We start from the raw sequence: 115343 nt of genomic DNA on the forward strand, positions 1-115343 counted from the left end.
GTGTTTGCTGGTATTAATGGATCTATTAGTAACTCAACTATTAATAAAGAAACCATGGGTATTGCTTATGAATCTTGTTGTTGGGCGGTACGTTTAGCGTACTTTAAAGAGTATCTAAATGAAAATAATTATGATTATGTGACTAAATTTGAGCTAGTACTAAAAGGATTAGCCACCACTTCCTCAAATTTATATAAACGTTTAGAGGAAGATATACCTAATTATTCAGTCAATCTTAATAATTTTTAAAATGAACAAAACTTTATTATTAGTTTGTTTATTTTCATTTAATATATTTGCTATACCTAATAGTATTATTGCTATTGTTAATGATGATTTGATCACTTTTAATCAAATTAGTATTGATATCAAACCAAACTATACTAAAGCGCAAAAGTTGGCTTTAGTTAATCAACAAATAGATTTAATCTTGCAATTACAAAAAATTAAACAACTAAGTATTGTCCCAAAAGAAAATGTGATTAATAGTATGTTAGATAATATTGCTTTAAATAACGATTTGAGCTTAATGCAATTGCAATCTTTGCCTCAATTTGATAAGGTTATTAACCATGTGAAACAGAACTTATCATTAGAAGGGCTTAAACATTTTATTATTAAAAATCTTAATATTGAACTTACTGATGTTGAAATAAGTAAGCAAATATCTAAAATCCCTAATCATTTAAATAAGCTAGAGAAACAAATAAGAATAGCGCAAATCACCATTAACTCTATTGACCAAGTAGATTCAGATCATTTGATTAAAGATCGTTTGATTGATTTAAGTGAGAGAATTAATAAAGGTGATTCATTTTCTATTTTAAAAAAAAATTATTCGCAAGATAATTTTTATAAGAATAACGGTGAATCTAATTGGCTTAATTTATCAAAATTACCAAAAGCTATTCAACAGAGTTTAAAAGGCCTTTTAATAGGTGAAATATCACAGCCATTTAGAATAGGACAAGTTTGGAGGATTATTAAAATTATTGATAAACGCAGTGTTAACAACTATCTAGTTGAGCTTAAAGATAAATTAATACGCCAAAAAGAAGATACTTACTTCTATAATTGGGTTAAAAAAATAAGGAAAGAAGCTTATATTAAGATCTTTTACAATAAGTTATAAATGTCAAAATCAATCATCATTGCTGGATTTCACGCTATTCAGGCTCAGTTAAAATTTAACCCTAAATATTTAATTAAGATTTTCATACTAAATTCACGATGTGATAAGCGTTTAAATGCTCTCATCTTTGAGATTAATAATTTTGGTATTAACATTCAACAGTGTACTAAAGTACAACTAGATAAATTAAGTAATCATCAAACTCATCAAGGTATTGCAGCTGAAATATTGTTACCTATCCTACCTAACCAAAATGAACTAATTACTTACGTGTCTAAATTAGATAATACTAGTTTAATATTAATACTAGACTCTATTCAAGACCCTAGGAATTTAGGCGCTTGTTTGCGTAGTGCTCATGCAGCTGGGGTTGATTGCGTAGTAATTAATAAAGATGGTTCAGCGTCCATCAGCGCATTAGTACACAAAACTTCTACAGGCGCGCTTAATCAGATCAAAATTTTTCAAGTAACCAATCTATCGCGTACTATTAAAGCATTACAACAACAAAATATTTGGGTAATTGGTTTAGACAGTTCTGCCAATACCCTAATTTATCAAATAGATTTAACTACACCAAATGCTATTATTATGGGATCTGAAGGTTTTGGCCTTAAAAAATTAACCAAACAATCTTGCGACCAACTGGCTAAAATTCCTATGCAAGGGAAAGTAGAAAGTTTAAACGTTTCTGTTGCTACAGGGATAACACTTTTTGAGATAAACAGACAACGTTTTCTATAGTTTTAGATATGCAAATATTGCACTTATATTTCATTAACAATGAAATTGTTAATTTTACCTTACTGTCGTTAAAATAGTTAATAGGATATAATGCAATTTCTACTAAATGACTATTATCAGAGTAATGACTGGGATAAATTAGCAAATTAAAACGAATTATGTATTTAATCTTAGAAGCTGTTAAATATAAATTTACAATGTAACTTTAATCGATAGTTAAATAAATTAATAATGTTATTTAACTTGTTCTAAATGACCACTTAGTAGTAGTATTTAAAGATAAATAGTAACTTGATAATTACACAGAAACAAATCTTGAATAATACTGACTAAATAATTTAGTCAGTATTATTCATCTAGTTTGATCATAATTTCTCACTATTATGCAGTAATTTTACCTTATCAAAATGATATTTATCCCCTTACCCCTTCATTTGTTATGTTTAATAATGTGCCTTCAAACCCAGATTGTGGAATATTTTTTATATTATTAATTTAATTGAATACGATGTCCCCATGGCACATTTTTATTTCCTTTAATAAGCCACATTACTGGATAATTTAGTTCATATTTTGGGAATTTTCCCTTTAGCATCAGTAAAGTAAATTAACACGCTAGAAGCGATTTCTTGCGTGTTAACATGATTAAATACAGGATTAAAATTAGTACCTTTACCGCCACCTAATGATACTGGAAATATTAACTCATCCCAAACTTCAAAACGCCATATCAGTTCTTTACTAACTTTTTCATCGCAAGCAATTAATGTAATTGTGGCGCGCATATTACTTTTAATGGCATTAATTTCTATTATAAACTCGTCAATCTCATTTTGAGAAATTGAACCAGAAGTATCAATAGCAACAGTAATATCAATTTGGCTAGATCTAAGTGACGGCAATATAGCGTTGCCATTACGACGTGATGGTCTAAGCATAGGAAAAATCATCACATACAAAACTAAACATATATTGTGATAGTAAAGATTGCCAAGAAAACTGAGGTTGCAGGAAAAAATTAAATAATTTAATAAATTCACTATTTAATTTTCCTGCTTGTTGTGTAAGTTGTGCGCTTGAAGCAAGATTTTTCTGCCACTTACCACTTAATTGTTGAATTTCAACAGATGTTAAAGGTCTAGGCTTATTTGCCAAGTAAAAAGAATTTGAATTATCGTTACTATTATCTTGTAGATTATCCTTACAGAATTCATCATTCTTTGAACTATCATCATATAAATGTTGATCCATAGGTTTAGTATCAGTACTATCATCAATCATTGGGTAAATTTCTTCTGCAATCATACCTTGATATTTATGGAAAATAGACAGTCCAGGTGGGGGATGAAACCCTTCTTTTACCAAAAGCGGGTTAATGGCAAAATCACAAGCTAAATCCCATTTATATTTAAGCCGATTACCACGACGAGAAAAATGCATTAGTGCACAATGTAGGACTTCATGAATAAGAACAAACTTGGTTTGATGATGATCAAGCTGGTTAATAAAATTTGGATTGTAGTAAAAACTTTTAGCATCGGTTGCACTAGTTTTACACCAAGATCCAGCAGCTTTAAGTGGCAATCTCAGCACTAAATTACCTAGAAAAGGTTGGTCAAGAATAAGTTGTGTTCGCGCTTTAGTTAATTTTGCTTTAACTACTTGTAAATCAAGCTTATTAATATTAATCATAATATCTTCATTAATAACTGATTCTTGTAATGCACACTAAATATCACTATCTTTACAAATTAAATTATCAAATATTAGTCAAACATAACATTAGAAATTTTATTTGCCCAATCAGTAAATTCAGGGATAGTAAAAATATCTTTACCAATGGCTCGTTGCATATCTAATACTAGCATAACACCTAACTCATTTTGAGGAAAATTTTTAGCAAAATTAAGAATATTACCCCATGCTTTTTTAGCATTATTACTACCTTTAAGACTAGTTGCTTTGGTTACTAGTGCTGTACAAATTACATATTGCAAATCAAGTTCTTTTGGAATTGTAACACTTTCGCCATTAATAATAGCATTAAGATTAGGAAAATCAGATATGTGTTTAATAAATGTGGTAATTTCAACTCCTGCAATTTTTCCAACGCAAGCGATAGCAGCTTGCTTAAATAAAGACAAATCAGTACCAAATTTTTTCAGGACTCTATGTACAAACTCCCAAGTCCTTGGCGAGGGAAAAGCAGTTGGATTGTATTTAGAATTGAACTCAAATAAATATTCAGGACGATAACGTAAAAAGCCAATAATACGTTCATCAATGTTATTCTTATATGCCCATGTCATCCAATCATCCAAATTAACATCCAATTCGAAATGCGAAAATCGATTTGCCAAAGGTGCAGGCATTGAATAAGTAATACCCCTATCCCCTTGACGATTACCCGCAGCAAATATTACCCAACCTTTAGGCACAATATAATCACCTAAACAACGATCAAGAATGAGTTGATAAGCCGCTGCTGATACGGTTGGTGGTGCTAAGGGGTAATTTCATCAAGAAATAAAATACCTTGCTCTCCATGACGCTTTGAATCGGGCAATAATGAAGGCACTGACCAGTCAACTAAATTGCCATTTTTAAACGGTATACCCCGAAGGTCGCTAGGTTCCATTTGTGATAAGCGAATATCAATGATATTAACTTTGTTATTACTTGCTATTTGAAAGATGATTTGAGATTTACCAAATCCTGGTGGCCCTCATAACATAACAGGTGTATGATAACCTTGTATTATCGATGTTAACTCTTTATTGAGAATTTTACTAACTTCTTCAGGACGCATGAATACTTTTAAATTATTTAAAATAATTTTTATTTTACAGTAATAAAAGATAAAATTATTTGATATGATTACTGTTAATTCTACTTCAGAAACTCCATTTAATTTTCCTTGCGACTATTCTATTAAAATATTTGGTAAAAATTGTGAAAAGTTTCAGAATACAATTTGCGCTATTGTTGAACATCACACTCACAAATTAAATCCTAATAAAATAACAAAAAAGTACAGTTCTAAAGGTAAATATGTATCTTTTAGCATCCGTATTATTGCTAACAGTAAAATTCAATTAGATTCCATTAATCAAGATTTAAAAGACTGCCATTTAGTGTCTTATGTTTTATAAATTATTATGCGTATTATCAATTTAGGGCGTCAAGACTATTTAAACATCTGGGATAAGATGAAAACATTTACCAATGCTCGTGATAAAAATACCAAAGACGAATTATGGATTGTAGAACACAATCCTGTATTTACACAAGGTGTTTCTAGTAAACCAGAACATATTTTATCAAATACTGATATTCCTATTATCCAAACTGATCGTGGAGGACAAGTTACATATCATGGCCCTGGTCAAGTAATTATTTATTGTCTATTTGATCTTAAACGTCTTGGTATAGGAGTTAAAATAATTATTAAAATTATTGAAAATTCAATAATTGACTTATTGAGAACTTACACCATTAAAGCACATCTAAAATCAGGAGCACCTGGAGTGTATATTGATAATGCTAAAATTGCAGCGCTAGGTTTAAGAATTAAACAATCAAGAATTTATCATGGTTTGAGTCTTAATATAGATATGGACTTGTCTCCATTTATTAAAATTAGTCCTTGTGGATATCAAAACCTGAAAGTAACACAACTTTATGATTTAACGGATAGTAGAGATACTTTAAATATTATTGCTAAAAAACTTAGCCAAATACTTATTGATTATGTTACAAGAAATAGACATTAAAAGTTTAAAAGGAAAGTCTAAAGTTGCACGCTTAAGAATTAAGCCTGATGTTAATAGAGCAGCTATTAGAAAACCAAAATGGATACGGACCAAGCATATTTTTGGTTCAAAAGTTGAACAACTGAAAAACACACTTCGAGCGCAGAAATTATTTACAGTCTGTGAGGAAGCCCAATGCCCAAATTTAGGCGAATGTTTTAATAATGGTACTGCTACTTTTATGATTATGGGACAAATCTGTACACGTCGTTGCCCATTTTGTGACGTCGCTCATGGTAAACCCAGAACACTTGATATAGATGAGCCTAAACATTTAGCTGATACCATCAAAAAAATGCAGCTTAAGTATGTAGTGATTACTTCAGTAGATAGGGATGATTTACATGATGGAGGTGTTCAACATTTCAAAATGTGCATTGATAATATCAGATTAAATACACCAAAAGTTAAGATTGAAATCTTAACTCCAGATTTCAAAGGTAGAATTGATAAAGCACTTAAGGTTTTTAAATCTTGTCCGCCTGATGTCTTTAATCATAATTTAGAGACAGTGCCAAGCTTATACCCAAAAGTTAGACCTGGTGCAAATTATGATCATTCATTAAAATTACTTCAAAAATTTAAACAACAACACCCTCTTGTTATTAGCAAATCAGGATTAATGCTAGGAGTTGGTGAAAGTGAAAAACAAGTTATCAATGTATTAAAAGATTTACGCAGAAACAATGTAGACATGCTTACTATAGGTCAATATTTACAGCCAAGTAAATATCATTTAGCTGTTGAGGCATATATTCATCCGAATCAATTTGATAAATATAAAAAAATTGCACTTAAATTAGGTTTTATTAGAGTCGCTAGTGGACCCATGATACGTTCTTCTTATCATGCTAATTTACAAATTAAGGGTAAATTAATAATTTAGTGATTATAAAAACAAAAACAGTTAATATTATATATTAAAGCTCTTATCTTTTTTCTTTATTAGCTTATTAATACCTAATTTTTCACTACTAAGTTTAACCTTATTTTTTTCTACCAAGAACTGTTTTTATCCATTCTTTAGGGTCTTTATTTTCCTTTTCAGGTTTTGGTTCTTCAACATTGTATTTTGCATCTGCATCTTTATCTTCAGGAAGAAGACCCATATTAATCGCAATATTTCTACAAGTAGCTTCACCAGCAGATAAAGTCCCCAATGGGATTACAACTAGCGTTAGTATAGTAGAAATTAGTACACCAAATAATAATGAAATTGCCATACCTTGGAATATAGGGTCTGATAAGATAACACTAGAACCACCAATCAATGCAAATGCAGTAATCATAATAGGTCGTGTTCTTGAAGAGCATGAATTAATTATTGCATCAAAAAACGGAATGCCTTTGGCATACTCTTGAACGGTAAAATCAACTAATAAAATTGAATTTCGTACAATAATTCCTGCTAATGCAATCCAACCAATCATTGAAGTGGCTGTAAATTCTGCATCTAATAACCAATGACCTGGGACAATACCCAATAATGTTAATGGAATTGGTGCCATAATAACAGCTGGAATAATAAAGTTACCAAACTGCCACACAACCAACATATAAATCACCACTAATGCTATAGCAAATGTACTCCCCATATCTCGAAAAGTTTCATAAGTAACTGTCCATTCACCTGTCCATTCAAAACTTGGAATAGTTTGATCTTTAGGTGGGCCTAGATATTCACCTTGTAATTGTTTACCATCAATCGTTTGATATTTAAGTAGTAAGTCATCTACACCTAGCATTGCATAAATTGGTGCACTTAGGCGACCTTTAGGTTCGCCTAATACATATTCAATATCTGCTAAATCTTTGTGAAAAATTAAATCATCTTGCTTTTTATAACTAAATGATCCCAATTCTGAAATTGGGATCAACCCACCATGCTGAGTAGGTACAGGCAATTGAGTTAAATAAGATAATTGAGAGCGTTTAGATAACGGTATTTGTAAACAAATACGTGAAGGTTCAAGTGCATTTTTTAATCGAATTGTACCTACGTTAAAACTACTCATAGCCATTGAAAGTGTTTCTTTAATAGTCATAACACTAACACCAAATCTAGAAGCTTTTGCTGTATCTACTTGAAAGTCAATAACAGGGTACTTATCACGTATAAGATTATCAACATCTGTCATTGTACCAGATTCTTTGAATAACTCTGTTAAGTCATTTGCTAATTTACGACGTGTATCCTTATCTGGCCCATACACTTCAGCAACAACAGGGCTTAATACTGGAGGCCCAGGTGGCATTTCAATAACAGCATAATTAGCACCTATATCTTCTACAATTTGTTTAATCAATGTTCTTGCTTCTAATGCAATTTCATGACTAGAACGAGATCTTTCTGATTTTTCAACCAACTGAATTTGCAATTCCCCCTCTGAAGGGGATTGTCTTAAATAATAATGTCTTACTAGACCGTTAAAATCAAAAGGCTTGGCAGTTCCTGAATAGGATTGAATAGCAACAACCTCTGGTACATTACGCAATACTTGCGCCATTTTATGTAAAGTTGAAGCTGTATTTGCTAGTGCTGTACCATCAGGCATATTTAAAATTACACCAAATTCGGACTTATTATCCAGAGGTAACATTTTTACAGGAACTAAAGTAGTATAAAACATTGATATTGACATAAAGAAAGCAACAATCAATCCAATTAAGAACCCCCAACCATATATTTTTATATTAAATAATTTAGAGATGGTTAAATGAAAAAATGCAAACATAACTTTTTTTTCTTTTTCTTCTTTCTTATGCATTTTGTGTAGCACCTTCAAAGGTGGTACAAATATCATTATAAAATAAGGTGTGAAAACAAAGGCTGCAAACAATGAAAACATCATTGCAACCGAGCCTAATATAGGAATTGGGGCCATATATGGCCCCATCATCCCACTAACTGATGCCATAGGTACTAAAGCCGCAACTACAGTAAAGGTTGCTAAAATTGTTGGGTTACCAACCTCGCGTACTGCGTCAATTGCGGTACCAATAGTAATTTTATTATCAATCAACCATCTCCTATAGATATTTTCAGTGACAACAATAGCATCATCCACTAGAATACCAATTGAGAAAATCAAAGCAAATAAACTAACTCTATCAATGGTCATGCCTAAAATCCACGCAGAAAAAATGGTCATCAATAATACAACTGGAATGACTAGCGTTACTACAATGGCTGGACGAATACCCAAGGCAACCCATACAAGTAAAGTCACTGCACCTGTAGCAATAAATAATTTCTTAATTAAAACATTTACCTTATCTTTTGCAGATTTTCCATAATCCCTTGTGACGCTAATTTCTACGTTATCAGGAATTAGTTTGCCTTTTAACTCTTCAACTTTAGCAAGAATATTTTCAGCTACTTCTACGCCATTAGTACCATATTTCTTTGCAATAGCAATTGTTATTGCCTGTTCAGCAGTAGCTTTTTTCTCTGTTTTATTTGCCTTTCCTGTATAATAATTAACCATATGTTCAGCGTTTTCTGGCGCATAATACACATCAGCTACATCACGTACATAAATTGGTTTACCATCTTTTACTGTAATTACCAAGTTTTCAATATCTTCCACCTTACTAAAGAAATCACCTGAATAGACCTCTATCTTTAGCCCATTTAGTTCAATATTTCCTGTGTGTCCTCGCACATTAGCATTACCAATAGTACTAGCAATTTGCTGAATAGAAATACCATGTCCGGCTAAACGTCCTGGATAAGCATCAATATGAAAAATTTCCTTACGTCCTCCAACAACAAAGCCATTATTAGTGTCTTTAACTTTTGCAAGCTGCTGTAGCAATTCTAGACCTAGAGAACGCAACTGTCCGTCATCAAGTGATTTTGACCAAAGTGTTAAATTTATGATTGGTACATCATCAATTTCTTTAGGCTTAATGAGTGGTTGCTTAGCACCTGGAGGCATAAATTCAAGATTTGACAACATTTTGTCACGTACTTTGATAATAGAGGTATTCATTTCTTGACCTACATCAAATTCTACAGTAATAACGCCTTTACTATTATCGCTAACAGAATAAACATGCTTAACACCTAAAATATTTGACATTAAACGTTCTAAAGGCTTAATAATAATATTTGACACTTCCTTAGAAGAGGCGCCTGGATATTCAACAAATAAGTCAATAAGTGGTACAGAAATTTGAGGATCCTCTTGCCTTGGGGTTGAAATTAAGCCAATAATACCTGCACCTAGCATAGCAAAAAATATAATAACAGATAGTGAAGAGGTAATAAAAGCTTTAGTAAGCTTACCAGCAATACCCATCTCAAACTTTCTGTTCACCTCATCTACTTTTACCTGATCAACATGACTTTTGTTTGTCATAATATGTTAAATACCCATACCTGAAACCATTAGGATGTTTGGATTAGAAACAATTCTTTCACCAATTTTTAAACCTGATAGAACGCTTTTCTTATTCTTACCAACTTGTTCTCCTAAACGTATAAATCTTAGCTCTGTTTTATTGGTTAATGAATTAACAACAAATACACTTGGTAGTGAAGAGCGCCACATAATAGCAATGTCAGGAATGACTGGTGTTAATACGCCAGAATCTGTTTCAAAAATTTCTACTTCTGCATATGCTCCTGATAATACTGGAACATTAGCCGGTAAATCAAATTTAACCTTAACACTATGTTTAACATTATCTGCAATAGGATAAATTTGTGAAAGTTTAGCATCAACTACAATATTAACAATATCTAATTTAATACGATATATTTTGTTAAGTTTAAGACTCCTAACTAACCTTGAAGGTACATTCACTTCTACTTGAAGATTTTTAATATTAGCAAATTTTATTAAAATTTGACCAGGTTGGACAACATCCCCCTTATTAATATTTTTAGCCACAATAACACCATCAAATGGCGCGCTCACATTAGCATCTTTTAAGCGTGATTCAGCTTGCTTTAAATGTAATTCAGCTTGCTTGAGTTTATTCTTAGCCTGTTGATAGTTTGTGTATCTAGAAGTTCTATTAGCAAACTTGTCAAAATCTGGATTACCTTGACCTGATATTTTTAACATAGGGTCAGTAAACATTGAAAACATACCTGGTACACTACCAAACATACCGCCTGAGTTTGGTGATACAATTGATTGTGAATATTGGACCCCTGCATTTCTAAGTGCCTCATTAGCTGAGGCAATTGCTGCATAGGCTGAATCTCTTTGTGCTTGAATAGACTCTTGTTCTAATATAACTAAAATTGCACCTTTTTTAAACATATCACCTTCTTGACCTTTAATATTTAATACATCGCCAGACACCTGAGCAACTAAATTAACACGCGAAGAAGAAATAACTGAACCACCTAAAAGCGCTCTCTTATCTAGTGATACACCCCTTACAGCTTGTATGTTATAAACAGATTTAAAATTATTAATATTTTGTTTTGTACTTCCTTTTAAAGGCATATTAAGGGAAGTAATTTGTGCTTTAGAAGGTAATGAAGAAATCAATAAAATCGATGTGAATAATAAGATTAATGCATGCATAGTTACCCTGTTTTTAAAAAGTAAAAAAATAAACTTTATCGAAGATTTTATCTGATTAAAATACATCATATCTATTATTTTCCATTAAAAATGGACAATATAATTATATCTTATTGATACAAGTATTTGTTTTTAAATAATTTTATTTACTTTCATGAATAAATTTTACTTACATAAAAACCTCACAATATTCATTTAATGACAACTATTGCTTTCACTGTTGGAGAACCTTCTGGTATTGGACCTGATTTAGCTGTTATTTACGCTCAAATAAAATCAAATAAAAATCTTTTGTTATTTGCAGATCCAGATGTTTTATTAAATCGTGCAAAACAACTTAACTTAAACATAAAAATTATTGAATCTGAACAAGCTGCTTCAATTTATGAACTGGCTGTCTATCCAATTAAAGTTAATACCCATGTAGAATGCGGTATTTTAAATAAAAATAATGCACAATATGTATTAAATACACTTGATTGTGCAACTAAGTATTGTCTTAATTCACGATGTGATGCCTTAGTTACTGGTCCCATACATAAAGGTATTATTAACGAAGCAGGGATCAGTTTTACAGGTCATACTGAATATTTAGCTAACTTATCTAATATTGATAAAACAGTAATGATGTTGGTAACAAATGGCTTAAGAGTTGCGCTAGCAACTACACATATGCCACTTTCAGATGTGCCTCAAAATATTACCACACAATCTTTAAAGACAACTATTAGCATTATTCACCAATTTTTGTTAAATAATGGTGTTAACGCACCTAAAATTGTTGTATGTGGTTTAAATCCACATGCGGGAGAAAATGGTTATTTAGGTATGGAGGAGATTGAAATTATCAATCCTTTAATTAAAAAACTAAATAATCAAGGATACAATCTTGTTGGTAGTATACCTGCTGATACAGCCTTTACACCTAACTCACTAACTGGTGTTGATTGTGTATTGAGCATGTATCACGATCAAGGTTTACCAGTTCTAAAAACATTAGGATTTAAAAAAGCAGTTAATATTACACTAGGATTACCATTTATACGAACTTCGGTAGATCATGGTAGCGCACTTAATCTTGCTGGTACTGGAAATATTAGCCTTGGTAGTTTGAATACTGCTATAAATTATGCACAAACGCTAGTTATCAATCATAAAAAATTTAAACCAATAAAAATTGTATCTCTTGATACATAAAGCTCGTAAGCGTTTTGGACAGAACTTTCTTGTTGATAACAGAATTATTGACCGTATTATCGCTACTATCGCCCCAAAGCGTAATGATAATTTATTAGAAATTGGTCCTGGACAAGGCGCCATAACACTACCTTTATTAAATTATGTTAACCAATTGAACGTTATTGAAATTGATCGAAATTTGATTTCAATTCTAAAATCACTTGAATACTCTCATTTAGTCATTCATCAAGGTGATGTTCTTAAATTTGATTTAAATATTTTGCCTATGCCAATTAGGATAATTGGAAACTTACCTTACAATATCTCTTCTTCTATCCTTTTTCATTTGATTGAAAATTTAGATAAAATACAAGATATAACTGTCATGTTACAAAAAGAAGTTGTAGAAAGAATGGTGGCAAACAGTGGCTCTAAAGTATATGGACGTTTAAGCATCATGATGCAAATATTTTTTAATGTTGAGATGATTTTTACCGTACCACCAGAATCATTCAATCCTGTACCAAGAGTAGATTCTGCTATTGTATATTTAAAACCTCTGGCACAACCAAAAACCAAAAATATCAAGGTATTTGAAAAAATTGTAAAATTAGCATTTTCACAACGAAGAAAAATGTTAAGAAATAGCTTAAAATATGTATTAACCCAAAAGCAAACTGATATTAACTTATCCCGACGTGCTGAAATGCTAACAATTGATGATTTTATCACCTTAACGCAAGACTATGAAAAACAACATTGAAATAAAGATTAAAGTAACTTATTTAGAGAACCAATCAGATATTTATGCAAATCAATATATCTATACTTACACTATTACAATCACTAATAATGGTAACGTTGGTGTGCAGCTTTTAACACGTCATTGGCGTATTCAAGATGAAACTGGGCATATTGAAGATGTGATTGGAAAAGGGGTAATTGGTCAACAACCTCACTTATCGCCAAAAGAATCTTTTCAATACTCATCAGGTTCTATCATTAAAACCCAAACTGGCTCTATGAAGGGTTCTTATGGTATGATTAATGATCGCGGAGAGCGTTTTAATGTGAAGATTCCTGAATTTATACTCAGTAAACCTTATACTTTACACTAATGTCAGACTATTTAGTAGGAGATGTTCAAGGTTGTTTTGACTCTTTGCAAACTCTGTTAAAAAAAATTAAATTCTCAAGCGATAAAGATCGATTGTTTTTTTTAGGAGATGTGGTTAATAGAGGTAAACAATCTTTAGCTACATTGCGGTTTATTAAAGACTTAAAAAGTAATGCTTTAATGGTTCTAGGTAATCATGATTTTCATTTATTAGCCTGCACATTAGGTCGTAAAAATCCTAATAAAAAAGACACATTTACTGACATTATTAATGCTAATGATGCAAGCTTGTTGCTTGATTTTTTGAAGAATCAACCCTTAGCAATTAAGCATAAAGGTGTTCTTATGATTCATGCTGGCGTGCCACCAAGTTGGGATATGGATAGGACTCTTCAACAATCTAGACAGGTTCAAAAGCATCTTAAAAGTGTCAACGTTTCACAGTTTTTAAACCATATGTATGGCAACAAACCTAATATCTGGTCAAAAAATTTAACTGAACTAGAACAATGTAAATACACTATTAATGCTTTAATGCGACTACGTTTTTGTAAAGCCAATGATGAACTAGAATTTAACCATAAAATGAATTATACACATCCGCCAAAAGGTTTTAAAGCCTGGTTTATGCATAAAAATAGATTATTAAAAAATACTGATATATTCTTTGGTCACTGGTCTAGTTTATCAGGTGTTAATCAAACACATATTTACTCGATGGATCATGGCTGTATCTGGCATGGACATTTGAGTGCTGTTAGGCTAAAGGATAGAAAAATCTTCTCTGTTAGCTGTTAAATCTCTACTTGACCTTCAAACACAAATTGTGCAGTACCTGATAAAAATATATGTCCACCTTGCATGTATTTAATTAAAGCATTACCGCCACTTAAGTGAACAACAACACTTTCTTTTAATAAACCTTGTTCAACACCATAAGCTACTGCTGCACAAGCTCCAGAACCACAAGCTAAAGTTTCTCCAGAGCCACGTTCATAAACACGCAGATTAATTTCATGAGTATTCAAAATTTGCATAAAACCAATATTAGCTTGGTTAGGCAATAATTCACTTTGTTGAATTTTAGGAGCAATAGTATTAATAGCAATAGTATTAACATCTTTAACTAACATCACACAATGAGGATTACCAATTGAGATAGCGCCTAAATCAAATCCTTCAATCTGATAATGTTCACTTTGTTGCGATACTAAAAGTGGAATATCAGCTGGATTAAAACTTGGTTTTCCCATATCAACACACACTGTGTTATCATCATTTATATGTAAACTAATTATATTAGAACGAGTTTTGACAATAATTGGATTACTATGAGTTAAATTTTTATCATTAACAAAACGAGCAAAACAACGTGCGCCATTACCACATTGTTCTACTTCTGAACCGTTAGAATTATAAATAATATAACGAAAATCAACACCTTTTATATTACTAGGTTCAACTACCAATAGTTGGTCAAAGCCAATTCCGAAATACCGATTAGCTAATTTTATTATTTTCTTAGCATTAAAGTTAATATCACCAGCAAGATTATTAACCACCATAAAGTCGTTTCCCAACCCATGCATTTTTGTAAAATTAATTAACATATCTCATACATTATCCACTTATAATTCTCAAGGTTAAAAAGAATTAAGTTCTGATAAAGTATTGTTTTATGTCCATTGTTAAGAGAACCAACACAAATATCAACCAATATTATCCTAAAGAAAGAAAAAACTTTATATAACTATTACCTTTAATGAAATTGACTATCTACTTAGTTTTAGATATTTAAGAATTTATTCGCCTTCAACTGAAATCTTGAGATATAGTCCAAGATAAGAATCATTAAAACTTAATAAAGAAAATATAACTATTTTATATATCAATCTAAAGGTAAATTATGTTGTAATTTTGTTTATTAGTAACAATAGCGATAACAGTATTTATTCTTTGGTTACATTTACATAAACTTGCTTAAAATTATTGTAGGATTTATCATGAATATTTACAAAAATAAAAAGACATTAGACATACTTATCTACAATTATAAATTCTAATGGTGTTTATTTATTCTCTGGGATTTTTCTTAATTACTATTAGTATTTTAACAATTGTTCATGAATTAGGTCATTTTTTAGTCGCTAAAAAGCTTAATGTCAAAGTATTACGTTTTTCTATTGGATTTGGTAAAGTTTTGACATCATTTAAGTACGGCGAAACACAATACACCTTATGTGCACTCCCTTTAGGTGGGTTTATTAAAATGCTTGATGAAAATGAAACTTCAGTCGAAACATCAGAAAAACATCGTGCATTTAATCAGCAAAACGTTTATACACGTATCATGATTATTGTGGCTGGACCAATTGCTAATTTTCTTTTAGCTGTTATTCTTTATACTGTCGTTTTTGCTATCGGTGTTATCGGTATTAAGCCTATTGTTGGCACACTTGAAACCCCTAGTATTGCTCAACAATCAGGAATTCAAAAAGGTGATCAACTATTGAGTATTAACGGTATTTTAACACCAACTATTAGTGAATTCTCAATGAATTTTATTCAATTACTAAATGAGACTCCCCTTTATATTAATATTATTTCTGATACTTCAAATCTTAAAAAATTAAAGCTTAATCTATCTGGTGATTTTTTATCTAATCCAGAACAAGGTATTGATCGTTACTTAGGATTTAAATTTGCCATGCCTAAACTTGAAGCAATTATTGACCAAGTTATGCCTAATTCAGCTGCCTCAATAGCAGGCCTACAAATAAACGATAAAATTATAAGTGAAAATCATACTCATATTGATTCATGGCGTGATTTTGTTAACACTGTTCAAAACAACCCTAATAAAAAGATTAATCTACAAGTTGAGCGTAATGGTAATATTGTACATATAGTATTAATACCAAGAATTGAGCATGGTTTAGTCAAAGCAGGTGTTAACGTTTTAGTGCCTAATAACTATTTAGATGAGTGGCTTATATTAGTTAAAAAAGATATATTTAATGCTTTTATAGAAGCTAATAATAAAGTTTATCAACTTACTTTATTAAACTTAAGAATGATTAAAAAAATGATTACTGGTAATGCATTACTTGATCAAATTAGCGGACCTATTAGTATTGCTAATTACGCTGGTAAAAGTGCTAAAGTTGGTTTTGTGACATTCTTATCCTTTTTAGCCATTATTAGCATCGGACTAGGTTTGTTTAATTTATTACCTATTCCATTATTAGATGGTGGGCACTTATTTTTCTATTTAATAGAACTTATTAAAGGCTCAGCTGTTAGTCGATTGTTTCAACAAGTTTTAACAGGATTTGGCTTGTTTGTTATTATATTAATAACAGTTGTTGCTCTGTATAATGATCTGTCACGTTTATTGTAATTTATCAAAAAAAGATATGAGAAAAATCATTACCAAGTTTATCATAGTAGCAAGCATCTTGGTCTGTTCGATTGCATCAGCAACATCTATCAAAAGTATTGAAATTTTAGGCCTTAATGTTATTTCTAGAGGTACTGTTTTAAGTTATCTTCCAGTTGAAACAGGTGATGATTATAATAGCCAAGTATCAAATCAAATTATTCGTTCCTTGTACAAAACTAATTTTTTTAAAGACATTGAGGTTTCTCAAGAAGCTGAAATTTTAAAAATTAAGCTAACAGAGAATCCACATATTAAATACATTAATATAACTAACTATTCAAACAAAGTAATTGAAGAAAAATCATTAAATAAAATTTTAAAAAAAATGGGATTTTCTCAAGGCAAGATTTTTAATAAAAGAAAACTTGATAAACTAATAACCCAGATAAAGAATACATACATATCAAAGGGATATTATGGTATTAATATTGACAAAAATATTGACATTGATACACAAAATAGAGTAAGTATTAAACTTAATATTAGTGAAGGTAAAGTAGCAAAAATTAGTTCCATGAAAATTATTGGTAATCATGTCTTTAACGAAAGCGATTTATTAAATTTATTTGAAATTGGTCAGTCTGATTTTTTTATTATCAATTTTTTTACTGAAAAAGATCATCATTCTAAAATAGCGTTAGATGCTGGTATTGAATCTATGAAGTTATTATATACTAATGCTGGATATTTTAATTTTAAAATTGATAGAGTCAAAACAAATTTATCAGAAAATAAACAAAATATTGACATTAGTATTCAAATTAGTGAAGGTGCTAAATATAAAATTGGAACCATACAATTTACAGGAAATTTGCTTAGTTTTTCAATAGAAAAACTAAGCAAATTATTAACTTTTAAAAAAAATGATACATTTAATTCCAAAAAAATGATACAGGGCTTACAAAATATCAATAATGTATTTACTAACCAAGGCTATGCTTTTTCTGATATCAAAGTTAAAATATCAGAAAACACAAGCACACATACCATTGATCTAAATATTGACATAACCCCAAACAACAAAGTTTATATTAACCGTATCACTATTATCGGTAACACTCGTACTAAAGATGAGGTTATTCGTCGTGAAATTGGCGTTTATGAGGGTAGCTTATACTCTAGTACAGAGCTTAATGAATCTATCAAAAAAATCAAACGTTTAGGCTTCTTCTCTGAAGTAAAAATTCAAGTTTCAAAAATTAAAGATGTTGAAGATAAAATTAATCTGTATTTTAGCGTTGTAGAAACTCAAACTGGTACTTTTTCAATTGGATTTTCACATTCCAATAGCACAGGTGCGTCGCTTAATTTAGGCATACAAGAAAGAAATTTTTTAGGTACAGGTAATACATTAAGTCTTTCCTTGTCTAATTCTAAGGCAACAAGAGATGTTAGTTTTTATTTTTCTAACCCATATTTCACTCAAGATAAACACAGTATCAGTTACGGCGTATTTTCTAAAAAATTAGACGCATCTGAGCTAGAATTAGATGAATACAAGATTGACGAAAATGGATTTAGTTTAGGCTATAGCGTACCAATAACAAAAGTAACAAGAATTGGTGCTAACTTAAGAGCTTCAAAGCGTGATATTACTTGTGGATTGACTTTTTCTGACAACGATCACGAGCCAACTCAATGTGCTATAAAAGACAAAACTGAACTAAAATTAAGCTTAAATTGGAGCAACAACACACTTAATGACTTTAACTTTCCAACTAAAGGTCAACAAAGTAATTTAAATTTTAGTTTGACTTTACCTATTGCAGATTTTCGTTATTATAAATTAGATGCTTCTCATAAAAGCTATTACCCACTAAAAGATGATTTAACTTTCTCTTTAAGGGGTAGTCTCGGTTTTGCTCAAGGTTATGACGGTAAAGAGTTTCCTTTTTTTAAACGCTACTATGGTGGTGGTTCTTCATCAGTACGCGGGTTTGACTTTAACTCTTTAGGTGTAAAATATTTAAATAGTGATAAAGCTAAAGGTGGTGAGCTTTCTTTCTTAACTAGCGTATCAATTATTTTACCAATAAAACTTATTGACAATAATAATAACATGCGTATCAGCGCCTTTGTTGATTTAGGCTCTGTTAGCGAAAAAGCTTCCAGTTTTGACTTGGAAGAATTACGCCTTTCGACAGGTATTGCATTCTCTTGGTTAACACCTATTGGTCCGTTAGGATTTTATGCTGCTAGACCTTTAATTAAAAAATTAGGTGATAAGACTAAAACATTTGATTTTACATTAGGTACTAGTTTCTAAAACTTAAATATAATTGTATTTTTATCTTAATTTTAATAATGCATACACTGGGTGATATTGCTAAAACCATCAACGCTAAGCTTGTGGGTGACTCTAATGTTGAAATTACAGGTGTTGCTTCAAGTTTATATGCTAATCAAACACAACTAACTTATATTGTAAATGGTAAATACAAACAAACATTAATTCATTCTAAAGCTGGTGTTGTTATTCTTAATAAAGATTTATTAATAAATTGTCCTACTAATGCTCTAGTAGTTGATAATGTTTATTTAGCATTTGCAAAAGCTACACATTTGTTTAAAAAACAGACTGTATGTTATCATGGTATACATCCAAGTGCCAAAATTAACAATGCAAAAATAGCTCCAAACTGTATTATTGGTAAAAATGTTACTATTGGTAATCACTGCATAATTTCTTCAAATGTTGTTATTGAAGATAACGTCACTATTGGTAATTATGCTTTAATTCAACCAAATGTGAGTATTTTAGAAGGATGTTCAATTGGTGATAATATTGTTATATCTCCCGGTGTAGTTATTGGCTCAGAAGGATTTGGTAATGCTCAAGACCAACAAAAACACTGGCATAGTATTGCTCATCTTGGTTATGTTGTTATTGGTAACAATGTAAGTATTGGTGCGAATACAACTATTGATCGAGGCACGATTGAAGATACCCAGATTCACAATGGTGTGCGAATTGATAACTTAGTACATATTGCACATAATGTTATCATTAAACAGGACTCAGCTATTGCTGCTACAGTAACTATTGGTGGTAGTTGTACACTAGGGAAAAGATGTATGGTGGGTGGCGGCGCAACTATTACTAGTCATGTTAATTTAGCAGATGATATTATCATCACAGGTGCTAGCACTGTTGATAAAAATTTATCTGAGCAAGGCCATTATACAGGTTTTACTTCTATCAGTAAACATCAAAAATGGAAGAAAATACAAGTATGGCTGTTAAATCTTGATAAAATCGTTCATTATTTAAATATTAAACTTAAGAAATTAAAGGAAAAATAACATGGAAATGAATATTCAAGATGTCAAAAACTATCTACCCCATCGTTATCCTTTTTTACTTATTGATAGAGTTCTGGAGCTGGAAGTTGGCAAATCAATCGTAGCATTAAAAAATGTAACCTTTAATGAGCCTCAATTTATTGGGCACTTCCCAGATCAGCCAATTATGCCTGGTGTTATGATTGTTGAGGCTTTAGCGCAAGCTACAGGTATTCTAGCTTTTAAGGCTGAAGTTAGCAAGCCGACTAATGGGCAGATATATATGCTTGTGGGTATTGATAAGGTTAGATTTAAACGCATGGTTGAACCTGGAGATCAATTACGTTTAGAGGTAAGAATTGTAACAGTTAAACGGGGTATTTGGAAGTTTAAATGCAAAGCAACTGTAGATAGCCAAACTATTACAAGTGCTGAGCTTATGTGTACTCAAAAAGCAACAGATTAATTGAAATTTTTTAAGGAGCGTAAGATGACGATAGATTCCAGTGCAATCGTTGATCCCAGTGCAAAAATTCATAAAAATGCTGAAATATATGCTTATGTCATTATTGGTGCTAATGTAGAAATTGACTCTGGCACAATTGTTGAGGCACATACCGTTATTCAAGGCCCAACTAGGATTGGGAAAAATAACCATATTTATTCTTTTGCCTCAATAGGTGGAGATCCACAAGATATTACTTATGCAGAAGGACAAGAATCTAGTTTAATTATTGGGAATGATAATCTTATTCGTGAGTTTTGTACAATTAATCGTGGTACAGAAAAAGAAAACTCCATCACTCGAGTGGGTTCTAACAATATGTTGATGGCTTATGTCCATATTGCACATGATTGCCAGGTAGGTAATCATATTATTATGTCTAATAATGCCTCTCTTGCAGGTCATGTTAGAATTTATGATTGGGCGATTTTAGGTGGTTTTACTCTGGCTAAACAATTCTGTATGATTGGTATGCATACTTATGTTGGTATGGGATGTCAAATTAATAAAGACATTCCTGCTTATATGGTTGCCTCCGGCGTGCAAACCAGAGTTAGGAGTATTAATTCTGAAGGTATGAGACGACGAGGCTTTAGCCCTAATGCAATTGCTGCCATTAAACGCGCTTTTAAAGCAGTTTATCGTGAGTCTGGATTATTAGATCAATCCCTTAAAGAATTAGAGCAATCAGAGTCTGACCATCCAGAAGTGGTGCAATTTGTTAACTGTATTCGTAGTTCTAAAGTTGGTATTATGCGTGGACCAACTGAGGAGTAATACTCTAAGAGTATTCTTTGGATAAATCTTTTTTGAAGTATAGTGGCATTATCATTGCTATGACTTTTCTTTCACGAGTACTAGGTTTAGTACGTGATTATTTTATTGCTAGATATTTTGGTGCTAGCGGTCTAACTGATGCTTTTTGGGTGGCTTTTAGAATTCCTAATTTTCTTAGACGTTTATTCGGAGAGGGTGCTTTTTCACAAGCTTTTATACCTATTTTAGCCGATGCTAAAGACAATAATACACAAATTGAAGTTCAGAATATTATTAATCATATTGCTACAAAATTACTTTTTGTGTTAATTGTAATCACACTCATTACAGTTATTATTTCTCCTATTATTATTTTTATGTTTGCCTGGGGATTTTATTTTTCTCCTGACCTAGTACAGTTTAATCTAGCGTCAGATATGTTAAGAATTACATTTCCTTATTTACTATTTATATCTCTAACAGCTTTTTCTGGCGCTATTTTGAATATTTATAATCATTTTGCAGTACCTGCATTTACACCAGTTTTACTCAATATTTCTATGATTCTAAGTTCCATATATTTATCTAAACATCTGAATACCCCTATTATGGCATTAGCATGGGGAGTATTTTTTGGGGGTATTGCACAACTTTTATTTCAAATACCTTTTTTAATTAAAATAAAAAAACTACCTAAATTAGCACTTGGTAATCATAAAGCAGTCGAAACTTTAAAAAAACATATGTTACCAGCTCTATTTAGCGTTTCAGTATCACAAATTAATTTATTAGTTGATACCATGATTGCCTCATTTTTAGTAAGTGGTAGTATCTCGTGGCTATATTATTCAGATAGACTATTAGAGTTACCATTAGCCCTTATTGGTATTACTTTAGCAACTGTCTCTTTGGCAAAACTAAGTCAGTATTTTATTAATAAGAACCATGAAAAATTTCTACAAACAATTGATAATGCCTTAACAATTGGATTATTACTAGGACTACCAGCATGTGTTGGTTTAATATTACTTGCTAAGCCTTTAATTATCACCTTATTTCAATACGATCAATTTGATGCATTTGCTGCATTACAATCATCGCTTAGTCTAATGGCTTATGGTTCTGGATTGATGGCTTTTATTTTTGTTAAAGTTTTAGCTCCTATTTTTTTATCTATAGGAGATACTAAAACACCAGTTAAGGCCGGTATTATTGCCATGATTTCTAATGTTTTCTTAAATATTATTTTAGGTTTTTACTTTGCCCATGTAGGGTTAGCAATAGCTACTTCCATTTCTGCTTTAATCAATGCTAGTTTGCTTTATTTTTATCTGAATAAACTATCTATCTTCAATATTTCTAAGAACTTATATCAAACTTTCTTTAAAGCCTTGGTTTCAAGCTTTATAATGGCCGTCTTTATTCTGATTTTTAAATCAGAAACTGAACTCTATTTAAGAGCTAGTATTAATTCAAGAATAATATTACTAGGAACAACTATTGTGCTTTCAAGCATTATATATATTTCCAGTTTAAAACTGTTAAACATAGGAGTGCAAAAATAATGAATATTGTAAAATGTATTAAATTAAACCTAAAGCTAGAAGCTTTAGATAGAATGCCTTATCCTGGAGAATTAGGTCAAAGAATATTAAATAATATATCAAAACAAGGCTGGGCACTTTGGCTTGAACATCAAACTATGTTAATCAATGAAAATAACTTAAATTTAATGGATTCAAACGCACAAATTTACCTTAAAGAGCAAATGGAAAAATTTTTTTTCTCAAAAGAAGGTGCAGATGATATAAAAGGTTATATTCCAGATGAATAATGGAGTATTATTCATTATTTCCGCCCCTTCAGGATGTGGAAAGACTTCATTGGTTAAAGCTCTTATTAAAAAAGTTGAGAATTTATGTGTTTCAATTTCACATACCACTAGACAACCACGTTCAGGTGAAATACAAGGTAAAAACTATTTTTTTGTTTCTAAAGACGAGTTCAATAAAATTGAAAGTAGTAATAATTTTATTGAATCTACCCAAATATTTGATAATAATTATGGCAGCTCCAAACAGTCAGTTAAAGATTTATTAAATAGTGGGGTTGATGTTATTTTAGAAATTGACTGGCAAGGTTTTAGACAGATTAAAAAAACTTTTAGTCATTCAGTCGGAATCTTTATTCTCCCGCCTTCTAAAATGGCATTAAAAGAACGTTTAACTAACAGAGGACAAGATGATAAAGACATCATTAATAGAAGAATGCATGATGCAGTAAGTGAGATGAAACACTTTAATGAATTTGATTATTTAGTTATTAATGATAACTTTTATGTGGCTCTAAACAATCTATCAATTATTATACACGCTGAACGCCTGAAGTTAGCACAACAAACAAACAAATATCAAAATTTGCTTAAGACATTAATATAACCTAGAATACCAAACCATACTAATATTTAGTAGTAGTTATCTAATTAAAATGAATCAAGAATTTGCATTATCATCTACTCAAAAAACTTCAAGTTTAGAGTTTCAGAAATACCCACCTATTTTAAGCAGTGAGGAAGAACATGAATTAGCAGTTCAATTATATGAAAACCATAATTTAAGTGCAGCTAGAAAACTAGTATTGTCACATATGCGTTTTGTAGCTTTTATTGCGCATAGTTATAAAGGTTATGGCCTTGAACAAGCTGATCTTGTACAAGAAGGTACTATTGGATTAATGAAGGCGGTTAAACGTTTTAACCCACATAGAAATGTACGTCTTGCCTCATTTGCAGTGTATTGGATTCGTGCTGAAATTCATGAATTTATTTTCAAAAATTGGAAAATAGTTAAAGTTGCTACAACGAAAGCACAGCGTAAACTGTTTTTTAAACTTAAACAAGCTAAAGCACATATTTATAATTCATTAAACGAAGAACAAGCAGATAAAATTGCTAAAGATTTAGGTGTACGTCGTAAAGATGTTTTAGAAATGGAATCACGCTTACAATTTAGTGATATCACATTCGAAGTGTTTGATGAGGAGGATTCTCATGCACCAGAACAATATCTAACCAATGAAAACGTCCAAACACCTGAACAATTATTGTTAACAGACGATTCAAAAAAAACCCAGCAACAACGACTTTATAAGGCTTTATCATCGCTAGATGAAAGAAGTTTAGATATTTTACAATCTAGATACTTGAAAGAAGAAAAAACAACCCTATATACTTTAGCAGACAAGTATAGCATTTCAAAAGAAAGAGTGCGTCAACTTGAGACTAAAGCCATGCAAAAGCTTAAATCGAACTTACAAGAGTAAATTCTTTGAAAGATAAATTTAAACTTATGCATCAAGCTTAAAAATTTTATTAACTAGGAGAAAAAATGAATATTCGCCCCCTTCACGACCGTGTGGTCGTTCGTAGAGTAGAAGAAAAGAAAACCACTTCCAGTGGTTTAATTATTCCTGATTCAGCAACTGAGAAGCCTTCAGAGGGTGTTGTTGTTGCAATAGGTAATGGTAAAAAAAATGACAATGGTGATACAATTGCATTAGATGTAACAATCGGCGATAAAGTATTGTTTGCTCAATATGCTGGTACTGAAATTAAAGTAGATGGTAAAAAACTATTAATAATGAAAGAAGGCGATATTGTCGCAGTCATTAAATAAAGGAGATTAAAAATGTCAGCAAAAGATATAAAATTTGGCCCAGAAGCTAGGAATTTAATGTTAGACGGGGTAAATATGCTAGCTAACGCAGTCAAAGTAACATTAGGACCTAAGGGTAGAAATGTTGTTTTAGATAAATCATTTGGCGGTCCTACGATCACTAAAGATGGTGTTTCCGTTGCTCAAGAAATTACCTTAGAAGGTAAATTCGAAAATATGGGCGCGCAAATGGTAAAAGAAGTAGCATCAAAAACCAATGATATTGCTGGTGATGGCACAACAACAGCAACTGTGCTTGCGCAAGCTCTTGTTACTGAAGGTGTTAAGTCAGTAGCAGCAGGTATGAATCCTATGGATCTTAAACGAGGTATTGACAAAGCAACAGAAGTTGCTGTTAATGCACTACGCAACTTCTCACAACCTTGTAATGATACAAAAGCTATTGCTCAAGTAGGTACTATTTCTGCAAATTCTGACGTTTCTGTGGGTGATATTATTGCCGATGCTATGGAAAAAGTAGGTCAAGCAGGTGTTATTACCGTTGAAGAAGGTTCTGGTTTTGAAAATGAACTTGATGTAGTTGAAGGTATGCAATTTGATCGTGGTTATTTGTCCCCCTACTTTGTTAACAATCAAGATACAATGACTGCTGATCTTGAGTCTCCTTTTGTATTGTTACATGATGCAAAAATTTCAAATATTCGTGATTTATTACCAGCATTAGAAATCGTACAAAAATCAAGTAAAGCTTTGCTAATCATTGCTGAAGATATTGATGGTGAAGCACTAGCCACTCTAGTGGTTAATAATATGCGTGGTATTGTTAAAGTTGCCGCAGTTAAGGCTCCTGGTTTTGGTGATCGCCGTAAAGCAATTTTAGAAGATATTGCCATACTCACAGGTAGTGTAGTTATTTCAGAGGAAGTAGGTTTGTCTTTAGAAAAAGTAACTGAAGAACATCTTGGTACTGCTAAACGCATCGAAATTGGTAAGGAAAATACTGTAATTGTTGATGGTGCTGGTAAAAAATCTGATATTGATGGTCGTGTTAACCAAATTAAAGCACAAATCGAAACTACAACAAGTGATTATGATAAAGAGAAATTGCTTGAACGTTTAGCTAAACTTTCTGGAGGGGTTGCAGTAATTAAAGTAGGTGCTGCTACTGAAGTTGCCATGAAAGAAAAGAAAGACCATGTTGATGACGCTTTACACGCTACTCGCGCTGCTGTTGAAGAAGGCGTTGTTCCTGGTGGCGGTGTTGCCTTAGTCCGTACTATTAAAGCTTTAGATGGTTTGACTGGTGATAATCATGATCAAAATATTGGTATTGAAATTGCTAAACGAGCAATGGAAGCACCACTACGCCAAATCGTAACAAATGGTGGGGGTGAAGCCTCTGTTGTTCTCAATAATGTAGCTGATGGTAAAGATAACTATGGCTATAATGCAACAACAGAAGAATATGGTGATATGCTCAAGATGGGTATTTTAGATCCAACGAAAGTTGTGCGTGCTGCATTACAACATGCTGCTAGTATTTCAGGTCTTATGATTACAACCGAAGCAATGATTACTGATATCCCTCAAGACGTTACACCTGCTGCTTCTCCTGATATGGGTGGTATGGGTGGTATGGGTGGTGGAATGATGTAAATCAACCCCGCTCTATTATAAAAAAGCCCCATTTATGGGGCTTTTTTATAATAGAGCGGGGTCCTAATAGAGAGTAACATAGTTTAATAATTTAAATTATTAATGCTATCTAAAAGATTTTAAAGAGGAATAAATGCAAAACAAATTAATTTATTTAATAATATCTTTTTTAGGATTACAAGTACAAGCAGATTTACAATCTTTCGTAAATTCAAAAACTAATATCATAATTCCTTCTACTAAAATCGACAATATTTCATATTCTAACATTGATAACTTATCTTCAAAAGAATGTAGTGTATGTCATTATAATATTTATAAACAATGGACAAATTCAATGCATGCTAAAAGCACAGCATTAAAAGACCCTATTCATGGTCTTTTTTATGGCATGGTTGTAGGCAGTCCTAAAGTTGAGGGTATTAAAACAGGAAATGATAAAGATAAATATCCAGTTTGTTTAGAATGTCACTCTCCTGCAGCAGCAAAAGAAAAAAAAACAAAACTTAATGCTAAAAACTCCTTCTCTGAAGGAGTTAATTGTATCGCTTGTCATTCTTTAACTAAATACAAAAGAATAAAGAATCAAAATGATAGGGTAAAATTAGGCATAAAAGCTTATAAATACTCATCCCATCAAATACAAGGTCCTAATGGTACTAATAAAAAACATAAAAGATTTGGTGAAGGTGGAGTTGCAAATAATCCAGGCTTATTTAAAACCTCTAAGGCATGTCTAGGTTGTCATAATCAACGTAACAATTCTAAAAAAGTACCACTCTGTCAAACTGGTGGAGAAATTATATCTGCAGGGGGTTCTACTACTTGTCAGTCTTGTCATATGCCAGTAATTGAAGGTATTAGCAATCATACAATGATAGGTGGACATTCTGTTGAAATGGTAAGTAAAGGCCTGGTTATGACAATTAATGCTAAAGAGGCCTCTAATATGTTGTATATTAGTGTAAATGCAACTAACTTATTACCTCATAACTTCCCAACAGGCGCACCATTTAGAAATTTTTATATTACTGTTACTGCTCAAGATTACAATGACAACATCTTGTGGCAAAGTTCAAAGACTCATCCTATGATAGATGATAAAAAAGCTATGTTTATGTATATAATTGGTAATGATAACAACAAAACAACATCACCATCTAAAGCAACCAAAATTTTAGGAGATACTCGTTTAAAACCAAATGAAACTCGCATATTAAATTATAAAATTCCATCAAATGATGTTTCTATAGTTACGGCAAAAGCTTATTATGATTTGCTACTAGTACCAATGAAAAATAAATTTAGCTCAAAATTACCTAAACATTTGTTAGACTCTAAAGAAATAGCAAAAGCTATCATAATTATTAGATAATTTTTATTAAAAAATAAAAAATCATAATTTTTTAGAGGATTTTTTGGTATGATACTTGACAAATTCTCATATTCAAACATATGAATAGTTACGACTCTTCCTCTATTGAAGTTTTAACAGGTCTTGAACCAGTACGTAAACATCCAGGCATGTACACCGAAACTGAATGTCCAAACCACCTTGCTCAAGAGGTTATTGATAATAGTATTGATGAGGCAATTGCTGGGTATGCTTCAAAAATTAACGTTGTTTTATATAAAAATAATTCATTATCTGTTGAGGATAATGGTCGAGGTATACCTGTAGATATTCACCCTAAAGAAGGTAAATCAGGTGTTGAGGTAATCTTAACAAAACTTTATGCAGGTGGGAAATTTTCAAATGACTTATACCAATTTTCAGGAGGATTACACGGCGTTGGTATTTCAGTGGTTAACGCCCTATCTACTTTAGTAGAGGTTTGGATTAAAAGAGACGCTAAAGAACATCACATAACTTTTTCAAATGGTTCTAAAAAAACAGAACTTAAAGTAACTCGTAAGGTCAATAAGCATAACACAGGCACTATCATTAAATTTACACCTGATGCGCGATTTTTTGACAATATTAAATTCTCCGCAACTAAACTACATAATAATCTACGTTCTAAAGCAGTTTTATGCCCAGATTTAGAGATTAATTTTTATAATGAAATAAACAAAAAAACAAATAAATGGATTTATAAGAAAGGCTTAAAAGATTATCTATCCAGGTCTTTAGATGGCTTAGATTATCTACCAACAAATCCTTTTGTTGTTAATTATAAAACTAATGAACAACAACTTAATTGTTCAATTGCATGGACACAGTATAACACTAATATTATAGCTGAAAGCTACGTTAATCTTATCCCAACAATTAGTGGAGGTACACATGTTACTGGATTAAGATCAGGACTTACCGAAGCTTTAAAAGAATTTTGCGAATTTAGAAATTTAATACCAAAAAATATTAAACTCACTCCTGATGATGTTTGGCAAAAAATTTCTTATGTGTTATCCGTTAAGATAATGGATCCACAATTTTCTGGACAAACTAAAAAAAGACTCGCTTCTAGAGAATGTATTAGTTTTGTTGCAAATATAGTTAAAGACTCTTTTAGTATTTGGTTAAATCAACACACTAGTATTGCAAAAGAAATCGCTCAACTAGCTATTATCAATGCGCAAATAAAACTTAAAACTAACAAAAAAGTTATTCGTAAAAAAATAGTTAGTGGTCCTACCCTGCCTGGAAAATTATCAGACTGTATCAGCACTGACCTCAATCAAACAGAGATATTTCTAGTTGAAGGTGATTCTGCAGGTGGTTCTGCTAAGCAAGCAAGAAATAAAGAATACCAAGCTATTTTACCCTTGCGCGGTAAAATTTTAAATACTTGGGAAATTGATTCTGAACAAGTACTCGCTAGTAAAGAGATCCATGACATTAGCATTGCAATTGGTCTTGAACCTAATAGTGAAAATTTATCTAATTTAAGATATGGTAAAATTTGTATTCTTGCCGATGCAGATTCAGATGGTGCACATATCGCTACATTAATTTGTACTTTATTTGTAAAACATTTTCCAAAACTTGTTCAAGATGGTCATATTTTTGTTGCAATGCCCCCCTTATATCGTATAAATGCAGGAAAAAAAGTTTACTACGCCCTTAATAATAATGAACGAGACACCATTATTAGGAAGGTAGAAAACGAAAATAAACGTGTTAAAATTCAAATTCAACGGTTTAAGGGTTTGGGTGAAATGAATCCTTCTCAACTAAGAGAAACTACTATGCTGTCCCATACTAGACATTTAATCCAACTTACATCAAATAACCCGTTACAAGTTTTTAAAACTATGGATATGTTGTTAAGTAAAAAACGCGCAGCTGATCGAAAAAAGTGGTTGGAAGAAAATGGGAATTTAGCTAATGCTTAATACTAAACATAAAATCAAAGCAATTATTCTTTTATCTGGTGGATTAGATTCCACTACTACTTTAGCCATTGCTAAATCAAAAAAATTTAAATGCTATAGTCTAAGTTTTGATTATGGTCAAAAACAAAAATCAGAGTTACAATCAGCTAAAAAAATCGCTAAAATATTTATAACTTCTGAACACAAAGTGGTAAAAATATCATTATCTGGTATTAGTAAATCTGCTCTAACTAATGATAATATTGATGTACCAAGATTCTCTCAAAACAATAAAATCCCAATTACTTATGTACCTGCCCGCAATACTATTTTTTTATCTTATGCACTAGCATGGTCAGAAGTATTAAATTGTCAACATATATTTATTGGTGTTAATGAACTAGATTACTCAGGTTATCCTGATTGTAGAGAATCTTATATTAAGGCATTCGAAATAATGGCTAATCTTGCTACCAAACAAGGTATTGAAGGACAAAAATTAACCATTCATGCCCCACTAATTCATTTAAACAAAGCACAAATTATAAAAAAAGGACTTTCCTTAGGTGTTGATTATACACTTACAACAACGTGTTATCAAGCAGATAAAAATGGAAAAGCCTGTGGTATTTGTGATGCTTGTGAATATAGAAGATTAGGCTTTAAAGAGGCAAGAGTGCCAGATCAAACTAGATATCAAATTTAGCATTATTTGTATAGAACATTCTAATGAAAAATTTTGTAATTTAGTCTTGTATACTTCTTTTTTGACGATAAAATAATAATTTTTTGTAAATAGTTAAGGAAATGACAAATGAGTATTGAACAAAGAGTAAAAAAAGTTGTAGCTGAACAATTGGATGTAAGCGGGGATGTTGATAACAATGCCTCTTTTGTTGATGATTTAGGCGCAGATTCTTTAGATACTGTTGAATTAGTCATGTCTCTTGAAGATGAATTCGAATGTGAAATTCCTGATGATCAAGCAGAAAATATTACTAATGTTCAACAAGCAATTGATTACGTTAGTAATTTATAATTCTATTTATCAAACTTAACAAGTAAGGCGCTTATTTCTTTGAAATAAGCGCCTTACTATATTTTCCAACAAAAATAATATGAGTAAAAGAAGAGTTGTTATTACAGGTATGGGTATAATTTGTCCAGTTGGTTTAAGTGTTAGTGAATCTTGGGATAATATCCTCAAAGGCTACTCTGGTATTGCTTCGCTTACTAACATTAGTACCAAAGGTCAATCAGTTACTTTTGGTGGCTCAGTTAAAAATTTTAAAGTCACTGACTATCTAAGACCTAAAGATGCTAAAAAAATGGACACCTTTATTCACTATGGCATGGCTGCTAGCATTCAAGCTATTGAAGACAGTGGTATTGAAGTTACTGAGAAAAATGCTTGTCGTATTGGTGTTGCTATTGGAGCTGGTATTGGTGGGCTCGGCACAATTGAAAAAACCGCAGATTTATTTAGAGAAAAAGGTGCAGGACGTATTTCACCTTTTTTTGTTCCTTCTTCGATTATTAATATGATTTCTGGTAATCTATCTATTAAATATGGCTTAAAAGGACCTAATTTTGCCATTACTACTGCTTGCACTACAGGTACTCATAATATTGGTAATGCTTCTCGTTTAATTGAATATAATGATGCTGATGTGATGATTGCTGGTGGTGCTGAAATGTCAACTACCAATTGTGGGTTGGGGGGGTTTGCTGCAGCACGTGCATTATCTACTCGCAATGATGATCCAATAAGTGCTTCACGACCATGGGATAAAGACAGAGATGGTTTTGTACTTGGTGATGGTGCAGGTGTTATAGTATTGGAAGAGTTTGAACACGCGAAGGCTCGTGGAGCAAAAATCTATGCACAAGTATCGGGTTATGGTATGAGTGGAGATGCTTATCATATAACACTACCTTCAAAAGGTGGAGAAGGTGCGGCTAGATGTATGCAAAATGCTATGAAAAACTCAGGTATTAATATTGATGAAATTAATTATATTAACGCACATGGAACTTCCACATTAGTGGGTGATCAAGCAGAAACAGATGCTGTTAAATTAGCCTTTAGAGAGCAACACGCTTATAATATTGTAATAAGCTCAACCAAATCAATGACTGGACACTTATTAGGTGCTTCTGGGGGTATTGAAGCTATCTTTACCACACTCGCAATTCAAGACCAAGTGGTACCACCAACCATTAACATTATTAATCAAGATCCAAATTGTGATTTAGATTATTGCGCTAACGAAGCAAGAGAAATGACAATTAACCATGCTATTTCTAATTCATTCGGATTTGGAGGTACTAATGGTTCAATTGTATTGAGCAGAATTTAATACCTTTTATAATTGATTATTTTATGGTTGAATCAACAACTTTAATTTTATTAGCATCAGCTATTAACTCCTCAACAAACTCATAAATTGCAATTGCACCATTCTGTACACTACTAAGTGCAACCCTTTTATTCATAACTAAAGACCAGCTTTCCTCAGTTGCAACAAACTTTACAGCCCCGCCAATCAATGCCAAAATAATAATAATACTGAGAATAAATTTAATCATGTTTCTCCTTAGTTGTATGAATAATACCATTTGCTTTTAATAGGGCATTAATTAAGGGTTTTTCACCCCTGAACTTTATATATTGTTGCATAAAATCTAGGCTACCTCCTATCTGTAAAATATTATACAAGAAATCTTTAGAAGCATCAGAGCCAATACCACCTTTCTTTTGCACATAATAATAAGCATCAGCCGCCAAAACTTCTGCCCATTTATAACTAAAATATCCTGCTGCATAGCCACCATTGAAAATATGTTCAAAAGTATTTAAAAAACGATTTTCATTTATCATTGACATTAGAGATGTTTTTCTTTGAACTTGTTTTAATATAGTGTAACTATCTCTAGTAGATATGTGTGTTTTAAGATCCCACAATGCAAACTCACACTGTCGTAACATATTCAATGCTGAATTAAAGTTTTTAGAAGCAATAAGTTTGTTATACAATTCATCAGGTAAAGACTTTCTAGTTTTATAATGACTTGATATAAGAGAAATCACTTGTTTTTCAAATACATAAAACTCCATATACTGACTAGGTAGTTCAATTCCATCCCACGGTACACCAGATATCCCACTAGCACAAGGGTACTTAACTTTTGTTAACAGATGATGTAACACATGTCCAAATTCATGGAATAGAGTAATAATTTCATCAAATTCAAATAAAACTGGCTTATCTTTAATAGGAGAGGTAAAGTTACAAACCACAAAAGCAACTGGTTTTTGATTATTAATCAAAGGCTGATAATCTGCCATCCACGCACCAGAACGCTTGTTTTCTCTAGCATATAAATCAAGATAAATTCTACCAATAATCCCACTTTTATTGTTAACATCTAAAACTTTAACATCAGCATGGTAGCTATTTTGTTGTATTTGCTTAATTTTAATTTGATACAAATTTTCAATAGTTAAAAATAATCCTTTTAATACGCTATTCTCTGGAAAGTATGGTATTAAATCAGATTTGTTGAATCCAAATTTTTGTTCTTTAAGTTTTTCACTATAAAATTTTAAATCCCAAGGCTTTAAATCAATACCTGAAAAAACCTTTAATTCTTTCAATTCTAATTGTGCTTGAGATTTAGAATATTCTACCAAGTCAGATAAAAACTGAACTACTTCATCGACAGTGTTAACCATTTTAGATGTAATCGATAATTGTGCATAATGCTCAAACCCTAAAATATTAGCCATTTCAGAACGTAATAATAAAATCTCATCCATAATTGGCTTGTTATTATAATTAGTTGCAGTAATACCCAAATTTGATGCCCTTGATATGTAGGCTATATAGACCTCTTTTCTTAAGCTTCTATTATCTAAATAAGTCATAACATCCATATAAACAGGAGTTTGTAGGCTTAACTCATAACCCTTATCTATTTTAATTTTTGCCAGTTCATTATCACTATAACCTTTTAACTCATGTTTACCAACAATTTTTTTCCACTCATTGGTAGACTTTAAAATATTTTTAGAAAATTCATTACTAAGCAAGCTAAGTTTTTCTTTGATAACTTTAAACCTATCTGCATTTTTACCTTCTAACTCAACACCTGAAAGTTCAAAACCTTTTATGACATTTTTAATAATATGTTGCTGTTGTTTGTTAAGATTTACTCCTCTAAGTGATTTGTAAGCTTGATATAAATCTTTGTTAGTAGACACATCAGAATAAAAATTAGTGATAATTGGTAGTGTTTCTTCATATTCTTGATTAAATTCATCACTAAACATCACTGCATTTAAATGCGAATTAACACTGGTGTGCTTTTCCAGTTCAAATTTTATTTGGTCAATAGGCATAACCACACTCTCCCAATTGGTACCAAAGCTTGCTTTTTTTACTACCTTAAGCCCATTTCTAGTTAGTCTTTCAATAGTTTTAACAATATTTTTAGGTTGAAAATTTGGTTTCATAGTATACTAATGTGGTGGAAGGAGTGGGATTCGAACCCACGATACCAAAAGGTACAACATGCTTTCCAAGCATGCTCATTCATCCTCTCTGACATCCTTCCAAAATTATATTAATCAATAATTTATACAAATATATTTCGCATTTCTTCTTTTCTAAAATCTAGTATTAGATGCAATAATTTATAAGCACCTACTACATTTTTAACTTTAATAATTTTAGTAATTCGTAAGTCAATCTAAATCATATAAATATTCTTAAGTTTATTCTGTATAACAACTTGTATATCTTTATTTTGAAGCTTCAATAATTTGCTCAATTTGAGCATCGTCAATACGTAACATTAGTGGTTTAAATGTATTAATTTGATGCTTGATCAAAGGGTGTTTTAAATCCTTCCAATGAAGTTCATCTATGTTTAAAAATTCTTCAACCTGTTTTGCCATAATAGGTAATACTGGCTTAAGATAAGTCATCAATACTCTAAACAAATTAATAGCTAGCGAAGTCACGTCATGAGCTTGTGTTTGTTTATTTTGTTTTTTTATTAACTGCCATGGCTTATGCTTATCGATATATTGATTGGCTTTATTGGCTAAATTTATAATAATACGCATAGCTTGGTTATAATTACGTGCTTCATAATGTTTAGCAATGACATCCCCACAATCAAAAAATTCTTGATAAAATTTAGATTCAGTAGTATAGGAAGATAATTTTTTGTTGAATTTATTAACAATAAATCCGGCACTACGTGAGGCAATATTAATTACTTTACCAACTAAATCTGAATTAATACGCTGCTTAAAATCGATCAAATTTAGATCTATATCATCAATTTTAGAAGATAGCTTACAGGCATAATAATAACGCAAATATTCAGGATTTAAATAATTAAGATAAGTTCTAGCCTGAATAAAAGTACCACGAGATTTACTCATTTTTTGACCATTTATGGTCAAAAACCCATGCGCAAAGATTGCACTTGGTGTACGATAATTAGAACCAATCAACATGGCTGGCCAAAAAAGCGCATGAAAATAAATAATGTCTTTTCCAATAAAATGATAAAGTTCTGTATTTGAATTTTTGTTGAAGTACTCATTAAAATCAATATTTTGTTTATCACATAACTTTTTAAAACTTGCCATATAACCAATTGGCGCATCTAACCAAACATAAAAATATTTATCTTCTACCGTAGGAATCTGAAAACCAAAATACGGCGCATCACGAGAAATGTCCCATTGTTGTAAACCTTCTTCAAACCATTCAGATAATTTATTGCTAATTGCATCTTGCAAATGTCCTGCTTTAGTCCATTCTTTAAGTTGTACTTCAAATTGAGGTAAGTCAAAGAAATAATGTTCTGAATCTTTTGTAATTGGGGTTGCACCTGAAATAACAGATTTAGCATTTTTCAGTTCTATTGACGAATAAGTTGCGCCACAAACTTCACAATTATCACCATATTGCTCATTAGAACCACATTTAGGACAATCGCCTTTAATAAAACGATCAGGCAAAAACATTTGTTTTAAAGGGTCAAAAGCTTGTGAAATTATACGAGTCTTAATAAATCCAGCAACATTTAGCTTGTTATAAATATTAGTAGAAATATCTTTATTTTCCTGACTATGAGTTGAGTGATATTGACTAAAATCAATTGAAAATGATTGAAAATCTATCTGATGTTTATTACTCATATTTTTAATTAATACCTCAGGAGTAATATCAAGCTCATCTGCCTTAAGCATAATAGCTGTACCATGCGCATCATCTGCACAAACATAATAACATTCGTTACCCATCATTTTCTGGAAACGTACCCAAATATCAGTTTGAATATATTCTAGTAAATGTCCTAGATGAATTTCACCATTAGCATAAGGCAGTGCTGAAGTAACTAGAATTTTTCGCGATGTCATAATAGGCTTATTAATATCAGGTGTGGCTTATGTCATTATACGATAAAATATCGTTATTTTACTTAATTGAATACAATAAAAATGACAAATTTAACAAACAAAAAAATTAAAAGGATTCTATCCAAGATAGTTGATATTTATACTGAACAAAATATTATCTCTTCAAATAATATTAATATTGACGGTGATAAAGTTCAAATTAACATCGAACTTAATTATCCTGCTAACAGTTATCATACAACCTTGTCTAATGCTATTACTGATACATTAACAAAAAATGGCATTAATAATGCTAGTGTTGATATTAAAACCAAGATTGTTAAGTACACAACCCAAAAAGGCGTTGATACTCTGCCAGAGGTTAAAAATATTATTGCCGTCGCCTCGGGTAAGGGTGGTGTAGGAAAATCAACTACTGCGGTTAATTTAGCGTTAGCATTACAAGCGGAAGGTGCTAAAGTTGCTATTCTAGATGCTGATATTTATGGTCCTTCTCAACCTAGAATGCTAGGAGTAAGTAAGATAAAACCAGAATCTAGCACTGAAGGTAAATTATTACCTATTTTGGGCCATGGTATACAAAGCATGTCAATCGGTTATTTAGTTAAAGAAGACAACCCTATGATTTGGCGTGGTCCAATGATTACTCAAGCCCTAGAACAAATGCTAAGAGACACTTTATGGCGTGGTATTGATTATATGATCATTGATTTACCGCCAGGAACAGGCGATACACAACTCACTTTATCACAAAAAATACCAGTTAGTGGTTCTATAATCGTAACAACCCCACAAGACATTGCGCTAATTGATGCTAAAAAAGGCTTAAAAATGTTTGAAAAAGTTAACATACCTATTTTAGGTATTGTTGAAAATATGTCTTTACACATTTGCTCTAAATGTGGATACGAAGAAGCTATTTTCGGGACAGGTGGTGGTAAAGCTATGGCAATTGACGAAGGTATTGAATTTTTAGGCGCACTTCCATTAAAAATGGATATTCAAACAGACGTTGACGAAGGCACACCAACCGTTACCAAAAACCCAGAAGGAAAAATAGCTAAAATTTATAAAGAAATCGCCAAAAAGGTCAGTGCCAAATTAACCCAACAATCTCGTGTAACCAATGCCTTCCCAAGTATTACCATAGAATAACGCCAAATAATCAAATATAGAAATATTTCTTAGCTAATGTTAATTATTCAAATTTAAAACTGATTGATGAAATAAATTTAATCTGCATACTTAAAATATTGACTACTTTAGCATACTAAAAGTAAGGTTTATTCAGATCTATGTAGGTCTCTTACCATTATCTTTTTATATAATAGTAAGATTATAGATACCAAAATACTGTAAGTATCTGCTATTGTTGTTAACATTTAGATATTCTTAGTGGTTTTCGGAGACTTGGTTAATAGTGTATTTTGGTATTTCAATTACCAAGTCAGTATTACCTATAATTGTTTGACAAGATAAGCGAGAATCTGGTTCTAAACCCCAAGCTTTGTCCAATAAATCATCTTCAATTTCATCTGACTCTTCTACTGAATCAAACCCCTCACGCAGGTAAACATGACAAGTTGTACAAGCACTTGACATTTCACAGGCATGCTCAATTTCAACATCATCAGCAAGTAGTGCATCACAAATACTAATACCTGTTTGGACTTTAATAACAATTCCTTCTGGACATAATTCATGATGGGGTAATACAATAATTTGAGGCATATGAGTTTCCTAAATATTTTTCCTAAAATTCATCAATGTTGCGACCTTGTATGGCTTTCATAACAGAACTGTTCATACGCATCTCAACAAATTTTAAACAACTATTCTCAAGATTTTCAATAGCGATTGAAATAGCTTTTTCATCATCAGAATGAACAATATCAAATAATGTGTTTCTGGCATTTAAGATATTATTAAGCATTTTATCATCAAGCATATTCTTATCTTTTTTAATTGCTGAATCTATTGCTTCAATAGTTCTGTTTGCTTCTACTTGTGTTTCATGAAGCTTTCTAATTTGAATGTCAGTTTTAGCAAAAAGAAAAGAATCTTTAAGCATCTTTTCTTTTTGCATATCTGTTAGTCCGTAAGATGGCTTGATGCTAATATTTGTTTTAACGCCTGATATTTGTTCAACTGCGCTCACGGATAATAAGCCATCAACATCTACTTGGAATTCTATACGAATACGAGCATTTCCTGCCACCATTGCTGGAATACCATATAAATCAAATTTAGCTAATGAGCGACAATCTCTCACCAACTCTCTTTCACCTTGCAGTACATGAATACTCATAGCTGTTTGCCCATCTTTAAAGGTAGTAAATTCTTGTGCACGAATAATAGGAATTGTAGTATTTCTATGAATTATTTTTTCCACTAATCCACCCATTGTTTCAAGTCCAAGTGACAATGGTAAAACATCTAATAACAATATGTCATTTTGTGATTTATTACCAGCTAGAATATTAGCCTGTATTGCTGCGCCTTTAGCAACAACTTCATCAGGATTAATAGAACATAAAACTGGTTTATTAAATAAATCACTTACCATAGAACAAACTAATGGTATACGTGTAGAACCACCTACCATAATAACATCTTTAATGTTTTCAACATCAACTTGTGCATCTCTAATAGCTTGTTTAGTTAACAATAAAGTGCGTTTAATAAGTACTTTAGCTAGAGTTTCAAATTTTTTCTTAGTAATACAATAAGGTTTTTTAATACAGTCAAATTCTGAAAATTCATAATTACTCAAAGTTTCTTTAGCAGTACGTGAAAATTGTTTAATTTCTTGCATTTGAGAAGGTGTAAGTTCATTAATACCTAACTTCTCAATACAATCATTAACAATTAGTTCATCAAAATCATCTCCGCCTAAGGTAGTATCACCACCTATTGCTAACACTTTGAACACACCTTTGCTAAAATTTAAAATTGAAATATCAAACGTACCACCACCTAAATCATAAATAGCATGTACACCATCTTCACCTGATTCTAAGCCGTAAGCAACTGCTGCTGCTGTTGGTTCATTAATCAAGCGTAAAATTTTAAGTCCAGCTAAAGTTGCTGCATCTTTAGTTGCTTGACGTTGTGCATCATTGAAATAAGCTGGTACAGTAATTACTGCACCAGATAACATGCCACCCAGTGAATCTTCAGCTCTTTGTTTAAGTGAAGATAAAATACTAGCAGAAATTTCAACTGCAGATATTTTTCCCATAGAGGTATGAAATAATACATTATTTCCATTTTCAAATAATTGATAAGGGCAATTTTTAAACGTACTCACTTCTTCATAGCTCATACCTATAAAACGTTTGATTGAAATAAAAGTATTAGTTGGGTCAGTTTTTGCATAAGGATAGGCATTACAACCAACCGTTAATTTGTTATCCTTACCACAATGCACAACTGAAGGTAAAATAACCTCGTTATTTTCATCCATGATAACTTTACTTTGACCACTTATAACGGATGCAACTAATGAATTTGTCGTACCTAAATCAATACCAATCACCAATTTATGCTGATGTGGTTCTGATACTTGACCGGGTTCTGATATTTGTAATAAAGACATTATTAATATTAATTACTATAGCCACTCACTCATTAATTGGTTTGCATGAGTATTTAAATGTTCATAGAATTTTAATTCTCTAACTAAATTTTTAATTTTATTAAATGTTTTTGTGTTGGTAAATAAGAGTCTAATATTATCTACATTATGTTTAATATTTAAATCATTTTTTTCAATAAAATCATATAGCTTAACCTCATCTTTACTGATTTTAATTAATTCTAAATTCTCTCTTAATTCAATTTGATTCATTAAAAACTTAACATCCATTTGAGTGTATTTCTCATCAAATGCATCAATACCATTTAATTCTAATAAATAATTAGCGCGATTAAGTGGAGATTTTAAAGTATCAAATGCTGTGTTAATTAATGAGGTATTTTGCAATGCTAAAGCTCTTTCTTTGGCACTACTAGTGACAAATCTATCAGGATGAAATTTTGCGACTTGTTGTTGATATTCAGCGTTAAGATTAATAATATTTATATTAAAATCAGGCTCTATTGAAAATAATTCAAAATAGTTTTCCATTTTTTTAAACAACTAAACCGTAAAAGATTCACCACAGCCACATTCAGCTTTAGCATTTGGATTGTTAAATTCAAAGCCTTCATTTAAACCCTTCTTAACGTAATCAACTTGTGTTCCATCTAAATAAATTAAACTCTTTGTATCAACAATAATTTTAACACCATTATCTTCAAATACAGTGTCATCATCAAAAGTACCATCAACAAACTCCATGTTATAACCAAGACCAGAACAGCCTGTAGTTTGTACTCTAAGGCGAATACCTATGCCAGAACCACGATTGGTTAAAAACTCAACAATTCGTTCTACCGCACTCTCAGTTAAAGTAACTGCCATTATTAATTAAATTTTGCTTTTAATGTCATTAATAGCTGCTTTGATAGCATCTTCAGCTAAAACTGAACAATGTATCTTAACAGGCGGTAGGGATAACTCTTCTGCAATGTCAGAATTTTTAATTTTTGTTGCTTCATCTAATGTTTTTCCCTTAACCCATTGTGTTAATAATGAACTTGATGCAATAGCAGAACCACAACCATAGGTTTTAAATTTAGCATCTTCAATCACACCGTTATCATCAATCTTAATTTGCAAACGCATCACATCACCACATGCAGGCGCACCTACCATACCAGTACCCACGTTCTTAGCATCTTTATCTAAAACTCCTACATTTCGTGGATTTTCATAATGATCCATCACTTTTTTACCATATGCCATCTCTTTTCCCCTTTTAGTGCTTATTGTTAATATAATCTTGTTGTAAATCTTTAATCTAAATATTATATTACACTTATTTTAATGTGCCGACCATTCAACCTTACTAATATCAACACCATCTTTGAACATATCCCAAAGTGGTGATAAATCACGTAATTTATCAACTTTAGCTCGTACTAAATCTATAGCTTTGTCAACTTGTACTTCAGTAGTATAACGTCCAATAGTAAATCTAATTGATGAGTGGGCTAATTCATCGTTTAAACCCAGAGCACGTAGAACGTACGAAGGTTCAAGACTTGAACTAGTACAAGCTGAACCTGAAGATACAGCAATATCATTAATAGCCATCATTAGTGATTCTCCTTCAACATAATTAAAACTAATGTTTAGATTACCGGGAATACGATTTTCCATATCACCATTTACCACAACCTCTTCCATATCAATAAAACCTACTAATAAACGATCACGCAATTGTCTAATTTTTGTATTTTCTTCTCTCATTTCAACTTGTGCTATCGCAAAGGCCTCGCCCATGCCAACAATCTGATGTGTGGCTAGAGTTCCTGAACGCATACCTCTTTCATGTCCACCGCCATGCATTTGCGCCTCAATTCGTACACGTGGCTTACGACGTACATAAAGCGCACCCATACCTTTAGGTCCATAAATTTTATGGGCTGAAAAACTCATTAAATCAACGGATAATTCTGATAAATTAATCGCTACTTTTCCTGCTGATTGTGCCGCATCAACATGAAAAAAAATATTATTATCATGGCAAAGATTACCAATAGCTTCAATATCTTGAATCACACCAATTTCATTATTAACATGCATGATTGATACCAATATAGTATCTTCACACATAGCATCTCTTAAGATATTTAGGTCTAATAAACCATTTGACATGGGATCTAAATACGTCACCTTAAAATCTTCACGTTCTAATTGTCGACAAGTATCTAACACAGATTTATGTTCAGTTTTTAAAGTGATAATATGCTTGCCTTTTTTATGATAAAAGTGTGCAATACCTTTAATGGCCAGGTTATTAGACTCAGTCGCACCAGAAGTCCAAACAATTTCTTTTGGATCAGCCATAATCAAATTAGCCACCTGTTCTCTGGCTTTTTTAACAGCTTCATCGGCTTGCCAGCCATAATAATGAGAATTTGATGCAGAATTACCAAACTTACCATCCTTTGTCAAATATTGTATCATTTTTTGAGCAACACGTTCATCAACAGGGGTTGTTGCTGAATAATCCATATAAGTAGGTATTGACATTTTATACTCCTTTGTTTGAATTATGATCGTCAATTACCATTTGCAAGGTCTTGCCGTTCAAAAATGTTCTAATTTGTTCACTAACCTCGCACCACAATTGATGAGAAATACATTGACGTCCATTGTTACATACTTTAATGCCTTTACAACGACGTAAATCAATATTTTCATCTACTGCCTCAATAATTTGGGTTAAATTAATATCACAAGCTTTAGCATCAAGTAAATAACCACCACCTGGTCCACGTACACTTTTAACCAATTCAGCACGACGTAATTTGGCAAATAACTGTTCCAAGTAAGACAATGAAATATTTTGTCTTTGTGAAATAATGTCTAGAGTAATGGGTTTTCCAGTGTCATTAGATGCCAAATCTAATATTGCAGTTACTGCATAACGACCTTTGGTTGTTAATTGCATATCGGTCCTAATTCTAATAATAACAATAATTATACACTTAACCTAGTTATTTAGTCAAGTAAAGAACCTTAACACCAAATAGTTATTTACTTTCAATCTCCAAATCATTCATAGAAGCTCCTTGCTGGTCTTTAATATTCAATTTCTTTGAAATCTTATGCAATTGTAAATCCACATCGTGCAAATGTAGCAAAATAAAATTAATAGCCTTAACAGTAGGATCATCAACATTATTACCCACAGCATAAGAGTCAAAATGGCTTGATTGAATTTTATTATTTTTCAAAACACGACCAGGAACACCAACAACTGTCTGAGATTCATCAATAGATTTAACTACCACAGAATTTGAACCTACTCTAACATTATCAGCAAGTACAATTGGACCTAGTATCTTTGCGCCAGCGCCAATCACTACATTATTACCTAAGACAGGATGGCGTTTACCTTTTTGCCAAGTTGTTCCACCAAGTGTAACTCCATGGTACAAAGTACAATCATCACCAATTTCAGCAGTTTCACCAATAACTACACCCATACCATGATCAATAAAAAAACGCCGACCAATAACAGCACCGGGATGAATTTCAATACCTGTAAACCATCTTGCTAGTGATGATACAAATCTTGCTAGCCATTTAAATTTAAACCTCCACAGTCGATGACTCAAACGATAAAATAACATAGCTTGCACACCTGAATAACAAGTTATAATCTCAAAGACATTTCTAGCAGCAGGATCACGATCAAAAATACTTTGAATATCTTCAATAAATTTCATAGGTAAAATTATATCATATAAGCCCATAATGCCTCAAATTTCGTTTATATATAAACCAATTCTATTGTATTAATACTTAATAACTGATTTAAAACGCTTATAATTCCATAAATATTGCTCTGGTTGAGTTGTAACTAAATCTTCAATAACTTTATTCATTAATGATACATCATCTCCAAGTATATTAGTATCAGACAGTATTTGTACTGGTTTAAGATTAAGTTCATAGCCCTTGGCGTTTGGTAGACGTTTTGTCCACGCCATGATTACTTTAGCATTATTCTTTCTAGTAAGTCTTACTAGTAAAGTCATGGTACGTGTATTTTGTGAAAAAAATGGTGCTAAAATACTACCAATTTCACCAGGATCTTGGTCAGGTAAAATAGCAATAAGTTGTTTTTTATTAATTGCTCTTTGTAATTTAATAACACCTTCTTTATTAGCTGGTACCATTAATAAGTTCCCCTGCTCTCGTTTTGAAAGTAATAACCTGTTTTGTTGTTTATTTTTTAAAATTTTATACATAAATGTGACTGGCTTAATTAGTGATATCATTCTAGCTACCAACTCCCAACAGCCAAAATGTGGTACTAATAAGATAATAGCTTTATTACTTCTAAGATGATGAATACCCAAGGTTTTTGTAACGTATTTGACATTATCATCAAAATTCTTAAACCAAATAAATCCAGATTCACTTAAACCTTTACCTAACTCTACTAGAGATTTTCTAATTAGAGTCTGTTGTTGTTTTGAGTTTAATCCTGGAAAACAAAGTTGAATATTTTTACTTACTATAGCTCTAGAGTTAGACTTTGTTAAATACAAATATTGGCCAATAACCATACCAATAAAATGATTTAATTTCAGCGGTATAATTGAAAAAATCCAAAGAATAAACCTAATCATTATAATCTTTCTTGGTTTCATCCAACATAGGTTTCATGGCGCTTAGTAAATTTTTGTATAAATTAGGTGTGCGTTTTTCTTCAGTTAATAACCACTTCTTAAAATGTGCCCGCTCAGTAGGTATTTGGTAACAAGCTGGACAAGAATCTTTAATCACAGGTAAATGTGTTATTTTGGCAAAATCAGCCAATTGTCTTTCTCGAACGTATGTTAGTGGGCGAATAATTCGTAAATCCTTTGCATCATTAATATAATGGGCCTTCATAGTTTGAATTTTGCCATTATGACACATTGACATCATTAATGATTCAGCCAAATCATCCAAATGATGTCCTAATGCTAAAACATTATAACCTTCACGTCGCGCAACTTGATACATTAGTCCTCGTTTAATACGAGCGCAAAAAGAGCAATACGAATTTCCTTTCATGCTTTTCTCAGCTTGCTTCATAATCGAAAAAGTTTCGAAGAAATACGGCGTATCAAATTTTCTAAAAAAATACTCCAAAGCTTGTGGCTCAAAACCATCTATTTTAGGGTCAATAGTAACCACTCCAAATTCAAAATAAATTGGAGCAGAAACTAAAAAATGTCGAAAAATATGGAACAAACTCAACGAGTCTTTACCGCCAGATACTGCCAGAAGTACTTTATCATTTTTCTTAATCATTTTAAAATCATTAATAGCACGACCCACTGATTTAACTAATAATTTTGGCATAACTATTCTAGACTTAACCATATATCTTTTCTTATAAGGATTTATTTTATTTGTGAAAACCGTTTTATTTATCTTTTTAGAATTACTGTATTCAAATTATTTTTAATACCTGCTATACATAAAAAGTCTTCTCGCTATTAGTTATGTTAATGGATATTTCAGATAATAATCTTTTTTTTACAACTCCTACTTAGATCACCTTTATTAATAGTATGAGACACTAATCAAATGAAATAGTGCCATAATAGAAAACTAAAATAGTAAATACATTGTAGTTGCTAACTCTTTTATTAAATAACCGATATTTGTGTTATTCTTTCTAAGAATTGTAACTTTATATTTAATACTTTTTACATAAAACTATAATTGGATAAAAACTGTTTTTTTAAAAGGAATAAAAAATCAAATCTTGATAGTTATGAAAGGTAAAATTCATGTTATCTAATTCGGTCAAACCATTTAGTAACATACGAATAATTTCATTATATTTTGAATTTAATTGACAGATTTTATGTTTAATTAAAACGAATCTTACTCAGGTTATACGATTATATATCATAATTTATAATGGTGATAATTGATCAATGATTTCTTTAAAATTAAGCACTGATTCTTGATAATTTTTAAATACTTGGATATAATTAAGATTTGCACTTTGTTCATTATTTTGCGCTGCAATAACAAAACTTACCTGAGAGTTAGCATTATTATATCTTCGTCTTTCTTCAACAGTTCGAGCTTTGGCAGTTTTTATTTGTGCTTTGCTTAATTCAAGCATTTCTACTAAATATTTGATCTTTTGTTCTAATACATATGCTTTAGCATAAATACTTAGTAATTGTTCTTGCTTTTTTTCTTTAGCTTTAGCAAGCATTATTTGTGTTTTTGTAATGTTTGATTTAGCTTGAATATTACCGATAGGATAGCTAAAATCTAAGCCAATATTCCATGATGAACTTGGATTAGAAATAGAGTTTGTATAATAGCTACTTTTACTCTCATTCGTAATACCAAGTTTTAAGTCAAATTGTGCTTTTGAATTACTCTTATCATTCTTTAATTGAAGTTCTAACAAATCTTGATTTAAATCAGCTATTTTTAATATTCTAGAATTATCTAATAAGTACTGTTTAAGATCATCTTTATTAATTATGTAGGGCTTATATAAATCAAATTCAGCTTTAACGCTATAAAGATTAATATCTAACATAATAGATAGTTCATAACGTAAAATATTCAAATATTGTTGAGTTTGAAGTTGCCTCTGTTTAGCACTATGATAAGCATCTTCTTGTAGTAACACATCAACTTTGTCAATAACTGCCATATTAAATTTTTGTTTAACTAAAGTTAATTCTTGAGTTGCTAAATCTAGACGTTGATTATCAATTATTAAACGCTCTTGTATGTAAGCTAAATCAATAAATTTCTTTAATTGGATAAGAATAAAAGCTTCTTTTTGTTCAGCAATATTAAGTTTAGATATTTGTATGTTAATACTAGATAAACCCGTATTTAGTTGATCATTTATACCACTTGCATTCTTTAATAATGGATGCACATAATCAATAGATAATTTACTATTATTAGTATCTAGATTAATATTTGTATTCTTATTTTGTTGTCCCCAGCTATGTTTAAAAGTAATATTAGCACCTGAACTTACTATTTTTTTAGTTGCTAAAAAATCAACTGAAATGGTATTTAAATTATTATCTATATCTGCATTATTAAAATTAGTTTTTACTCCAACAAGCCAATCTTGATTAGCTGTAGTTACTTGTTGATCAATTTTCTTAATTTGTAAAGATAAATCAAGCTTTGTAAAAAAAGGATGTATCTCTTCTAAACGTTCAATAAATTTATTTTGTGTCATTGCTTTAGCATTAAAACAAAAAATAAAAATAAAAATAAAAATAAAATGTTTTTTCATATCGGAATGACTTTTATAATTTCACTAACAATAGCGTATAATTTTTTATCTGTAGTATCAATTACTACATCTGCCACTGTCTGATATAAAAACTCCCGTTTTAATAATAAATTATTAATAGTTCTTCCTCTGTCATATGATTGTTCAAGTAGAGGCCTAGATTTAGAATTCATGGTATACTTAAGTAATTGTTCAACTGTTGATGATAGATATATTACAAAATTACCCTGTTTAAGGATTTTTCGATTTTGAGGATTAACAACAATGCCACCACCAGTGGCAATAACAATATGCTTAATTTCACATAAATCAGATAATATTTGTATTTCACGTTTGCGAAAGCCTTTCTCTCCCTCTACATCAAAAATATGATTAATAGAAACACCTGTTCGTGCTACTATCTCAAAATCTGAATCAAAAAAATCACGATTAAGAATGCAGGCTAAACGACGACCGACTGATGTTTTACCAGAGCCCATAGGCCCGACTAAAATAATATTTCTTGATGAATTGCTACTCACGAAAGGTTATACTGATTCGTAACTGAAATAACCATACGAATACGATATCTTATCATTTTTGTTAAATTGAAAAAATACCATAAGTTTCATATTCTATTTTTATTCCTTTGGTTTTGAGTAATAAAATAATAATTTTTTTGCTTTTACAATACTAAAATAACATGTTTTTTTGAAAATCGTTCACATAATATAAATTCATTAACAGAATCCCTTAACAATCCAATATTGATATTGCTCATTTCTACCATAAACACAATTAAAATATAAAGTTTGCAATTGTTCGGTTATTGGACCACGTGTACCTAAACCAATTATACGATTATCCAGCTCACGAATAGGAGTTATTTCTGCTGCAGTACCTGTAAAAAATGCTTCATCTGAAATATATACCTCATCACGAGTAATATGTTTTTCAATCACTTTATAACCTAAATCAGTTGCTAATTTAAATACTGTATCACGGGTAATTCCTGCTAGAGCTGAAGTTAAACTAGGTGTGTAAATAACACTATCTTGCACAATAAAAATATTTTCGCCACTACCTTCAGCCACGAAACCATCAACATCTAACAACAATGCTTCATCATAACCATCAATTAATGCTTCCTGTAAAGCAAGCATTGAATTAATATAGTTACCATTAGCTTTAGCTTTAGTCATAGTAATGTTAACATGATGACGCGTATAACTTGAAGTCCGAACACGAATACCATTTTTCATACTATCCTCACCTAAATACGACCCCCACTCCCAAGCAGCAATAATAGTGTGTACCTTAAGCCCATCAGCACGTAATCCCATACCTTCTGAACCATAAAAACACATAGGGCGAATATAAGCACTATCAAGATTATTTTTAACAACTGCATCTTTTGCGACTTGATTCAGTTTGTCTTTGGAAAAACCAATATCCATATTCATAATCTTAGCAGAATTAAACAACCTATTAACATGCTCTTCAAGGCGAAAAATTGCTGCTCCTTTTTGGGTTTCATATGCACGAATACCTTCAAACACACCCATACCATAATGCAGAGTATGAGTCAATACATGAACTTTAGCTTCACGCCAATCTACCCAATCACCATCAAACCAAATTAAGCCATCTCTGTCATCAAACGTATGCATTTTTATTCCTTATCCAATTCAAATACAGCGTGTAATGAACGCACTGCCAACTCTAAATATTTTTCATCAATCACTACTGAAATCTTAATTTCACTAGTGGAAATCATCTGTATATTAATACCCTCATTGTATAATACTTCAAACATTTGAGTAGCAATTCCAGCATGAGAACGTATGCCAATACCAACTAATGATACCTTAACTACTTTATCATCACTTTGAACAGCTATTGCACCTATTTCTTTACATACATTATTTAATATTTTACTAGCAGTCTTGAAGTTATTTCTATGTACAGTAAAAGCAAAATTAGTTAAACCTTCACGTGCAGATACGCTTTGTACAATCATATCAACTTCAATATTAGCACTACTAATTGGATTTAAAATTTTAAATGCAATACCAGGATCATCTAGTACGCCGATTAAACTTAATTTTGCCTCATCTTTATTATGAGCAATACCTGAAATAACTACCTGTTCCACAATATTCTCCTCTCTCGTAATTAGTGTACCTAAAGGATTATCAATCAAAGATGATAACACTCTTAATGGTACTTTATATTTTGATGCAAACTCTACTGAACGAATTTGCAAAACTTTTGAGCCAAGTGATGCCATTTCCAACATCTCTTCATAACTAACAACATTTATTCTTCTAGCATTTGTCTCAATACGTGGATCAGTTGTAAAAACACCATCTACATCAGTATAAATTTGGCATTCATCAGCCTTAAGCGCAGCAACAAGTGCCACAGCAGTGGTATCAGAACCACCACGACCCAATGTAGTAATGTGCCCATTTTTATCTACCCCTTGAAATCCTGCAACGACAACAACCTTACCTTGATCTAAACTTTGTAAAATACGATGATTATCAATTGACTTAATACGCGCTTTACCATGCTCAGAGTCAGTCATAATACATACTTGCGGGGCTGTGTAAGAAACTGCATCACAACCTAATTGTTGCAATGCCATAGTAAGCAGAGCAATTGTCACTTGTTCTCCAGTCGTTAATAGAACATCCATTTCTCTTAAAGAGGGTATATCTTGAATGGTTTGTGCAAGCGCAGTCATTCTACTAGTTTCACCGCTCATGGCAGATACACTAACCACTAATTGATGGCCTTTCTCTTTAAATACTTTAATTTTTTGTGCAACTGCCTGAATACGCTCAACCGAAGCGACTGAAGTACCGCCATATTTTTGTACAATTAACGCCATTAATTATATTCAATTAACCAAAAAAATCCTACTAAAACAATCTTTTTAAAAAGTATTTAATACTTAATCACTGTTTAATTATTAAAGATATATTTTGTCTTGAAAGCATAAATCAGAAAATCAGCGCAATCAATACATAAATAATTAATGCCTCGGAAATAAATACAGCTAATGCCTAAACACCTATTAATTGTACCATTAATAGCGGTATAAAATTTTTTATAATAATACTAAAATTAAAAAAATATTGTAACATTTTTTCCCTTGCTTAATGATAGGATAATTATTTAGAACCAAAAAAAATAGTTAAAGTTTGATTAAGTCCTATCTTAGTTTAAAAATCTTTTAAACGTTATAATAATACTCCCTATTGTTTATCAATCCCTATTTATTCTAGGTAAAATAACAATTTTCGTTTTTCTAAAAAACATGACATCTAATTTATTTACTTTAATATTTCTAATAGCTATTTTTATCTATATTACTATATTGTTGTGGCTGAACATCAGACAAAATAAAACTATTATTCAATCATTTGACAAGGTACCTAGTGAATTTAGAAAAGAAATTACACTAAAAGACCACCAAAAAGCAATTGAATATACACAAGCTAAACTTAAATTAAATCATTTTGAAGTTATATTTTCAACCACTATTTTACTACTATGGACAATTGGTGGAGGGTTAGATTATTTGGATAACATTTGGCAAGAACAAACTAACAATATCTCATATGCAGGTGTGGGATTTATTATAAGCTTGATAATACTAGGAAGTCTAATAGATTTACCATTTAGAGTATATCAGACTTTTGTATTAGAACAAAAATTTGGGTTTAACCAAACAAATATGAAAACTTTTATTACGGATTTACTTAAAAGCGCATTACTTATTTTAGCTATTGGTTTGCCACTAATTTATGCTATTCTTTATTTAATGGGTATTATGGGTGAATATTGGTGGATTTATGTTTGGTTAGTTCTCATTATATTTTCTCTATTGATATTTTGGCTTTATCCAGCTTATATTGCGCCGATTTTTAATCAATTCAAACCCTTAGATAATATTGAGTTAAGAACTAAAATTAATAATTTACTTGGACGTACAGGATTTAAAAGTGATGGTATATTTGTGATGGATGGTTCTAAAAGATCATCACATGCCAACGCCTACTTTACAGGTATTGGTCAAAATAAGCGTATTGTATTTTTTGACACACTTATTAAAGGTATGAGTGATAATGAAATTCAAGCAATTCTTGCTCATGAACTAGGACATTGTCACTACCAACATGTCATTAAGCGCATGATTAGTTCGTTTATCACATCCTTACTAGGTTTAGCATTACTTGGTTATTTAATTAATCAAAATTGGTTTTTTCACGGGCTCGGTATTAGTCATCCATCAAATCATAGCGCGCTGATTTTATTTACACTAACCATACCAGTGTTTAGTTTTTTTATTGCTCCTATTAATAATTATCTATCACGAAAACATGAGTTTGAAGCTGACGTCTTTGCTGCTAAACATACCAATGCAAATGATTTAGTATCTTCACTGGTAAAATTGTATCGAGATAATGCCACAATTCTCGCACCAGATTATCTGTATTCTTATTTTCACGACTCTCATCCAAGCGCGTCTATTCGCATTAATCAGATTAAGACTTATAAGTAACAAGTTACTTAAAATTAACTAAAGGAGAAAATTATCAATCAGTTACTATTAGCTATAATGTTGGTTACATCAAGTGACACATTTTCCAATGAAAAAGGTAAAGCTTTACACAAAGAATCTTGTATCAATTGCCACATTATTGAACACAATAATACTTTTTATACAAGAAATAATTCGCGCTTACACAATCATTTTGATTTGCGTAAGCAAGTGAGTAATTGTGTTAATGCACTTAACATTAACTGGTTTCCTGATAAAGAAAAATCAGTTGTAAATTACTTAAATGATGAATATTATAATTTTTAAAAAAAGCGACTTAAAAAAATTCAAACGCAACACAACACTAAAATAAATAGATCCTCAGATACATTTAACAAAGTACACACAGGCTTGGTTATTACTCGTTACAGAGAACGATTATTAGTTAAAATAAAATCAGGTGAGTTGTACCAATGTGTTACCAAAAACAATATTGATTTATCCGTTGCTGGTGATAGGGTTATCTTTCAGATAACGCAGTCTAATCAAGGTATAGTCACTGCCCTACTTGAACGTCATAATCAACTTTATCGTACACATAAACTCATTGCTACTAATATAGACCAGCTATGGTTAGTGGTTGCTATAGAACCACATTATCAATTTGAATTGATCGATCGTTATTTAATAGTGGCTGAGAATGCAAAATTACCTATTAATATAGTGGTTAATAAAGTTGAGTTAACAAATAATATTAAAAAGGTTAAATATGATTTTTCTATGTATGAAAATATTGGTTATTCAATCAATTTTTTAAGTGTCAAAAAACAAATAAATATCGATAAATTAAAACTTAAACTAGACAATAAGACTCATATCTTTTTGGGTCAATCCGGCGTAGGAAAATCTTCACTAATTAATAAACTAATTCCAGAACTAAAATTACGGGTCAATGAAATATCCAAAAAAAGCAAACTTGGTAAGCATACAACAACGAATACTACGCTTTACCAGATTCCTTCAGGTGGGTATTTAATTGATTCACCAGGTATTCGTAAATTCCAATTAGATAAACTCAGTAATCAAGAAATTTTAAATGGGTTTAAAGAATTTAATCCATTTACTAATGCTTGTAAATTTAGGAATTGTGCTCATATCTTTGAACCAAAATGTGCAATTAAATCAGCAGTTAAATTAGGCAATATTCACAAGAAACGTTATCAATCTTATATAACACTAATTTCATTATAAAACAAGATTATTTATTAAAAATTCCATTTACTGAAAAATACATTCATAAATTTTAATTAGGTCTCTATATAATATATCATCTATTTCATAATCATCAAAATAGGATAGACACTTCTATTTATATAAAAAATAACTATAGCGTATTGAGTTGTATGTGTGTTAAATTTAAAGCCATCAATCTATAATTATAGATGTTAGTTATTATGGAATATACATTCATTAAGAATAACTCTTAACATTAGTACAGCCTATATTTTATAAGTTCTTTTAAGTTAATAAAAAACATAAGTTTTTCAACAGTAAACAATAAATAGCGCGTCTTTAAATTTGACATAATCATCCACTGAAATCAATGGTAAGATTCACACTTTGTGTTCTATCAAAATAGATAAATATTATTTTATTTTGGAGAAATTAAAAGCAAATCTTGCTACACTTAACCAGCCAAGAACCAATAACATACCACCTACCGGCGTAATAAAAACCAAACTATACAATTTAGTCAAAGTGTATAAATACAAACTCCCTGAAAACAGAACAATACCTGCTATAAAAAGCCAAATACTTTGATTAATAGACTTAGATAAAATACATTGTGATTGTATAGCTAATATTGCAATCATAAAAGTATGATGCATTTGATAAGTTATTGCTGTTTGTATACGCATAATATCCTCTATCGGTAGGATATGCTTAAAAATATGTACTAACATCACATCCATCACTACTGCTAGTGTACCACTTAATGCTATAAATATCCAAAAAAAATTCATCTATTACTTTCCTTATTATACAAAGTCTTACAATCATACACTTAAATAGTGTAATCTCAATTCGGAAACATAACAGATAATGTAGAATCTGGGTTAAACTAAAATTAAACCTAAAAACATTTCACAAAGAAAGGAAATTATGTTTTGATACTAGATTGAAACTTTTGATAAAAATTGATAATGATGTATATAAGAGTTAATTTTAATATAAGATTAATAAGATTACTATTTTCCTTAATTGGTATTAACCCCGTCTAATACAAAACAAACAATAAATACATTTCTCTGCTCATATTTATGGCTACAATCATACCTATTTGCTAATTATAAATCAATTCTTTATATATGGTGGGGCGTGAACGATTTGAACGCTCGACCAGCGGATTAAAAGTCCGATGCTCTACCAACTGAGCTAACGCCCCTATTTATTTAACATTCTAAATTTTAGAATACTTCACGTACAGATATAGAAGAATGAAATTATACATTAATCGTACTTTATAAATTAATCAAAACTAAATCTTATTAATGATTTCTTTAAGAAATTTACCTGGTTTAAAAAATGGTACAAACTTCTCACTTACCTCTGTCCTTTCGCTAGTTTTAGGATTAATACCTTGTCGAGCTTTACGATATTTCTTATAAAAACCACCAAAACCTCTTATCTCAACACCTTTACCAGAAACAATACCTTGTGTTAATTCTTCCAAGATTACTTTAACTGCTATCTTGGCATCAGTTTTAGATAAATTAGAACTATTTGATAAATTTAAAATAAGATCAGGCTTTTTCATAATAGGTAAAAAGAATCACACTTCACTATTGTTATTTATTATCTTTTGCTTCTTTTAACAAATCACCTAATGTAGAACCAGATATTATATCAGAAGACTGCTTATTATAATCTTCCATTGCCGCTCTTTCTTCCACTGAGTTTTTTGCTTTAATACTGACTAAAATGTTACGAGTTCTTCTGTCAATATTCATAATTGCAACTTCTATTTCTTCGCCAGTTTTTAATATTAAAGTCGCATCTTCAACACGATCTTCTGAAATTTCCCCTACTTTTAAATAGCCTGTAATATCTTCATTCAAACGGATAACTGCGCCACGTGAATCAACTTCCATAACCATACCTTTAACAATTGATCCTTTTTTATTAGCAGATACATATCGCATAAATTCATCTTCTAAAAGCTGTTTAATACCTAAAGAAATACGCTCTTTTTCAGCATCAATATTCAAAATAATCACCTCTAACTCTTGCCCTTTAGAATAACTAGATACCAATTGATCTGAAGATTGTTTCTCCCATGAAATATCAGCTAAATGAATTAAGCCATCAATACCACCTAAAAGGCCAACAAATAAACCAAAGTCAGTAATTGATTTAACCCTAACAGGAATTTTATCACCCTTATTATGTGTTGCTTCAAATGATTCCCAAGGGTTTTCTTGAGCTTGTTTCATAGATAATGAAATACGATGCTTAGACTCTTGAACATCTAATACAACCACTTCAACTTCTTGACCTAATTTAACAATTTTAGAAGGACGAGCATTAGCATTTGTCCAATCCATCTCACTTACATGAACCAAACCTTCAACACCCTCTTCGATACTCAAAAATGCACCATAATCTGTTAAATTAGAAACCGTACCTTGTACTTTCTTACCGATAGGTAGCCGATCTGAAATACTATCCCAAGGGCTAACAGTTAGTTGTTTAAGACCTAATGATACACGCATTTTCTCTTTATCATAATTAAGTACCTTAACAGTAATTTTATCGCCAATAGTTAATTTTTCAGATGGATGGTTAACACGTTGCCAAGAAATATCTGTAATATGTAACAAGCCATCAACACCTCCAAGATCAACAAATGCACCATAATCTGCAAGGTTTTTAACAATACCTTCAATTTCTTTACCTTCTTCAAGCTCTTCAAGTAGCGCCTCTCTATCTGCAGAATTAGCTTCTTGCAATACAGCTTTTCTAGAAATCACAATATTATTTCTAACTTCATCCATCTTAATAACAATAGCTTCAATTTCTTGACCCGTTAGATATGAGAAATCTTTTACTGGACGTACATCAACTAACGATCCAGGTAAAAATGCTTTAACTACGCCAATATCCACCGTTAATCCCCCTTTAACAGCACCAGTTACAACTCCAGTTACAACTTCTTTAGAATTCATTGCTAATTCAAGCGCATGCCAAAGCTTAATACGCTTAGCATCAGCATGTGATAATAAAGTATTACCCAAGCCATCATCAATTGATTTAAGTGCAACTTCGACAATGTCACCCTCTTCAACCTTCAATTCTCCTTGTTGATTTTTAAATTCATCTAGTGGAATAAAACCCTCTGATTTGAGTCCAACATTAACAATCGCTTTTTCACGATTGATACTAACAACGGTCCCCACTAAAAGTGCACCAACTTTTACGTTTTGTTGTTCAGCACTATTTTCAAACAGTTCGGCAAATGATTCTGACATATTATTATTTTGATATTGACCGGTAATTCTTAAGCTATTTGCGGTATAGTATGTGCTTAATATATTATCGGGTTAATTTATTTTAAGAGGTTTAACCGCTTAAGCCTCAACTAATTCTATCACTTGAATGATAACCTCATCAATAGACAACTTAGTGCTATCAATAATGAGTGCATCTTTGGCAGGTTTAAGTGGTGAGTATTTACGAGTATAATCACGTTTATCCCTATCCACGACATCTGATAAGATTTTCAAAATTATACCATTACTACCTTGTGCTTGCAATTGTTTTAAACGTCTATTAGCTCGCTCATCAACACTTGCAGTTAAATACACTTTAAATAATGCATCAGGAAAAACAGTTGTTCCCATATCCCTACCATCTGCCACCAGCCCTGGTGTTTTATAAAAATCCTTTTGGCATTTTAAAAGCATAGCACGAACAATCTCAATAGAGGCAATTTTCGAAGCTATCTTACCTATTTTCTCTGTACGTAAAATCTTGGATACGTCTTTACCATCAAGATAGATATTCACAAGTTTTTTGCCAGACTTAGTTTTAAATTTTACATCAAGAGTTTCTGCAATCTTTCTCAAAGCCTTTTCATCAGCAATATTAATTTCTCTAGTATCAATTGTTAAAGCAAAAGCGCGATAAATTGCACCAGAATCTAACAAATGCCAGTTTTTTTTTTGTGCCATAATTTTTGCTATAGTGCCTTTTCCAACCCCACTTGGACCATCAATGGTTAAAACTGGTATTATATTTTTACTCATTTAATTATAACCTATAAATTTAAACCTCTTAATTTTGTCATTAACCACATTTGACTAACGTTTACTAAGTTTTTCCTTATAACCATGCACAGGTGAATATTTAACCCAACTCTTATTTATCATAAATATAATATAATAAGTTAAACTCTTACCACCATAATTTTTAAAATCATATTTTCGTGACATGATTGCATAATTTCTATCATGGCAACACATACAAACCTTAACCTATTTTACTATACACTAAGGAATATGAATAGTTGACATCTTCTTACTTTACCTCAGCACGCATATGAGGAAACAAAATAACATCACGAATTGACGGTGAATCGGTAAATAACATTACCAATCTATCAATACCAATGCCTTCTCCTGCCGTAGGTGGCATACCATACTCTAAAGCACGAATATAATCAGCATCATAATACATAGCCTCATCATTGCCTGAATCTTTCTCTTCAACTTGTTTTCTAAAGCGATTAGCTTGATCTTCTGCATCATTAAGTTCAGAAAAGCCGTTAGCAATTTCACAACCGCTAATGAACAATTCAAACCGATCAGTAATAAACGGATTATTGTCATTTCGACGTGCTAATGGCGATACTTCAGTTGGATACTCAGTGATAAAAGTAGGCTGTAATAATTTCTCTTCAACAGTAGTTTCAAAGATTTCAATTTGAATCTTCCCTAAACCCCAATTTTCTTTAATTTGAATACCTAATGCTTCTGCAGTTTGTTTAACATTTTCCTGATTTAAATCAGTTGCTATCAAACTTGGATTATATTGTAAAATTGAATTAATCATAGTAATGCGTTTAAATGACTTAGAAAAATCAAGATCGTTACCTTGATAATAGACATTAGTGCTGCTACATATATCAAGTGCTATACTACGAAATAATTTTTCTGTAAAATCCATTAAATCATGATATGTTCCATAAGCTTGGTAAAATTCAATCATCGTAAATTCTGGATTATGTCTAGTGGAAAGTCCTTCATTTCTAAAATTACGATTAATCTCAAATACTTTATTCATACCGCCAATAATTAAACGTTTTAAGTAAAGCTCGGGTGAAACGCGAAAATACATAGGCATGTCTAATGCATTATGATGAGTTTCAAATGGTTTGGCTGTTGCGCCACCTGGAATAGTTTGTAACATAGGTGTTTCTACCTCAATAAAATCATGATGATTAAAAAAATTGCGGATATAGTTAATAATTTGACTACGACGTTTAAACGTATTTCGTGATGTCTTATTCATAATCAAATCAACATAACGCTGACGATAACGAATTTCTTGATCAGACAAGCCATGAAACTTTCCAGGTAACGGGCGTAGTGACTTGGTTAACAACTTAATATCGTCAATACGAATTGACAATTCACCCATATTAGTTTTGAATAAAGCACCTGTAGCGCCAATAATATCACCAATATCCCATTTTTTAAACTGTTCATTATAAAAACTCTTAGGTAGCTTATCACAAGTAACAAAAAGCTGAATTTTCCCACTGGAATCTTGTACATGTACAAAACTAACCTTACCCATAACACGCTTAAGCATCATCCGTCCTGCTACTGATACTTGTATATTTTTTTTCTCCAGCTCTTCTTTAGAAAGACCTTTAAATTCTTGAACAATATTCTGTGCTAAATTTTCAGGCTTAAAATTATTAATAAATGGATTTCCAACTTCTCTTAATAAAGCCAATTTTGCTTTTCTTTTAAGAATTAATTTATTATTATCTTCGTCTCTCACTGGACTCCTTAATATGTTTTGTATTCTAACTCTGATTTATACCAATATCTTTTCTTTAACTAAATTTTATTTAAATGGCTCCAAACGTTATAATTGAACTAATAAAATATCACGATTATAATAGCCTTGATACGAAACTAGTATCCAATTACATACCAAAGTTAAATCTTTTAAAAAATTAATATTGATTGATTTTCATACAAATACTAACAAATCATAAATAGTGGAAATACATTAACTGTAAATAATGATAACTTTTATATAAGTGTTATTATGTCCTTAGTTGTTTGATTATAAATATCACTGTCAATATTATTTAACGTCATAGTCTGTTCAAAATATTGATTCTATAGTATAAAAAATAGATAATACAACCTTTAAATTATTTATAACAGCATTTAATATATTTCCTATCGACAAATCATTACTGCCTTGTAATTGATATAAATCAACTAAATTTAATGTATATTTACTTTAAAATATTTTTTATCAGCTAAATTCTTAAGTATTAATTATTAAACCGTTTGATTAAATCTTACTACTTACCTATAGCGTCATAATCAATTTTCTTATATTTACACCAGTTATATGTTTATATAAGAACAGCCTTTAAAAACAACTAAAATCTAATTTATTATCAATAATTAGATTTTAGATTTACTAGTCAAAATTATTTAGATATATTAGAATTAACTGTGTTATTATGCCAATAAACAAAATTTACATCTGTCACCATATTCTTACAAAGAACTTTCTTTCTCTTATATATTTATATCTTTACCCCCAATTATCATAGATAATTCTAATGTATTAGCAATAAACACATGATATAACTAAACTGATTGACTTTGTTCAAAAACAATATAATTAATTTTTTGTGTAATCTCAATAACACCACTTTGGTGAGTTGAATTAATAATTACTATTGATTTATTTTAATAAATCTTTAGCCTTAGTTGTATCTATATTACTTTTAATACTAGATTCTTGAATCAATAAAGAACGTACTAAAAAAAACAATCCTAAAACTAAAAATATAAAAGGCGTAAACCATAATAAATAAGTATTTTTATTAACTGGGGGTTTAAATACGATAAAATTCCCATATCTATCAGTCATAAATTGACGAATATTGTCATCGGTATTTTCTTCTAATATTAACTCTTTGACTTTTTCACGTAGATCTTTAGCCAATCCTGCATTTGAACCACCAATACTTTGGCCTTGGCAAACTGGGCAGCGGATTTCGTTAATTAACGCTTGATAACGTTGCTGTTGATTATTAACATAACTTTTAGCTTCAACACTCTCAACATGAGTATAACTAACAAATCCTAATAGGGATAAAATCGAATAAAATAGCACTAAATATAAATTTTATTAAAAAAAAATAATTTTAACCTATGCCATTGATTACACTTGACAATATTTCTCTTAGTTTTTCTGACAAACAAATCTTAAATAAAATAAATTTAACCATATATAAAGGCGACAAAATTGCACTTATTGGTAGAAATGGTGAAGGAAAGTCTACTTTTATGCGTATTCTTGCTGGTTTGACTGAGTCAGATAATGGTAAACTAAATATTAAAAATGGCAGTAAAATTAGTTATTTAGAACAAACACTACCACAAAATAATGATAAAAATCTATTTGATATTGTGGCAGAAGGTCTAGGAGAAATTGGCATTATTCTCACACAGTACCAGCATTTAATTAATGATGGAAAATTAGAACAGGCTAGCAAAGTACAAGAAAAAATTGATCAGTCAAATGGTTGGCAATATTTGTATAAAATACAAACGATTCTCAATCGTTTTACACTCAATGCTAATACAATTTTATCCACGCTTTCTAGCGGTTGGAAAAGACGTGTAATGCTAGCTAGAGCATTAATTCAAAATCCAGATATATTATTGCTTGATGAACCAACTAACCACATGGATATTACCACTATCCTTAATCTTGAGCATATACTAAAAAATTATAATGGCACTTTGATACTAATTAGTCATGATCGTTCATTTATTAAAGGCATTGTTAATCGCATATTTGATCTTGATCGTGGTAATCTAGCAGTATTTAATTGTAGCTATGTTAATTATGTCAAACGCAAAAATATACAACTTCATACTGAAAAAATCGCCAACGCACGATTTGATAAAAAACTTGCACAAGAAGAAAATTGGATTAGACAAGGTATCAAAGCTAGACGAACTCGCAATAAAGGACGTCTTCGCGCTTTACAATCTATGCGTAAATCATTCACAAATCGTCGTGTAAAAAAAAGCAATGCCAACATCCATATCTTAGATGATGAAAACCACATTTCCAAATTGATTTTCGAAATTAAAAAGATTAATTACCAAATTGCTGGCATTAAGCTAATTGAAAATTTCTCTATGCTAATTTTGAAAGGTGAAAAAATCGGTATTACCGGTGATAATGGCGCAGGAAAATCTACTTTCATCGAACTACTACTTGATAAGTTACAACCTGATAGTGGTTCCATTCTTAGGTCAAAAACCATTAAACTAGCCTACTTTGACCAAACGCAGTATCTTGACCCTAATATGAAAGCCATGGATTTCGCTTCTGAAGGCCGTGAACATATTGATATTGGTGGAAAAAGTAAGCATATTATTGGCTATCTACGTCAATTCTTATTTACTGAAAAACAAGCTATAGCACCGATTAGAATGCTTTCTGGAGGCGAAAAAAATCGCCTTATGTTGGCTAAAATTTTATCTCAACCTGCCAATTTATTAGTACTTGATGAACCAACTAATGACCTTGATATTGAAACACTTGAATTATTAGAGGAAATGTTAGTAAATTATAATGGCACTTTGCTTTTAGTTTCACACGATAGAACTTTTTTAAATAATGTTGTTAGTTCTACAATTGTTATGAACAATAATGGTATCATCAACCAATATGCTGGTGGTTATGATGATTGTCTGGTTAGAAAATAAGATAAATTAAACAAACCCAAAGTTAAAACAACTAAAAAATTTAAATAAAAATTGATTAAATTCAATTACATATTATGGGTTTTACAACAGGAAAGATATTATAAAGATTGGAAAACATTTAAATGACACCATTAATTGTCGACTTGGACCATACATTAATTAATACAGATTTATTGTATGAGTCTTCAATTGGTACATTAAAAAAAAATCCACTACTTATTTTTATTTATCCTTTTTGGTTTTTTCGTGGAAAGGGCTATTTAAAAGAACAATTGGCTAAACGATTTTCTATTGATATTAAAGTTTTAACTTACAATCAAGACGTAATTAATTATATCAAAAAACGTAAAAAACAAGGGGATAAAATCATCCTTGCTACTGCCTCACATAGATTATATGCTTCTGCAGTTAATAATCATCTTAAAACTGAAAAAACTCAGATAAAAAACAAACAGAAAAATTTTGATCTTTTTATCCATAACCATCAACAAACAACCGTTAATAAGATTAATTTATTTGATGATATTATGGCAAGTAACAAAAACTTTAATCTGTCTTCACACAATAAAGCAAAACGATTAATTGAGCGATTTGGCAATAAAGGCTTTGACTATATAGGTGATCATATGCGTGATTTACCAGTTTGGGAAGCGTCCAATCTGTCAATTTTAGTCAATGTACCAAATAAAATTATTAATAAAACCAAACATCTTAATACATTAGTATTATCAAAAAAGAATTAAGAGATAAAGCATACTGAATATTTTTATTACGACAGCCAAAAAAGATAGAGTATTAACTAATAGAAATAAATTATATAGTTAGCTTTAGTATTCTTTATTTTTAATAAAAGCTCAAATTATTTGAAATAATTATTATATCGTCAAATCCCTTCAATTAAATATGATAGAATACCAAAGAGTAAATATGTAATGCTAATTACACTAAGTGTAAGAGTAATTACTCTAGCTATTTGTAAATTCTTACCTAAAATCCAATTGTTAATCCACCACACAATATAGCTAATAACAAAAGCAATCACAAGTATCCTAATAAACATATTAATCTTTTAGTTTTTCAACTATTTTAGTCGCTAATATTAAATTAATACAACTAACTTTTTGAATCGATGCTTTCTTTACTTCTTGTAAACCAGAAAAATAATTAAGTAGAACTATTCTACGTAACTTTCCTACTACTATAATAAATTATAATATTAAAGTTGTATATCTTAAAAACAAGTTTTTAGATAATTATTCATTACAAAACGGTATGATGTATCACGCTATAATCATCACTAGTAGCAATATTTTTAATATCTAATTGAAGATATTAGCTAACTTTTTTGAACTTCTTTTAAAAATACCATACATAAATCAACATTTATTTCACCCATTATTTTACTAAAATCAATATATTCAATATAGTTAAAAACACTTGTTTAATTCTAAAATAACTTGTAAGTGTATAAGTATTGATTTTTTTAAATCTTTATTTAGTATGTAAATACTATGCGTATTTAAACCTGAGGAAATTATATGTTTATCATTTCAATTTATGACTAATTAATATTTGTTTGTGGTGTTTTTATCTAAATAATATAAAGGCAAAAAAGCAAATAAAATTTGTTTAATATTTAGATTATTTCAGTTTTTTGGTAAAGCATAATACCTATACAATTTGTTTACCATAATATCCTCAATATCACTTACTCTTCATTGTTAATCAATACTAACCACATCTAAGTTACTACTGAAACTTGAGATATGTTGCTCTTGAATGACGTATAAATCAATTAATTAGTAGTTTAATCACGCCGCTAATTCAAACTCTAAATTTTGAAAAGCGAGTTGCATTTTTTTGACACCTTTTATAGAGTTTTATTGTCTTCGACAGATAAAAATAAAGACATCATTGGTATATCTGATTGATAGTGTTTCATATGGCTAATTTTTACCACATAAGGTGAACTACATAGCCATATTTGATATTCTAAACAAGGTCTAAACAAGATTCAATAAGTTCTATTAGAATATTCTATAATTTTAAAAATTTTAATATTTACCACTAGAACTCTAGTTTTATTCTGTTTATGTGTTCTAACAAAATAGCTTGACACTCTATTTTTTAAGTTTTTAGCTTTACCTACATAGATTATTTAACCCTGTTTATCAAATATTTGATAAACGTCAGAGTTTTGTAGTTAGGTTATTTAATCTTTTCTTTAATTGACATCTATACAAAGACATTTACAAAGGTAAAATTAAAATTAGGTTAATTTTTATTAAAATTTGTATTTGTGATTAAAACATTACTCATTGTATTGTCTATTTTGCCTATAAATTCTACTTTAGCGATAGACAAAGTTCTAAATACAACTCATCAAGCAATCGTAGATATGATTGACCCGCCTAGTTCAGCCGCACTTAATATTATGGTTAGTGCTCTAACTTCTTTAAAAGAATTAAAAAAACAAAAAAGAGCTACTAAAAAAAATATTGAAGCTTTAACTAGATTAAAAATTTTACCTAATATTGCTATAAATGTATCCACTAAAATTGCATTAAACAAATATTGGGATAACTTAAATATCCAACAAAAACAGTTTTTTAAATACTATATTTCAGAATCTTTAATCCAAGATTATGTAGGAATCTTATCCAGTTATGACAAACTTAATAGCGTCCACATTTCAGTAGATCCTAATGTTAAACGTAAAAATGATAAAGCTATTGTAAGGTTAATTATTAATATTAACAACGATCCTAAACCTAGTATCATTTCTCTAAAAATGATACGATTTAATACTTGGCGTGTATATGATATCGTATTTTCTGGCATAAGTATTGTTAAAAATTATCGCGAACAATTTAATTCATATATTAAACGTAAGAGTATTGACGACTTAATTAGAAAATCTAAACAGAAGCTTAAAAAAATAGCTAAATAATGTACAAACTTATTATTCATGGCGGTATCTCGTTAAATGGTAGTGTTATAACTGCAGGATCAAAAAATTCATCTCTACCCATTTTATTTGCCTCAATATTAGCTAATGGTCCTATCACTTTAACTAATACACCTCATTTAAGTGATGTTTCAACCACGCTTAGATTGTTAATGGATATGGGTGCAGAATTTATACTAGAATCAGACAATTCTTTATTTATAGATGGTTCTAAATTAACAAACTTAGTCGCTCAATACAATTTGGTTAAAACTATGCGTGCTTCAATTTTAGCACTAGGACCAATGCTTACTAAATATGGAAAGGCAAAAATATCTCTGCCTGGTGGCTGTGCAATTGGCTCACGTCCTGTTAATTTACACTTAGAAGCATTAGAAAATTTAGGAGCAACAATTAAAGTCAAAAATGGCTATATTTATGCCACAGCGAAAGAACTTATTGGTACTAAGATTAATTTTAAACAAATTTCAGTAACTGCTACTGAAAATATCATTATGGCAGCAACTTTAGCAACAGGTATAACTACAATCCATAATGCTGCACAAGAACCTGAAATTGTAGATTTAGTTAATTGTTTAATCAAGATGGGGGCTATTATTTCCGGTGCTGGTACTTCAATTGTTATTATTCAAGGAGTTGATGAATTATCAGGCGTAACTTATTCTGTTTGTCCTGATCGAATTGAAGCAGGTACTTATCTTGTTGCTACAGCCATCACAGGTGGTAAAATTACGATTAAAAATGTGCATTATCAATCAATGCATGCCATTCTCGAAAAACTACTTGAAACTGGTGCAGACATTAAAATCAATGAAAATTCAATTATCCTTGATATGAAGGGAAGGCGCCCCAGATCTGTTAATATCAGAACTAGTACTTATCCAAATTTTCCCACAGATATGCAGGCACAATTTACAGCGCTTAACGCTATTGCTGATGGGCGTAGTACTATTACTGAAACCATCTTTGAAAATAGATTTATGCACATTCCTGAATTATCACGTATGGGTGCAAACCTTGTTTTAAAAGGTAACACCGTTGTTTGCAAAGGGGTAAAATATCTTAAAGGAATGCCTTTAATAGCAACTGACTTAAGGGCTTCAGCATCTTTAGTGTTAGCGGGGTTAGTAGCGACAGGTACCACAACGATTGAACGTGTTTATCATCTAGATCGTGGTTATGAAACAATCGAAGAAAAATTAAAACTATTAGGTGCTCAAATTGAGCGTGTACAGGATTAAAAATTTATGCTAACTATCACATTATCCAAAGGTAGAATTTTAAAACAAACATTACCTTTACTTGAACAAGCAGGTTTAATTATTGCTAAAAAAGAGTTAAACTCACGTAAATTAATTCTTGATACCAATCTCGCTGACGTTAAAGTTATTATTGTTCGTTCAACTGATGTACCTGTATTTGTACAGCATGGTGCTACTGATATGGGCATTGCTGGTAAAGATGTTTTACTTGAGCATGGTGCTAATAACCTATTCGAAGTGCTAGATCTAGGTATTGCCAAATGTAAACTAATGGTAGCTGCTGAGTCAAAAAATAGGCTTAAGCAAAATACACTTAAAGTAGCAACTAAATATGTCAATTCAACCAAACGTTATTTTCAAAATAAAGGTCAATCTTGTGAAATCATAAAACTTTACGGTGCAATGGAATTAGCGCCGAAAGTCGGTCTAGCTCATTGTATTGTTGATTTAGTTGATACTGGAAATACCTTAAAAGCCAATGGTCTTATTCCATTTGAGTATATTGAAAGGATTAGCTCTCGTTTAGTGGTAAATGTCGCCTCATTTAGAACCAAAAATGCACAAATTAAGTCTTGGATTCAAAATATTGAGAACAGTTTATGATCTCTAAATTGGTATCTACACAATTTAACTTTCAAAAAAAGCTCTCATCATTACTTGAATGGGAAAATGTTTCTAACCTTAATGTTACTAAAATAGTTAGCGATATTATTACTAATATTCGCAGTAATGGTGATAATGCTTTAATTGATTACACGAATAAATTTGATAATGTTAACGCCTCTAATATGAAAGATTTAACTATTGAATTACCTAGACTCAAACAAGCGTTTGACACACTCAATAAAGAACAAAAATCTGCACTAAGCACAGCGGCAAACCGCATACGTCTTTACCATGAAAAACAAAAACAAAGCACTTGGTCATATACAGAAGATGATGGTACAATACTAGGACAAAAAATTACATCACTAGATTGTGTTGGTTTATACGTTCCTGGCGGGAAGGCTGTCTACCCTTCCTCTGTGTTAATGAATGCTATCCCAGCCAAAGTTGCTGGCGTAAAAAAGCTAATTATGGTTGTACCAACACCCAACGCAATAAGTAATTCATTGATATTAGCAGCAGCACATATCTCAGATATTACTCAGGTATTTACAATAGGAGGCGCGCAAGCAATCGCAGCGCTTGCTTATGGTACACAAACGATACCTAAGGTAGATAAGATTGTAGGGCCTGGTAACATTTATGTCGCAACGGCTAAACGCGCAGTATTTGGTCAAGTCGGTATTGATATGATTGCCGGTCCTAGTGAGATCCTCATTATTTGTGATGGGAAAACCGATCCAGACTGGATTGCAATGGATTTATTTTCTCAAGCAGAGCATGATGAAAACACACAATCAATTTTATTATCTCCTGACTCTAACTTTATTAATCAAGTTGAGTTAAGTATTAAAAAACTATTGCCTTCTATGAGTAGAAAAAATATTATTAAAACTGCACTTAAAAACCGTGGTGCACTCATTCATACTAAAGATATGAGTGAGGCAATCTCTTTATCTAACCAAATTGCACCTGAACATCTAGAATTATCTGTTGAATACCCTAAAGCTATATTAGATAATATTAAACACGCAGGCGCAATTTTTATGGGTCGCCATACTTGTGAATCCTTAGGAGATTATTGTGCAGGACCAAATCATGTACTACCTACTTCAGGTACAGCACGTTTTTCATCCCCTTTAGGGGTGTATGATTTTCAAAAAAAATCAAGTTTGATTATGGTTTCTAACCAAGGTGCAAATACATTGGGAGAAATAGCTGTCACACTAGCTAATGGCGAAGGACTACAAGCTCATGCTCAATCAGCACGCTATCGTATAACAAAATAGTTAAAGAAAACAAATAATATATATTTTTATTTGTTAAAAATCACTGGATTGCTAAATCAAAAAAAATATATTCCTTCAAATGTGTTGTTGTTACACTATTTTGATAACTAAAAAGGGAACTTATTACTACTAATATTTAGATTTTTTTATTTTAGAAAAATCAGGTATGCCATCTCTATCTACCATTTTAGCCATCATTTTTTGCATCTTTCCACCGCCCACCTTTTTCATTTGTTTTTGCATTTTTTCAAACTGTTTAATTAGTTTGTTGACTGCTTGAATATTCGTACCAGAACCATTAGCAATACGTGTCTTACGTGAACCTTTAATTAAACTAATATAACTACGCTCTTTAGGTGTCATAGAATTAATGATAGCAACCATTTTCTTGATTTCGGTCCCAGTCACTATTTGATTTTTAACATTTTGGGGAATTTTACCTAAACCTGGAAGTTTATCCATAATGGCCTCTATACCACCCATTTTTTCCGTTTGCAAAAGTTGATAACGCATATCAGATAAATCAAATTGACCTTTGGTCATTTTCTGGAAAGACTTTTGCACCTTTTTATGATTAACTTTAAGTGAAATCTCTTCTACTAACGACAACACATCCCCCATACCAAGTAAACGAGAAACTACGCGCTCTGGATGGAATAGCTCTAGTGCATCAATTTTTTCACCAACACCTAAAAATTTTATTGGTTTACCAATAATATGACGTACAGATAATGCCGCCCCTCCCCTAGCATCTCCATCAGTTTTAGTAAGAATCACACCTGTCAATGGTAATGCATCAGAAAACACTTTAGCAGCATGTACAGCGTCCTGACCCATCATAGAATCGACTACAAATAAAGTTTCAATTGGATCTACTTTTCTCTGCAAAATTTTAATTTCATTCATCATTTGTTCATCTATATGCAAACGACCTGCAGTATCAATTAATAAAACATCAAAAAACTGTTTTTGTGCATATTTTTTAGCATTAGCCACAATATCCGAAGGTTTATCATTAATTGTTGATGTGAAAAAATCTACCTCGATTTGTTTAGATAATACTTCTAACTGCTCAATAGCAGCAGGACGATAAACATCAGCGCTAACTACTAATACTTTTTTGTTTTCACGTTGTTTTAAATAAAATGCAATCTTAGCGACTGAAGTAGTTTTACCCGCACCTTGTAATCCTGCTACCATGATAATGGCTGGTGGCTGAGTTTTTAAATCAAGCGATTCTACTTTACCTCCAATAATCTTAGTTAATTCAGTTTCAACTAACTTAATAAATGTTTGTGATGGTGTTAGTCCTTGTCCAACCTTTACTCCTAATGCCTTAATTTGAACTTTGTCTAAAAATACCTTGATTACTTCAAGTGCAACATCTGCCTCAAGCAGTGCATGACGTACCTTACGAATCGCCTCTTTAACATTAGATTCAGATAGTTTATTCTTTCCTTGTAAAACTCTAAAACTATTTTGTAGAAGATCGGTTAAATTATCAAACATTTTTTAAATAAATATAACTAAAGTATCGTATTATAGTACTTTATATTAATTCAAAAGTTAATTATGCTTTTATCTTGCTTGGCAATAGCTTTGTATTTCGCTGCAACCTTTTTACTAATACGTTATTTTGTAATAAATGAACCACAACATCAACAAACTATTTTCTTATTGGTCAGTTTTGCCATAATTGTACAAGCGCTCACCTTTAGCCATTTTTGGAGTGATAAAGGCATTATTTTTGGATTAGCAAATAGCGCCTCATTTGTTACTTGGTTAATTTCTGTTTTATTATTTTTATCTTCCTTGTCTAAGCCTATACACGTATTAGGAATATTGATTTATCCATTAGCAGCATTCACGTTAGCCTTTAGCATCACCTTTCCAGATACAATAAACAAAGTTATCCCGATAAATATTGCTTTACACGTATTATTATCAATAACTGCTTATGCTTTATTAGCTCTAGCAGTATGCCAATCTGTATTGTTAAATATCCAAGAAAAGCATTTACATGCAAGAAAAATTAATAATTTTATTAATAAACTTCCAGCACTACAAACTATTGAAGCACTACTATTTCAAATCCTTAGAATTGGCTTTTATTTATTAACCTTGTCACTCCTTTCTGGTTTTATTTTTATACAAGATATATTTTCTCAACACTTAATACATAAAACTACTCTTTCAATTATTGCATGGATTATTTTTGCCATACTCGTTTTTGGCAGAAAAGTTTTCGGTTGGCGTGGAAAACAAGCCATTACTAGCACACAATTTGGTTTTGGTATTTTAGTTATTGCTTATTTTGGTTCCAAATTTGTTTTAGAAAGACTTTTGACCTAGAGTAGGTTACTGTAACTAACAAATTTAAGTTCAATAGAAATAAATAATAAATTAAACTTGATATAATTTTCAAAAAAGATCGATATAAAAATTTTTTGAGACAGTAGTATTTTTTTATTCTTACTATAATTTTTATTGCTTTTTAGAAAATTAAATTACCTTGACAATAGATTTTAAATCAAAGCATTGATAACTTTCTAAGTTTTTTAAATTGAATTTAAAAAAACTAATATAAATAAAAAACTAACATAAAACATTATATTTTAACAACTAGTTTATTACATGACGATTTAACTCTACTAACTTTTAATTTTATAATTCTTGTGTAGCCTCCATAGTTTCTATGTTTGAGCTATTTAGCGAATAATTTTAATGGAATTAAACTAGAATTAACATTTGCTATGACAATTAGCTTAATAGCTTGAAGAGAATTAAGATAATTTATTATATCATTATCAATTCTTACAAAATGAGTAAAGTTATTATTATAATACATATTTGTTATCAATTAATATGTAAAATAGCTAAGAATACTTCCTTAGGAATATCCACCCTACCAACACTACGCATACGTTTTTTACCTTTATTTTGCTTATCAAGTAACTTTTTCTTGCGTGAAACATCACCACCATAACATTTAGCAGTTACATTCTTTCTAAGTGCTTTCACGTTTGAACGTGCAATAATTTTAGAGCCAATACAAGCTTGAATAGTAACATCAAACATTTGTCTTGGAATAAGCTCTTTCATTCTTTCAACCAACTCTTTTCCTTTACGCACAGAATCGTATCGATGCATAATAAGTGCTAACGCATCTACTGGTTTTTGATTGATCATAACATCCAAACAAATCAAATCAGATTCTTGATAACGTTCAAATTGATAATCCATGGAAGCAAAACCTCTTGATACTGATTTTAATCTGTCAAAAAAATCAAGAACCACTTCATTTAATGGTAATTCGTAGATAAGAGATACTTGCCTACTCATATAGATGATATTTTTTTGTATGCCACGCTTTTCAATACACAAATTCATTACCGCCCCCACATATTGACTAATCACTAAAATTTTTGCTGTAATAATCGGCTCTCTAAATTTAGAAATACTTTGATTAGTTGGCATTTTTGATAGGCTATCTACTTTATGGACAATGCCCTTAGTATCAAGAATTTCATAAATAACAGTCGGTGCAGTGATAATTAAATCAAGATCGTACTCACGCTCTAGACGCTCTTGAACAATATCCATATGTAATAAGCCTAAAAATCCGATACGAAAGCCAAAACCTAATACATCTGAACTTTCAGGTTCGTATTGTAAAGCCGCATCATTTAGACGAAGTTTTGCCAAAGCATCACGAAATTTCTCATAATCTTTACCAGAAATTGGAAAAATACCTGCAAATACACAAGGTTGCACTGGTCTAAACCCATCTAAAGACTCTGATATAGGATTTTTAGCACTAGTAATCGTATCTCCTACTGGAGCACCATCAATATTTTTAATATTAGCAATTAAAAATCCAACTTCTCCTGCTTTTAAACTATCTATTTTTTTACGTTTTGGAGTAAACACTCCCACTTCATCAACAATGTATTCCCTTCCATTTGAGAAAATTTTTATTTTAGTTTTAGTTCTAATCTCACCATCAATCATACGAATTAAAGATACTACGCCTAAATAACTATCAAACCAGGAATCAATAATCAAAGCCTTAATTGGTGCGTTAATATTACCTTTTGGAGTGGGAATTCTTTCTACAATTTGTTCTAAAATATCTTCAATACCAATACCTAATTTAGCACTAGCATGAACCACATCATGTACTTCAACACCGATAACATCTTCAATTTCATCCATTACACGTTTAGGATCTGCTGCTGGAAGGTCAATCTTATTAAGTACAGACACAACTTGTAAACCTTGTTCTAATGCAGTATAACAATTTGCAACTGTTTGGGCTTCCACTCCTTGTGATGCATCAACAATCAATAAAGCTCCTTCACAAGCAGAAAGTGAACGAGATACTTCATAAGAAAAATCCACATGACCAGGCGTGTCAATAAAATTTAATTGATAAGTTTCGCCATTTTTAGCATGGTAATCAAGCGTAACACTTTGCGATTTAATAGTAATACCTCGTTCTTTTTCAATATCCATAGAATCTAACACTTGAGATGACATTTCTCGATCACTCAAACCACCACAAAACTTAATAAAACAGTCAGCAATGGTTGATTTTCCATGGTCAATATGAGCAATAATTGAAAAATTACGAATGTTTTTCATATGATAAAATAGATCTTTTTAAGTATATTATTATACAGTCATGAATAAAGTTCAACCAATTACCTGTACCGCTACAAGCAATTTAAAAATAAGTATTCCTGATGCTAAAGGACGTAATATTGTATTGTATTTTTATCCTAAAGACTCTACTCCAGGATGTACTACTGAAGGGCAAAATTTTAGAGATAAACATCAAGCATTTTTAGATGCTAATACAATAATTTACGGTGTATCAAAAGATGATTTAACTAAACATGAAAAATTTAAAGCCAAACAAAATTTTCCTTTTGAGTTAATCGATGATATTAGTGGCAATTTATGCGAATTATTTAACGTTTGGCAACTTAAAAAGTTTATAGGTCGTAAATATATGGGTATCGTTCGATCTACTTTCTTAATTGATGCTAATGGTAATATCCTTAAACATTGGGATAAAGTTAAAGTTAATGGTCATGTCGAAGAAGTTTTAATTTTTACCCAGACATTATGAGCAACATAGATTTTAAAGAAGTTAATAAATTCGCTACTCTCGCATCACATTGGTGGGATAAAAACTCTAAATTTAAAACCCTACATGATATTAATCCACTCAGACTAAATTACATCAAACAACAATATAATTATCCACTCAAGGATAAACAAATCCTTGATATTGGCTGTGGAGGTGGTATATTAACAGAATCTTTTGCTTTAGAGGGAGCAGTTGTAACAGGCATTGATATGGCAGAAGAAAGCTTAGAAGTTGCCAAATTGCATTTACTTGAATCAGGTTTAGAAGTAGATTATCAAAAAAATTATGTAGAAAAATTTGCTAGACAAAACACTAAAAAATTTGATATTATTACCTGCTTAGAAATGCTAGAACATGTACCAGATCCAGGTTCAATTATTAAAGCTTGTGGTGAATTAGTTAAACCTGGCGGACAAGTATTCTTTTCGACCATTAACCGCAATGCTAAATCCTATTTATTTGCAATTATCGGTGCAGAATATATCCTAAAACTCTTACCTCAAGGTACACATGACTGGAATAGATTTATTCAACCTAGCGAGATAGACAAATGGGCAAGAGCATCGTCCCTATCTCTTAAAGGAATGACTGGTATAGTCTACAACCTCCTTACAAAAACATACAAACTTAAAGACGATGTGAGTGTAAATTATTTATCTTATTATCAAAAATCGATAAATAAACCATAAAAACTTATATAGGTAGCTAAAAAATGAAAATAATACTCACTCTTCTATTTCTTACTAGCAATTTTAGTGCATTATCCCTATCACCTAACGAAATGCTAGTAATTGTTGGCGCAGTTAAATACTACAATGAAAACTGTTCAGGATTGAATTCAGCAGGATTTCAACGAATGAACAAAGGATTAAAACGCTTTAAAATGAACAAAATCCCTATTCCTATACTGGAACAACAGCTACTAGCGATATCTAGTTATCAAACAGCAGAAAAATTTGGTTGCATTGAAACTAAGAATGAAGCCTATAAAGCGGGTTTTGGTCAATATATAAATTAATTCTATGTTTCTAAAATTACAAATGCCATAGCGTTAAATTTTTCATCTGATAAACTAAGATGTGCCTTTTTAATATTTTTATCCACCAAATACAAACACAACTTTTCACTGAAAATAAAATAGGGATTACCTTGTTTATTATTGCGAATAGTCAAATCTTGAAAACTGACAATCTTACCAATACCTATACCCAAAGCTTTTGCAAAAGCCTCTTTAGCGGAAAAACGCTTAGCACAATAAGTACTACTATCGCCTTTTTTAACAAACAAAACTTGTTCATATTCAGATAGTACACGTTTAACAAAACCTTCTTTATTTTTACTTAATATACGTTCAACACGTTCAATATTGACAATATCAACCCCCACACCATAAATCATTGTCTTGCATCAATCATTAAATTTTTCATCTCTTGGATTGCAGTTCCAAGACCCACAAATACTGCTCTGGAAATAATTGAGTGGCCAATATTAAGTTCGACAATTTCAGGTAATTTAGCAATATTAGTTGTATTTCCTAAGGTTAATCCATGTCCTGCATTTACTTGTAACCCAATAGAACGTGCATAGGTTGCCATAATTTTAATTCTTTCAAGTTCCATTAATTGCGCCTCATTAGTTGCATTAGCATAATGACCAGTATGGAGTTCAACTACAGCTGCACCACACTGTTTAGCTGCATCAATTTGATCTTTTTGTGCATCAATAAATAAAGAAACAATAATATTTGACATTTTAAGTTGAATACAAATATCACGTATTTTAGAAATTTGAGATGTTACGTTTAGTCCGCCTTCAGTAGTCAATTCCTCGCGTTTTTCTGGCACCAAGCAACAATCTTGAGGTTTAATTTTACTAGCAATGGCAATCATTTCATCCGTTGCTGCTATTTCCAAGTTCATTTTTGTAGTTAACTTATCACGCAAAATTTCAACATCGGCATCTTGGATATGACGTCTATCCTCTCGTAAATGTAAAGTAATACTATCTGCACCTGATTTTTCACATAATAAAGCCCCCTCTACCAGAGAGGGATAGTTCGTTCCTCTAACTTGCCTAATGGTAGCAATATGATCAATGTTAATACCTAAATAAATACCCATTGTTTGTTATGGTTTAATAAAAAATAAAGACCTACTTTTAAGGATTTATCACCTAAAAGTGAATGTAATAGTTGTTCATTGAAACCATGATAAATTTTTTTTGCAAGTGGTAAATCAATTACTCAATATTTTACCAAAAAAATTAGGTATAAATCCTACTTTAAGTTAATATTAATCATAATTATTTAAATTAATTCTGTTACAGTTTAATATCAATTAACTAATGTATTATCACTTTTAACTCACTATTTTCTACAAATAGAATACTTAAATATTAAAACATTTGAATATGGATTTTTAACCCTATTAGCCCATCTGTCAACTAAGTGAAAAATTTACCAAAATTACAGACAAAAATCAAGTAGTAATTATAAATCAGAAAAACAGCAGTGCTAATTCAACTTTAATCATACCCTAATGAAACTAGTGCACGTTTATCATCAGACCATCCTTGTTTAACTTTAACCCTAAGTTTGAGGAATACTTTTCTATCTAAAAACCCCTCAATACTTTTTCGTGCTTCAGTACCAATTAATTTTAGCATTGCACCTTTATTACCAATAACAATATTTTTTTGTGAAGCTTTATCAACAAAAATATGGGAAGCAATTAGTTGTAAATTTCTATCTTGTTCAAACTGTTCAATTTCAACGGTTAAATCATAAGGTAACTCGTCTTTTAAATAGCGCATAAGTTTTTCTCGAATAAATTCAGCAACAATAAATTTTTCACTTCTGTCGGTTATATAATCAGCATCAAAAAAAAGAGTTTGTTTTGGTAAATATTGCAAAACTAATTCACGTAATACACAAATATCATTTTTTTTAAATGCTGATAATGGAAATAAATCTGTTGGTTGATATTTTTGAAAAATTTTATTCAAAAATGGTAACATCTCTTGCTTGGATTTAAGTTTGTCAATTTTGTTAATACATAAAATAACTGGCACATCTATCTGGGTAATATGTTCTAAAACTCTCAAGTCCTCTTTGGTCCATTTACCTACTTCTATTAACCATAAAATAACATCAACATCCATTATAGCTAAACTGGCCACTCTATTCATATAAGAATTAATAGCTTTATAGTTCCCCATATGAATACCTGGTGTATCGACAAATACCATTTGATAATCATCAGTTGTATCAATAGCATGAATTCGGTGTCGTGTGGTTTGTGGACGGTGTGAAGTGATAGATAATTTACGTCCAATTAATTCATTAATAAGTGTAGATTTACCAACATTAGGTCTCCCAACAACTCCAATAAAACCTGACTTAAAGTTTAATTTAGCATTTTTTTTGTTTATTTTAATCATGATTTTTTAATTTATTTAATAAAATTTGTGCACAAAATTGTTCTGCTTTTTTAATACTTGTAGCAGATTGCTTAACTTGTAGGCTTCGGTCTTCTAAAAAACAATTTACCATAAATATTGCATTATGATCTTTTCCTGTTGTATCAATTAGTTCGTATTTTGGTAAAATATTACCACGCTTTTGTAGATATTCTTGTAATTGTGTCTTTGAGTCTTTTAACGAATCATATGGACTAATATTATCTAGTAATACTTTAAAAAGACTTAAGATAACCATATTAGTAGTTTCAAAATTTGAATCCAATAACACTGCACCAAATATTGCTTCCACAGTATCTGCTTGAATAGATTCACGCCTATAACCACCACTTTTTAACTCGCCATAACCTAAAATCAAATTCTTTGATAATTCTAATGAAATACCTAATTGCACCAAGGTTTTACCTCTAATTAAGTGTGACCTTAATCGGGAAAGCTTTCCTTCGTCAACACAAGGAAAACGCTGATAAAGTTCTTTTGAGATTGCTACGCCTAAAATACTATCACCTAAAAATTCTAAACGTTCATTATTGTTTCTTCCCCTAGAACGGTGAGTTAATGCAAGTTTTAATAAAGATAAGTCTTTAAATTGATAATTAATTTTTTTTTGTAATTTTTTCATTACTTTGTATTAGGTTTTATAAACAAGTAATGTGTTTATAATACATTCTGATTATAACTTAAGATTTTTTATGTTTTGGCAAGAAGAAGCTAAAAAAGAATATTTTACGCTGCCTGAAACCATACAAGATGTAGTGTTTAATATCTTCTCTAATATTTTACCTATTGATCATAGTTTTTTACTAGAACAAGCGCTACTTAAATACTTACCATGGCTTAATGAGGTAGATGCTGGTATCTTTAATATTAGTGTAGCTGATGGTAATGGCTGGGTACAGAATCATAAAAATGGATTCTATTACCCTTCCAAACGCTCAAAACTAATTATTAGATTGCCAAAAGATAAACTTAATGAAACAAAACAGATACTTGGTAAAACACTATATTTAGATAAATATAAAATAAAAATTATCAAATTTTTAAAACCTAGATTACTCAGTGATATGCCTATACTATTCGCAAAAAAAATTGTCTGTAATGAAACAATGAGTGAAAATGATTTCTTACAAGATTCTTTTGAACAATTAAAAATACTTGATATTTCTGTTAAGAAAATGATAGCTGGTCTTAAAAGTCACATTAAAACTGATACTCAGATTATTCATACCCGTTCTCTAATGCTGGCTGATCTAAAAAAATATGAATCAATAACACTACAAAAAAAAGGCCTTGGTAATTATCGATTATTAGGCTGTGGCTTGTTTATTCCCCACAAAGATATCACAAGTATCTAACTTTTACTAAAAGTATTTTAGTACTGATAATTAAACCTTTAAAAGCAAAATAATTTTCTAGACTTCAAAATGGTTAATAAAGTGCCTATTTGGTTTAAAGTTTATTTTATAAATTCTTTGAAGATTGAAGATTTAAAAAGGAAGATAAAGAATAATAATTATGTAATAATTTACTTTCATAAAAATGGTTATTATTATTGTGATAAATTAATTAAAAATAACTTTCGTTATATAACTTTTAGCTACTAAACTATAAAAAATTTAACGTCATTAGAAATAAATATGTGAAATAAAATAGATTTAACTGATTAGCAATACAGATAACTGATTAGCAATACAGAAGAAGAATTCTCTACTCTAATAAAAGTATCATTCATCATCCCTTTTATATTCTAAATTTAGAATATAAAGTATTACAATATATATTTATGAATGATTTAGATTGCAACTGGTGCTTTAATAGGTGCATCAAATATATAATTTATAAACTCAAAGTCCTCAAAACTATAATCAAAAATACTCTCAGGTTTATACTTAATTTTAAGTTTTGCTAGTGCTTTTGGAGTACGAGATAATTGTATTTCTACTTGTTTATAATGATTGGAATAAATATGGCAATCACCACCACTCCAGATAAAATCACCTACTTCTAGATCACACTGCTGCGCCATCATATGAGTTAACAATGAATATGAAGCAATATTGAATGGTACACCAAGAAAAATATCTGCACTTCTTTGGTACAACTGACAAGATAGCTTTCCATCAGCTATATAAAACTGAAAAAATACATGGCAAGGCGGTAATGCCATATTTTCTAACTCACCAACATTCCAAGCTGAAACAATAATTCTACGAGAATTTGGTGCATTTTTAATTTGCTCTACCGCTTTCGAAATCTGGTCAATACTTTTGTCTTTAGTATTTTTCCAATGACGCCACTGTGTACCATAAACTGGGCCTAAATCTCCATTTTCATCTGCCCATTCATTCCAAATTCTAACTCCATTATCTTGTAAATATTTAATGTTAGTATCGCCATTAAGAAACCACAATAACTCGTATATAACTGAAGGCAAGTGTACGTATTTAGTTGTAACAAGTGGAAAGCCATTGGATAAATCAAAACGCATTTGATATCCAAATATACTAGTTGTTCCTGTATTAGTTCTATCGGTCTTATATACTCCAATATTTTTAACTAGCTTTAGAAAATCTAAGTACTGTTTCACATTATTTCCTTTTTAGTATATGCTTTTCGCAATAGAGAAATACCAACTACTATCATTGGTAAACTTAATAATTGTCCCATGGTAAACCAACCAAAAGCCAAATAACCTAACTGCACATCTGGCAAGCGAATAAACTCAATTATAAATCTAAATAAACCATAAAAAATCAAAAATAATGCTGAAATTGACATCGACGGGCGTAATTTATTACTAAATACCCAAAGAATAACAAATAAAATTAATCCTTCTAAAAACGCTTCAACCAATTGTGATGGATATCGACTTACACTTTCTTGTTCAATATACATACCAAATTGGCTGGTAGTTATTTGACCCCATAGTTCACTATTAATAAAATTACCTATTCTACCAAAGCCTAATCCTAAAGGCACAAGTGGTGCTACAAAATCCATTGTAGTAAAAAAAGTTTTATTATATTTTCTATTAAATAAAACCATTGCCAACAACACACCCAAAAAACCACCGTGAAATGACATTCCGCCATCTTGAATGGCGAAAATTAACATAGGATCCGATAAAAAATTTAAAAAATTATAAAACAGCATATATCCCAAACGACCGCCGCTAACCACACCAATTGCACCATAAAAAATTAAATCTTCAATTTGTTGAGTATTCCAATTGTTAAGTTGCTTTTGCTTAACACGATAATTAGCCAATAAATAGGCCACTAAAAAAGCTATTAAATACATCACTCCATACCAATAGATTTGTATAAAACCCAAATCTATTGCAATTGGATTAATAATTGGATAGGTCATATTTAGTATCCATAATGGTACGCTCGAGGTGATTCGAACACCCGACATTTAGCTTCGGAGGCTAATACTCTATCCATCTGAGCTACGAGCGTATAGATAAAAATTGTTAAAATTAAACCCCTTCAGAACAGAAGACTGCTTGTATATTAGACACTAATTTTAGGACCTTTGTATCTTTAACTTTGCATAAAATTCTATTACCATCACGCCGAGATTCGACAATATTTTTAGTTCTAAGAATATCAATATGTTGTGAAATGTTAGACTGTGAAGAACCAACTTTGTTTACAATCTCCAATACAGGTAATTCATCATTCTTCAATGCACATAAAATCTTTAAACGTAATGGATGTGCCATTGCTTTTAAAGCTCTTGTTGCTTTTTCAATATCTTCTTCTTTTTCTAATAATGCTATTTCACCCATAATTAATTAAAGTCTACCCAACATACCATAAATACCATATCGTCTAACTTTGATTAGTATCATCTTTTGATAAAAGTTGATTAAGCTATCGTTATTAAACACAATATCAAAGATTTGCCATTGTTTATCTTTATTTTGATGAAATAGTAAGTCAAGATAAATACCTCCATACGAAGTATGTCTTTTAACTTTAAGTCGTACTGCAATTGCATCACTCATCACTGGTCTAGCAGATATAAATTGAAACAAAGTAGAATTAACTTGGGATAATCTAGCTAATAAAGTTGTCATCATGTTATCTTTTAGCCTATTAACAAAAAACTTAGTTTCTTCTTCACCTAAGCGATTATTAGTCACCAGAAAAGCTTCATTAGCAATGTGGTTAAAATCAAACAGTGGTGCAACCTCTTTTTCGACAAAAAAATTAAGCATTTTTGGCGAATATGCCATTGATATTAACTGATTAAGTTTTATAATTGCCGTTTGTATCGCCTGAACTGGACTACTATCTTGTACTACTTTTTCTGCAGAGGCTCCTAATGAAATAAACATCATAAAAGCTAACAAAATTATATTTAATCTTCTCATTTTTTCTCCATTTTTTAAAAACAAAACCAAGTAAAATTAAAAAAATAGTATTGGTTTCACAGTATTATATTTAAACTTTTTATAAGTAAACGATTATATTATGACTTTCTTAAACTTTCTTAAATATTCACTATTTTTAACACTTTTTTATACAACTTTGGGTATTTATACACCAGCATTAGCTAAAAATGATACTGAAAAACAAAAAATAGAAGATTTTTTCAAAGACTTAGAAATATTCACAACTGTTTTTAGTAATATTAAGAAACTATATGTTGATGATGTTGATAATAAAAAACTATTTAACTATGCTATTAAAGGTATGGTGAGCGGGTTAGATCCACATTCAGCCTACCTCGAACTCAAAGAGCAAAAGAGCTTACTTGAAAGTGCTTCAGGTAAATTTGGAGGCCTTGGTATTATTATTGGTATGAAAGATGAAGCTATTCAAGTTATCTCTCCTATTGATGATACACCTGCCTTTAAAGCTGGTATTCAAGCGGGTGATTTAATTGTGAAAATTAACAATAAAGTAGTACGGGGTATGACTTTAGAAGATAGTGTTGAATTGATGCGTGGCAAAGCAGGTACCAATATTCAAATTACCATTGTGCGTAAAAATAAAAAGCCATTTGTTGTTGATATTATTAGAGAAATAATTACTATTATTTCGGTTAAAGGATATTTATTGGAAAAGAATATTGGATACATACGTATCTCTAGATTCCAAAACCCAACAGCACAATTACTCAAACAGATTTTTAATGACTTAGTTAAAGAAAATAACACCCAACTCAGTTCATTAATTATTGATTTAAGAAATAATCCTGGTGGTGTTCTTAATAGTGCAGTTGATGTGTCAAATTTATTTCTTGATAAAAAAGGTATAGTAGTTTATACCAAAGGTAGAATTCCAATTTCAAACCTTAAATTTAAAATTAAATCAGGTGATATTATGCAAGGATTACCTATCGTTGTACTAATTAATGAAGGTTCGGCCTCTGCATCAGAAATTGTTGCAGGTGCATTACAAGACCATAAAAGAGCTATTATTATGGGCACTACTTCGTTTGGAAAAGGCTCAGTTCAAACAATTCTTGAATCTCAAGAAGGTTACGGACTTAAACTTACAACTGCCAGATATTACACCCCAAATGGGCGTTCTATTCAAGCCAAAGGTATTGTTCCTGATATTGAACTAAAAAATATTAATCTTCAAAATGAAGTAGAAAAATCAATAATGGAAACTAAAGAAAAAGACCTTGATGGTCATTTAGAAGTTGAGAATTATTCTAAAGAAATATTAAGTACCCAAAAACAAAACAAAACAATCATTAAGAAATTAGAAAAAGATTATTTTATACACGAAGCTAAGAATTTATTAAAAGCTTTAACAATTATAAATAACCAAAAATAAAAATTACATTTCCTATTGCAAACTAAAAAAATTAATGATGAGTAAAATCATCATAGCTATTAAATTCAATATGACACTAATTACTCTAAATATGAATACCATGTATTATTTTAATATTTTTTACACAAGGTGTAATGTTTAAACAATTATAGTTATAAATGTAAAATTAGTAGAATAGAAAAGTTTTAAATAAGATGTAATTTACTATGCAAAATTGATGATTTATTATATATACTTAAACTAGTGAAGATTAAGAAACACGTTAATTAATATAACTAAAAATTAAAAACTAGTTTGTGAATTGAATGGATTAGCTAGAAAACCACTTCTACAAAAACAGTCTAGACTCTGAAAAAACATTACAACAACACTATTAAACAAAACAAATCATGTATTTTAAAATAATACAAGCTTTAAGTAAAAAAATCTCAAAAACTGAAATTAAATAATATTATCAATCAGATTAATTAATCAAAACTACCGATTCTATCAAGTTTTAAAGATTTATCCCAATGCATCCAAATAGCAAATGCTTTGCCAATAATATACGATTCTGGTACAAAACCCCAAAAACGGGAATCACTACTACGAGCACGATTATCACCCATCACAAAATAATGTTCTTCTGGTACAGTTAGTTTTATACCTTTAGAAGAATGTTTTGGATCTAGCAAAATATTATGAGGATTATTATTTAATAATTCACGCTTATTCTTAAATCCTGTCATGGCTGAACCAGACTCAATACCTTGATATATGCCAATATTTTCACTACTAATTTTTACACCATTAACATACAAATTATCTAAATAATAAACTATCTTATCGCCAGGAACGCCAATAACGCGCTTAATAAAATCAGCACCCTTGTATCTTAAATTATTTTCATAATTAGGGTATCTAAATACAACAACATCACCCCTTTCAGGCTTTGAAAATTCAATGACTTTTTTATTTAATATTGGAATACTCACACCATAATTAAACTTCGACACCAAAATAAAGTCACCTGTTAATAAGGTTGGCATCATTGAATTGGAAGGAATTCTAAAAGGTTCAATAACAAAACCTCGAAGTACAAATACCAATAATAATACTGGAAAAAATTCAGCTGACCACTGAACTATTTTAGGACGATTTAAATATTTTTCAGATTTTTTAAAACGTAAAAACAAGAAAAAATAAATAAATCCCCCTAAAGTTAGTCTATTCCTTTTACTTGTAATTGATGTTGTTGTATGATTAAAAAATAATTGATCAATAATCACGATAATAAAAGCTAACACCAAAAACAAAACCAAAAATGAAGAAACATCCCATGCAAAAAAAGAATCAGCGTTTTCAATTGTCATAATAAAAATAAGAGAATTAACAAAAAGTATTATTATATAATGATTACATTTTTAATTGTATGGAGAAGAAATGACATTAGCTGATTTAGAAAGAGATAATAATGGTTATCTAAAAGATCTTAACGAATGGAATGAGGATATTGCAGTAGAATTTTCAAAAGAAGAAGGAATTACCTTAACAGATGATAGCTTCAAATTAATTAATTTTTTACGCAATGAGTATATCAACAACAACGCTAACCAACCTAATGAACGTAATATGGTTAAAGGTTTAAAAGATGATTGGAATGGTAAGTTAAGCACTAAAGAATTATATATATTATTTCCAAAAGGTCCCGCTAAGCAAGCAGGAAAAATTGCAGGACTACCTGAAACTAAACGAAAAGGTGGTTATTAATCCATCTTCTATCAAAAATAAAAAATCTGATATTGGTTAATGATTTTTTCATTTGATTTGTTAATTAGTAACAGTACCAAAAACTAGACCCATACAAAACCTATTAATAATATTTTTGGTAATAATTAAGTTAATCTACTATGATTTTAAAATTTATATCTGATTAACATTTTGTTAAGTATCTTATCAAACTTTTCAAAAAATTGAAAGACTATATTTAAATCAATTTAAATATAAACCCGTCTTATAAATTAAAAACAACTGTATCCCACAATCAATACTTAAAATTTTATTAATCAAAATCTATAATATTTTACTTATTTTTAAAATGATAACTATTTCAGTTGAAAATCCATATTCATTAATTAAATATGAATAATTGATAAAATCAAGATAACATAGCTTGAAATCAATCATAATATAGCTGAATAATAAAAATAAAAGAAGAAGTTATCTAAATTATTTCCAAAGTTGTTGTATTAAAATGTCACACTTTATGCACTAACTAAATTAATATTCATTCCTATTTGATTTGCAAGTTCAACAAAATTTGGGAATGAGGTTTGAACATTATCTACATCTTCAATTTCAATAGCATAATGACATCTTAAAGAAGCAACAGCAAATGACATAGAGATACGGTGATCATGATGAGATTTAATCGTAGAACTAGGTTTTGAAAAAACCCCACCTTGGATCTTAATACCATCTTCAAATATTTCATTTTCAATACCAAGAATATTTAAACCATCTGCCATCACTTGAATACGATCAGATTCTTTAACTCTTAATTCTTTAGCATTAGTTAGTATAGTTTCACCCTTAGCGCAGCTAGCTGCAATAAAAATAACAGGAAATTCATCAATAGCTAATGACACTAAATACTTAGGGATACGAATACCTTTTAATTGTGCTGATTGAATACGAATATTGGCTAATAATTCTCCACCAATTACACATTTATTTGATAAACTTAGATTAGCGCCCATTAACTTTAAAATATCAATAATACCTGTTCGTGTTGGGTTAACATTAACACCAATCAGAGTTATATCTGATTGCGGTGCAATTGATGCTGCTACTATAAAAAATGCAGCTGAAGATATATCACTTGGCACTTGTATTTTAGTTGCATTTAACCGAGCACCGCCTATCAAGCATATTTTGTTTTTATTAGTATCTATTCTATAGCCTAATCCTTTTAACATGCGTTCAGTGTGATCTCGTGTAAGGATAGACTCTTTAATACAAGTTTCGCCTTGTGCATACAAACCTGCTAACAATATACAAGATTTCACTTGTGCTGAAGCTACTGGCAATTCATAATGAATACCTTGTAATTTTTGTCCGCCTTTAATTTTAAGTGGTAATTTTCCATCATTACTTTCAATTAAAGCACCCATTTGAATTAAAGGATTAATAACCCTATCCATTGGCCTCTTTGAAAGCGACTCATCACCATATAATTCACTATCAAATGTTTGCGCTGCTAATATACCAGATATTAAACGAATAGATGTGCCAGAGTTTCCAAAATTAAGTGGCACTAAAGATTTTTTAAGTCCATTAAGACCAACACCATAAATAATAACACTGTCACCATTACGTTCAATCTTAACCCCCATATTTTGGAAACCTTGTAACGTTGATAATACATCTTTTCCCTCTAAAAGACCACTAATTTTAGTAACGCCATTGGCCAATGATCCAAGCATAATGCTTCTATGGGAAATAGACTTATCACCAGGAACTTTTAAATTACCATACATAGAATTAGATGGCTTTGCAATAAATTTACTCATATTTTTAACTACTAAACCAAGTATCTCGTGCAGACTTAGCCTCTTGAAAAAGTTTTTCAAGAGCTTCCGCTTTATTATTTTTAATTAGGTTTGATATCTTTTCTAATGTTTTCTGATAACCCTCAATATGCTTAACAATTTCTTTAGGGTTATTAATACAAATATCACGCCACATTAATGCGTCTGATGAGGCAATACGTGAAAAATCCTTAAACCCCCCTGCTACATAACGACAAGCATATGGATTATTACTGATTAAATAATCCATCAATCCATATGCTAACATATGTGGCAAATGAGATGTCATAGCTAATAAATCATCATGTTTCTTATCAGTCATAATTTCTACTTTAGCACCAAGTTCTTTCCACAAACCACTCAATATAGCTATTGTCTGAATATCTGCACTTTCTGTTGGCGTTAAAACAACGCGTTTATGATTAAACAATCGAGCATCAACTGCTTCAATACCACTTTTTTCTTTGCCAGCAATTGGATGAGCCGGAATAAATTTTGCTGGCATTTGACCAAATACCAATTTTGCAATTTGTATCACACTACCCTTGGTACTACCAACATCAGAAATAATAACCGATTCATCAATATGAGGTTTAATCATCTCTAAAATAGCTTGAAAACTATTTACTGGCGTTGCAATAATAACCATTTGTACCTGTTTGAGAACTTGTGATATATCTAAACTATACTCATCAATAATACCCATTTCTTGTGCTTTTATAAGATGTGACTCTTGTCTAGAAAAACCAATAACAGTTTTAACCTGATTAGTCTGTTTTAGTCCGGCAACAAAAGATCCACCAATCAACCCAACACCAATAATACAAATTCTATCTATCATAAGACTAATTTTAACGCTTCTAAAAAATCATTTGAACTATTCAATGTAATTGAATCAGTGTTAAAGTTTAAATGTTTGATAAGTGATTGCTTTAACTTAAAGCCATTACCATGAGGATAACTGTAAATCTCAAATATAACTTTCTGTATTATAAGTATAACATCTAAAAAATTTTCTTTACTAACAATCCTAGTGATATATTTTAGTCTTAGTTCAATACACAATATAGCAATAGATTTAGTACTTTGGTAAGGTTTTAGAAACTTACCTATTGAACAAATATTCATAGCGAAAATCTTTCAAATAAGAAAGAGTTATGTAAATACGAAAAAGAAAAAACAACCCTATTAAAAATTAATATTTTCATAACCATTAATATGATAATTACCTTATAAAACAGCAACAGGATAAGAACCAAGCACATTAACTTTAAGCACCCTACTAGCTACTTCTGCTAATGCTAGTTTTACTTTTTTATTATCTTTGTGCCCTTCAATATCAATTAAAAACAGATACTCCCACTTAACGCCAGGAATTGGATGCTTTTCCAATTGTATCATATTGATACCTTGTTGTTTAAATGGTTCCAATAAATCACAAAGTGTACCAGACTCATGCTTAATCACAACTAAAAGTGAAGTTTTACCTTCAAAAGAAGTAGAAATATTTTCAAAAGAAGTAGAAATATTTTCTTTACCAAGAATTAAAAAACGAGTAACATTTCCGGCTTTATCTTCAATATTTTTAGCAATTCTTTCTAGACCATACAAGTCTAATGCCACCTCTGAAGCAATTGCAGCAGCACCCGCCTCATCTTTAACAATACAAGCAGCCAATGCATTTGATGCAACTGATTTTAACTCAGTATTTGGATAATTATTATTTAGCCAACGTTGACATTGATTCAATGCTTGAGAATGGGCATAAATAACTGTAATTCCTTGCGACTGATTTGCACTCATTAATTGATGCTGAATTGCAATTTCCACCTCACCACAAATTTTCAAATTCTGAGAATATAACATATCAACCGTTGCACCAATCATGCCATTAGATGAATTCTCAATAGGTACAACACCATAATGCGCATTACCCTTCTCAACTTGATGAAAAATTTCATCAATACTAACACAATCAAGTGTAGATACACTATGTCCAAAATGCTTAAGCGCTGCCTCTTGTGTAAAAGTGCCCTCAGGACCTAAATAAGCAATATTTAAAGGTTGTTCTAATGCAAGACAGGCTGACATAATTTGGCGAAAAATATATGCCATGTCCTTATCTTTTAATAAACTGTTATTTCTTTTAATAATTGAACGTAATACCTGTGCCTCACGTTCAGGTCGGTAAAAAACACTACTATCATCTGATGCTTTTTTCACTTGTGCAACTTTAGCGACTAATTGCGCACGATTACCAATTAGTAATTGGATTTTTTTATCTAATACATCAATTTCATCACGTAGCTCTGACAATGTTCTTTTACCCATACTGTGTCTCTTAAAGGCCTCTAACAGTTAATATGCCTTTTACTTGTTTTAAATTATCAACAATTGAAACCGGAATTTCATGTTCTAAATCAACCAAAGTATAAGCAATATTATCTTTTGATTTGTTAAGCATATCAATAATATTAGCGCTAGTATCTGCAATGGTTGTTGAAATTTGACCAACCATATTGGGAATATTTTTATGGGTAATAGCTAATCTATTTTTACCTGCTCTTGGCATTAATACTTCTGGAAAATTTACCGAATTAGTAATATTACCATTTTCTAAATAATCTCTTATTTGATTTACTACCATAATCGCACAGTTATCTTCAGCCTCTACCGTTGATGCACCTAAATGTGGAAGAGCAATTACTCTATCGTGATCTTTTTTATCATCAATTGGAAAATCAGTTACGTAATACTTAACTTTACCATTATTAAGCGCAACCATTAAAGCCTCTTCATTAACAATACCATCTCTAGCAAAATTAAGAATAGTTGCATCTTCTGGTAATAAGTCGATACGTTCTTTATTTAATAAATTTTTAGTATTTTCAACTAATGGCACATGAAATGAAACAAAATTACTACGTGAAAATAGCTCATCAATACTTAATACCTGTTCTACACCTGATGATAATTTCCATGCACTTTTAATAGTTATCAAAGGATCAAAACCAATAACATTCATTCCCAAAGCATGTGCTGCATTAGCAATTTTTACCCCAATTGCACCTAAACCAACAATTCCTAATGTTTTACCTGGTAGCTCAGAACCAGCATATTTTTTTTTACCTTCTTCAATGGCAGTTTTTAAATTATCAAGTGACAAACAATTAACATAATACCAAGCTTGGCAAATATTACGACTTGCAAGTAACATTGAACTAATAACCAATTCTTTCACTGCATTTGCATTTGCACCTGGTGCATTAAACACAACTACACCCTTATTACTCATTTTATCCAAGGGAATATTATTAACACCTGCACCAGCACGGCCAACAACTTTTAGTTTATCATTAATTTCCATATCATACATTTTTGCACTGCGTACTAAAACTACATCAGGATTACTCATTTTCGAAGAAATTTTATAATTATCTATTGGTAATTTATTTAACCCAATCGAAGAAATATTATTAAGCGTGAGAACTTTAATCATTATGAGTTTTCCTTCTCAAATACTTTCATAAAATTTATTAATTTATTAATTCCCTTTTGGGGCATAGCATTATAAATACTAGCACGCATGCCACCCACACTACGATGACCTTTTAAAGTAATTAAATTATTAATAGCTGCTTTTTCCAAAAATAAACTATTTAGATTTTCATCAGCCAATAAAAATGGAACGTTCATACAAGAACGATATCTTAAGGCTACTGGATTTGAATAAAAATTAGAATCATCAATAACGTCATAGAGTGTTTTTGCTTTAGCTTGGTTAATCTTAGCCATAACGCTCAGTCCACCTTGTTGTTTAAGCCATTCAAACACACGAGATGCCACATACCAAGAATATGTTGATGGCGTGTTATACATTGAATCGTTTTTTGCTTGTGTTGTATAATCAAATAAAATAGGCTGGTTAGCAACTACATTACCAATTAAATCTTCTCTTACAATCACAACTGTCAGTCCTGCAATACCAATATTTTTTTGCGCTCCTGCATAAATCACACCATATTTTGACACATCAACTTCTCGTGATAAAATACTTGATGACATATCAGCAACCAATGGTATATCTACTTCTGGCACATAATCAAATTCTAGACCAGCAATGGTTTCATTAGGAGTATAATGCAAATAAGCACCATCAGAATCAATATTCCAATTTTCAAACACATCAATATCAGTATATTTATTATCTGAACTATTCGTACAAATATTTACATCACAATAACGACTACCTTCAGCAATTGCTTTTTTAGACCAATGACCTGTATATGCATAGTTAGCCTTAGTTTTTCCATGAAGTAAGTTAATCGGTACCATTGAAAATTGAGCCGATGCCCCACCCTGTAAAAATAAAACTTTATAGTGATTAGGAATATTCATCAAATCTCTTAAATCTTGTTCTGATTTTTGAGCCATTGCTATAAAATCTGTACCGCGATGTGAAATTTCCATAATCGATGCTTTAACATCTTCATATTCTAGTAATTCGTCTTGCATTTGTCTTAACACTTGTATTGGTAACATAGCAGGGCCAGCACTAAAGTTATAAACTTGACTCATTTCTTTACAAACTCCTTGTTAATAAAATTTAAAGTCAGATGATTTTATCAGAACCCAGATATTTAGGCTTATCTAATGTTTACCCTATATTATAATTCGTACTTAATTTTGATTATAAAAGTAGGTGAAAATCTTACACTGTCTACGCAACTATATTTTTTACATAATAAATTAGCCTAATACATAGTCTAAAATTATTAACTACATGAAGGATGATATCATTCAAAAAATCTTATTTATATTAACACTTGTCACAAGTCTTAGTATAAATGCAGTTTTAGGACCTATTTCTATTTATCTTAATACTGAATATCGTACCAATAATCCGATTGTAAACTCTATTGTCTCAACATTTAGCTTTAATGAAAATGATATTAATAAAAGATGGGCTAAAAGTTTTTTAGAATTTTTAGCACCTATACCTAATATTAATCTATTAATATACAAGAAATATTCCTGCCATTTTTATTCGCAGCAATAAAGCAAGACATACCTTGGTATTAGCAGATGGTGTTAATATTAATAACATATTCAGTACTGATGGCGCACCTCTAGATATGGTTTATCCACAATATCAATCAATAACATTGAAAAAATTAAAATTATAAAAGACATTGAACTATCAGTTTCTTTAAACACCCAAGACTATCAAATCAATTTTGATCATACTTACGTCAAAAGTGTAGTAAACAATAACAATACACAATAATTTAGAAGATCAAAAAATATAACTAATTTAACGATATAATAAGCAATACACTCAATTTGAGTTATACCTACAAGTAATTAATAAGTCATCTAATTTAGGTATAAGTAAATTAAGGCTTAAAAAATATACGCTGGTTGACCTAATAACCAATTATCATTATAATTAATAAATTAAAAATGTATTAAACAAAAATTGTACAGTTATAGTTATAAATGGTTTTAACCAACAACTAGATAGTACAATAAATTTGATATTAGCTATCGAATCCAATACGAACCTTCAAAGTAAAGACAGTTATTATATCCTGTATTTGCTTAAATAGAACCCAAATATTGATCTTGTTGGGATTCTTACCATAATCAATCAGAGATTTAAATGTATAACAATACACAATAAAAAAATTTCTAATACTGTAATTAATATTAATATTGGTATTAGAGTCAAAATAACTTGTATTTATACTAAATAACTATCCAATAATCTTACAGAATATAATTTTATTAAAACACTATTAAATATATTACTAAATAAAACTGATTACTATGGAAAAAATAACAATCTCTATACTTTTGTACATGACTACACAAAAATTTAACCAACTAATTAACCTTAAAAAGGTGCAATCATAAAACACAATGATTTTATCTTTACCAATTTGCTATAATAAAGTACATTCACAGGATATAAAAATATGATAAATAAAATCCACAAAACAAAGACTATCTTTGCTATTTTTATTATGGTTATTTTAATAATTATCACTCGTGGTAATACGAACTGGCAGTCATCAATTATTCACCTGCCAGATTTTACTATTCCTGCTTTATTTATTGCAGGTGTTTATTTACGTACATTTTGGACAGCAATAGTGATTATTATAAGCGCCATTGCTATTGATAATTATGCAATTATCCACAAAGGTGTCAGTGCAAATTGTATTACTCCTGCTTATAGTATTTTACTACTTACTTATTATGGTATTTTTTGGGTAGGAAAATACCTAACAACACTTAAAATTGACCATAATATTATTAAGAACGCATTAATCATTATTATTGCTTCAATTACTCAATGGTTTATTGCTACCGCTAGTTACTTTGCATTTACCACATCATTTTGGAGAGAATTTAGCTTATACATTGCTCATTGGTCAATTATTGAGATTCCATTGATATTATATTGGATGATTGCTATTTATAGTATTTTTACACTCAATCATCGCTACTTAATAATACATTCTTTCTCAACACGGAAAGATTAAAGGTTCGTGGTAGAAAATCAATATAAAGCTCGCATGAAACGTAAAAAATTTTATATTAATACTCGCATAAAACAAGCTAATATTGACAAAGGTATTATTATTATTTTAACAGGTAACGGAAAAGGTAAATCATCATCCGCACTGGGAATGGTTTGTCGTGCATTAGGTTATAATATGAAAGTTGCCATTGCTAAATTTTTAAAAGGATCACAAATCACAGGTGAAGACATGTTCTTAGCCAAACAACCTAACGTACAAACCACACATATGAAAACAGGTTTTACTTGGGACACGCAAGACAAAGCATTTGATACAGATATGGCACAGGAAACTTGGAGCAAAGCCGAACAATATTTAAACGATGATTCAATTAATTTGGTTGTACTTGACGAACTTACTTATATGATTAGTTACCAATATCTTTATGAAGTACAAATTATCAACACTTTAAACAATCGCCCTAAACAACAACACGTAATAATTACTGGTAGAGTTGCCTCTCAAAAATTAATTGAACTTGCCGATACAGTAAGTGAAATTAAAGACATTAAACACGCTTTTAGAGCAAATATTAAAGCCCAAAAAGGCATAGAACTTTAATAAAAACATATTAAATTAAAATTAGCCATCTAAATAAACTGGATATTTAGCACAAAGACTAACGACTTTTCCTCTAACCTTATAAATCACTTCTTGATTCCCTAAATCATCACAAATATCGCACATCCAAGATGCTAAATCAGAACAATCAATTTTATTGAATCCACGTGTTGTCACCGATGGCGTACCTATACGAATACCACTAGTTACAAAAGGAGGATTTGGGTCGTTTGGAACTGCATTCATATTAACCGTAATATACGCACTATGTAAAGCAGTACCCACTGCTTTACCTGTTAATCCTTGATCAATAAAACTTACTAGGAATAAATGATTATCCGTACCACCTGAAACTACATCGAATCCACGTTTAATAAATGTATTAGCCATCACTTGTGCATTAATCTTTACTTGTTTCTGATAAGTCTTGTATTCATCACTCATAGCTTCTTTAAAACTCACTGCTTTAGCAGCAATAACATGCATAAGTGGGCCACCCTGGATACCAGGGAAAATAGCAGCATTAAGTTTCTTTTCCATTGTCTTGTTAGACTTGGCTAAAATTAACCCACCCCTGGGGCCACGAAGTGTTTTATGCGTAGTTGTAGTGGTTACATCAGCAATTGCAACTGGTGATGGATATTCACCAGTTGCAATCAAACCAGCAACATGCGCCATATCAACCATTAAATAAGCACAAACACTATCTGCAATTTGTCTAAAACGTTGCCAATCAACCATACGTGAATACGCTGAAAAACCAGCAATAATCATTTTAGGCTTATACCTTTTTGCTAAGATTTCAACTTGCTTATAATCAATCTTACCCGTTTTTTGATTCAAACCATATTGAATAGAATTAAAATTTTTACCAGAAAACGAAGGCGTAGCACCATGTGTTAAATGTCCACCATGTGCTAAACTCATGCCTAAAATTGTATCTCCAGGTACTAACAACGCTTGAAAAACCGCAGCATTCGCCTGAGAACCAGAATGCGGCTGGACATTCGCATAATCCGCACCAAATAATATTTTGGCACGATCAATCGCTATTTGTTCAATTATGTCAACATATTCACACCCATCATAATAACGTTTACAAGGGTATCCTTCAGCATACTTATTAGTCAGTTGTGAACCTTGCGCCTCCATCACTGCAGATGAAGTATAATTTTCACTGGCAATCAGCTCAATCTGTGTTTCTTGTCTAGCCTCTTCCAAAACAATCGCTTTATAGATTTCAGAATCTACTTTAGCTAATGTTTGAGATTTATCGAACATAATTTTCCTTATAATATAATGTTTAGAACTGAAACAGTTTATTTTAATACACAAACATAAATAAAGAATAAATAATTATTCTTAAATTCAGATTCTAAATGCAATTATTTATTAGTTAATATCATATAAAACATATGATTTAGGGGTCAAAGAAAATACTAAGCACAATGTACTAATAACTAATTATTTAGTAGATATTTAACCAACATGGCAAACACTTTTTATCATTAATAATAAAATCAAAAAAGTAATATAGAAGGAAAGATATCAATTATTACCAATAAGGTATTATATTCTACTCATATTTTTTTTTGCAAACTTCATGCTAACAAACAACAGAACAAACTTAGTATACGAAATAGAATTTTGAAAACCAAAAATAATTAATTATTTAACATAAGTATCATCACTATATTAGACTATATAAAGTTAATCGCTAATACGAGCACTTACATCTAAAATAAATAACCCACTAAGTCTATATTTATTCACACTATTTTTTGAATTTATCGGGACGACAGGATTTGAACCTGTGACCACCACACCCCCAGTGTGGTACGCTACCATACTGCGCTACACCCCGTGAGAACAAATTTTACAAGATTCGTCTTTATTTATTTTAATTTTTTTAAAAGAAAGATCTAAGGTATCAATTAACATTAATTTTCCCACTAATTGTTCACCTAAATTTAACAAAACTTTAATAGCTTGCAAAGCTTGTAATGAGCCAATTATTCCTGTAACAGGTGATAATATGCCATTTCTGGTACAATTATCATCAGAATTTCCTTCAATTGAATATAAACACTGATAGCAAGGTTTTGTTTGGTTATAGCCTTGAAATACAGATAACTGTCCCTCAAAACGAATGACTGCTGCTGATACAAGTGGCGTTCTTTGCATTACGCAAGATTTGTTAATTTTAAATCGAATATCAAAATTATCTGTGCCATCTAAAACTACATCAACTTTAGCTACCCAATAATTCAGATTATTTTGACTTAGTTTTCCAATCGTAGTAACTTTTATATTAGGATTAATAGCAAGTATCTTATCTTTGGCAGAATTTACTTTTGTTCTACCAATATCATCTGTGAAATGAATAATTTGCCGTTGTAAGTTTGATAATTCAACTTTATCAGAATCAGCAATAATTAAATGTCCAATACCAGCAGAGGCTAAATATAATGCACTGGGCGAACCTAAACCACCCATACCAATTAGTAATAACGTAGAATCTTTTAGAACTTGTTGCCCTTTAATGCTGATTTGAGGTAATAATATTTGGCGAGAATATCTAAGTAATTCTTGATCGTTCATTGGCTAAAGTATTTATCTAATTTAGGTTTGATTAGCATTTGACAATAGGGTTTTGATAAGTTGTTATTAAAATAATTTTGATGATAATCTTCAGCTGGATAAAAACAGTCTAGTTTTGTAACCTGAGTTACAATATTATTACTCATAAGATTAATCATATTAATTGCTTGGAATTGTTGTTTATTATTGATATAAAAAATAGCAGAACGATATTGAGTACCACAGTCATTGCCTTGTTGGTTTAATGTGGTGGGATCATGAATTTCAAAGAAAACATCTAACAATGCTTTAAAAGATATTTTAAACTCGTCAAACTCTATTTTGACTACCTCAGCATGTCCAGTTACTCCTAAACAAATATCTTGATAAGTGGGATTACTCGTATTCCCATTACAATAACCAGAAGTGAGTTTAATAATCCCCTCAATGCGTTGAAAAATTGCTTCAACACACCAAAAACATCCACCAGAAAAGTAGGCAGTTTGCATGTATAATTTTCCATTTTATGAATTAAAATAATTCGCAACTTAACAAAAGCAAAAAATAAAGTATATTCTTAGACATTATTATAAGACTTAATAATATTGGTAATTTTATTACTAAGCAATATATAAGTAATATTATAACTAAATACTATGTGTAGCATAAATTATACGAAATAATAAAAAATATAAGTGAAAAATAGATTTAACCACAAAAAAGTAATTCCTATAAATTTTAATAAAAACTAAAATAAATATGCTTGGCGAGAATGACTCATTATTTTTGATTATAATAATAAATTATAATCAAATATTAAAGACATGCTTAAAAGACTTGTTAAATTTTTAAAAAACAACCATCCAGATGCTAATATTGAAGAATATTTAGATGCAAAATATATTCAACTTAATAACCTTCAGCTTAAACAAATTGCCAATGCGCTAAATAATGGCAAATTAAGTATAAAGCCTGCATCAAATTGCAATGCAAATCATTTTATTTTTCATATTGGCTCAACCTTTATTTTACTACAAAAAGATACAACAAATACAAGTAAAGCCTATCAAGTAGAACTTTCTTGGGAAACTGACTTTTTATCGATTAGATCTAGAGACAAAACCAAAGGTTTTTATTTTATAAATTTTGAATTTGATAACAATTACAATACAACCCTACAAAAAACAAAAAAAACCATTAAAGGTCATATTAATAATACTGTTAAAAATCAAGAAATTATTGACAAAATAATGCCAATATTAAAAGGATTTATGTCGGCTATTACAGACTAGTTAGTAATTCTAAATAGTCTGTAATAAAATTGATGAATTCCTAATACCATAACTGACACTGTCAACTATTACAAATTAATAACAAAGTATACTATAGTTTGAAGAGTATTCATCTTTTTGAGTAGCTAATTTAAGCTTTGGTCCTGATTTAAACACTACTACTCTCCTAGCTGAAATTTCAACTATTTCACCAGTCTTAGGGTTTCTACCTACTCTAGAAGATTTCTCTCTTATGATAAAATTACCAAAACTAGATAGTTTTACTGACTCTCCAGAAGCTAATGTTTGTTTTATTTGATCAAAAAAATCATGCGTGATTGATAATGCTTGAACATGAGTTATGTTCAAGCTTTTTACTAATACGTTAGCAATATCTTTTTTGGTAACTGACATTATCTGAGAATAGCTGAATATTTAGTGTGCATCAATGCCAAAACTTCATCAACTTTAATATTCAGTTGTGCTTCTGTCAGTGTCCCCTCTAGTGATTGATAAATTAAACTAAGTGCAACGCTTTTCTTCCCTAATTTAATACCCTCACCTATATAAACATCAAACAAGATAACATCAATAAAATACTGCTGCTGCATAGCCTTAACACTTTGAATTAATTTAGCTACAGGTACAACATCATCGAGTACTAAAGCAATGTCACGCCTAGATTGTTGATATGATGAAAATACTTTATATTTAACGATATTACGTGATTTTATACTGGCTAAATCAATTTCAAATAAATAACAGTCAGGTAATGATAACTGTTTTTGAACAATCGGTGATAATGCACCTATCCAACCTACTTGCTCACCATTTAATATAATTTTAGCTGTTTGTCCTTTTTGCAAAGCTGTATGTTCTTCTGATTCAAAATAAAATTCAGAACCTGTTAACACTAATAGTGATTCCAAATCAGCCTTAATATCAAAAAAATCTAAGGACTGTAAATTCGCTGCCCACTGTGCAGAAAAACGATTACCTGTCACAATAGCGGCTAACTTATTAGATTGTTCATCTACTTCAATGCCATCAAAACATAAACCAATCTCAAAAAACCTAGCATCTGTATGCTTTCGCCTTTGATTAGATTCTACTGTTTGTAACAAACCTGGTATAAGCGATGAGCGCATGATTGACATATCAACTGAAATTGGATTTGAAAGTCTAATTTTTCTTGCGTCTGGACTGATTAAATTCTGATATTTTTCAGAAATAAAGCTATAAGTAATAATCTCTTGATAACCGCGATTAACCAAGCTTTGAGTAATATCATATTGATTAATATCAACTTCTGAAGAAGAATTAATATTGGCTTCTAAAGACAATTTTTGTACAGGTAAATTATCATAACCATAAAGCCTTGCCAATTCTTCAATTAAATCAGCAGGAATACGAATATCAAATCTAAAACTTGGTGGAATAATAGTCCATGAATTATTGGTTTGTTGTGATATTTCAAACCCAAGATTAGTAAATTTTTGCTCAATCCATTTTGCATCTAACTCAAGACCTAAAATATTTTTAATTTTCTCTTGATTAATGGTTATTGGTTTCAGTTTTGGTAATGCACTTTTATCAATACAGGCGCTAATTTTACTTGCTTGACCACCACAAATTTTAACAATAAGTTGTGTAGCACGATCCATTGCCAACTCGGTCATATTAAAATCCACACCACGCTCAAAACGTAAGGATGAATCAGTATGCAAACCATAGCTTCTAGCATTTCCTGAAATAGATACCAATTCAAAAAAAGCACTTTCTAACAATATGTTAGTAGAATTATTTTGAGTAGAACTTGACATGTTACCCATAACCCCTGCAATAGAAAGCACCAAATTACTATCAGCAACGACCAAAATATCTTCCTTTAGCTTTATCGTAGTTCCGTTCAATAATTCAATATGTTCATCACATTTTGCCATTCTAACTTCAATATTACCTTTTAACTTTGATAAATCAAATGCATGCATTGGTTGACCTAACTCTAATAAAACAAAGTTTATAATATCCACCACAGGTGTATGAAGCTGTTGACCAGAATATACTAATTTATCAGCCATCCACTTAGGTGTTTTAACTGTATTATCGATATTCTCAATACTTCTTGTTAAATACTTTGGGCAGGCTTTCGTATCAACAACACTAGTACTAATGGCACAATCACCTTGTGCAAGCGTTTCAAATACTGGTAAATTAAAAGCCAAATTATAATTAGCACTCACTTCGCGGGCAATGCCTAGAACTGAAAAACAATCACCACGATTAGGTGTAATATTTAATTCAATTATATAATTATCAAAGTTTAAATATTCCCTAATATCTTTTCCAATAGGTGCATTATCTTCAAGCTCAACAATACCTTGTGATAAATCAGACATACCTAATTCAAATTCTGAGCAAATTATACCAAATGACTTAACACCTCGAAGGTTGACTATTTTAACCTCTAAACCATTTAGTAACTGAGAGCCAACCATAGCGACAATCACTTTCAATCCTGAACGAATATTCTCAGCACTACAAATAATTTGTAAATTTTTTTCTTCACCTACATCTACTTGACACAAATTTAATTTATCAGCATAAGGATGTTTATTATAAGATACGACATTACCTACCACTACAACACCTTTAAAAGCTAGTACAATAGGTGTAATACTATTGACCTCAAGTCCTACCATGGTTAAATACTCTACTAATATTCTATCAGATACGTTTGGATTTACCCACTCACGTAACCAATTTGACAAGATATTCATCTAAATTGCCTCAAAAAACGATTATCATTTTCAAAAAAAAGGCGCAAATCATTCACACTATAACGCAACATTGACAAACGTTCGATTCCTATCCCAAATGCTAACCCAGTATAGACATCTGGGTCAATATTGACTGATGACAACACATTAGGATGAACAACACCACACCCTAATACTTCAAGCCAACCCGTCTTTTTACAAACTCGACAGCCTGCTCCAGCACACATAACACATTCAATATCAGCTTCTGCAGACGGCTCAGTGAATGGAAAATATGAAGGACGAAAACGTACTTTCAATACTTCTTTTTCAAAGTAAGTACGCAATAAATCAATTAATAAACCCTTAAGTTGCGCAAAATTTGCATGTTTATCAACAATTAAACCTTCGATTTGATGAAACATAGGGGTATGTGTAATGTCTGAATCAAAACGGTAAACCCGACCAGATGTAATAATACGCACTGGTGGATTTTGTTTTTCTAGTGTGCGAATTTGAACAGGTGAGGTGTGAGTTCTTAATACCGTTTTTTTATCAATATAAAACGTATCATGCATGGTACGAGCTGGATGATGTTTAGGAATGTTAAGTGCGGTAAAATTATGAAAATCATCTTCTATTTCAGGGCCTATAACTATTTCAAATCCATTTTTTATAAATATGGACTGAATACGATTAAGCGTTATTGTGATTGGGTGTAGACCACCCATTTCAGCATGTCTACCTGGCAAAGATACGTCAATTTTTTCTGCTAATAAGCGTTTTTCTAATACAACAAGTTCTAGATAATTTTTTTTATCAGTTAATAACGTTTGTATGTTAACTTTCACCTGATTTATAGCCTCTCCCATTTTAGGACGTTGCTCTTTTGAAAGCTTTCCCAGGTTTTTTAACAAAAAAGTTACCTCACCTTTTTTACCTAAAAAACTAACTCTTAAATCTTCAAGTTCTTGTAGGTTCTGTATTTTTTCAATAGAGATTTTAGCTCTACCAAGAATAGCATCTATCAAATCACTAACCAAATTATTGACATATCAAGTGCACTATTTACCTACCAGTTGAATTTCCTTCAACAGTCCGTATATAAAACAGTAGATACTTTATCTCTATCATCATACTGCACTTACCACAATAATAACATCTAAAGTTATACCAATAGCAGTATAGTCCCTCCTATAGCTTGATAAACTGATAATTTAATAGCCTTACTAGAAGTAATACACCCTTCCTTGCTAGCATACTAAATAATTGATCAGTTCCAAAATAAGAATACTTATTTTTAATTTTTTATCTTGAGTTAATTTATAACTGACAAGACGATAAAATAAAACAAATAATACTATCCATAATATATTCTACATCTAGTTCTTATTGTTATATTAATATTATACAGATAAAGCAAGTTTTACTTGGTCTACAATTTTTGCAAATGCTACTTTATCAAAAATAGCAATATCTGATAAAACTTTACGGTCAATTTTAATTCCTGCTTTACTCATACCATCAATCATTCTTGAATAACTTAAACCATTATTACGCGCTTCAGCATTAATACGCACAATCCAAAGTCTGCGAAATTGACGTCGTCTTTGACGACGATCCCGATATGCATATTGTCCTGCTTTAATAATAGCCTGTTTAGCAATACGATACACTTTTGAACGAGCGCCATAATAACCCTTAGCTTTCTTTAAAATTTTTTTATGTTTAGCGTGCGCTTGCACACCTCTTGATACTCTTGCCATTTTTTATACTCTTTAACTATACGGTAACATTTTACGAACCATTGGAATATCTACTTTCTCAATAGAGTCTGGTGCGCGCAAACTACGTTTTCTAGAAGTACTCTTTTTAGTCAAAATATGACGTAAATGAGAGTGTTTACATTTATAACCACCACTGGCAGTTTTTTTGAAGCGCTTTGCAGCGCCTTTATTAGTTTTTAATTTCGGCATTATTTACTCCTTTTTTAGCCCTATCAAGCTTTTGTATTGTAAGACTTTTTAGTCTTACTTTTTCTTTGATTTAGGTGCCAGCATCATGCCAAGCTGACGACCTTCCATTTTTGCCTTTTGTTCAACATTAGCAAAATCTTCTGTATCTTTCTCTATTCTATCTAGCATTTTCATGCCTAATTCCTTATGTTGCATCTCACGACCACGAAACCAAATACCAACTTTAACTTTATCCCCATTATCTAGGAACTTGACTACATTTCTAAATTTAATTTGATAATCACTCTCTTCGGTACCTGGACGATATTTAATAGTTTTAACTGTATTCCTCTTTTGTTTCTTTTTAGCTTCTTTCCTTTGTTGCTTTAATTCATAAAGAAACTTACCAAAATCCATAATTTTACAAACAGGCGGTTTGGCATTAGGAGAAACTTCTACTAAATCTAGATCAGACTGAATTGCTTCTTGCTTCGCAATATCAGTACTAACGATACCAATCTGCGAGCCTTTAGCGTCAATTAATCGAACTTTTGTTACCCTAATGGCGTCATTAATTCGAGTTTTTACTTTATTTGGTTTTTTAATAATGTCTCCTGGTTTACTTTTTTTATAAACGTTCCAACGCTCATTGCACCTAAATCCTTTCCACCACGTTGTCGTACTGAAACTTGACCTTTCTCCATTTCACGATTACCAACCACTAAAATATAAGGATAACGTTGTAGTGAATGCTCGCGTATTTTAAAGCTTACCTTCTCATTTCGCAAGTCTGAAATAACTCTAAGTCCTTGTTTTTTTAACTTTTTAACAATATCTACAATAAAATTTGCTTGTTTTTCAGAAATATTGATAATAACCGCCTGAATAGGTGATAGCCAACAAGGGTACGCACCCTCATAATGTTCAATTAAAATACCTAAAAATCGTTCTAATGAACCCATAATGGCACGATGCAATATAACTGGAGTTTGCTTTACACTATTTTCATCAACAAATTGTGCACCTAAACGTTTTGGCATAGAAAAATCAACCTGCAAGGTGCCACATTGCCACTGCCTATCTAAACAATCCTTTAATATAAATTCAATTTTAGGACCGTAAAATGCACCTTCTCCTTCTTGTAACTCCCATACAATATTCTTAGCATTTAACGCTTCTGCCAATGCTATCTCAGATTTATCCCAGATTTCATTAGAACCAACCCGCTTTTCAGGTCGAGTAGATAACTTGATATTAATATTTTCAAATCCAAAATATTTATAGACATTAAATGTTAAATCAATAAAAGTTAAGACCTCACCTTGAATTTGTTCAGGTGTACAAAAAATATGCCCATCATCTTGTACAAAATTACGCACACGCATAATACCATGTAATGTACCTGAAGGTTCATTACGATGGCATGAGCCAAACTCTGCTAGACGTAACGGTAAATCACGATAAGACTTTAAACCTTGATTATAAATTTGAATGTGTGCAGGACAATTCATAGGTTTCACTACATAATAACGATCACCACTATTGGTGGTAAACATAGCATCACCAAATTTATCCCAATGCCCTGACTTTTCCCAAAGACTTTTATCAATTAATTGTGGTGTATGTACCTCTTGATAACCATTATCTCTGAAAATACCACGCATATATTGTTCAACCAATTGATATAAGATCCAACCCTTGGCATGCCAAAAAACCATACCAGGAGTCTCTTCTTCTATGTGGAATAGATCTTGAGATTTTCCAATTTTACGATGATCTCGTCTCGCAACTTCTTCTAACTTATGTAAATATACTTTTAAATCTTGTTCATTTCCCCAAGCCGTACCATACACACGCTGTAACATTTCATTACTAGAATCACCACGCCAATAAGCACCCGCCAATTTCATCAACTTAAAGTTCTTAAGTTTAGCAGTTGAAGGTACATGCGGTCCACGACAAAGGTCAATAAAATCGCCTTGCTTATACAAAGATAGTATTTGATTAGCAGGAATTGACTCAATAATTTGAACCTTGTAATACTCGCCCTTATCTTTAAAAAACTGTAATGTCTCATCACGACTCATTTCAAATCTTTCAATCTTAAGATTTTGCTTAACCAATTTGTGCATATTCTTTTCAATCTTAATTAAATCAGCTTCTAAAAAGCCATTTTTATAAGCAAAATCATAATAAAAGCCATTGTCAATTACAGGACCAATCGTCACCTGTGCATCTGGATACAGCATCTGAGTAGCTTGTGCCAATAAATGCGCTGTAGAATGGCGAATAATCTCAAGCCCTTGATCATCATTTGTCGTAATAATCGCAAGATTAGCATCCGTTTTAATTAAAAACGAAGTACTAACCAATTCGCCATCAACCTCACCAGCTAATGCAGCTTTAACCAAACCTATAGACTTTGCTACTTGCTCAACACTAACTACTTGTTCAAATATTTTTTGGGTTCCATCTGGCAGAGTAATAATTGGCATTACAAGAATATAAATCTAAAAAATAAAAAACTAAATTTTACCTTGATAATACTCTTATTTTAAGGCCTTTATTTGTACAATTATTAGTTGTAATGAAGTACTGCCTCTCCAACTATTAATGGATAATTTATAAACCGCCAAAACTTTCACAAACTCAAGTAACGGTTGAAAAAATACAATACCATCAAATACTTTAACATTACCATTTAATTTTAAGAGACATTTTATATGTTTTTTACCAACCACTTTTTGCTCAATAATCTCAAATTCACCATAAAAAATTGGCTCGTCAAATCCTTGACCCCAAGGTCCAACATCAACTAATAATTGTGCATTGTTTAATGATAATTCAAATACCTCTAATTCACCATCAGTTAACAAATTAACTTTAGATATCTGGTTATCTAGATGAATTTGAATAGCATCTGAAAAAGCTTGTTTAAAATTGGAAAAATTTTCAGATTTAATACTTAATCCTGCTGCCATAGCATGACCCCCGAATTTTACAATTAAATCAGGGTTTTGTCTATCTACTATATCTAATAAATCTTTGATGTGTACACTGGGGATAGAACGAATAGAACCTTTTAAATAATTACCTGACTGAGCAAATATCGCAACTGGACAATGATAGTTTTCTTTAAGTTTACCAGCCACAATACCCACAATACCCTCATGCCAAGATGGTTCAAATAAACTAATGGCAAATCTATCATGACCCATATCTTTTTGTGTAATAGATAATTCTTGCATATCAACAATAGATTGTGCTTGGTCTTGCATACGGGCTTGTTCTTGTTTGCGTTGTTGATTAAACCTTTCTAACTCTTGAGCATAACGCCTAGCATCATTTATATCATCAGTTAATAAGCAACGTATACCACATGAAATATCACTTAAACGCCCTGCTGCATTTAAACGTGGAGCTATAGAGAAAGCTAAATCACTTGCACATAAAGTTGAACTTGGTCGATTTGAAATTTCTAATAACGCCAAAATACCTAGAGAACATTTTTTTTGTTGAATTCGTTTAATACCTTGATCAACTAAAATTCTATTATTTTGATCAAGTTTTACTACATCAGCCACTGTACCAAGTGCAACCAAATCTAATACATTTCGTAAGTCTGGTGGAACAATTCTTTGATGGATAAAATAATCACTCTCACTTAAATGAGTTTTTAAAGCAGAAAATAGATAAAAACAAACTCCAACACCTGCTAAATTTTTGCTTAAAAATTCACAATCTTTAAGATTGGGATTAATAATTGCATCTGCATTAGGAAGATTCTCATTGGGTAAGTGATGATCAGTTACAATGACTAAAATACCTGATAATTTTGCTAATTTTATCCCATCAAAACTTGAAATGCCATTATCAACTGTAATAATCACATCAGGCTGTTTTTCTTGAATAGCTAAGTTAACAATTTCCTCACTCAAACCATAACCATGTTCAAAACGATTAGGAACTAAAAAATCCACATATTTTGCTCCCATCATACGTAATGACTTAACTGCAACAACAGATGCAGTTGCACCATCACAATCAAAATCACCAACAATCAAAATACGTTTTTGATTAAGTAAAGCTTGCTCAAGTAAGACAAGCGCGATATCTAGTTGAAGGAAATTAGGCTTTAATAGGTGACTAAGATTCAAAGACAAGTGCGACTCATTAATTCCACGAGCAGCATAAATTTTCTTTAAAAAAATAGGAATATCATCTGAATATGAATCAAATAAATTTTGATCTATTGTTCTAATAAGCATTGCTAACTGTTTGAATATAGGAATCAAAGGATTTATCAGAACTTTTACTACCGCAATAAAAAAATGGTACATCAATTGCGATATTTATATCTTGTTCATCCGAACTCCAGTAGGACTGACCTTTTGTATTCGGAAAAAAAAGTAGATTAATAAGCAAATCATTATCGCCATAAAATAATAAGGTTCTTAATTCTGACTCACTAGGTAACTGCCAAGTATTTTGCTTACATAACTTAACTATATTTAGTACATTAATAAATGCCTGAGTATTGCAATTTTTACCCCAGTGACAATGGTGACTATAGTCACCATTGCTAACCCCCTGATTAAACATCAAACCAAATGTAACTACTATTTTCATCTTGCAATCCTTTATCGCTTAATTTTACTTCCCATATCAGCTTAGACTTTTGATCAAGTACACATCGATGATCTTTAGACTCACTTTTAATAATATTTTCTCGTTCTGAGACCTTAATTAACTGTGCATTAACAATCAACCTATAAATAAATAATATTAAACAAACAATTATTTTATGCATTGATAATCAACTGTTTAATTCGATCTGAACTAGCAGGTGCCATATTCAAACCATTACAAAAATGTCCAGTATTTATGAATAAATGTTCAAATTGTTCATGTTTACCTAATATGACCTTACCAGAAAGGCTTGCTGGTCTAAAACCAGACCAATGATGTTCAATTTTCGCATTAAATAAAGATGAAAATCTTTGGTAAGCAAATTTATGGAGTGATTTTTGAACAACAATATCGATATGATTATCAAAACCAACATTTTCCATGGTAGAGCCTACTAATATTCTCCCATCCTTCCTTGGAATGATATATCTACCTTGATCTAATACAATATTTTTTACCATATTTTTTGTGGATTTAAGAATAATCATTTGTCCTTTCATTGGAAAAACTTCATCAACAAGTTTTAACCATTTTGAACTCCATGCGCCAGAACAAACAATAACATCTTGTGCTAAATAATTTTTATTTTTAGTTCTTACGCCAATCACTTTATTGTTTTTTATCAATAAATTATTCACCTTAACATACTCTATGATATCCACCCCTTTATTTAAAATATCAACCTTTAATGCTTGTAGCAACCTCGGATTACGAACTTGAGCAATGTTGGAAAACAGTGCACCATCAGCATAAGGTTGATAATCAACATGATATTTATTCATCCATTGAGTTGCTAATGGCAAGTCATATTCATCCATCATTAACAAGCCAGATTGAATATATTGCGGATCAATGCCAGTATCTTCAAAAATTTGTAAACATAGATCTTCATAAATTATTTGTGAAGCAAAACTTAATTCATTAGTTAAATCATCATAACGCCAAGGATACAATGGACTAATAATACCACCACCTGCCCAAGATGACTCTTTACCGCATTCACGTTGATCTAACAAAGTAACACTAACACCTGCCATTATCAATGTCCTTGCACTCATCATACCAATAATACCGCCACCAATTACCAAACAATCAGTCATTTTCTCCAATCCACTATTATCAATACTACTACACCAATACTGATAAAAATATCAGCAAAATTAAAAATTGGATAATTAAATCCACTGTAGTGAAAATCAATAAAATCAACAACAAATCCATTAGTAATTCGATCAATCATATTACCAATTGCACCTGATAAAATCAATACTAGACTGATAAGTTTAAACTTACATCTCAAAGACGTTCTTAGAATCCAAATACTAATAATAACACTAGAAATTGCAGAAATACCTGATAAGAAATAACGTTGCCAACCACTATTATCAGCTAAAAAACTAAATGCTGCACCATAATTATGGGAAAAAGTTAACGATAAAAATTCATTAATGATAATTGAATTATCAATACCTAAATATTCATAAGCTAACAATTTTGTTAACTGGTCACAAATAACTAATAATACAACTATTAAAAAATAATGTCTTACTTTCATATTGAATTTAGATTAAATTTTAATATAACAATAACGAGTATTACAAACTCCAAACCAATAACAATCCAAAACAAATTACCAAATTCTATATAATTCTGTAAATTAGTTATAATGCCACCTATAATAATTTCTCTATTGACAATAACAATTTTGTTTAAATATTTGGTGAATAAATTAACAGTAGCAAGTGTAATACTACTAACAATAGCAGCTAATTTAGCAAAGAAAGATTCATCAAAAACAAGAACATAAATTTGCCAAAAACTAAGGACAACACTAACTAATAATATAGTTCGATAAATAAAAATAACAATTATTACTATTTTAATATGTCTAATTAACAGTAACATCCAAATCATGAGTCAGTCCTTGAAATAAGTAAATAATCATACTAATGAGCAATAATAAGAATAAGAACAACTTATTGTGAATAAAATTTATTGTTGTATCTCATTATCACAATAAAAACAGTAAATATCAACCAACCAAATAATATTTGATTATTCATATGCAAAATAGCAACTATATTCAACTTAAACAAAATTACGCCTAAAATTGATAATAAAAGGAACAAATAAGGCAATTATAAATACTACTTCACAATTATTACTACAAATTCACAATTATTACTACAAATTCACAATTATTACTACAAACATCTGTCAATTTACCGCCTATCAAACTCATTACAAATATAGACCAACACAATGAAAGCCTTGATAAAAACTTAATAATTACAAGTTCAGTTAACTCGAATGCTGACATGTTCAAAGTATATTTCACTCAAAAATTTTTAGCAATGGAAATAAAAACACTGCTACCATAAAAAAATAAATGAGAAACAGAGGAATATAGCTAATTCTAAGCATTCGAATAGATATCAAGAAAATATATAACATACAATAAACATATAAAATATGTTAATCATTATAAGTGTTGTATACGTTATAATTTACTTTTTGTTAAAACAAAATTATAAATCTATGGGTTTCTTAACTGGTAAAAAAGCACTTATTGTTGGTGTTGCATCAAATCGCTCTATTGCTTGGGGAATTGCACAAGCTATGGCTAAACAAGATTGTGAGATTGCACTAACTTATCAAAATGATAAACTTAAAAAACGGGTTAATAAATGTGCAATAGTTTGTCACTCAAATATTATTATTAAGTGTAATGTTGCTAGTGATAAGGACATTGAAAAAACCTTTAAAAAATTAAAAAACTATTGGGATAATTTTGATATCATTATCCATTCAATTGCTTTTGCACCACGTGAAGCGCTAAATGGTAACTATATTCAAGCTACTACTCGTGAAAATTTTGCTATAACACATGATATTAGTTCATACAGTTTTACTGCGCTAGCCAAATATGCATCCTCCATGCTTAATGATAATGGAGCATTATTAACAGTTAGTTATTTAGGCAGTATTAGATCTATTCCAAATTATAATGTAATGGGAGTGGCCAAGGCCTCTCTTGAGGCTAATGTTCGTTATATGGCAACAGCTTTAGGACCTGAAAGAGGAATTCGCGTTAATGCAGTATCATCAGGCCCAATTAAAACTTTAGCAGCTGCTGGTATCAAAAACTTTAGCAAACTGCTTGATTATGCTGCAGATAGTTCTGCACTTAAACGTAACGTAACCATTGAAGAAGTAGGCAATACTGCTGCATTTTTATGTTCTGATTTAGCCTCAGGTATCACCGGTGAAATCACTTATGTTGATTCTGGTTATAATTTCTATGATAAGGGACCGAATTAACAATATTATAGAAAAGAAGCTAGCTTATTATAATAGTGTATCTTTATAAATATATGAAAGTCTCGCATTATTAATACAATGTTCTGTAAATAATAAAATTCTAATTACTCCAAAATATAATCTCGATATCTTTATAATCTCGATATCTTTATTGAGTATTTAAACCATTTGATTTTATCTGTCTTTTTACAAAAAGCTTAGTCCAGTATCTATTAGTCCAGTATCTAGATACCCCTATCCTCTTAAATTTAACCTATGGAATTTAATGTTGACTAATCTCTATTTTTTCTATTAAAAGAATTACTATACCATATATTATCTCTTTTTTATTTCAAAATAAAAAATATAATTAGATTAATTAACTAAATATCAGACAAATTAAATTTTGATATACATATTATAACAAAATTATTAACAATAGTTTTTAATGATGATAATAGTATACCCAAAAATATTTTATATAAAGATTACTATACCTTCTAGTAAATTCAATTTACAAGTTTCTGCTAAAAATTTCAATTTCTGATTGAGATTTAAGCATTTCAAGAATATTTGCAAATACCTCATTTGATTCTAAGCTTAGCAAAGATTTTTCAAGTACAGCGTTGACTATTTTGATATCTGTCGTTTTAACACCTAATAGATCAATCACAATTGCATTACCTCTTTCTAAGTCTTGAACACTATAGCTAGATTTTCTATTAATTGGTTTAGCTAATGAAAACACTTTATTAACAATATTAGTTTTAACTTTATTAGAATCTCGTTTTATCCAACCCACACTATGCCATTTTAGTTTATTTTTAATCATTATTTTTTCAAGTTTATCTTTATCATTATGAGTCAATAAATCGACAATATTATTAGCGAGATTATCAACAAAAGTTTTAGCTAATAATGTTATTAAATGTGTATTAATTTCACTTTCAACTTCAGAAAAAGATTTTTGTCTTTTTGCTAATTTTTCTCGTACGCGAATGACCATTAATTTATCTTTTGATAATTCTAAAACCTCTGAATTTTCACCCTTATTAAGAACCATATCACTAAATGCAGTAGTTATAATTTTTTGGTTTAATTGAGTATTACGTTTATCAAAAAAATCACTCACTTGAAGCTTTAAATTCATTTTATCAACAATTTCCTCTAAACTTGTCTCATAGGCTAAGTTGGCTAACTCTTCAGTTAAGTTATAAAATACTTTTTGTGCTTGTTTTTGAATATATAAATCAAGTATTTCATGTTTAACTGTATCAAACGATTTAAGGGTCTTAACTTTAATATTATTTAGTTTAATAATATGATAGCCAAATTTAGATTTAACTAAATCACTTACCTCACCAAGCTTCATAGCAAATACTTTTTTCTCAAATTCTGATACCATAATACCCCGAGTAAAAAAACCTAAATTTCCTGCATCGTCTTTAGAACCTGAATCTTGAGAATATTGCTTAGCTAGCTTGACAAAATCACCACCATTATCTAATAAAGTAACAACTTTTTGTGCGGTTAATTCGTCTGTAAGCAAAATATGCTGTGCTTGTCTTTCTTCTTCTGTAGTAAAATTTTCTTGCTCATTTTCATAAAAATTAAATAATTCGTCATCACTTACTTTAATTCTTTTTGCGATTTCATTCAATGACAATTCAATAAATTCTATTTTTACTTGTTCTGGTGCAAAAAATAACTCCTTTTTATTATCATAAAAATCTTTAACACTTTGCGCATCAACCTTAACTTCTTTGATGTAATTATCAGTCTGAATAATAATATAACTAAATTTTCGTTTTTGATCGTTTAATTTTTGTAATCTTATAAGTTGTGATGGGGTAATAAAAGCAGAATCTAATAGATTAGATTTAATTTGAGTACGCCTTAATTCTTGTAACTTTATTGTCTCATATTTTTCTGTTGTATAGCCATTAAGCATTAATAATTTCTTATATTTTTCTAATGAAAATCGTCCTTCTTCTTTAAACAAATCGTTAGCTCGAATAATAGCATTAAGTTCACTGATAGTTGTTTCATAAGATAATTTTTTAGACAACTGCTCAAGCAAGTGTTTATCAAGCATTTGATTAAGAATAGATTGTTTTAATATAAAATCAAATTTTTTATCATATTTTTTATCTAATTCTTGTTGTAACCATTTTTTTTGTGGGTTAAATTCTGAAAGAAATTCTTCTTTCGAAATATCAACACCATCAAAAGAAGCAACTTTAATATTTGAAGCGCCAGTAAAATATTCACTTATACCAAATAAAGCAAAAGGAATAATAATTAAACCAATAATTAAGTAGGATATCCAGTTCTTGGTTTTGTTTCTAATTGAAACTAGCATAATAGTATGTATTAACGGCTAATGATTAATAATCTAAGAACCGTTTATATTTTAATAAAAATAAGAATTATAAACGAAAACCTTTGTATTTATACGTAGGTTTTGTTATGATTCAAAAATTGAATTTTGAATGAATCAAAACCATAATAAAGAAAAGATTATGGCGGAGCGGACGGGATTCGAACCCGCGACATCCTGCGTGACAGGCAGGCACTCTAACCAACTGAGCTACCACTCCGAATTTATTTTTTGGTGGGCGCTACAAGACTTGAACTTGTGACCCTCGCCTTGTAAGGGCGATGCTCTACCAACTGAGCTAAGCGCCCAAAAAAAATACTTAGTATTATACAACAAAAAATTAGGAATATTTACTTTAAAAATTAAGAATTCACCGATTCTTTAAGTAATTTACCTGCTTTAAATGCAGGCACTTTAGAAGCCTTAATTTGGATTGCTTCGCCTGTTTGAGGGTTACGACCTGTACGTGCTGCACGATCACGAACAACAAAACTACCAAAACCTGTAATAGCCACATTATCACCACTTGTTAATGCTGAGGTGATTGCGCCTGTCATGGCGTCTAATGCACGAGCTGAATCTGCTTTTGTTAAGTTGGAAATTTGTGAAATTACTGCAACTAAATCTGATTTATTCATTGAATTTATTCTCCTGTATGTAAACCTTTTTCGATTAAAAAATATCAAACTTGAAATTAAACTTTGGTTGAATTATCCATTAAATATCAGTACTGTCAATGGACTTTGATAAAAAATATACTAAATTTTATCTCATACTATTTCTTAACTCATCAATAAGAGGAAAAATTTTACTTTCCCAAATTCGTGGAGTTAATTCACCAATACGCTTAAAACGAATAATACCTTGCTGGTCAGTGATAAAAGTTTCAGGTGTTGCGTATACACCTAACTCAAGGCCAAGCTTACCTAATTTATCAAATACAATAGAATCATACGGATTACCAAGTCTAGTTAAAAATATATTTCCATCCTTTCTGGTATCTTTATAATTAATGCCTAATATTTGTAATGAGTTGATTTTAGCTATTTTCATTAATATTTCATGCTCAACTCTACAGGTAACACACCAAGAAGCCCAAAAATTAATCAAAGATATTTTTCCCTGTAATTTATCTTGAATAGAGTAAATTTTAGCACTATTGAAATCTTCTACTTGTAAATCTGGAAATGCTCTATCAAGCAATGGTGAAGGTAGTTTTGTAGGATCAAGTCCAAGACCTATATATAAAAAACTTACTAGTACAAAGAATAAAATTAAAGGTAGAAATTTTTTCATTGTTTATTTTTAGCTTTTTCCAATACGTAAGACACTTCTGCTGGCATGTAGTTTTCATCATGTTTAGCAAGTACCTCTGTTGCCATAAAAACGTCATCAACTAAAGAACCAGTTGTAATAACGCCCTGACCTTCTTTAAATAAATCAGGCAAAATTCCTGAATAATTAATACGAAAGGTGTTAGCATAATCAGTTACATCAAATACAACTTTAATACCATCATGTTTAACGCTATCCTTAACAACCATACCGCCTAAACGAAAATCTTTATCTTTTGGAGCCCTACCATTGGTTACATCAGTAGGAGACAAAAAATACAATAAATTCTCGTTAAATGCTTTTAAACCTAAATAACCTGCTAAACTTACACCTATTATTAATAAAGCAACTAGTACCATTCTATTTTGTCGTTTTGTCATGTTATTTTTCTCTTAAATACTTAATGCGCAAATGTTCAATTACATTTTTGTGAATAGAATATGTGCGTATAAATAAAGTTGCAATCACAATCAAGGTCATTAAATAAGAAAACCAAATATAAAAAGCATATTTTCCATACGGAAGAAAAGAAAAATATTCTGCTAACGTCACTATCTATGCTCCATAATTACTCTTTTAACCCAACTAGAATTTTGTTCTATGACCAACACTTCATCTCTAGCCCTCATTAACATAAGCGCACCATATAAAAACTTAAACGCCATACCCATTAATAATAATGCAATTAACATATCAACATCTTGGATGGATACTTTATTAATACTGACTGACGCACTCTGATGTAATGTATTCCACCATTTAACCGAATAATGAATAATAGGTAAATTAACCAAACCCACAATAGCTAATACTGAAGAAGCCCTAGATGCAGTTTTAGGATTATTAAATGCATTATTAAGTGACATATAAGCTAAATATAAAAATAATAAAATTAACTCTGAGGTTAAACGTGCATCCCACACCCACCAAGTACCCCACATTGGCTTACCCCAAACCGCACCAGTAGTTAAGGCTAAAAAAGTAAATGCTGCTCCAATAGGAGCTGATACCTTAGCAATAACATATGCTAATTTAATTTTCCAAATTAGGCCAATACCTCCTGAAATTGCCAATACTAAATAAACAAACATACTCATCCATGCAGCAGGTACATGGATAAACATAATGCGATAACTCTCACCTTGTTGATAATCAATAGGTGCCACAATTAGCCCCCAGTACAATCCGATTAATATTAGAACAATAAAAGGGATTAAAAGCCAAAGAATGATTTTTTGACTAATTTGATAGAAATTTTTAGGCGAGGCAAAGGTTTTAATCCATTTCCACATAAACCACTCCTGCTAGTTATTTAACTTATGAAGAATATTATTTTAGCGACTTATGTGCAACATTATTACGTAAATAAGTTGGCAGTGCTAACTTATTGCTAAAATTGATATGTTGGTTAGCACAGGTTAAATAAAGTACTATGAGATTCTCAGCTTTTGGATAAAAATTAGCAAAACAGGTATTAATACCTGTTTGTTGAATAAGCTCATTGTCATATACACCCCATCCATCTCCCACGCCAATAAAATATTTTCCAAGAATATCCACTTCATCAGGCTTTTGTAAACTTTCCTTACACAAGATTTGATTTTGATAAATACCCCAATATACCTCATTCATACGTGCATCAAGTGCAATAGCAATTTTGCTAATATTGTATTTTTTAAACGCTCCAAACCCAAGCAGCTCAAGTGTTGAAAAACC

Annotated in this window: 114 protein-coding genes, 6 tRNA genes and 2 pseudogenes (2 of these 122 running past the window's edge); 47 read left to right on the plus strand and 75 right to left on the minus strand. The window is 30.7% G+C overall.

Going from position 1 to position 115343, the window contains the following annotated elements; all coding sequences use genetic code 11:
* The 3 genes in view from HUW60_RS02465 to rlmB are tightly spaced (at most 1 nt apart) and all read left to right on the plus strand, a layout consistent with a single transcriptional unit that may run on beyond the window.
* Positions 1–249: the 3' end of an LPS-assembly protein LptD gene (locus HUW60_RS02465; protein ID WP_238924430.1), read on the plus strand. 1962 nt of this gene lie to the left of the window's left edge; only the last 249 of its 2211 coding nucleotides appear in the window; its start codon lies beyond the left edge, outside the window; it ends in the stop codon at positions 247–249.
* A gap of 1 nt (position 250) precedes the next feature.
* Positions 251–1132: a peptidylprolyl isomerase gene (locus HUW60_RS02470; protein WP_190599978.1), complete on the plus strand. Its 882-nt coding sequence runs from the start codon at positions 251–253 to the stop codon at positions 1130–1132.
* The gene (rlmB, locus tag HUW60_RS02475; protein ID WP_190599979.1) at positions 1133–1876 is read left to right on the plus strand and encodes a 23S rRNA (guanosine(2251)-2'-O)-methyltransferase RlmB; all 744 of its coding nucleotides are present in this window, start codon (positions 1133–1135) and stop codon (positions 1874–1876) included.
* A gap of 566 nt (positions 1877–2442) precedes the next feature.
* On the opposite strand, the gene HUW60_RS05055 is transcribed toward rlmB, so the two are convergent.
* The 3 genes and pseudogenes from HUW60_RS05055 to HUW60_RS02485 all read right to left on the minus strand — a co-directional run bounded on the left by HUW60_RS05055 (position 2443) and on the right by HUW60_RS02485 (position 4685).
* Positions 2443–2814, minus strand: coding sequence for a VWA-like domain-containing protein (locus tag HUW60_RS05055; protein ID WP_370545347.1), 372 nt, complete (start codon positions 2812–2814; stop codon positions 2443–2445).
* On the minus strand, positions 2807–3568 hold the full coding sequence (locus HUW60_RS05060) for a vWA domain-containing protein (protein WP_370545348.1): 762 nt from the start codon (positions 3566–3568) through the stop codon (positions 2807–2809). The genes HUW60_RS05055 and HUW60_RS05060 overlap by 8 nt, the downstream gene beginning before the upstream one ends.
* Before the next feature lie 74 nt (positions 3569–3642).
* Positions 3643–4685: pseudogene (locus HUW60_RS02485) on the minus strand (AAA family ATPase).
* Between the two features lie 64 nt (positions 4686–4749).
* Here HUW60_RS02485 and HUW60_RS02490 point away from each other — a divergent pair.
* The 3 genes from HUW60_RS02490 to lipA are packed head-to-tail and all read left to right on the plus strand — an operon-like array spanning position 4750 to position 6574.
* Positions 4750–5028, plus strand: a complete 279-nt coding sequence (locus HUW60_RS02490) for an HP0495 family protein (RefSeq protein WP_190599980.1) — start codon at positions 4750–4752, stop codon at positions 5026–5028.
* 6 nt (positions 5029–5034) lie between these two features.
* Positions 5035–5649, plus strand: coding sequence for a lipoyl(octanoyl) transferase LipB (lipB, locus tag HUW60_RS02495; RefSeq protein WP_190599981.1), 615 nt, complete (start codon positions 5035–5037; stop codon positions 5647–5649).
* Positions 5627–6574, plus strand: a complete 948-nt coding sequence (gene lipA, locus HUW60_RS02500) for a lipoyl synthase (protein WP_190599982.1) — start codon at positions 5627–5629, stop codon at positions 6572–6574. Before lipB ends, lipA begins: the two co-directional genes overlap by 23 nt.
* A 100-nt stretch (positions 6575–6674) precedes the next feature.
* Here lipA and HUW60_RS02505 read toward each other — a convergent pair whose 3' ends face one another.
* On the minus strand, positions 6675–10052 hold the full coding sequence (locus tag HUW60_RS02505; RefSeq protein WP_238924431.1) for an efflux RND transporter permease subunit: 3378 nt from the start codon (positions 10050–10052) through the stop codon (positions 6675–6677).
* 6 nt (positions 10053–10058) lie between these two features.
* Complete coding sequence (locus HUW60_RS02510; protein ID WP_190599983.1) at positions 10059–11234, minus strand: efflux RND transporter periplasmic adaptor subunit; 1176 nt, start codon at positions 11232–11234, stop codon at positions 10059–10061.
* Positions 11235–11432: 198 nt separating this feature from the next.
* On the opposite strand from HUW60_RS02510, the gene pdxA reads away from it, so the two are divergent.
* The 4 genes from pdxA to HUW60_RS02530 are packed head-to-tail and all read left to right on the plus strand — an operon-like array spanning position 11433 to position 14328.
* Positions 11433–12431 carry a 4-hydroxythreonine-4-phosphate dehydrogenase PdxA gene (gene pdxA / locus HUW60_RS02515; protein ID WP_190599984.1) on the plus strand — a complete coding sequence of 333 codons (999 nt, stop codon included), beginning with the start codon at positions 11433–11435 and terminating at the stop codon, positions 12429–12431.
* The gene (rsmA, locus tag HUW60_RS02520) at positions 12421–13176 is read left to right on the plus strand and encodes a 16S rRNA (adenine(1518)-N(6)/adenine(1519)-N(6))-dimethyltransferase RsmA (protein WP_190599985.1); all 756 of its coding nucleotides are present in this window, start codon (positions 12421–12423) and stop codon (positions 13174–13176) included. Before pdxA ends, rsmA begins: the two co-directional genes overlap by 11 nt.
* On the plus strand, positions 13160–13531 hold the full coding sequence (apaG, locus tag HUW60_RS02525) for a Co2+/Mg2+ efflux facilitator ApaG/CorD (RefSeq protein WP_190599986.1): 372 nt from the start codon (positions 13160–13162) through the stop codon (positions 13529–13531). Before rsmA ends, apaG begins: the two co-directional genes overlap by 17 nt.
* Positions 13531–14328, plus strand: coding sequence for a symmetrical bis(5'-nucleosyl)-tetraphosphatase (locus HUW60_RS02530; protein WP_190599987.1), 798 nt, complete (start codon positions 13531–13533; stop codon positions 14326–14328). The genes apaG and HUW60_RS02530 overlap by 1 nt, the downstream gene beginning before the upstream one ends.
* Here HUW60_RS02530 and dapF read toward each other — a convergent pair.
* Positions 14325–15140: a diaminopimelate epimerase gene (gene dapF, locus HUW60_RS02535; RefSeq protein ID WP_190599988.1), complete on the minus strand. Its 816-nt coding sequence runs from the start codon at positions 15138–15140 to the stop codon at positions 14325–14327. The two genes, HUW60_RS02530 and dapF, sit on opposite strands and share 4 nt — an antisense overlap.
* 452 nt (positions 15141–15592) lie before the next feature.
* Here dapF and rseP point away from each other — a divergent pair, with 452 nt between their 5' ends.
* The 16 genes from rseP (at position 15593) to fabF (ending at position 32523) form a co-directional block, all read left to right on the plus strand.
* Positions 15593–16930, plus strand: coding sequence for an RIP metalloprotease RseP (gene rseP, locus HUW60_RS02540; protein WP_190599989.1), 1338 nt, complete (start codon positions 15593–15595; stop codon positions 16928–16930).
* Between the two features lie 16 nt (positions 16931–16946).
* Positions 16947–19238 (plus strand): outer membrane protein assembly factor BamA, encoded by a 2292-nt coding sequence (gene bamA, locus HUW60_RS02545; RefSeq protein ID WP_190599990.1) that lies wholly within the window; start codon positions 16947–16949, stop codon positions 19236–19238.
* Between the two features lie 38 nt (positions 19239–19276).
* Positions 19277–20275, plus strand: coding sequence for a UDP-3-O-(3-hydroxymyristoyl)glucosamine N-acyltransferase (gene lpxD / locus HUW60_RS02550; protein WP_190599991.1), 999 nt, complete (start codon positions 19277–19279; stop codon positions 20273–20275).
* 1 nt (position 20276) lies between these two features.
* Positions 20277–20720 (plus strand): 3-hydroxyacyl-ACP dehydratase FabZ, encoded by a 444-nt coding sequence (fabZ, locus tag HUW60_RS02555; protein WP_190599992.1) that lies wholly within the window; start codon positions 20277–20279, stop codon positions 20718–20720.
* Positions 20721–20744: 24 nt separating this feature from the next.
* A complete protein-coding gene (lpxA, locus tag HUW60_RS02560; protein WP_011929899.1) occupies positions 20745–21536 on the plus strand; it encodes an acyl-ACP--UDP-N-acetylglucosamine O-acyltransferase in 792 nt (263 codons plus the stop codon).
* Positions 21537–21553: 17 nt separating this feature from the next.
* Complete coding sequence (gene murJ, locus HUW60_RS02565) at positions 21554–23080, plus strand: murein biosynthesis integral membrane protein MurJ (protein WP_190599993.1); 1527 nt, start codon at positions 21554–21556, stop codon at positions 23078–23080.
* A complete protein-coding gene (locus HUW60_RS02570; RefSeq protein ID WP_190599994.1) occupies positions 23080–23349 on the plus strand; it encodes an oxidative damage protection protein in 270 nt (89 codons plus the stop codon). The genes murJ and HUW60_RS02570 overlap by 1 nt, the downstream gene beginning before the upstream one ends.
* Positions 23342–23953: a guanylate kinase gene (gene gmk / locus HUW60_RS02575; RefSeq protein WP_190599995.1), complete on the plus strand. Its 612-nt coding sequence runs from the start codon at positions 23342–23344 to the stop codon at positions 23951–23953. The genes HUW60_RS02570 and gmk overlap by 8 nt, the downstream gene beginning before the upstream one ends.
* Positions 23954–24002: 49 nt before the next feature.
* Positions 24003–24836, plus strand: a complete 834-nt coding sequence (gene rpoH, locus HUW60_RS02580; protein ID WP_190599996.1) for an RNA polymerase sigma factor RpoH — start codon at positions 24003–24005, stop codon at positions 24834–24836.
* 65 nt (positions 24837–24901) lie between these two features.
* Positions 24902–25189 (plus strand): co-chaperone GroES, encoded by a 288-nt coding sequence (locus tag HUW60_RS02585; RefSeq protein WP_190599997.1) that lies wholly within the window; start codon positions 24902–24904, stop codon positions 25187–25189.
* A gap of 12 nt (positions 25190–25201) precedes the next feature.
* Positions 25202–26845 carry a chaperonin GroEL gene (gene groL / locus HUW60_RS02590; RefSeq protein ID WP_190599998.1) on the plus strand — a complete coding sequence of 548 codons (1644 nt, stop codon included), beginning with the start codon at positions 25202–25204 and terminating at the stop codon, positions 26843–26845.
* 133 nt (positions 26846–26978) lie between these two features.
* On the plus strand, positions 26979–28220 hold the full coding sequence (locus tag HUW60_RS02595; protein WP_190599999.1) for a cytochrome c family protein: 1242 nt from the start codon (positions 26979–26981) through the stop codon (positions 28218–28220).
* Positions 28221–28300: 80 nt separating this feature from the next.
* Positions 28301–30184, plus strand: coding sequence for a DNA topoisomerase IV subunit B (gene parE / locus HUW60_RS02600; protein WP_190600000.1), 1884 nt, complete (start codon positions 28301–28303; stop codon positions 30182–30184).
* Positions 30177–30869, plus strand: a complete 693-nt coding sequence (queC, locus tag HUW60_RS02605; protein WP_190600001.1) for a 7-cyano-7-deazaguanine synthase QueC — start codon at positions 30177–30179, stop codon at positions 30867–30869. Before parE ends, queC begins: the two co-directional genes overlap by 8 nt.
* A 108-nt stretch (positions 30870–30977) precedes the next feature.
* On the plus strand, positions 30978–31202 hold the full coding sequence (gene acpP, locus HUW60_RS02610; protein WP_011929909.1) for an acyl carrier protein: 225 nt from the start codon (positions 30978–30980) through the stop codon (positions 31200–31202).
* Between the two features lie 79 nt (positions 31203–31281).
* A complete protein-coding gene (gene fabF, locus HUW60_RS02615; protein ID WP_190600002.1) occupies positions 31282–32523 on the plus strand; it encodes a beta-ketoacyl-ACP synthase II in 1242 nt (413 codons plus the stop codon).
* 16 nt (positions 32524–32539) lie between these two features.
* Here fabF and HUW60_RS02620 read toward each other — a convergent pair whose 3' ends face one another.
* From HUW60_RS02620 to metG, 4 genes are all read right to left on the minus strand, one after another.
* Positions 32540–32752 (minus strand): hypothetical protein, encoded by a 213-nt coding sequence (locus tag HUW60_RS02620; protein ID WP_190600003.1) that lies wholly within the window; start codon positions 32750–32752, stop codon positions 32540–32542.
* Positions 32745–34679, minus strand: coding sequence for a M3 family metallopeptidase (locus HUW60_RS02625; RefSeq protein ID WP_190600004.1), 1935 nt, complete (start codon positions 34677–34679; stop codon positions 32745–32747). The genes HUW60_RS02620 and HUW60_RS02625 overlap by 8 nt, the downstream gene beginning before the upstream one ends.
* Before the next feature lie 12 nt (positions 34680–34691).
* A tRNA-Ser gene (locus tag HUW60_RS02630) sits at positions 34692–34780 on the minus strand.
* A 187-nt stretch (positions 34781–34967) separates the two neighbouring features.
* Positions 34968–36605 (minus strand): methionine--tRNA ligase, encoded by a 1638-nt coding sequence (gene metG / locus HUW60_RS02635; RefSeq protein WP_190600005.1) that lies wholly within the window; start codon positions 36603–36605, stop codon positions 34968–34970.
* An 81-nt stretch (positions 36606–36686) separates the two neighbouring features.
* On the opposite strand from metG, the gene apbC reads away from it, so the two are divergent.
* The gene (gene apbC, locus HUW60_RS02640) at positions 36687–37760 is read left to right on the plus strand and encodes an iron-sulfur cluster carrier protein ApbC (protein WP_190600006.1); all 1074 of its coding nucleotides are present in this window, start codon (positions 36687–36689) and stop codon (positions 37758–37760) included.
* Positions 37761–37997: 237 nt separating this feature from the next.
* Here apbC and fdx read toward each other — a convergent pair whose 3' ends face one another.
* From fdx to HUW60_RS02710, 14 genes are all read right to left on the minus strand, one after another.
* Positions 37998–38336 carry an ISC system 2Fe-2S type ferredoxin gene (fdx, locus tag HUW60_RS02645; protein WP_190600007.1) on the minus strand — a complete coding sequence of 113 codons (339 nt, stop codon included), beginning with the start codon at positions 38334–38336 and terminating at the stop codon, positions 37998–38000.
* Between the two features lie 22 nt (positions 38337–38358).
* The gene (gene hscA / locus HUW60_RS02650) at positions 38359–40203 is read right to left on the minus strand and encodes a Fe-S protein assembly chaperone HscA (RefSeq protein WP_190600008.1); all 1845 of its coding nucleotides are present in this window, start codon (positions 40201–40203) and stop codon (positions 38359–38361) included.
* A gap of 15 nt (positions 40204–40218) precedes the next feature.
* Entirely contained in the window at positions 40219–40734 is a 516-nt protein-coding gene (gene hscB, locus HUW60_RS02655; RefSeq protein ID WP_190600009.1) for a Fe-S protein assembly co-chaperone HscB, read from the minus strand.
* Between the two features lie 12 nt (positions 40735–40746).
* The gene (gene iscA / locus HUW60_RS02660) at positions 40747–41070 is read right to left on the minus strand and encodes an iron-sulfur cluster assembly protein IscA (RefSeq protein ID WP_190600010.1); all 324 of its coding nucleotides are present in this window, start codon (positions 41068–41070) and stop codon (positions 40747–40749) included.
* A 6-nt stretch (positions 41071–41076) separates the two neighbouring features.
* On the minus strand, positions 41077–41454 hold the full coding sequence (gene iscU, locus HUW60_RS02665) for a Fe-S cluster assembly scaffold IscU (RefSeq protein WP_190600011.1): 378 nt from the start codon (positions 41452–41454) through the stop codon (positions 41077–41079).
* Positions 41455–41532: 78 nt separating this feature from the next.
* Positions 41533–42747, minus strand: a complete 1215-nt coding sequence (locus HUW60_RS02670) for an IscS subfamily cysteine desulfurase (RefSeq protein WP_190600012.1) — start codon at positions 42745–42747, stop codon at positions 41533–41535.
* 1 nt (position 42748) lies between these two features.
* On the minus strand, positions 42749–43168 hold the full coding sequence (locus HUW60_RS02675; protein ID WP_011929921.1) for an Rrf2 family transcriptional regulator: 420 nt from the start codon (positions 43166–43168) through the stop codon (positions 42749–42751).
* An 82-nt stretch (positions 43169–43250) separates the two neighbouring features.
* Positions 43251–43949, minus strand: a complete 699-nt coding sequence (gene cysE, locus HUW60_RS02680) for a serine O-acetyltransferase (protein ID WP_190600013.1) — start codon at positions 43947–43949, stop codon at positions 43251–43253.
* A gap of 69 nt (positions 43950–44018) precedes the next feature.
* Positions 44019–44858, minus strand: coding sequence for a lysophospholipid acyltransferase family protein (locus tag HUW60_RS02685; RefSeq protein ID WP_238924432.1), 840 nt, complete (start codon positions 44856–44858; stop codon positions 44019–44021).
* A complete protein-coding gene (locus HUW60_RS02690; RefSeq protein ID WP_238924433.1) occupies positions 44851–45579 on the minus strand; it encodes a PP-loop family protein in 729 nt (242 codons plus the stop codon). Before HUW60_RS02690 ends, HUW60_RS02685 begins: the two co-directional genes overlap by 8 nt.
* Positions 45580–46141: 562 nt before the next feature.
* Positions 46142–47512, minus strand: a complete 1371-nt coding sequence (locus tag HUW60_RS02695) for a TolC family protein (protein ID WP_190600016.1) — start codon at positions 47510–47512, stop codon at positions 46142–46144.
* Positions 47509–48033, minus strand: a complete 525-nt coding sequence (locus tag HUW60_RS02700; protein ID WP_190600017.1) for a shikimate kinase — start codon at positions 48031–48033, stop codon at positions 47509–47511. Before HUW60_RS02700 ends, HUW60_RS02695 begins: the two co-directional genes overlap by 4 nt.
* A gap of 198 nt (positions 48034–48231) precedes the next feature.
* A complete protein-coding gene (locus tag HUW60_RS02705; RefSeq protein ID WP_190600018.1) occupies positions 48232–49161 on the minus strand; it encodes a branched-chain amino acid transaminase in 930 nt (309 codons plus the stop codon).
* Between the two features lie 2 nt (positions 49162–49163).
* Positions 49164–50387 carry an aspartate kinase gene (locus HUW60_RS02710; protein WP_190600019.1) on the minus strand — a complete coding sequence of 408 codons (1224 nt, stop codon included), beginning with the start codon at positions 50385–50387 and terminating at the stop codon, positions 49164–49166.
* A gap of 429 nt (positions 50388–50816) precedes the next feature.
* On the opposite strand from HUW60_RS02710, the gene HUW60_RS02715 reads away from it, so the two are divergent.
* The 3 genes from HUW60_RS02715 to rsgA all read left to right on the plus strand — a co-directional run bounded on the left by HUW60_RS02715 (position 50817) and on the right by rsgA (position 53294).
* Positions 50817–52064: a M48 family metallopeptidase gene (locus HUW60_RS02715; RefSeq protein WP_190600020.1), complete on the plus strand. Its 1248-nt coding sequence runs from the start codon at positions 50817–50819 to the stop codon at positions 52062–52064.
* A 57-nt stretch (positions 52065–52121) separates the two neighbouring features.
* Positions 52122–52370 (plus strand): hypothetical protein, encoded by a 249-nt coding sequence (locus tag HUW60_RS02720; RefSeq protein WP_190600021.1) that lies wholly within the window; start codon positions 52122–52124, stop codon positions 52368–52370.
* Positions 52371–52454: 84 nt separating this feature from the next.
* Positions 52455–53294 (plus strand): ribosome small subunit-dependent GTPase A, encoded by an 840-nt coding sequence (gene rsgA, locus HUW60_RS02725; RefSeq protein WP_190600022.1) that lies wholly within the window; start codon positions 52455–52457, stop codon positions 53292–53294.
* A gap of 395 nt (positions 53295–53689) precedes the next feature.
* On the opposite strand, the gene HUW60_RS02730 is transcribed toward rsgA, so the two are convergent.
* From HUW60_RS02730 to HUW60_RS02760, 7 genes are all read right to left on the minus strand, one after another.
* The gene (locus tag HUW60_RS02730) at positions 53690–54067 is read right to left on the minus strand and encodes a DUF423 domain-containing protein (RefSeq protein ID WP_190600023.1); all 378 of its coding nucleotides are present in this window, start codon (positions 54065–54067) and stop codon (positions 53690–53692) included.
* A gap of 346 nt (positions 54068–54413) precedes the next feature.
* Positions 54414–54489, minus strand: a tRNA-Lys gene (locus HUW60_RS02735).
* 93 nt (positions 54490–54582) lie between these two features.
* Entirely contained in the window at positions 54583–54861 is a 279-nt protein-coding gene (locus HUW60_RS02740) for an HU family DNA-binding protein (protein ID WP_190600024.1), read from the minus strand.
* Positions 54862–54892: 31 nt separating this feature from the next.
* Complete coding sequence (gene rpsA, locus HUW60_RS02745) at positions 54893–56599, minus strand: 30S ribosomal protein S1 (RefSeq protein WP_255501584.1); 1707 nt, start codon at positions 56597–56599, stop codon at positions 54893–54895.
* 72 nt (positions 56600–56671) lie between these two features.
* The gene (gene cmk / locus HUW60_RS02750) at positions 56672–57349 is read right to left on the minus strand and encodes a (d)CMP kinase (RefSeq protein WP_190600026.1); all 678 of its coding nucleotides are present in this window, start codon (positions 57347–57349) and stop codon (positions 56672–56674) included.
* A 271-nt stretch (positions 57350–57620) separates the two neighbouring features.
* A complete protein-coding gene (gene lysS, locus HUW60_RS02755) occupies positions 57621–59111 on the minus strand; it encodes a lysine--tRNA ligase (protein ID WP_190600027.1) in 1491 nt (496 codons plus the stop codon).
* Between the two features lie 930 nt (positions 59112–60041).
* Positions 60042–60476, minus strand: a complete 435-nt coding sequence (locus HUW60_RS02760; RefSeq protein WP_190600028.1) for a cytochrome c-type biogenesis protein — start codon at positions 60474–60476, stop codon at positions 60042–60044.
* Positions 60477–60514: 38 nt separating this feature from the next.
* Here HUW60_RS02760 and HUW60_RS02765 point away from each other — a divergent pair, with 38 nt between their 5' ends.
* Both HUW60_RS02765 and HUW60_RS02770 read left to right on the plus strand, forming a co-directional pair.
* A complete protein-coding gene (locus HUW60_RS02765; RefSeq protein ID WP_190600029.1) occupies positions 60515–62086 on the plus strand; it encodes an ATP-binding cassette domain-containing protein in 1572 nt (523 codons plus the stop codon).
* Positions 62087–62208: 122 nt separating this feature from the next.
* Positions 62209–62829: a hypothetical protein gene (locus HUW60_RS02770; protein ID WP_190600030.1), complete on the plus strand. Its 621-nt coding sequence runs from the start codon at positions 62209–62211 to the stop codon at positions 62827–62829.
* 1295 nt (positions 62830–64124) lie between these two features.
* Here the strand turns inward: HUW60_RS02770 and HUW60_RS04985 are convergent.
* Positions 64125–64265 (minus strand): annotated as a pseudogene (locus HUW60_RS04985) (GIY-YIG nuclease family protein); the annotation flags it as partial.
* A 120-nt stretch (positions 64266–64385) separates the two neighbouring features.
* Between HUW60_RS04985 and HUW60_RS02780 the strand changes: the two are divergent.
* From HUW60_RS02780 to hisD, 4 genes are read left to right on the plus strand one after another with little or no spacing between them, the layout of a single operon-like run.
* Positions 64386–65036 carry an MlaC/ttg2D family ABC transporter substrate-binding protein gene (locus HUW60_RS02780; protein ID WP_190600031.1) on the plus strand — a complete coding sequence of 217 codons (651 nt, stop codon included), beginning with the start codon at positions 64386–64388 and terminating at the stop codon, positions 65034–65036.
* A complete protein-coding gene (gene murA, locus HUW60_RS02785) occupies positions 65036–66295 on the plus strand; it encodes a UDP-N-acetylglucosamine 1-carboxyvinyltransferase (RefSeq protein ID WP_190600032.1) in 1260 nt (419 codons plus the stop codon). Before HUW60_RS02780 ends, murA begins: the two co-directional genes overlap by 1 nt.
* A 6-nt stretch (positions 66296–66301) precedes the next feature.
* A complete protein-coding gene (hisG, locus tag HUW60_RS02790) occupies positions 66302–66919 on the plus strand; it encodes an ATP phosphoribosyltransferase (RefSeq protein WP_190600033.1) in 618 nt (205 codons plus the stop codon).
* Positions 66916–68211 carry a histidinol dehydrogenase gene (gene hisD / locus HUW60_RS02795; RefSeq protein WP_190600034.1) on the plus strand — a complete coding sequence of 432 codons (1296 nt, stop codon included), beginning with the start codon at positions 66916–66918 and terminating at the stop codon, positions 68209–68211. Before hisG ends, hisD begins: the two co-directional genes overlap by 4 nt.
* A 129-nt stretch (positions 68212–68340) precedes the next feature.
* Here hisD and ffh read toward each other — a convergent pair whose 3' ends face one another.
* On the minus strand, positions 68341–69720 hold the full coding sequence (ffh, locus tag HUW60_RS02800; RefSeq protein ID WP_190600035.1) for a signal recognition particle protein: 1380 nt from the start codon (positions 69718–69720) through the stop codon (positions 68341–68343).
* A gap of 63 nt (positions 69721–69783) precedes the next feature.
* Between ffh and HUW60_RS02805 the strand changes: the two genes are divergently transcribed.
* Positions 69784–70563 carry a cytochrome C assembly family protein gene (locus HUW60_RS02805; RefSeq protein WP_190600036.1) on the plus strand — a complete coding sequence of 260 codons (780 nt, stop codon included), beginning with the start codon at positions 69784–69786 and terminating at the stop codon, positions 70561–70563.
* A gap of 504 nt (positions 70564–71067) precedes the next feature.
* On the opposite strand, the gene lepA is transcribed toward HUW60_RS02805, so the two are convergent.
* On the minus strand, positions 71068–72855 hold the full coding sequence (gene lepA, locus HUW60_RS02810; RefSeq protein ID WP_190600037.1) for a translation elongation factor 4: 1788 nt from the start codon (positions 72853–72855) through the stop codon (positions 71068–71070).
* Between the two features lie 40 nt (positions 72856–72895).
* Between lepA and HUW60_RS02815 the strand changes: the two genes are divergently transcribed.
* Genes HUW60_RS02815 through HUW60_RS02825 form a run of 3 tightly spaced genes read left to right on the plus strand, consistent with a single transcriptional unit; the run spans position 72896 to position 74384 of the window.
* Positions 72896–73345, plus strand: coding sequence for a peroxiredoxin (locus HUW60_RS02815; protein WP_190600038.1), 450 nt, complete (start codon positions 72896–72898; stop codon positions 73343–73345).
* Positions 73342–74055: a bifunctional 2-polyprenyl-6-hydroxyphenol methylase/3-demethylubiquinol 3-O-methyltransferase UbiG gene (gene ubiG / locus HUW60_RS02820; protein WP_190600039.1), complete on the plus strand. Its 714-nt coding sequence runs from the start codon at positions 73342–73344 to the stop codon at positions 74053–74055. Before HUW60_RS02815 ends, ubiG begins: the two co-directional genes overlap by 4 nt.
* A 23-nt stretch (positions 74056–74078) precedes the next feature.
* Positions 74079–74384 (plus strand): hypothetical protein, encoded by a 306-nt coding sequence (locus HUW60_RS02825; protein WP_190600040.1) that lies wholly within the window; start codon positions 74079–74081, stop codon positions 74382–74384.
* Between the two features lie 2 nt (positions 74385–74386).
* Here the strand turns inward: HUW60_RS02825 and acpS are convergent, their stop codons facing one another.
* From acpS to rnc, 4 genes are all read right to left on the minus strand, one after another.
* A complete protein-coding gene (gene acpS, locus HUW60_RS02830) occupies positions 74387–74764 on the minus strand; it encodes a holo-ACP synthase (RefSeq protein WP_190600041.1) in 378 nt (125 codons plus the stop codon).
* Positions 74761–75486 (minus strand): pyridoxine 5'-phosphate synthase, encoded by a 726-nt coding sequence (gene pdxJ / locus HUW60_RS02835; protein ID WP_190600042.1) that lies wholly within the window; start codon positions 75484–75486, stop codon positions 74761–74763. Before pdxJ ends, acpS begins: the two co-directional genes overlap by 4 nt.
* Positions 75487–75889: 403 nt before the next feature.
* The gene (era, locus tag HUW60_RS02840) at positions 75890–76804 is read right to left on the minus strand and encodes a GTPase Era (protein WP_190600043.1); all 915 of its coding nucleotides are present in this window, start codon (positions 76802–76804) and stop codon (positions 75890–75892) included.
* Positions 76797–77465: a ribonuclease III gene (gene rnc, locus HUW60_RS02845; protein WP_190600044.1), complete on the minus strand. Its 669-nt coding sequence runs from the start codon at positions 77463–77465 to the stop codon at positions 76797–76799. Before rnc ends, era begins: the two co-directional genes overlap by 8 nt.
* 70 nt (positions 77466–77535) lie before the next feature.
* On the opposite strand from rnc, the gene HUW60_RS02850 reads away from it, so the two are divergent.
* Positions 77536–78198, plus strand: coding sequence for a type I-MYXAN CRISPR-associated protein Cas6/Cmx6 (locus HUW60_RS02850; protein WP_190600045.1), 663 nt, complete (start codon positions 77536–77538; stop codon positions 78196–78198).
* Between the two features lie 437 nt (positions 78199–78635).
* Here the strand turns inward: HUW60_RS02850 and HUW60_RS02855 are convergent, their stop codons facing one another.
* The 5 genes from HUW60_RS02855 to HUW60_RS02875 all read right to left on the minus strand — a co-directional run bounded on the left by HUW60_RS02855 (position 78636) and on the right by HUW60_RS02875 (position 81224).
* Complete coding sequence (locus HUW60_RS02855; protein ID WP_190600046.1) at positions 78636–79430, minus strand: thymidylate synthase; 795 nt, start codon at positions 79428–79430, stop codon at positions 78636–78638.
* Entirely contained in the window at positions 79427–80212 is a 786-nt protein-coding gene (gene lgt, locus HUW60_RS02860; RefSeq protein ID WP_190600872.1) for a prolipoprotein diacylglyceryl transferase, read from the minus strand. The genes HUW60_RS02855 and lgt overlap by 4 nt, the downstream gene beginning before the upstream one ends.
* 15 nt (positions 80213–80227) lie before the next feature.
* Positions 80228–80304 (minus strand) — tRNA-Arg (locus HUW60_RS02865).
* A 20-nt stretch (positions 80305–80324) separates the two neighbouring features.
* On the minus strand, positions 80325–80636 hold the full coding sequence (locus HUW60_RS02870; protein WP_190600047.1) for an ArsR/SmtB family transcription factor: 312 nt from the start codon (positions 80634–80636) through the stop codon (positions 80325–80327).
* 6 nt (positions 80637–80642) lie between these two features.
* Complete coding sequence (locus tag HUW60_RS02875) at positions 80643–81224, minus strand: ABC transporter substrate-binding protein (RefSeq protein ID WP_190600048.1); 582 nt, start codon at positions 81222–81224, stop codon at positions 80643–80645.
* Between the two features lie 100 nt (positions 81225–81324).
* On the opposite strand from HUW60_RS02875, the gene HUW60_RS02880 reads away from it, so the two are divergent.
* A complete protein-coding gene (locus HUW60_RS02880; protein WP_190600049.1) occupies positions 81325–82641 on the plus strand; it encodes a S41 family peptidase in 1317 nt (438 codons plus the stop codon).
* A gap of 467 nt (positions 82642–83108) precedes the next feature.
* Here the strand turns inward: HUW60_RS02880 and lepB are convergent, their stop codons facing one another.
* Entirely contained in the window at positions 83109–83993 is an 885-nt protein-coding gene (lepB, locus tag HUW60_RS02885) for a signal peptidase I (RefSeq protein WP_190600050.1), read from the minus strand.
* A 70-nt stretch (positions 83994–84063) separates the two neighbouring features.
* Here lepB and HUW60_RS02890 point away from each other — a divergent pair, with 70 nt between their 5' ends.
* Positions 84064–84390 (plus strand): TusE/DsrC/DsvC family sulfur relay protein, encoded by a 327-nt coding sequence (locus tag HUW60_RS02890; RefSeq protein ID WP_190600051.1) that lies wholly within the window; start codon positions 84064–84066, stop codon positions 84388–84390.
* Between the two features lie 494 nt (positions 84391–84884).
* Here HUW60_RS02890 and aroA read toward each other — a convergent pair whose 3' ends face one another.
* The 5 genes from aroA to serC all read right to left on the minus strand — a co-directional run bounded on the left by aroA (position 84885) and on the right by serC (position 90788).
* Complete coding sequence (gene aroA, locus HUW60_RS05065; protein ID WP_190600052.1) at positions 84885–86192, minus strand: 3-phosphoshikimate 1-carboxyvinyltransferase; 1308 nt, start codon at positions 86190–86192, stop codon at positions 84885–84887.
* A gap of 4 nt (positions 86193–86196) precedes the next feature.
* Positions 86197–87051: a prephenate dehydrogenase gene (locus tag HUW60_RS05070; protein WP_190600053.1), complete on the minus strand. Its 855-nt coding sequence runs from the start codon at positions 87049–87051 to the stop codon at positions 86197–86199.
* A 389-nt stretch (positions 87052–87440) separates the two neighbouring features.
* Entirely contained in the window at positions 87441–88541 is a 1101-nt protein-coding gene (gene pheA / locus HUW60_RS02905) for a prephenate dehydratase (RefSeq protein ID WP_190600054.1), read from the minus strand.
* Positions 88542–88551: 10 nt separating this feature from the next.
* Positions 88552–89709 carry a phosphoglycerate dehydrogenase gene (locus HUW60_RS02910; protein ID WP_190600055.1) on the minus strand — a complete coding sequence of 386 codons (1158 nt, stop codon included), beginning with the start codon at positions 89707–89709 and terminating at the stop codon, positions 88552–88554.
* Positions 89709–90788, minus strand: coding sequence for a 3-phosphoserine/phosphohydroxythreonine transaminase (gene serC / locus HUW60_RS02915; RefSeq protein WP_190600056.1), 1080 nt, complete (start codon positions 90786–90788; stop codon positions 89709–89711). The genes HUW60_RS02910 and serC overlap by 1 nt, the downstream gene beginning before the upstream one ends.
* Before the next feature lie 1400 nt (positions 90789–92188).
* Between serC and HUW60_RS02920 the strand changes: the two genes are divergently transcribed.
* Positions 92189–92758: a hypothetical protein gene (locus HUW60_RS02920; RefSeq protein WP_190600057.1), complete on the plus strand. Its 570-nt coding sequence runs from the start codon at positions 92189–92191 to the stop codon at positions 92756–92758.
* A 6-nt stretch (positions 92759–92764) separates the two neighbouring features.
* A complete protein-coding gene (cobO, locus tag HUW60_RS02925) occupies positions 92765–93358 on the plus strand; it encodes a cob(I)yrinic acid a,c-diamide adenosyltransferase (protein WP_190600058.1) in 594 nt (197 codons plus the stop codon).
* A gap of 21 nt (positions 93359–93379) precedes the next feature.
* On the opposite strand, the gene glyA is transcribed toward cobO, so the two are convergent.
* From glyA to msrA, 4 genes are all read right to left on the minus strand, one after another.
* The gene (gene glyA, locus HUW60_RS02930; RefSeq protein ID WP_190600059.1) at positions 93380–94639 is read right to left on the minus strand and encodes a serine hydroxymethyltransferase; all 1260 of its coding nucleotides are present in this window, start codon (positions 94637–94639) and stop codon (positions 93380–93382) included.
* A gap of 509 nt (positions 94640–95148) precedes the next feature.
* Positions 95149–95222, minus strand: a tRNA-Pro gene (locus HUW60_RS02935).
* Entirely contained in the window at positions 95213–95959 is a 747-nt protein-coding gene (locus HUW60_RS02940; protein WP_190600060.1) for a HesA/MoeB/ThiF family protein, read from the minus strand. The genes HUW60_RS02935 and HUW60_RS02940 overlap by 10 nt, the downstream gene beginning before the upstream one ends.
* Complete coding sequence (msrA, locus tag HUW60_RS02945; protein ID WP_190600061.1) at positions 95956–96447, minus strand: peptide-methionine (S)-S-oxide reductase MsrA; 492 nt, start codon at positions 96445–96447, stop codon at positions 95956–95958. Before msrA ends, HUW60_RS02940 begins: the two co-directional genes overlap by 4 nt.
* A gap of 315 nt (positions 96448–96762) precedes the next feature.
* Here msrA and HUW60_RS02950 point away from each other — a divergent pair, with 315 nt between their 5' ends.
* Positions 96763–97230, plus strand: coding sequence for a hypothetical protein (locus HUW60_RS02950; RefSeq protein WP_190600062.1), 468 nt, complete (start codon positions 96763–96765; stop codon positions 97228–97230).
* A 75-nt stretch (positions 97231–97305) separates the two neighbouring features.
* Here HUW60_RS02950 and HUW60_RS02955 read toward each other — a convergent pair whose 3' ends face one another.
* From HUW60_RS02955 to HUW60_RS03010, 13 genes are all read right to left on the minus strand, one after another.
* Positions 97306–97623: an integration host factor subunit alpha gene (locus HUW60_RS02955; protein WP_190600063.1), complete on the minus strand. Its 318-nt coding sequence runs from the start codon at positions 97621–97623 to the stop codon at positions 97306–97308.
* Positions 97623–99989 carry a phenylalanine--tRNA ligase subunit beta gene (gene pheT / locus HUW60_RS02960; RefSeq protein WP_190600064.1) on the minus strand — a complete coding sequence of 789 codons (2367 nt, stop codon included), beginning with the start codon at positions 99987–99989 and terminating at the stop codon, positions 97623–97625. Before pheT ends, HUW60_RS02955 begins: the two co-directional genes overlap by 1 nt.
* Positions 99986–100999, minus strand: coding sequence for a phenylalanine--tRNA ligase subunit alpha (pheS, locus tag HUW60_RS02965; RefSeq protein WP_190600065.1), 1014 nt, complete (start codon positions 100997–100999; stop codon positions 99986–99988). Before pheS ends, pheT begins: the two co-directional genes overlap by 4 nt.
* 375 nt (positions 101000–101374) lie before the next feature.
* Complete coding sequence (gene rplT / locus HUW60_RS02970; RefSeq protein ID WP_190600066.1) at positions 101375–101734, minus strand: 50S ribosomal protein L20; 360 nt, start codon at positions 101732–101734, stop codon at positions 101375–101377.
* A gap of 12 nt (positions 101735–101746) precedes the next feature.
* Positions 101747–101944, minus strand: a complete 198-nt coding sequence (rpmI, locus tag HUW60_RS02975; protein ID WP_011929978.1) for a 50S ribosomal protein L35 — start codon at positions 101942–101944, stop codon at positions 101747–101749.
* Positions 101945–101998: 54 nt separating this feature from the next.
* Positions 101999–102532: a translation initiation factor IF-3 gene (gene infC / locus HUW60_RS02980; RefSeq protein WP_190600873.1), complete on the minus strand. Its 534-nt coding sequence runs from the start codon at positions 102530–102532 to the stop codon at positions 101999–102001.
* Positions 102508–104418 carry a threonine--tRNA ligase gene (thrS, locus tag HUW60_RS02985; RefSeq protein WP_190600067.1) on the minus strand — a complete coding sequence of 637 codons (1911 nt, stop codon included), beginning with the start codon at positions 104416–104418 and terminating at the stop codon, positions 102508–102510. Before thrS ends, infC begins: the two co-directional genes overlap by 25 nt.
* Positions 104419–104472: 54 nt before the next feature.
* Entirely contained in the window at positions 104473–106191 is a 1719-nt protein-coding gene (gene recJ / locus HUW60_RS02990; protein ID WP_190600068.1) for a single-stranded-DNA-specific exonuclease RecJ, read from the minus strand.
* Positions 106181–106552 (minus strand): Lcl C-terminal domain-containing protein, encoded by a 372-nt coding sequence (locus HUW60_RS02995; RefSeq protein WP_238924435.1) that lies wholly within the window; start codon positions 106550–106552, stop codon positions 106181–106183. Before HUW60_RS02995 ends, recJ begins: the two co-directional genes overlap by 11 nt.
* Entirely contained in the window at positions 106518–106733 is a 216-nt protein-coding gene (locus tag HUW60_RS04995; RefSeq protein WP_238924436.1) for a hypothetical protein, read from the minus strand. The genes HUW60_RS02995 and HUW60_RS04995 overlap by 35 nt, the downstream gene beginning before the upstream one ends.
* A complete protein-coding gene (locus HUW60_RS03000; protein WP_190600069.1) occupies positions 106726–107712 on the minus strand; it encodes an NAD(P)/FAD-dependent oxidoreductase in 987 nt (328 codons plus the stop codon). Before HUW60_RS03000 ends, HUW60_RS04995 begins: the two co-directional genes overlap by 8 nt.
* Positions 107709–108167 carry a signal peptidase II gene (gene lspA / locus HUW60_RS03005; RefSeq protein ID WP_190600070.1) on the minus strand — a complete coding sequence of 153 codons (459 nt, stop codon included), beginning with the start codon at positions 108165–108167 and terminating at the stop codon, positions 107709–107711. Before lspA ends, HUW60_RS03000 begins: the two co-directional genes overlap by 4 nt.
* On the minus strand, positions 108164–108526 hold the full coding sequence (locus HUW60_RS03010) for a hypothetical protein (RefSeq protein WP_190600071.1): 363 nt from the start codon (positions 108524–108526) through the stop codon (positions 108164–108166). Before HUW60_RS03010 ends, lspA begins: the two co-directional genes overlap by 4 nt.
* Before the next feature lie 624 nt (positions 108527–109150).
* Here HUW60_RS03010 and HUW60_RS03015 point away from each other — a divergent pair.
* On the plus strand, positions 109151–109933 hold the full coding sequence (locus HUW60_RS03015; protein ID WP_190600072.1) for an enoyl-ACP reductase FabI: 783 nt from the start codon (positions 109151–109153) through the stop codon (positions 109931–109933).
* 493 nt (positions 109934–110426) lie between these two features.
* Here HUW60_RS03015 and HUW60_RS03020 read toward each other — a convergent pair whose 3' ends face one another.
* From HUW60_RS03020 to tsaB, 9 genes are all read right to left on the minus strand, one after another.
* Positions 110427–112274 (minus strand): SurA N-terminal domain-containing protein, encoded by a 1848-nt coding sequence (locus HUW60_RS03020; RefSeq protein ID WP_190600073.1) that lies wholly within the window; start codon positions 112272–112274, stop codon positions 110427–110429.
* Positions 112275–112435: 161 nt separating this feature from the next.
* Positions 112436–112512 (minus strand) — tRNA-Asp (locus tag HUW60_RS03025).
* A gap of 12 nt (positions 112513–112524) precedes the next feature.
* Positions 112525–112600, minus strand: a tRNA-Val gene (locus HUW60_RS03030).
* Positions 112601–112654: 54 nt separating this feature from the next.
* Positions 112655–112930: an HU family DNA-binding protein gene (locus HUW60_RS03035; RefSeq protein WP_011929987.1), complete on the minus strand. Its 276-nt coding sequence runs from the start codon at positions 112928–112930 to the stop codon at positions 112655–112657.
* Positions 112931–113057: 127 nt separating this feature from the next.
* Positions 113058–113588 carry a DsbE family thiol:disulfide interchange protein gene (locus HUW60_RS03040; protein ID WP_190600074.1) on the minus strand — a complete coding sequence of 177 codons (531 nt, stop codon included), beginning with the start codon at positions 113586–113588 and terminating at the stop codon, positions 113058–113060.
* A complete protein-coding gene (gene ccmE, locus HUW60_RS03045; protein ID WP_190600075.1) occupies positions 113585–114007 on the minus strand; it encodes a cytochrome c maturation protein CcmE in 423 nt (140 codons plus the stop codon). Before ccmE ends, HUW60_RS03040 begins: the two co-directional genes overlap by 4 nt.
* A 1-nt stretch (position 114008) precedes the next feature.
* On the minus strand, positions 114009–114179 hold the full coding sequence (gene ccmD / locus HUW60_RS05030) for a heme exporter protein CcmD (protein ID WP_190600076.1): 171 nt from the start codon (positions 114177–114179) through the stop codon (positions 114009–114011).
* Positions 114179–114919 carry a heme ABC transporter permease gene (locus HUW60_RS03055; RefSeq protein ID WP_190600077.1) on the minus strand — a complete coding sequence of 247 codons (741 nt, stop codon included), beginning with the start codon at positions 114917–114919 and terminating at the stop codon, positions 114179–114181. Before HUW60_RS03055 ends, ccmD begins: the two co-directional genes overlap by 1 nt.
* Positions 114920–114956: 37 nt before the next feature.
* Positions 114957–115343: the 3' portion of a tRNA (adenosine(37)-N6)-threonylcarbamoyltransferase complex dimerization subunit type 1 TsaB gene (gene tsaB / locus HUW60_RS03060; RefSeq protein WP_190600078.1), read on the minus strand. Its footprint extends 273 nt past the window's final position; only the last 387 of its 660 coding nucleotides appear in the window; the start codon falls outside the window, past its right edge; the stop codon is at positions 114957–114959.

The organism is Candidatus Vesicomyosocius sp. SY067_SCS001, from assembly GCF_014706615.1.
GTDB lineage: Bacteria > Pseudomonadota > Gammaproteobacteria > PS1 > Pseudothioglobaceae > Ruthia.

Coding starts and splice junctions, on each gene's coding strand:
- HUW60_RS02470 (WP_190599978.1), top strand. CDS start 251: ATGAACAAAACTTTATTATTAGTTTGTTTATTTTCATTTAATATATTT.
- rlmB (WP_190599979.1), top strand. CDS start 1,133: ATGTCAAAATCAATCATCATTGCTGGATTTCACGCTATTCAGGCTCAG.
- HUW60_RS05055 (WP_370545347.1), bottom strand. CDS start 2,814: ATGCTTAGACCATCACGTCGTAATGGCAACGCTATATTGCCGTCACTT.
- HUW60_RS05060 (WP_370545348.1), bottom strand. CDS start 3,568: ATGATTAATATTAATAAGCTTGATTTACAAGTAGTTAAAGCAAAATTA.
- HUW60_RS02490 (WP_190599980.1), top strand. CDS start 4,750: ATGATTACTGTTAATTCTACTTCAGAAACTCCATTTAATTTTCCTTGC.
- lipB (WP_190599981.1), top strand. CDS start 5,035: ATGCGTATTATCAATTTAGGGCGTCAAGACTATTTAAACATCTGGGAT.
- lipA (WP_190599982.1), top strand. CDS start 5,627: ATGTTACAAGAAATAGACATTAAAAGTTTAAAAGGAAAGTCTAAAGTT.
- HUW60_RS02505 (WP_238924431.1), bottom strand. CDS start 10,052: ATGACAAACAAAAGTCATGTTGATCAGGTAAAAGTAGATGAGGTGAAC.
- HUW60_RS02510 (WP_190599983.1), bottom strand. CDS start 11,234: ATGCATGCATTAATCTTATTATTCACATCGATTTTATTGATTTCTTCA.
- pdxA (WP_190599984.1), top strand. CDS start 11,433: ATGACAACTATTGCTTTCACTGTTGGAGAACCTTCTGGTATTGGACCT.
- apaG (WP_190599986.1), top strand. CDS start 13,160: ATGAAAAACAACATTGAAATAAAGATTAAAGTAACTTATTTAGAGAAC.
- HUW60_RS02530 (WP_190599987.1), top strand. CDS start 13,531: ATGTCAGACTATTTAGTAGGAGATGTTCAAGGTTGTTTTGACTCTTTG.
- dapF (WP_190599988.1), bottom strand. CDS start 15,140: ATGTTAATTAATTTTACAAAAATGCATGGGTTGGGAAACGACTTTATG.
- rseP (WP_190599989.1), top strand. CDS start 15,593: ATGGTGTTTATTTATTCTCTGGGATTTTTCTTAATTACTATTAGTATT.
- bamA (WP_190599990.1), top strand. CDS start 16,947: ATGAGAAAAATCATTACCAAGTTTATCATAGTAGCAAGCATCTTGGTC.
- lpxD (WP_190599991.1), top strand. CDS start 19,277: ATGCATACACTGGGTGATATTGCTAAAACCATCAACGCTAAGCTTGTG.
- fabZ (WP_190599992.1), top strand. CDS start 20,277: ATGGAAATGAATATTCAAGATGTCAAAAACTATCTACCCCATCGTTAT.
- lpxA (WP_011929899.1), top strand. CDS start 20,745: ATGACGATAGATTCCAGTGCAATCGTTGATCCCAGTGCAAAAATTCAT.
- HUW60_RS02570 (WP_190599994.1), top strand. CDS start 23,080: ATGAATATTGTAAAATGTATTAAATTAAACCTAAAGCTAGAAGCTTTA.
- gmk (WP_190599995.1), top strand. CDS start 23,342: ATGAATAATGGAGTATTATTCATTATTTCCGCCCCTTCAGGATGTGGA.
- rpoH (WP_190599996.1), top strand. CDS start 24,003: ATGAATCAAGAATTTGCATTATCATCTACTCAAAAAACTTCAAGTTTA.
- HUW60_RS02585 (WP_190599997.1), top strand. CDS start 24,902: ATGAATATTCGCCCCCTTCACGACCGTGTGGTCGTTCGTAGAGTAGAA.
- groL (WP_190599998.1), top strand. CDS start 25,202: ATGTCAGCAAAAGATATAAAATTTGGCCCAGAAGCTAGGAATTTAATG.
- HUW60_RS02595 (WP_190599999.1), top strand. CDS start 26,979: ATGCAAAACAAATTAATTTATTTAATAATATCTTTTTTAGGATTACAA.
- parE (WP_190600000.1), top strand. CDS start 28,301: ATGAATAGTTACGACTCTTCCTCTATTGAAGTTTTAACAGGTCTTGAA.
- queC (WP_190600001.1), top strand. CDS start 30,177: ATGCTTAATACTAAACATAAAATCAAAGCAATTATTCTTTTATCTGGT.
- acpP (WP_011929909.1), top strand. CDS start 30,978: ATGAGTATTGAACAAAGAGTAAAAAAAGTTGTAGCTGAACAATTGGAT.
- fabF (WP_190600002.1), top strand. CDS start 31,282: ATGAGTAAAAGAAGAGTTGTTATTACAGGTATGGGTATAATTTGTCCA.
- HUW60_RS02620 (WP_190600003.1), bottom strand. CDS start 32,752: ATGATTAAATTTATTCTCAGTATTATTATTATTTTGGCATTGATTGGC.
- HUW60_RS02625 (WP_190600004.1), bottom strand. CDS start 34,679: ATGAAACCAAATTTTCAACCTAAAAATATTGTTAAAACTATTGAAAGA.
- metG (WP_190600005.1), bottom strand. CDS start 36,605: ATGACATCGCGAAAAATTCTAGTTACTTCAGCACTGCCTTATGCTAAT.
- apbC (WP_190600006.1), top strand. CDS start 36,687: ATGACAAATTTAACAAACAAAAAAATTAAAAGGATTCTATCCAAGATA.
- fdx (WP_190600007.1), bottom strand. CDS start 38,336: ATGCCTCAAATTATTGTATTACCCCATCATGAATTATGTCCAGAAGGA.
- hscA (WP_190600008.1), bottom strand. CDS start 40,203: ATGTCTTTATTACAAATATCAGAACCCGGTCAAGTATCAGAACCACAT.
- hscB (WP_190600009.1), bottom strand. CDS start 40,734: ATGGAAAACTATTTTGAATTATTTTCAATAGAGCCTGATTTTAATATA.
- iscA (WP_190600010.1), bottom strand. CDS start 41,070: ATGGCAGTTACTTTAACTGAGAGTGCGGTAGAACGAATTGTTGAGTTT.
- iscU (WP_190600011.1), bottom strand. CDS start 41,454: ATGGCATATGGTAAAAAAGTGATGGATCATTATGAAAATCCACGAAAT.
- HUW60_RS02670 (WP_190600012.1), bottom strand. CDS start 42,747: ATGTCAATACCTACTTATATGGATTATTCAGCAACAACCCCTGTTGAT.
- HUW60_RS02675 (WP_011929921.1), bottom strand. CDS start 43,168: ATGCAATTAACAACCAAAGGTCGTTATGCAGTAACTGCAATATTAGAT.
- cysE (WP_190600013.1), bottom strand. CDS start 43,949: ATGAAATTTATTGAAGATATTCAAAGTATTTTTGATCGTGATCCTGCT.
- HUW60_RS02685 (WP_238924432.1), bottom strand. CDS start 44,858: ATGATTAGGTTTATTCTTTGGATTTTTTCAATTATACCGCTGAAATTA.
- HUW60_RS02690 (WP_238924433.1), bottom strand. CDS start 45,579: ATGCCAAAATTATTAGTTAAATCAGTGGGTCGTGCTATTAATGATTTT.
- HUW60_RS02695 (WP_190600016.1), bottom strand. CDS start 47,512: ATGAAAAAACATTTTATTTTTATTTTTATTTTTATTTTTTGTTTTAAT.
- HUW60_RS02705 (WP_190600018.1), bottom strand. CDS start 49,161: ATGCATACGTTTGATGACAGAGATGGCTTAATTTGGTTTGATGGTGAT.
- HUW60_RS02710 (WP_190600019.1), bottom strand. CDS start 50,387: ATGGCGTTAATTGTACAAAAATATGGCGGTACTTCAGTCGCTTCGGTT.
- HUW60_RS02715 (WP_190600020.1), top strand. CDS start 50,817: ATGACATCTAATTTATTTACTTTAATATTTCTAATAGCTATTTTTATC.
- HUW60_RS02720 (WP_190600021.1), top strand. CDS start 52,122: ATGTTGGTTACATCAAGTGACACATTTTCCAATGAAAAAGGTAAAGCT.
- HUW60_RS02730 (WP_190600023.1), bottom strand. CDS start 54,067: ATGAATTTTTTTTGGATATTTATAGCATTAAGTGGTACACTAGCAGTA.
- HUW60_RS02740 (WP_190600024.1), bottom strand. CDS start 54,861: ATGAAAAAGCCTGATCTTATTTTAAATTTATCAAATAGTTCTAATTTA.
- cmk (WP_190600026.1), bottom strand. CDS start 57,349: ATGAGTAAAAATATAATACCAGTTTTAACCATTGATGGTCCAAGTGGG.
- HUW60_RS02765 (WP_190600029.1), top strand. CDS start 60,515: ATGCCATTGATTACACTTGACAATATTTCTCTTAGTTTTTCTGACAAA.
- HUW60_RS02770 (WP_190600030.1), top strand. CDS start 62,209: ATGACACCATTAATTGTCGACTTGGACCATACATTAATTAATACAGAT.
- murA (WP_190600032.1), top strand. CDS start 65,036: ATGTACAAACTTATTATTCATGGCGGTATCTCGTTAAATGGTAGTGTT.
- hisG (WP_190600033.1), top strand. CDS start 66,302: ATGCTAACTATCACATTATCCAAAGGTAGAATTTTAAAACAAACATTA.
- hisD (WP_190600034.1), top strand. CDS start 66,916: ATGATCTCTAAATTGGTATCTACACAATTTAACTTTCAAAAAAAGCTC.
- ffh (WP_190600035.1), bottom strand. CDS start 69,720: ATGTTTGATAATTTAACCGATCTTCTACAAAATAGTTTTAGAGTTTTA.
- HUW60_RS02805 (WP_190600036.1), top strand. CDS start 69,784: ATGCTTTTATCTTGCTTGGCAATAGCTTTGTATTTCGCTGCAACCTTT.
- lepA (WP_190600037.1), bottom strand. CDS start 72,855: ATGAAAAACATTCGTAATTTTTCAATTATTGCTCATATTGACCATGGA.
- HUW60_RS02815 (WP_190600038.1), top strand. CDS start 72,896: ATGAATAAAGTTCAACCAATTACCTGTACCGCTACAAGCAATTTAAAA.
- ubiG (WP_190600039.1), top strand. CDS start 73,342: ATGAGCAACATAGATTTTAAAGAAGTTAATAAATTCGCTACTCTCGCA.
- HUW60_RS02825 (WP_190600040.1), top strand. CDS start 74,079: ATGAAAATAATACTCACTCTTCTATTTCTTACTAGCAATTTTAGTGCA.
- acpS (WP_190600041.1), bottom strand. CDS start 74,764: ATGATTTATGGTGTGGGGGTTGATATTGTCAATATTGAACGTGTTGAA.
- pdxJ (WP_190600042.1), bottom strand. CDS start 75,486: ATGGGTATTTATTTAGGTATTAACATTGATCATATTGCTACCATTAGG.
- era (WP_190600043.1), bottom strand. CDS start 76,804: ATGATTAAAATAAACAAAAAAAATGCTAAATTAAACTTTAAGTCAGGT.
- rnc (WP_190600044.1), bottom strand. CDS start 77,465: ATGAAAAAATTACAAAAAAAAATTAATTATCAATTTAAAGACTTATCT.
- HUW60_RS02850 (WP_190600045.1), top strand. CDS start 77,536: ATGTTTTGGCAAGAAGAAGCTAAAAAAGAATATTTTACGCTGCCTGAA.
- lgt (WP_190600872.1), bottom strand. CDS start 80,212: ATGACCTATCCAATTATTAATCCAATTGCAATAGATTTGGGTTTTATA.
- HUW60_RS02870 (WP_190600047.1), bottom strand. CDS start 80,636: ATGGGTGAAATAGCATTATTAGAAAAAGAAGAAGATATTGAAAAAGCA.
- HUW60_RS02875 (WP_190600048.1), bottom strand. CDS start 81,224: ATGAGAAGATTAAATATAATTTTGTTAGCTTTTATGATGTTTATTTCA.
- HUW60_RS02880 (WP_190600049.1), top strand. CDS start 81,325: ATGACTTTCTTAAACTTTCTTAAATATTCACTATTTTTAACACTTTTT.
- lepB (WP_190600050.1), bottom strand. CDS start 83,993: ATGACAATTGAAAACGCTGATTCTTTTTTTGCATGGGATGTTTCTTCA.
- HUW60_RS02890 (WP_190600051.1), top strand. CDS start 84,064: ATGACATTAGCTGATTTAGAAAGAGATAATAATGGTTATCTAAAAGAT.
- aroA (WP_190600052.1), bottom strand. CDS start 86,192: ATGAGTAAATTTATTGCAAAGCCATCTAATTCTATGTATGGTAATTTA.
- HUW60_RS05070 (WP_190600053.1), bottom strand. CDS start 87,051: ATGATAGATAGAATTTGTATTATTGGTGTTGGGTTGATTGGTGGATCT.
- pheA (WP_190600054.1), bottom strand. CDS start 88,541: ATGGGTAAAAGAACATTGTCAGAGCTACGTGATGAAATTGATGTATTA.
- HUW60_RS02910 (WP_190600055.1), bottom strand. CDS start 89,709: ATGATTAAAGTTCTCACGCTTAATAATATTTCTTCGATTGGGTTAAAT.
- serC (WP_190600056.1), bottom strand. CDS start 90,788: ATGAGTCAAGTTTATAACTTTAGTGCTGGCCCTGCTATGTTACCAATA.
- HUW60_RS02920 (WP_190600057.1), top strand. CDS start 92,189: ATGATAAATAAAATCCACAAAACAAAGACTATCTTTGCTATTTTTATT.
- glyA (WP_190600059.1), bottom strand. CDS start 94,639: ATGTTCGATAAATCTCAAACATTAGCTAAAGTAGATTCTGAAATCTAT.
- HUW60_RS02940 (WP_190600060.1), bottom strand. CDS start 95,959: ATGAACGATCAAGAATTACTTAGATATTCTCGCCAAATATTATTACCT.
- msrA (WP_190600061.1), bottom strand. CDS start 96,447: ATGCAAACTGCCTACTTTTCTGGTGGATGTTTTTGGTGTGTTGAAGCA.
- HUW60_RS02950 (WP_190600062.1), top strand. CDS start 96,763: ATGCTTAAAAGACTTGTTAAATTTTTAAAAAACAACCATCCAGATGCT.
- HUW60_RS02955 (WP_190600063.1), bottom strand. CDS start 97,623: ATGTCAGTTACCAAAAAAGATATTGCTAACGTATTAGTAAAAAGCTTG.
- pheT (WP_190600064.1), bottom strand. CDS start 99,989: ATGAATATCTTGTCAAATTGGTTACGTGAGTGGGTAAATCCAAACGTA.
- rplT (WP_190600066.1), bottom strand. CDS start 101,734: ATGGCAAGAGTATCAAGAGGTGTGCAAGCGCACGCTAAACATAAAAAA.
- rpmI (WP_011929978.1), bottom strand. CDS start 101,944: ATGCCGAAATTAAAAACTAATAAAGGCGCTGCAAAGCGCTTCAAAAAA.
- thrS (WP_190600067.1), bottom strand. CDS start 104,418: ATGCCAATTATTACTCTGCCAGATGGAACCCAAAAAATATTTGAACAA.
- recJ (WP_190600068.1), bottom strand. CDS start 106,191: ATGCTTATTAGAACAATAGATCAAAATTTATTTGATTCATATTCAGAT.
- HUW60_RS02995 (WP_238924435.1), bottom strand. CDS start 106,552: ATGAAAATAGTAGTTACATTTGGTTTGATGTTTAATCAGGGGGTTAGC.
- HUW60_RS04995 (WP_238924436.1), bottom strand. CDS start 106,733: ATGCATAAAATAATTGTTTGTTTAATATTATTTATTTATAGGTTGATT.
- HUW60_RS03000 (WP_190600069.1), bottom strand. CDS start 107,712: ATGACTGATTGTTTGGTAATTGGTGGCGGTATTATTGGTATGATGAGT.
- lspA (WP_190600070.1), bottom strand. CDS start 108,167: ATGAAAGTAAGACATTATTTTTTAATAGTTGTATTATTAGTTATTTGT.
- HUW60_RS03010 (WP_190600071.1), bottom strand. CDS start 108,526: ATGATTTGGATGTTACTGTTAATTAGACATATTAAAATAGTAATAATT.
- HUW60_RS03015 (WP_190600072.1), top strand. CDS start 109,151: ATGGGTTTCTTAACTGGTAAAAAAGCACTTATTGTTGGTGTTGCATCA.
- HUW60_RS03020 (WP_190600073.1), bottom strand. CDS start 112,274: ATGCTAGTTTCAATTAGAAACAAAACCAAGAACTGGATATCCTACTTA.
- HUW60_RS03035 (WP_011929987.1), bottom strand. CDS start 112,930: ATGAATAAATCAGATTTAGTTGCAGTAATTTCACAAATTTCCAACTTA.
- HUW60_RS03040 (WP_190600074.1), bottom strand. CDS start 113,588: ATGAAAAAATTTCTACCTTTAATTTTATTCTTTGTACTAGTAAGTTTT.
- ccmE (WP_190600075.1), bottom strand. CDS start 114,007: ATGACAAAACGACAAAATAGAATGGTACTAGTTGCTTTATTAATAATA.
- HUW60_RS03055 (WP_190600077.1), bottom strand. CDS start 114,919: ATGTGGAAATGGATTAAAACCTTTGCCTCGCCTAAAAATTTCTATCAA.